A 114,736-nucleotide genomic window follows, 5' to 3' on the forward strand; every position below is an offset into this window, starting at 1 on the left:
AGGCCCTGATCGCCCTCGCCCGCCGACGGGTGAACGTCCTCTGGGCAATGCTGCGTGACGGACAGTGCTACCACGGGTCACTTCCCGTCACGGCAGCAGCTTGACTTCAGCATTGGGATGTTCCTTCTTTCAATGAGGCGCAGGCGGGGCGCACCGGGCAGGACGTCGTCGGGGGAGAGGGCCGGGGTGCTCACGGGCGGCGGTTCATGCCTCCACCGTGGCCGCAATGCCCCGTAAAACCCATCGGGCGCGATACCCATCTCCTGCATGGCCGGTACCCATCGCGGCGTGGGCGGGCCAGGCCCGGGAAATGGGCATTGGAGCCCATCGACGTGGGAGCCGGCAGCGGGCAGCCTGGACAGCAGGCCGGTCAGGACCAGTGGCCGCAGCTCACGCTCGGGGTGCGCGGTGACCGACAGTAGAGACAAAGCCGTGTCACACGCAGAAAGGCGTCATCCCGTTGTCACTGTTCTGGCGGATCTTCGCGCTCAACGCGGTAGTGCTGGGAAGCGCCACCGCGCTCCTGCTGTGGGCTCCGGTGACCGTCTCCGTACCGGTGGTACTGACCGAGGCGGTCATCCTCGTAGCAGGCCTGGCCGTCATGCTGGTCGCCAACGCGGCCCTGCTGCGGATCGGCCTGGCCCCGCTCGACCGGCTCACCCGGCTGATGGCCACCGTCGATCTGCTGCGCCCCGGGCAACGGCTGCCCGAAGGGGGACGCGGCGAGACCGCCGAACTGATCCGCACCTTCAACGCCATGCTCGAACGCCTCGAGCACGAACGGGCGTCCAGCAGTGCCCGTGTCCTGCTCGCACAGGAAGCGGAGCGGCGCCGTATCGCCCAGGAACTGCACGACGAGGTGGGCCAGAGCATGACCGCGATCCTGCTGGCGCTGGAGCGGGCCGCTGCCGACGCACACGAGCCCCTGCGCGGTGAACTGCGGCAAGCACAGGAGATCACCCGGGGCAGCCTGGACGAGGTACGGCGACTGGTACGCCGACTGCGGCCTGACGTGCTGGAGGACCTCGGTCTGATCAGCGCCCTGACCTCGCTGACCACCGGGTTCGCCACCCACGCCGGACTGCGCGTGGTGCGTCGCTTCGACACCGGACTGCCCGTGCTGGACCAGCAGACGGAACTGGTGCTGTACCGCGTCGCCCAGGAAGCCCTGACCAACGCGGCCCGTCACGCCGAGGCCGGCCAGGTCGAGGTGAGCCTGCGCCACACCGGCGAGGCAGTGGTGCTGGCCGTCGTCGACGACGGTCGCGGAACCGGGGTCGCGCGCGAGGGGGCGGGAATCCGCGGAATGCGCGAACGGGCCCTGCTGATCGGATCCACGCTGGATGTCACCTCCCAGCCCCGGGCCGGTACGACGGTCCGGCTGACCGTGCCCCTCCTCAGGAAGCAGCCATGACCACGCCGCACACATCCGTGATCCGCATCCTCCTCGCCGACGACCACGCGCTGGTACGTCGCGGAGTGCGGCTGATCCTCGACCGGGAGCCGGACCTGGAGGTCGTCGCCGAGGCCGGGGACGGCGCGGAGGCCATCGAGATGGCCCGCACCCATGAGGTCGACCTCGTGGTGATGGACATCGCCATGCCCCGGATGACCGGCCTGCAGGCCACCAGAGAACTCCTCGCGCTGAAGCCCGGAGCGCGGGTGCTGATGCTGACGATGCACGACAACGAGCAGTACTTCTTCCAGGCGCTGAAGGCCGGCGCCAGCGGATACGTGCTGAAGTCCGTGGCGGACCGTGACCTGGTGGAGGCCTGCCGGGCGGCCATGCGTGACGAGCCCTTCCTGTATCCGGGCGCGGTCACCGCGCTCATCCGCAACTATCTCGACCGGGTCCGCCACGGCGAGGAGCTGCCCGAGCAGGTACTGACCGCGCGTGAGGAGGAGGTCCTCAAACTCGTGGCCGAGGGCCACTCCTCCAAGGAGATCGCCGAGATGCTCTTCATCAGCATCAAGACCGTCCACCGGCATCGGGAGAACATGCTGCACAAGCTCGGCATGCGTGACCGGCTGGAACTCACCCGCTACGCGATCCGCGCCGGCCTCATCGAAGCCTGAGACTGCCGACTGCCGACTGCCGACTGCCGACTGCCGACTGCCGGCCATAGGAAAGGGGAACGGGGGTGGTCCGCTTCACGCACACCGTCCCGGGCACCCGTGACCCGGGACCGGGCCTGGTGTGGGCCGTCCTGGTCGCCGTTCTCGTCGCCCTGCTCGGCCCGTCTGTCCTCGGCAGTGAGCACCCACGGGTACCGGGCGGCGCGGTGGCCGCCGCCGAGGCCGTGCCGACGCAGGGTGAGCCGTACGCGGACAACGCGGACCCGGACGACTCCACCGCCGCCGTCCGCGGCCATCGGGATGCCACCGGTGAGCGCCACGCTCCGCCGGTATCGGCCCCGGGTGCGTCACATGGCACAGCGACCGGTCCGCTCCAGCCCGCGCGGGCTCCGCTCTCGGCGGTAGACCCACCCGCATCGGAGCAACCGGCAATCCGGCACGGCGTACGGGCACCACCTTCACTCTCCGGCATCTGAACCTTTCCCACTCCCTTTCTGACCGCCGCCACTGTCCTGGCCGCGGTGTGCCTGCCGGAGGCCCGCTGTGAACCGATCCCCGCACATCAGAGGACTGATCGCCCTCGCCGCAGTCGCCCTGTCCCTGTATGTCGCGCTCACCGTGCCCGTCCACCTCGGACTCGATCTGCGGGGCGGCACCCAGATCGTGCTGGAAACCCGCCCCAGTACCGCTGCCGACGGCGACGACGAGGCCACGGACCGCACTGTGGAGGTGCTGCGCGGCCGTGTCGACGCGCTCGGAGTCGCCGAACCCACCATCGCCCGCTCCGGCAGCGACCGGATCGTCGTCGAACTGCCCGGACTGCAAGATCCCCGGAAGGCGGCCGACGTGCTCGGCCGCACCGCCCAGCTCACCTTCCACCAGGTGGTCGGAGTGGCAACCGATGCCGACGACCTGCCCGAACCGCTGCCCGAACGGCCCCGACAGCAGGTGCTGGCCGACGAGTCCGGCCAACTTCTGCGACTTCAGGTGGCCTCACTCACCGGCCGGGACGTCGAGAAGGCAGCCGCCCGCTTCGACCAGCAGGGCGGCGCCGGATGGCACGTCACCATCGACTTCAGGGGATCGGGCGAAAAGGAGTGGGACCGCCTGACCGGCGAGGCCGCCTGCCACGCGCCCGGCGATCCGGCCCGCCGGGTCGCCATCGTCCTGGACAACAAGGTCATCTCTTCGCCGCAGGTCGCCCCGTCCGTCGCCTGCCGGTCCGGCATCAGCGGCGGCTCCACCCAGATCACCGGCTCCTTCGACGACAGCGACGCCAAGGAGCTGGCGCTGCTCATCAAGGGTGGCGCGCTGCCGGTGCCGGTCGAGACCATCGAGCAGCGCACCGTCGGCCCGACCCTGGGCGCCGAGGCCATCACGGCCAGTGCCTGGGCCGCCGTCATCGGCACCGCGTTGACCTCGTTGTTCATCATCGCCGTCTACCGGATCATGGGCGCCCTGGCGACCATGGCCCTGGCCTGCTACGGCCTCGTCTCCTACGCCGCTCTCGCCGCCCTCGGAGCCACCCTCACCCTGCCCGGCCTCGCCGGATTCGTGCTGGCCATCGGTATGGCGGTCGACGCCAACGTGCTCGTCTTCGAACGTGCTCGTGAGGAGTACGCCTCCCGTCACCGCCCCACGCCACGGGCGTCCCTGGCCGCCGGATTCCGCAGGGCCTTCAGCGCGATCGCCGACTCCAACATCACCACACTGATCGCGGCCGGTCTGCTGTTCTTCCTCGCCTCCGGGCCCGTGCGTGGGTTCGGTGTCACGCTGGGCATCGGCGTCCTCGCCTCCATGCTCAGCGCCCTGGTCATCACCCGGGCCCTGGCCGAATACGCCGTCGCCCGCCCCCGCCTGCGCCGCCGCCCCCACCTCACCGGCATCGCCCACACCGGCACCGTCCGCGACCGCCTCACCCGTACGAACCCGAACCTGATGCGCCACCCGCGCCGGTGGCTGGCAGTCTCCGCCGCCGCGCTCGTCCTGGCCGCCTCCGGGATCGCCGCGCGAGGCCTCGACTTCGGCGTCGAGTTCACCGGTGGCCGCCTCATCGAATACACCACATCCACCCCCGTCGACCCCGACCGGGCCCGCACCGCGCTCGCCGACGCCGGATTTCCCCGTGCAGTCGTCCAGACCTCCGGTGAGCACCAACTCACCGTCCGCACCCACCACCTGAGCAACACCCAGGCGGCGGCCATCACCGACACCATCACCGACCTGGCCCGACAGACCGACAAGATCCGTGACGAAGCCATCGGACCCAGCCTCGGCAAGGAACTGCGTCAAGGCGCCCTCATCGCACTCGTCGTCGCGCTCGGCGCTCAGTTCGTCTATCTCACGGCACGCTTTCGCTGGCTTCTGGGAACGTCCGCGGTCGCCGCTCTCGCCCACGACGTCGTGATCCTCATCGGGGTCTTCGCCTGGCTCGGCAAGCCCGTCGACGGCGTCTTCCTGGCCGCGCTGCTGACCGTCATCGGCTACTCCGTCAACGACTCCGTCGTCCTCTTCGACCGGATCAGGGAGATGGGCCGACCTGACCGCAAGGAGCCGTTCGCCCGTACCGCGAACCAGGCCCTCCTGCAGACCCTGCCCCGCACCGTCAACACCGGCATGGGAGCCGCTTTCATCCTCACCGCACTGGCCGTCCTGGGCGGCGAGACCCTGACCGACTTCGCCCTCGCCCTTCTCATCGGCCTGGTGGTGGGCACGTACTCCTCGATGTTCACAGCCACACCCCTGGCCATCGAACTGCACAAGCGCACGTAGGCGGCGCTCACTTCATTCCCGTGGTCACTGGCAAGCCTGCCGGCCGCTGAGGCGGAGGACCGGGGGAACCTTTGGCGTGAGCCGACATAGCCGGCCGGCGCTCTGTCGGTCCGGACACCGCACGGCCCGGGCTGAGCCACAGGCAGCACCGACTACCTGGAACTGAATCCCACCGGGCCCTCCTCGGGCTGCTCGTCCGTGCAACTCGATCACCAGCGTCGGACCAGACATGCTGGGAGCCTGGTTCGATCGGCTCCGCGACCGCTCAAATCGTTCCCACACATTCGTCGACGAAGGCGCAGAGCCGGCGAATCAGGCTCAGGTAGGTGGCGGGGTCCGCGGTCGCCCGCATATGGGACGCGTTCTGGAGCCACTGCTGCCATAGGCCGCCCGGGTCCAGAAAGCGCGCCGCTCTGTCGTCTCCGAGATGGAAGTGCACCTCTGCGTACCTCTTACAGATGGAGCTGCCTAGGCCGCGGCAGCCGGAACCCGTTGTGAGGGCCGGCGTACCCGTGTACGCCCGTCCCGCGTTGTGTGCAGGCGGAGGCAGGTCGCGAGCCAACTCCAGGAGTGGGGCATGGTGGAAAATCACCAGCGCTTGCTGATTACAGCCCACGACTTCCGTACCGTCTCTTCCTACGGTTGGCGTATGCCAACCACACGACGACTGCTGAGTACTGTCCAGGTGGCGCGGTTCGTGGCCCACGGTTTCCTGCGCCTCGACGGCATCGTGCCCAGGGAACTCAACGAGGAGGCGCTCGGCGTCTTCGCGGCGGGGCTGCCCTCCGTGCCGTACGGCACCCCTGTGCCGAAGGCGTTCTCCGAGGGATCCTTCGCGAGGCGACTCGTCGAACTGCCCTCCGTGGCAGGCGCGTTGGAGAGCCTGGTGGGCGTGGATCCGACCGTCGACCATCACTTCGTGCACACACGTCAACCGCGCGAGGGCAGCGCTCAGCCACTGCACGCCGACGCCCTCATCGATCTGCGGAGCGATGCCTTCGACGTCCAGCTCATGTACTACCCGCAGGCGGTCACCGCGGACATGGGCGGCACGCTCATCGTCCCGGGCAGTCATCTGCGCCGGACCAACGAGTCCGATACAGGCCGCTACCAGAACCTGCGCGGCCAGACCCGGCTGACCTGCCCGGCCGGCACGGTCATCCTGCTGCACCATGGCATCTGGCACGGAGGCCGGCGCAACGAGAGCGACATCGTTCGCCACATGTACAAGATCCGTTTCAATCCGACCGTGCCTCAGGTGCGGCTCTGGGACACGGGGGACCTGCACGATCCAGCGGTGCGTGAGGAGTTGGGGCACACCTTCCCCTGGTACGAACCGGCCACCGGCAGGCTGGAGATCCACAACCGGATCAGGCTCTGGCGCATCCTGTCCGCCGACCCCGACTTCGACATCGAGTACTGGGCCACCCGCATCACCAACCGACCTGCGCAGAGGAGAAGCGCGTGACCAGTTCGAACACCGTGCGGCAGCAGGTCCTCGTCCTGTACCTCGGCACCTCGGCCCTTGACTCCCCGGTCATCGGATGGGCCCGCTACGACGGTACCGGCGCAACCCGGCCCACGACCGGGGACAGCGATGAGCCGCCGTACGAGACGGGCGTCGCTGCGCTGGAGGACGGCTGGCGTCTCATCCAGGCCGCCCAGCTGGTCCCGCCCTACCCGGGGGCGGAACACGAGACGTCGTTCCTCAAGCACGAGTTCTTCTTCGAGAAGCTCGTGCAGCGCGAGCCGGACACGACGACGCCCCAGTAGCGGTTGGCGCCCGACCTCGATCCGGGTCCGGGCGTTGCGGCCGGTGCTGACTCCTCGTCGAGTCCAGGCGAGGGAGGTGGCGGAGTCGCACGCCGGACTCGTGACTGTCGCCCGTCGCGTCGATCGAGGGGGGCTGAGGAAACGGCACAGCCGTTGTCGGGTCCTTCAAGGTGACAGAAGTCCGGAGGCTCCTGGAAGCCTGCCCGGAAACGTCAACTCCCTGACGCCGCCGACCCGTTCACATGCTGAACTGGTCGAGACGGCGACGCCAGCATCAGGCCGTCGCCTGCCACTGCCACTGTCACTGTCACTACCTCCGACGGACCGGTGCGATCCGGCACGCATCCGCCAATCCCGCTCCCGATCCGCCATCAGCTGACTGAACTCAAAATCAGGCCCCTGAGCAGCAGGAACAGCGAAACGCCGCTGGAGCATCAGAGGAGAGCTCGGGCGGTTGCGTAGATGTGCCTGCTGTCGCCCAGTGGTGTCGCTTCGATGCCTACGTAGCCGCCGTAGCCCGCGTTTTGGAGCCAGGTGAGTTCCGTGGCCCAGTCGATGGTCCCGGTGCCGAACTCGTGGCGGCCGGGGACGTCGGCCGCCTGAACGTGCCCGATCAGAGGAATGGCGTCCTCGATCTCGGCTCCGAGGGGCTCGCCGTTGAGGATCGCGTGGTACCGGTCGTAGAGGAAACGGACGTTCGGAAGGTCGATCGCACGTAGGAGAGAAAGCGCCGACCGTGAACCGGAGATCAAGGCGTTGGGCCCCTCGTGTTCTCGATTGACCACCTCGACGAGGAGTTCGAGGCCGTCCCCGCTGACTTCTTCTCCTGCCCGCGCGAGTACCGCGACCGCGTTGTGAAGCTGCGTGGTCGGCTCGATTCCCGGCACAACGTCGCCGGCGAGCACGACGAGTTGAGGAGCGTCTACCTCCCGAGCGGCATCGGCGGCTGCTCGCAGCCGGGCGAGGAACTCGGCGTGCGACGACGGGTCACCCAGGTCGCACTTGTCCTTCCACGACTCGACGCACAGCGTGATCAGACGCGTGCCTGTGGTATCCAGTGCTCGTGCGAGCCGGGGCAGGTCCTTGTCCCACCAGTCCCAGATTTCCACCGCGTGGAACCCGGAGTCGGCCGCGGCGCGCACTCGGTCGTCGATCGGCCGGTCGCCTTCGAGGAACATCATCTCGATGCAGGCGGAGAAGTCGATCACGAGAGGGCTTTCCTTGCCACAGCTGTACCCGCCCTGAGCGCGGCGACCGGATCGGCCGCCTCGTCCAGTTCGATGAGTACCGTGCCGGAGCCGGGCGTGCGGGACATCGCGTCGGCCCAGGCCCGCCAGTCCACGATGCCCGTGCCCAGTTCGGTCATATAGGGCTGCTGCTGGGCGAATACCGTGTCGTCGATGGTGAGTTCCACGTCGATCGGCCCGACCGCGTCCTTCCAGTGCGCCAGGGCGATACGTTGCGAGTGGCGGTGTGCCACGGCGACGGGGTCGCCGCCGCCGAGTGCGATGTGGCAGGAGTCGGGACACAGCCAGACGTAGCGCGGGTCGGTCAGGGCCATGAACAGGTCGATGTCCCGCTCGTACCAGAGCGTGCTGTTGGACTCCGTGTGGAAGGCCAGTTTCACGCCGTGCTGTGCGACGGCCTCACCGACGGTGTGGGCGATGTCGGCCATGCGGGTCATGTACGCGGCGTCGACGAAGAAGGGCGGCCGGGTCCCGTACGTCGTACGCATGGGCAGTCCGGCGACGAGGAGTTCCGCCCCCACGTCGGCGAGGAAGGCCGCGCGTCGCTCGGCGTCGGCGACGATCGCGGTGAGGTTGCCGCCGTCCCGCCAGCCGGGGGCGTCGCTGTCCGCGATGAACGCGCTGACGACGGACAGGCCCCGCGCTGTCAGCTCGCGCCGGAATGCGGGCGCGCTGCCGAAGGCCCGCAGGGCGGACTCGATGTCGCCGGGCGCGAACGTCAGCTCGATGCCCGTGACACCGGCCTCGGCCAGCGCGTCCATCACCCGGTGCCAGAAGCTCTCGGGGTTGGCCGACGCCCAGTCGCGTACGGCGTCGGCGGAGGTGAGGTCCCAGAAGCCCGGATGGTAGAAGGTGACCACGTCGGTGGCGAAACGCGCTGTCACGGTTGTCATTCGGCACCTCTGCGGGCGTTGTAGACGACGATCCCGTCGGCCTCGTCGACGGCCTTGCGATAGTTGCGGAACACGGCCAGCGCCTCGTCACGGAGCACGTCCTGTACGACCTTGATGCCGCGTGCCTCGAACTGCTCGGCCCAGTCCGCGCCGAGCGGGCCCTCGTCGAACGTGGTGATCTCCTCCAGTTCCGGTCCTTCGCCCGCGACCACGAGGCCGCGCACCCCTGACCACATGGTCGCGCCGTAACACTGAATGCACGGACGCCAGTTGACGACCAGCTCGTGCGTCGGCATCCCCTCGCCGCCCAGGTCCCAGCCGCCGGTCGCTGTCTGGGCGAGGCCGAGCGCGACGACCTCGGCGTGTGCGCTGGAGACACCGGAGGCGAGGACGACGTTCACGCCGACCGAGACGATCCGGCCGGTGTCCTGTTCGGCGACGAGTGCCGCGAACGGGCCGCCGTTGCCCTCACGCCAGTTGCGGTCCGCGAGACGGTGCACGAGGCGCATCCGGTCGTCGCGGTCCGGGACGACGGCGGGTACGTCGGCCAACTCGTCGTCGATCCACGCGGGCAGTGCCACGCGGTATTCCTTCGCGATGTCGATCATCGTTCAGCTTCCTGTCAGTGGGTGGCGAGCGCCGCGGTGCGGGCGGCGACGGCACGGGCCGTCCGTACGGCGGTCACCGCGCCGGTGAGGGTGACGTTGGCGGCCATCGCGGTGGGGATCACGCCGTTGCCGGCGAGGTACAGGTTGTCGAAGCCCCACACCCGGCCGTCCGGGTCGCACACGCTGGTCCCGTCGTCGGCCGTGCCCGACCGGACGGTGCCGGTCAAGTGCAGGGACGAACCGGGCGGGAGCAGCGCGAGTTCGGTCGCCGGGTCGAACGGGCCGAACTCCTCGGCCAGCGAACGGACTTCGGCGAGAGCCCGGTCGATGAGGGCGCGATCGGTGTCGGAGTAGTCGAACTCGACGCCGATGCGCGGCAGCCCGGCGAGGTCGGTCTCCGACTCCGAGAACACGAGCCGGTTCTCGGGGCGGGACTCGATGGGGGTGTACAGCGTGAGGCCAACGGAGTGTGCGAGGGGGTGGCCGTCCTCGTCCAGGTACGTCCGGTTCATGATCTGGCCGTGGAAGGGCTGGGCCGCTCCGTTCTGGGGCAGCCACAGCGAGTCCGTGCAGAACTCGCCGACGCGGGGGAGCGGCAGTGCGTCGAGGCCGATGCCGAACCGTTCGAGGTCGAGCAGCACCCGGGCGGTGACGAAGGCGTGCTCGTTGAGGTACCGGCCCAGTGCGTCCGGGCGGATGCCCGAGGCGAACAGCAGTTGCGGGGTACGCAGCGCGTCGGCGCACACCACCACCGCGTCCGCGCGGAGTTCGCGTTCCGTGCCGTCGGCGATGCGCCGCAGTCGGGCGCCCGCGACTCGGCCGTGCGAGACGAGAAGGGCCGTCGCGAGTGTCCCGGTCACCAGGGTGAAGGCAGGGTCTCCGCCCGCCGCGATCGCCGTGAAGATCGTCCCCGGAGCCGTGCGTGGCATGGGGCCCGATCCAGTCGGGGTGACTGCCATGGGCATCGGCTGTGGTCGTCTGTCGTTCGGTCCGACACCCTCGAAGCGGCGGCGTAGTACGTCGAGCACCAGGTGGCCGGCCTCGGTCGGGCCGATGGGGGAGGGCGTGACCGCCAGCAGCCGGTGCGCTGTGTCGAGATCCGCCGACCAACGGGCCGGGTCGCCGAAGTCGAACACCTCGGGTCCGGCGGGCCACGGGGTCGCGGCGGTCCAGTGCACGCCCATGCCACCCGCGTTCCACGCGAGCGCCGTCGCCGGCATCGTCTCGGCGTCCTCGCCGAAGGCCAGCGCGTGGAACATGCCGGGCGTCAGGCCGGTGAGGCTGTCCGCGACCTCGCGCACCACCTCGGCGCCCGTGTACATGCCCTGGATGCCAGTGCCTGCCTTTTCGTTGTAGCGCGACCAGAGAACGGGGTCGTCCACGTCGTGCAGATGCAGGCCCGGGGCCCTGCCGATGGCCTGGCCGCCATCGATCATGGTGATGTCCAGCGCCGGATCGCTGTCCCGCAGCAGCCGGGCCACAAGGGATCCCATGATGCCGCTGCCCACGATGAGGACGCCGGTGCGGGGGGTGTCGGTCACAAGGAGACTCCATGTCTGGTGCCGCGGGTGTTCACGGGGCGGGGGGAAGGACGCGCTCACGCACGCGGAGCGAGTGGTCCGAACAACTCGGTGTCCATGCGGTCGAGTGCCAGTTTCACGGCGCCGATCAGCGGGGCGTCGCGGCCCAGGCCGGTGGCACGCAGCTCGATCGCGGGGGTGCGGGCGGCGCGCATCGCCTCGCGCACCCGGGGCAGCAGCACATCGGCCGCCTCCTCCAGGCCGCCGCCGAGCACGATGAGCGAGGGCGCGACCGTCCATGACAGGGTGACGAGGATCGAGGTGATGTTCTCGACGAACTCGTCCACCTCCGCGAGTGCTCCCGCGTCTCCCGCCCGGGCAGCGTCGAAACGGCCCAGCGCGACACGGCGTTGATCCACCTCGGGTGAGGTGAGCCAGGCGACCGGATGGTCTGCGACCGAGCCGACCGGTATCGAGCCGGCCTCGACGATCTCACCTGCGGCGCCTTCCAGACCCCGGTGCACGGCGCCCCGGATGAGGATGCCGAGACCGGTCCGGTTACCGAGGATCGCCCAGACGACGTTGTCGTGGTCGCCGGCCACGCCCCGCCAACGCTCCGCCAGCGCACCGAGGTTGGTGTCGTTGTCGGCGAACCAGGGCATCCGGAGGCGCCGCCCGAACTCGTCGGGCAGATGCACTCCTTCCCAGCGTGTGGTGTGCACCAGCCGCCGTACGACGCCCTCGTCGTCGATCGCGCCACCAGCCGCGACCGCACCGGCTCTCAGTCGGTCCACGGAGCCGCCCGCGTCGTCGAGGGCCTCCCGCACCAGGGCTGCCGCGTCGTCGAGCGTGGCCTGCGGATCCTGGTAGGCGCGCAGGGGCCGCCGCGCCCGGCTGAGGATCCGGCCGCGTACGTCCGAGACGACCGCGGACGCGTCCGAAGTGTTGAGATGGACGGCCGCCAACAGGGCATGTTCCGCCCGCAGTTCGTACCGCCGCGCGGGGCGCCCGGCACATCCGCTGGTCGGCACGCGGTCAAGCTCGGTAACCCAGCCCGCCTCGATGAGCGAATCCAGAATCAGCTCGTTGGTACGGCGGGAGAGACCGGCCTGTTCGGCGAGCGCGGTCAAGGTCATCGGCCCCGCCGACACCGCCAGCATGCGCAGAATGACCGACGTGTTGACGCGGCGGACGGCGCTCTGGTTCATCCCGTTGGTCGTGGACATCACCATGCCTTCGCCACCTCGGACTCTGCCCGTACACCGAGCGGGTGGAGCGGGTCCATCCGGTCGTCCATCGGGGTCACCGCATTCCCGTTCCGGAGATGCCCTGCACGAAGTACCGCTGCAGGAACAGGAAGAGTACGAGCACGGGCAGCATCACGACGATCGCGCCGGCGAGCATCAGACCGTAGTCGGTCACGTGCGCCGCCGCCTGGCTGGTGGCCGCGAGGCCCACCGGAAGTGTGTAGGTGTCCGTGCTCTGGGCGACGATGAGCGGCCAGATGAAGAAGTTCCACGAGGCCAGGAACGACATGATCGTGATCGTCGCGACCGCGGGACCGGCCAGCGGGAGGAAGATCCGGAAGAAGATCCGGAACTCGCCCGCGCCGTCGATCCGGGCAGCCTCCAACAACTCGTCGGGGATCGACGACGCGTACTGCCGCATGATGAAGACCGACATGGGCATCGCCACGCTCGGCAGCGCGATACCGGCGAGGGTGTCCGCCAGGCCCATGTCGACGGTGATCACGAACTGCGGGACGAACACCGCTGTGAACGGCACCATCATCGCCGCCATGACCGCGCCGAACGCGAGCCGCTTGCCCGCGAAGTCCAGCTTCGCCAGGGCGTAACCGGCAGCCGATGCCGCCACGATGTTGCCGATCACCACGATGGCGGCGACCACGACACTGTTGACCATGAACCGGCCGAAGCCTTCGGTCCTGAACAGCCGTACGAAGTTGTCGAGGGTCACGTGCTGCGGGAGCCAGGCGCCGGGGTCGGAGCGGATCTCGTCGAGGCTGCGCAGTGAGCCGCTGATCACCCACAGGAAGGGGAGCAGCGTGAGCAGCGCGCACAGCACCAGCGCACCGTAGAGCAGGGGGCGGGCCACGGACCGGGGATGTACGGCACTGCGGGCGCCGGCGGTGCGGGCGGACAGGTCGGTGTTCTCCAACGCGGTGACAGCGGTCATGCGCGGGGCCTCAGCAATCGGAACTGGACGATGCTCACCAGGGCCACGAGCACCAGCGTCACGAAGGACGCCGCCGAGGACACCCCGAACTCGCCCGAGCCGAACTGGTGGTAGGTGTACAGCGCCACCGACTCGGTCGACCCCAGGGGGCCGCCGTTGGTGAGCAGGTACGGCTCGTCGAACACCTGGAGGTAGAAGACGGTCAGCAGGACCGAGACCATGAGGGTGGTGGGCAGCAGCAGGGGCAGGGTGATGTGCCTCAACTGGCGCCAGCGGCCTGCCCCGTCCAGGGCGGCGGCCTCGTACACGTCCTGCGGTATCGCCTGCAGGCCGGCCAGGAACAGCACCATCGCGGTGCCGAAGTTGCGCCAGACGCCGAGCAGGATGACGACGGGCATCGCCAGGTTCGGGTCGTCCAGCCAGTTCGGCCCGGCGAGGCCGACAGCGCCGAGCACCTTGTTGACGGTGCCGTCGGAGTTGAAGGCGTACTGCCAGATCAGCGCGACCGCCACGACGTTGGTGACGACCGGCGCGAAGAAGACGGTACGGAACACACCGCGCAGGCGCCGGATGCCGGAGTTCAGGGCGACGGCCAACGCGAAGCCGATCCCCATCGTGACCGGTACGCCGACCGCGACGAAGACGGCTGTGTTCAGGATGTCCCGTAGGAAAGTCGGGTCCTGGAACAGCTGGAGATAGTTGTCAAGGCCGGTGAAGTCGACCGCGAACGGATGCCGCAGATCCGCGCCGTGCAGGTCGGTGAGGCTGAACCCGAGCGCGGCGATCGTGGGTATCGCCGTGTAGAGCAGGAACACGACGACGAACGGGGTGAGGAAAAGCCAGGCGACGGCTGTTCGGCGCACCCCACGGGAGCGACGGCCCGCAGGAGCCCTCCCCGGACGGCTGCGCAGTCCTGCGCGCGGGGCCCGGGCGACAACGGTGGTGGTCATGTGCGGCTCACTTCGTACCGGTGCCGACGCTCTCGGCGTACGCCTGGATGCTCGCGGCGGCCTTCTCCGCGGTCTGTGTGCCCTTGGCCACGGCCTCCATCTCCTTGCCCAGCCGCGTCGAGACCTGCTGCCACGAGCTCACCTGCGGGAACGCCCGCGTCTTCTTCAACTGTGTGAAGAACGCGTCCAGCAGCGGCTGGCCCTTGATGGACGGGTCGTCCCAGGCCGACACGACCGCCGGCAGCGAGCTGTACGCCTTGTACTGCGCGACCTGCGTGCTCGGCTCCGACACGTACCGGACGAGCTTCCACGACGCGTCCGCGTTGCCGCTGGTCGCGAGGACGCCCCAGCTTCCTCCTCCGGAGAAGGAGACATCACTCGAGGCGCCGGCCGGCAAGGGTGCGGTGGCGACATTGGCGGCCGTCCAGCCGGTCTTCTTCGCGGCGGTGTCGAGCTGACCGACGACCCACGGGCCGGTGATCATCGTGGCGGTTTTGCCGGACACGAAGTACGGCTGTGCGTCGAGGAAGGTGGGCCCGGCGGTGTCGGCCGTGCCGGAGGTGAAGAACGACGCGTTGTACTTGAGGGCGTCGACCATCGCAGGCGTGTCGAGCGTCCATTTGCCGTCCGAGGAGACCAGTGAGCCGCCGGCCTGCCAGGCGTACATCGCGACGTCCTGGCCGTTGAAGATGTCCCAGCCGATGTCGGCCCCGAGGCCGCGCGTGGCGCCGGCGCCCTGGAGCGCCTTGAGGAACGGCACGGTCTCGTCCCACGTGGTCGGCGCTTTCACGCCGGCTTTCCTGGCGAGGTCGGCGCGGTAGACGAGCGCGTAGGTGTAGGCGTACCAGGGCACCGTGTAGGCGACGTCCTTGACCACACCGGCGTCCCACAGGCTCTTGAAGAAGGCGCCGGAGTCGACGAGTCCGTCCGGCACGGGCTGCAGGATCGACGGGTCGAGGAACTGCGCCTGGGACTCGGGGAAGAACTGGGCCACATCAGGGCCCGTGCCGGCCGCGATCGCCGCCTGGAGCTTGGTGTAGTACTCGTGGTTCGGTATCAGCGTGAACTTCACGGTGACGTCCGGGTTCGCGGCCTTGAACGGCTTGATGACCTTGTCGAGCACGCTGGCATCGTCCTGGGTCGCCCAGACATTGACAGTGCCGGTGGCCGGGGCGGTGCCGATGGGCTTGGCCGCTGCTTTCGCGGTGGTGGTCTCGTCGCCGCGCCCACAGCCGGTCAGGGCGAGGGTGCCGAGAAGTGCGGTGCCGGCGGTCAGTCTGAGGACGCCGCGTCGGGAGGGGTTCGACACTTGGGGACTCCTGTCTCATGGCATTGCTGAGGACAGTGATGTTTTTGATGAGAAAGCACCTTTTTTGGCCTGACAGGCCTAATGGGTGCGATGGGTGCGATGGCGCCTATGCGGCTGATGGTGACGCTATGAAGTGCACATTTCGGCGGCGTGGCGGACCCGTCACAAATAATTTCGGAACTTGTAGCGAAATCGATTGCTGCCGGTTGTCACCGAGGTGTGGGTATCGGTGAACTGGGCTGATGTCACATCAGGCAGGTGGTGGTTCGTGACTCCGGGGGCGCAGGCGGCCCCGGCTGCGGCAGCGTTCATCCCGTGCCGGTGCGGCGCTCGGTCACCGACCCCAACCGGATCGCCTGCTTCGCTGTCCATGCGAAGGCCGGCACCCGGATCGGCGAGATCATGCGCGTGCCGGGCCTGCACCGGAGCATCGCCCGGTGCGGTCGGAGGTTCAGGTGCCGTGCGGGCGGGGATGGCGGCCAGGGTGTGCAGGGGCCCGGTCTCGCCTCTGGGCGCATGCTGTCCGTGGTGATCGTGTCCGGCGCGTCAGTCCATGCTCGGTCACGGCTCGCCGCACACCCGAGGACGGTGTCTGGTCCCGGCAATGGCCGCAGCCTGGTGATCGGCAGACCGCAACCCGAACGCATGGGCGTGGCGCCACGGTTCGTATCGGCCGGCTTTCGGCAACGCGGCCCGTCGGCGTCAGGCGCTGAGTGCGGTGCGCAGCGTGGTGGCCATCAGATCGATGGCTTCCTTGCCGGCCGGTACCGGGCCGGCGTGGGTGAAGTAGTGGTCGACGCCCTCGAAGCAACGGTGGGTGACCGGAACGCCGGCAGCCTCCAGGGCCTTGGCGTAGGCATCGCCCTCGTCGCGCAGGCGGTCGTGCTCGGCGGTGATGACCAGGGCGGGCGGCAGTCCGGTGAGGTCATCGGCCAGTCCGGGTGACACCAGCGGATGGGTGAGGTCGGCGGGGTCCGGGACGTAGGCGGCGGTGAAGACCCGCATGAGCTGAGGCGTGAGCAGGGGCTTGGCGATGGGTGACTGCTTGGTGGCCGGGTCGGCGAGCTGGTCGAGCGGCGCGGAGTCGATGATCTGGAGGCGGGGCGCGAAGGCGCCGCGATCCCGGGCCGTGCGGCAGACCGCGGCGGTCAGGTTGGCCCCGGCGCTGTGTCCGCCGACGGCGAGTCGCGAGCCGTCCCAGTTGTTGGCGGGGCCGTTCTCGGCCACCCAGGCGGTGACGTCGTATGCCTGGGTGACGGGTGCGGGGTACGGCCGCTGCGGGGCGACTGCGTAGTCCACGTTGATCACCACGCATCCGGCAGTGGCGGCTATGTAGCGGCAGATGTGGTCGTCCTGCTCGGGGCGGCCGATCACGAACCCGCCGCCGTGGAAGTTGACGTACACGGGGGCAGGGGCCGAGGCGGCGGCCGACGGGCGGTAGACGGTGCAGGTCACCGGTCCGGCGCCGGTCTCCACCCGGAGGGATTCCGTGCGCTTCGGGATGTCGGTGAAGCGTAGATCCTTGTGTACGCGGCTCATCATCGGGCCGAGCAACAGCTGGACCCCTCTGGCCTGGATTCTGGGCCTGAATGGCACGGCTCATCCAATCACTACAAAGTTAAAATAACAGGATTCCTGATAATGGATGCTCGCCACCAATCGCGCAAGGGGGAACATGGGCCGACTGCACCGCGTACTTCTTGTTCTCGTCGGAGCCCGAGGGAGGAAGAGGTTTCCCACGACCTGGTGTGTGCCGTGCGGGAAGCTGACCTTCTGGGTCGTCACGCCGTTGTTGCGGGTCGTGGAGGTCATCGGGTCAGGTCCTTCTTGGCGAGGAAGTCGGAGATCTGGCGCGCAGGAACCGGCCCAGTTCTCCGCCGCCGCCCCTGTCTGTGCTCTGACGCCGAGGTCCGGTCGTGGCTGCGGCTTATCGGTGCTCTCCGGGACTGACCCGTTTCGCGAGGAGCCGCACCCAGTACGCGGAGGCGGTCCGTTGTGAGGGCTTCTTCCCGGCACCCGTCAGTGGGACGTGACCAACGCCGGACGCCCTCAGCAGCTGATGGGTGGCTGAGGGTGGGGCAACGCGGTTGTGCGGCGGCGCGGGGACGGGGATCCTTCCGGGCCGTACCCGAGGCGGATCACCATGTGGGCGTGGGCAGGACCGGTGGCCGTCGAGGAGACGAGCTGTCGGCGCATGTCGGGCCATTCCAGCGCCTGGTGCAGGAGCGACGCCCGGATACCGTGAGCGGTGGCGACCAGGAGGACGCGCTGAAGGGCCTGTCCCGCCCGCAGCCAGTCCCTCCTCCCGTCGTGCAGGGTGGAGAGGACGGCGATGGCGGGCCGTTTCTCGAAGGGGCGGGCGGGCAGCCGGTCGGGAGTTCGGCGGGCGCTGAAGTCCCGCACGGGGACGATCTCCCGGAAGTCCCGCGGGCCGAGTGCTTCGGGCGGGATACCGAGACCGGTGCCGTCCTTCGCACGCACCCAGCGGCTGCTCTCGGCCGCCCGGTCGTGATCGATGACGTTTCGGCGCTCCGCGTCGCCGGTGAGCCGGAGAACGCGGTCGGTCTCGGCACGGGAGAGGTGGGTCAGGGCGGCGCCTTCGGAGTGAGCCGCTTCGGTGAGTTCGGCCAGCACCGCGGCTGGCAGGGGACGCTCGGAGAACGGGAAGCGGCTGCTGTGCCGGCGCCACAGAGCGTCGTAGAGACCGGGGAAGGAGCCTCTGACGAGGCCGCCGAGCCGGATGGCGGCGAGCAGGTCGGGCTGGTCGGGCTGCGGCAGCAGCCGGGTCACCGGCTCCCAGCCGAACTGCGTGATCGCCACCCGCAGATTGAGGACGGCGCAGCCGACCGAGAGATGGAGGGCGCGGCCGACCGGGTCGGTGTGCCGCAGTCCGCGGTCCGATACGGCACGGATCTGCAGTGTGACCGTGTCCGTGTCGAGCCTGAAGCGCCAGGGTTGAGTGTTGTGGATCGAGGGGGCTGTCACGGCGGCGGAGATCAGCGTCTCCAGGGTCGGGACATCGAGGACGGCGGAAGGCATCGGGGGCTCATCCCCTCACTCTGCTCAAGGGCGCCGCCGGTGTTGGCGGTCGCCTCAGCCTCACCGCCGGGGGAGCGCGGAGACAGGGGCCGTCCGGCCCGTCGTACGGTCCCGATGGGTCCACTCTTCCTCATTTCGGCCGGTGGTGGCCCGCCTCGGGCTGCCCCAGGTGTGAGGCGAGGACGGCGGCCTGGACCCGGCGCTGCACGCCCAGCTTGGCCAGCAGACGGGAGATGTGGTTCTTGACGGTCTTCTCCGACAGGTAGAGCTTGGTGCCGATCTCCCGGTTGGTCAGACCGTCGCCGATCAGAGCCAGGATGTCCCTCTCACGCGGTGACAGACTCTCCAGCTCGGACGGCACGGCAGGGGTCTGAGCCGGTTCGGCCCGCAGCGAGCGCATCAGGCGGGCGGTGGTCTCGGGGTCCAGCATCGACTGGCCCGAGGCCACCGTGCGGACCGCCGAGACGAGGTCGGAGCCCTTGATCTGCTTGAGGACGTAGCCGGAGGCGCCGGCCATGATCGCGTCGAGCAGGGCCTCCTCGTCATCGAACGAGGTCAGCATCAGGCAGGCCAGTTCCGGCATCTGGCTGCGCAGCTCCCGGCAGACCGAGATGCCGTCGCCGTCCGGCAGCCGTACGTCGAGGACGGCGACGTCGGGGCGCAGCGCGGGGCCTCGGGCGAGCGCCTGGTCGACGGTGCCGGCATTACCGATGACCGAGATGTCGGGTTCGGAGTCGAGCAGGTCGGCCAGGCCACGGCGGACTACCTCGTGGTCGTCCAGTAGGAACACCCGGATCGGGTTCTGCTCGGTGAAAGCGCGTGGCTCTGGCATGGTGACCCCTGGTTACCCGGCGGAGGACAGACTGCGGGCTGCCCCATGATGCCGATCATCACGCTCGTGGACCGAACGCACTAGGGCCGACCGGCCCCACTCGCGCGGAGGAAACTGCCCTGACAGGCCCAACACGCGGGACAATCGACCGCGCGGGCAGCCTGATCTGCGCCTGGTGTGCGCCTTGTCCGCGAGGGCTGCGGAGCCACGGTGACTGCCGGGACCGGCCCCGGCCACCTGGTCCCGGCAGGTTCACGCAGAGTCGATGTTCCCGGTGTCGTCTGCGGGCACCTCCTCCGGTTCCCCGTGTCGGGTGAGGACGAACTCCACGTCCACGACCCCCTCGACCGCGCGGACCAGCCGTGCCGCCACCGGCACCAGCGAGGTGTCCCGGACCTGGCCGACGAGCCGGACGACCCCGTCCCGCACATCTACACGTACGTTCGAGTCCGGCATGGGGAACAGGCAGGCCGCGACCTCGCGCCGTACCTCCTCGGCGATCTCCTCGTCCGTACGCAGGAAGACCTTGAGCAGATCGGCACGGCTGACGACGCCTTCGAGCATGCCCACCGCGTCGACCACGGGCAGCCGCTTGACCTTCGCCCGGGCCATCGTGCGGGCGGCCTGCGCGAGCGTGGCGTCCGGGCGGACGGTGAGGGCGGGGGAGGTCATGAGTTCCTCCGCGGTGACCGCGCCGGCCTTCTCCAGGTCGGACAGGCGGCGCAGCTGGGTGTACCTGTCGGGGTCGCTGTCGCGGAACTCCTCCTTGGGCAGGAGATCCGCCTCGGAGACGACACCGACGACCCGGCCCTCGCCCTTGACGACGGGCAGGGCGCTGACCTTCCAGTCCTGCATCAGCCGCACGATCTCCTTGAAGGCCGCTCCGCGACCGACTGCGGCGACCGTGCGGGTCATGACATCGCTGACGGTGTGCGGGGTGCCGTGCATGGTCACTCCTCTGTCATGCGTTCGGGTCAGATGGTGCTTCCGGCGCCGTACGGGGCGTACAGGTCGAGGAGGCGGGTCCTGGCCGTGCGGAGACGGTGGGCGAGTACCTCACCGACCCACTGGGCGACGTCGTTGCCCAGGGCCGCGTCGTCCTGGCACATGGACCGGACGGCCGCGGCGTCGAACTCGTAGGCCCGCACCGGAGTGGTCGCCTGGGCGCCCAGGTGCCAGACGTGCGGGGTGAAGAGCCAGGACCAGCCGACCAGTTCGTTGTGCCCGAGGCTCTCGATGACAGCCGCCCGACGGCCCGGCACGTGCATGTCGAGCTCGATCCTGCCGCTGCGGACGATCCAGAAGCGGTCGGCGCGTCCCCCCTCGTCGAACAGGCGTGTTCCCTCGGGGATGGACACCTCCCGGGCGACGCGCATGAGCCGCTGGCGGTGTTCGGCGGACAGCGCGCGCAGCATGTTGGGGCTGGGAGTGAGGGAAGCGTTCATGGTGTGCCTCCGCAAGGGGGTGTACGTCCGTTCACGGCCACCTTGTACCGGGCCCTGGGGGCAGGCCATGGGCCATCTGGCCCAATGCCGCGCCATGCGGCACCGAAGAGGAGCTTTCGGGTGCTGCGGTGAGAGCGGCCTCTGCCGCAAGGGTCGGCCGGTCGGTTCGCGGCGGCGGTTCGTCGACCGCGTCGAGGGCCGTGATGTCGACCGCGACACTGGCCTCGGGCAGTGCGAGGGCCGGCAGGGTTGCCCACGGCCCGGTGACCGGCGGCATCCCGGCCATGCCGGCGTAGGTAATGAACTGCGGAACGAGGCGCTCGGCCACGGTCGTTCCGGCGAGCAGGTAGCCCCGGAGCCGCGCCGCGCCCGCCGGTAGCCGAGGAGCGTCGCCAGACCTGGCATCGACCGACGCCGGCCAGGGGCGTGTCCGGCCGAGCCCTGGCACGTGTGCCGCCTTCCGGCGTATGCCTCCATGATCCACCGGCTCCGGAACGCCCGCGAGAGTCCGTGTGCCGGTCGTGCCCCACCCGGCCCAACGGGCCCTGCGAACAGGGCCGTTCGGCCCCGCAGTCGCGGACCTTCGGCATTCGGCGCCGACCGGCGCGCGCGACCAGAGTGAGTCGTGTCAGGCACCGCCCCGACCGCCCTCGAAGGGAACCAAGACCATGGCCGTGCACGAGCACTCTCACCGGAGCTCCGGCTTCCACCTGCCGTCGTACCGCAGGAACCGGGCCGCCTCCGCATCCGAGTCGGACGTGTCGGCTGCCACCGGCACGCACACCGCGCGGGCCTACGCCTTCGCCGCACTGCGTATGTTCACCGGGTTCGTCTTCCTGTGGGCGTTCCTCGACAAGACGTTCGGGTTCGGCTACGCGACCCCGTCGGGCAAGGGCTGGATCGACGGCGGCTCGCCGACGAAGGGCTTCCTCGGTTCCGTAGCCGTCGGACCGATGGAGTCCACCTTCCACTCCTGGGCCGGTGATCCGTGGGCGAACTGGCTGTTCATGCTCGGTCTGCTCGGGATCGGCCTGGCCCTGGTCTCGGGCGTCGCACTGCGGCTCGCCGCCGTCGCGGGCACCGCGATGATGGCGCTGATGTGGATCGCCGAGTGGCCGCCGGCCAAGCACCTCTCGGACGGCTCCGCGAGCATGTCGACGAATCCGTTCGTCGACTACCACCTGGTCTACGCCGTCGCCCTGATCGTCCTGGCCGCTGTCGCCGCCGGCGACGCCCTGGGCGCGGGCCGGCTCTGGGCCAGGCTGCCCTTCGTCCGTGACCACAGCTGGCTGCGCTGAGTACCGACGGCGTGGTGGGCCCGTCACCCGGCCCCCCGCGCCGAGCCGTGCGGGGGGTCGATCGGCCCCACATCGGGACCAGTGGCCCCTGCACGCCGAACCGCCCGAAGACGACGCTGGAAACGGATCCATCACTCCAGGAGGTGGAGATCATGCTCCGCACCATCACCGTAGGTCTCGACGGCTCGCAGGAGAGCCGGGCCGCCGCGGAATGGGCGGCTCGCGAGGCGAAGCTGCGCGGCCTGCCGCTGAAGATCGTGCACGTCTGGGAGCCGGTGCCGACGCCCATGGCGCAGGCACCGATCCTGGGAGCCGAGACCCAGCAGCACTGGACCGAACGTATCCCCCGGGAGGCCGCCGAGGGCATCCGCCTGCGTCACCCCGGCGTCGAGGTGTCCACCGAGCAGGTCTCCGGCCACCCGGGTGACGCGCTGGCCGAGGCGGCGAAGAGCGCCGAACTGCTCGTCCTGGGCTCGCGCGGCCTCGGCGGGATCGGCGGGTTCATGGTCGGCTCGGTCGGTCTGTCCGCCGTCGCGTACACGGACCGCCCCGTCGTGCTGGTCCGCGCGCTGGAGGTGGCCGCCGACGAACACGAGATGGACCCGGCGGGTGTTCCGTCGGCCGCGACCCCGTTCTGGCCCGTGGTCCTCGGACTCGACGTCGAGCACCCGGACGGGACGCTGATCGAGTTCGCCTTCGACGCCGCCCAACGACGCACCACCTCCCTGCACGTCGTCCACGGCTGGAACCCGCCGCCCTACTACGCGTACGGCATGGCCGCCAACCCGGCGTTGCACGAGGCACTCACCCTGAGCGAGTCCGAGGCCGTGGCGGAGGTGCTGCGCCCCTGGCGCAAGAAGTTCCCGGACGTCGAGGTCGTCGAGACGTCCCGCTACGGCAGCCCGGCCGTCCACGTGGTGGACGCCTCCCGGGAGGCCTCCCTCGTCGTCGTGGGGCGGCGCATCCGCCGCAACCCGTTCGGCGCCCACATCGGCCACGTCACGCATGCCGTCCTGCACCACTCCACCGCCCCTGTCGCCGTCGTCCCCCACGGCTGACCCGTACCTCCCGAGGAGAAGAGACCCTTGAAGGCGGCGGTCGTACGAGCGTTCGGTGAACCTCTGGTCATCGAGGAACGCCCCGACCCCGAGCCCGTGTCCGGGACCACGTCACCTTCGGAGGGTGCTTGGTGGAAGGCGCCAAAGGGCGGATGGCGGGGATGATCCTCCGTTCCGGGACGGGCGGTGGCTTCCGGGACTTCGGCGCGATCGAGACCTGGGCGCGAGGCATGGTCGCCGCGCTCACGCCGTCGTAGGAGCTCACACCGTCGTACGAGAGAGGAACTGCCCAGTCATGAAGTCGGCCCCGAGGCCCGGTTCGCACTGGCCTCGGGGCCGACCTCATGGCGTCATCCAGGCCGGCACCACGGCAACAGGGCAGGCAGCCTCGTGCAGGACACCACGCACGGCCTCGCCCCACTCCGTGCCGGACTTTCGTCCCACCACGACCAGCGCGGCGCTCCCGGCGTGGTGCAGGAGCGCTTGAGCCGGCGTGAAGAGAACGACGTCTTCGAGGACCGCGACCTGCGGGTACTTCTCGCGCCACGGACCCAGCACGTCGGCCAGGAGCTGCACCTCGTGGTCCTCCCAGGTCGCACGATCCGCCTCCGGCACGCCGAAAGGCCACTCGGCGGCACAGGACGGAAGCGACCAGGCGTACACGACGTGCAGCAGGGCATCTCGTACCCGGGCACTGTCGAAGGCGAAGTCGATCGTGCCGTCGGAAGGATTTCGGGCGTCCGTGCCGAGAAGGATGCTTCCGGAGCGGTGTGTGGCCCCGTGTCCGTTCGGAACGAGCACCAGTGGGTGGTCGGTTGCCCGGATGGCGGCGGGAAGCCGGGAGCCGAGAGACAGACCAGGAGCGTCGGCCCCGTGAGGGATGCCGTACACGATCATTTTTGCCCGGATGGGGTCCGGGGGTGGGTACAGGACCGCGCGCATCGGCAGACCGCGCAGTCGCGCCTCTCGCTCGGCCCAGTCCACTGCGGGACGGCTCGGCGCGGATGAGTCGGTACGGGCAAGGATCACTGGTTCCGTCACGGTCGGCCTTTCCGGCGCAGCGGGGCACGCTTTCGCAGTCCAGCCTGTCGCACCCTTTCCCCCCGGGGCAGGGGCCGAACGGCCGGCGGAGCCGCGCATCCGGGCCGACCTGCGGTCAGCCGCCCAGGAAAACTCCAGGCCGCTCTTCGGCCTGGAGCCCGGACCCGTCGTGCGTTCGGTCGGGTTTGTGGCCCCACTGCTGTCGGTCCCCTCCATGGGGCTGGTCCGCCCCTGAAAGGTCCGAGGGCGGTCCGCCATGGGGCGTGACGCACAGGGGGCAGCGGCGCAGGCCTGCACGCTGTCGAATGAACCGGAGGTGATGGAACGGCGGCCCGGATGCTCGGCTCGATTCGCACCGCACCCTGCAGCTGACCACTACCGTGACCCATGACCGGACCGTTGGGCGTCCGCGCGTCGAGGGGACCTGGAGGACTACAGGATGGAAACCCCCGAGGAGGCTCGCGTGCGGCTGCCCCAGTTGAGGCTGGACGAACTGCTGGAGGAGCTGCAGTCGCGGTTGGACGCGGCCCGCGGCACCCGGGACCGGGTGCACAGCCTCCTGGAGGCGGTGCTGTCGGTCGGCCGGGAGCTGGATCTGGAGCAGGCCCTGCGACGCATCGTGGAGGCCGCCGCGGTACTGGTCGACGCGGAGTACGCGGCGCTCGGCGTGATCGGCCCGGACGGCAGGCGCCTGTCCGCTTTCCACACTGTGGGGGTCGGCGAGGAGCAGATCGCGCGGATCGGCCCGTATCCCGAGGGGCACGGCATCCTGGGGGAGCTGATCCGCCACCCCGAGCCGCTACGCCTCGCGAAGATCTCCGAGCACGCGGCCTCGTACGGCTTCCCGGCGCACCACCCGCCGATGAACACCTTCCTGGGCGTTCCGATCCGGGTGCGCGACCAGGTCTTCGGCAACCTCTACCTGACCGAGAAGCGGGGCGGCGCCCAGTTCGACGAGGAGGACGTCTCGGTCACGCTGACACTCGCCGTGGCGGCCGGAGTCGCGATCGACAACGCCCGGCTGTACGAGGAGTCCCGGCTGCGGGAACGCTGGCTGCGGGCGAACGCGGAGGTCACCCACAGTCTGATGTCCGGCGACGAGCGCGCCGAGGTCCTCGCGCTGATCGCCGAGCGGGCCAGCGAGATCACCGGATCCGCCCTGGCGGCGGTCGCGCTGCCCATGGAGGACACCGGGTCACTCGCCGTGGAGATCGCCGTCGGGTTGGACGCCGAGGCGCACCGGGGCCTCGTACTGGCCATGGACAAGAGCCTGATGGGGCTGGCGTTCTCCGGCGCCGCCCCCGTCACCAGCGCCGACGTCGGCGCGGACGAGCGCATCTCCCTGGAGCCTCCGCGGTTCGGCGGCCTCGGCCCCGCCGTGGCCGTGCCCATCGGCACGGGCGACGAGGGTCCACGAGGCGTGGTCCTGCTGGCGAGAAAGGTCGGTCAGCCGGTGTTCTCGGCGACGGAGACCGAGACCCTGCAGTCCTTCGCCGGACAGGCCGCCGTCGCGATGGAGCTGGCCGAACGCCGCAAGGACGCCGAGGCGGTCGCGGTCCTCATGGACCGGGACCGCATCGCACGCGACCTGCACGATCTGGCCATCCAGCGCTTGTTCGCCACCGGCATGACGCTGCAGAGCGCCGGCCGCTTCATCGAGCACGAGGAGGCCGCCGAACGCGTGGTGCGCGCGGTCGACGACCTCGACGAGACCATCAAGATCATCAGGTCGACGATCTTCGGCCTGCGTACCCGGGAGGGTGTGGGGGAGGCCGGCCTGCGGGCTCGTGCCGTACGGGTCGTCGGAGAGGCGGCCCCGGTCCTCGGCTTCGCCCCCAGCGTCCGGATGGAGGGCCTGCTGGACACCGATGTACCGAAGGACATCGCCGACCATGTGGTGGCGGTTCTCTCCGAGGCCCTGACCAACATCGCCCGCCATGCCCGGGCGAACCGCGCCGACGTACTCCTGGCCACGGACGGGCGTGAGATACGGCTGTCGGTCACCGACAACGGGGTGGGCGTCCCCGCCGAGGGCCGCCGCAGCGGGCTGCGCAACATGGCGGAGCGCGCCGAGCAACTGGACGGCCGGCTGGAACTGGGGAAGCCCGAGGGCAGCGGCACCGCGTTGGTGTGGCGGGTGCCGGCGCGCAAGCCGTAGCAGCTGAGGCACATGGTGCCCGCGCTCGAAGGGGCTGGCGGTACGCATGCGCGCGGCCCGACGCAGTCCGGGTGGCACCCGGACTGCGAGGGTGAGGAGAGGTCTGCGGGTCTGAGTGAACTCACCTCACGCGAGGCCCGGGAGGCACGGCGTGACCTCGTCGTCGGGCGCTACCGCGACCAGGGGTTTGCACACTGCCCGTTCGGGGGTGTGGAGGGCCGGGAGACCATCCGCGGAGCGTGCCGCACGCAAAGCGGAGGCATTCGTCCGATGGGTGGCCCACCCATCGGCGGACGACCGGATCGGGGCCGCCGTCCGCACCGCACAGGTCACCGCCGAAATCGGTGCGCACCGGCTCGGCGGGCCCTACGAGTCCCGTCCTGATCCAGGGCAGGCGGACCGGCGGCCGTCGGAACGCGGGAAGTCCTGCGGGCGGATGTCCGCCACCGCGTTGAACTGGGCATCGTGCTTCGCGATCCTCGGACGTGACGAGTTGCGAGAGTTACGCGAGTTCGGAGAGTTCCGAGAAGGCCCTGGAGGTCGGGGCTTCGGCGTAGTCGCGGGTTGAGCGGGTCTATTCGTCAAGTCCGATCGGTCCGGCCGAGATGGCTTCGGGATGGTCCTCGGCGTACGCCCGTACGACCGACTCGAAGTTCTCGTCGGGCCGGAGGCCGAGTGCCGTCGCACGCGTGTTGTCGAAGGCGGCCGGCCACGAGCCGACGATGGCCTCGACGGCGGGGTCGGGCGTGACCGTCACCAGGTCGGCGACGGCGGCGCCCGCCATCCGGCGCAGTGTGTCCAGCATTTCGGCGACGGTGACCGTGAGCGCCGGCAGGTTGACCGGAAGGCCGCCTTCGAGCCCGCCCGGGCCGCGCTCGGCCTCGGTGATGCGGAGGATGCCCTCGACGGTACGCCGCGGCGAGGCGAGGGCGACCCGCAGGTCGGGGCTGACCGGGCAGGTGGCCGGGAGGCCGGCGAGCGGCTCGCGGATGATGCCGGACAGGAAGCCGGAGGCGGCGGCGTTCGGCGTGCCCGCCCGCACCGAGACGGTCATCAGGCGCGCCACGCGTCCGTCGACGAAACCCCGGCGGGTGTACTCGGCGATCAACTGCTCGCAGATGCGCTTCTGCGTTCCGTAGCTGGACTGCGGTGTGGGCAGTGTCGACTCGCTGACCACGGGCGGCAGCGGCAGCGCGGGGTCGGAGCCGTAGACCGCGATGCTGCTGGAGAACACCACCCGGGGTGTCGGCCCGCCGTCGGCCGTCTGTGCGCGGGCGGCATCGAGCAGCGCGCGGGTGGTGTCCAGGTTGGCGCTCATGCCGAGGTCGAAGTCGGCCTCGCACTCGGCCGAAACCGCCGAAGCCAGGTGGATCAGGATGTCCACCGGCTGCTTGAAGACCTTGTCGAGGCGCTTGCTCAGGTCACCTCGGACGACCTCCACCAGTGGGTCGGCGACCAACGGCGATCCAGCGGGAACGACCCGGTCGGCGAGCACCAGACGGTCGAGGGGAGCACCGCCCAGGGCCCGCCGCCTGAGCAGGGCAGCGGCGACCTGCTGTCCCAGGAAGCCGAAGCCACCTGTGATGACGATCCTCATGCGCGTTCTCCTCGGTAGTCAAGTTCCTTCAGGAGCAAGCGAGTTGGGGTAGGGGCAGGCGGTGGGTGAGCACGCTGCGGGTGGCTGTGTTCGCGTTCGACACGCTGTGTCAGTAGTACTCGACTCCTTTGCCATGGGTGCTCGGAATGCTGCCTTCACACCGGTCGGACGGCGGCGAGTTCGGCACAACGGATTTTCCCGCAGTCGCCGATGTGCCGCGCGGTGTCCTGGCGGAACCCGCCGAGGGCACCATGGATCTGGCCGCGCAGCCGCACGATCGGCCTGCCGGGCAGCGGAGTGCGGCTTCGACCCGAACACATGCGACCGCTGCGGGCAACGCCCCACCGACACCTCCGTGCGCGTCAGGGGCGCGGATTCGTGGATTCCCACGTGACGGTCTGTCTGCGCCTCCTCTTCGGGGGCATACGGCGGTGGATCGGGTGCGAACGCCACCCGGTCGAAGTCCGCCGTGAGCCGCCGTCCCGTGGGAGCCCCGATGCCGACCGCCGTACCGGAAAGAGCCGCAGGAGCGGCTGGAGAAGGACCCGACGCGGTCCGGCCGGGCCACTCGTTCGTCCTGCCCCGCGGTACCGGCAGGACCGCCGCGCGCATCGGCGCACTGACCGTCTGTCAGGCCGCCCTGATGGTGGGCTTCGGGCTCCTGATCACGGGTCCTGCCCGGAACGTGTGGCCGCTGACGGTCGAGGACGACGTCAACGAGGGATTCGAGCGGATCCGTACGGGCCCGCTCACCACCCTGTCCTACCTCGGCTCCGAGGCGGGCAACACCCTCACGGTGATCACCATCACCCTGCTGAGCTGCGTGGCACTGCTGCTCATGCCTCGGCTGCCGATGTGGCGTCAGGCGGTCTTCCTCGCCGTCGCGGTCTCTCTCCAGGCACTGGTGTTCCTGGCGGTCACCGGGTCGGTGGACCGTACCCGTCCGGACGTGCACCGACTCGACGAGTCCCCGCCCACATCCAGCTACACCTCCGGCCACACCGGCGCGGCCACCGCGCTCTACGCCGGGCTCGCGGTCCTCGTGCTGTCCCGGGTCCGCAGGCCGTGGCGGTGGCCCCTGACCGGGCTGCTGTTCCTCGTGCCGCTGGCTGTCGGCGTCGCCCGCCTCTACCGGGGCATGCACCACCCCACGGACGTGATCGGCGGAATGGCCAACGGCGCCCTGTCCCTGCTGATCGTCGGCCGTGCCCTGTTCACCGACGGGTCCGTGGCCGCCGTCCCCTCGCCGCGGACCGGGCACGACGACGCGACCGGCGGCGCGCAGGAGCGCGAGTCGGGCAGCACCGTCGTGATCTTCAACCCCACGGTGACCGGCGAAGAGGCCCGCGAGAAACTGCGGCGGATCCTCGAACAACACGGCCACCGAGCACCGGCGTTCATCGAGACCACCGCCGACGACCCGGGCACCGGCCAGGCGGCCGGCGCGATACGTGACGGAGCGACACTGGTCGTGGTCTGCGGCGGAGACGGAACCGTCAGGGCGGCCGCGGACGCCCTGGCCGGCAGTGGGGTACCGCTCGTCGTGGTGCCCTGCGGCACCGGCAACCTGCTGGCCCGCAACCTCGGCCTCCCGCTCAACCCCTCCGCCGCCCTTGACGCCGCACTGTCCGGCACCCCCCAGCGCCTCGACCTCGGCCGCATCGAGGGCGACGGCCTCGCCTCCACCCACTTCACCGCGATGTCCGGGGCCGGGCTCGACGCCGCGATGCTGGAACACACCGACGACCGCGCCAAGTCCGCCGTCGGCTGGCCCGCGTACGTACTCGCCACCTTCGCCACACTGCGCACGCCCCGGATGCGGCTGACGGTCCGGCTCGACGACGCGCCCGTCCTGCACCGCACGGCCCGGATGGTGCTCCTCGCCAACGTCGGCACCGTACAAGGCGGTCTCACGCTCCTCCCCGCGGCCCGGCCCGACGACGGACTGCTCGATCTGCTGATCCTCGACCCGCGCGGCCCCGGCGGCTGGATGCGTGCCCTGGGTGTCCTGATGCGCGGACGCAGGCGGCAATCGCGGACCACGACCGTGGACACGAACGTCCCCGAGGGCACCGGCACCGGCACGAAGGGCGTACCGGTGGAGTTCCGCACCTTCCGGCGGGCCGAACTCACCTTCTCCGCACCGCAGTCGCGTGAACTCGACGGGGACCCGGTGTCCCACGGCCGGCGCCTCACCGCCGAGGTCAGGCCCGGCGCGCTGACCGTCCTGCTGCCCACCCGGGAGAAGTGAATGGGCACCGCCAGCAAGGTCCCCGAGACCCGCGACATGGGCGGCGACGAACTGTCGGCCGATGAGGCGCTGGTGTCGCTGCGCCGTTACGGCCGCTGGCCGCTGCTGCGTGATTCCTTCGTCCGGTTCCGCTACGCCGACGGCTTCAGCCACTCCCGAGCGCTCGCCCTCCAGACGGTGCTGTCGGTGATCCCGCTGGCCATCGCCTTCGTCGGGCTCTCCACCGCGCTGCACACGGAGAACATCGGCAGACTCGCCGAACTGACCATCCACCGGCTCGCGCAGGGGCCCAGCGCCGACGTCGTCGACGACGCACTGGACCGCAGCCGCCGGAGTGCGGGAAACGGTGCCCAGATCGCCCTCTGGTTCGGTCTGGCCTTCTCACTGGTCAACGTCACCACCGCGATGTGCCAGATCGAACGCGGCGCCAACCGGATCTACGGCAACGAACGGGACCGCCCCTTCCACCAGAAGTACCTGCGCGGGCTCGTGATGTCCCTCAGCGCGGGTATCCCGCTCGGCCTCGGGTTCATCATGATGGTGGCCGGCGGCGACCTGGCCGCCGCGGCGGTGACGGTGTATCACCTCGACGGCGACGCCAAGACCGCCTGCGACATCCTGCGCTGGCCCTTCGGCCTCCTCCTCGCCCTTCTTTCGGCCAGTGCGATCTTCCGCCGTTCCCCCCGTCGCCGACAGCCCGGCTACACCTGGCTGGCCTTCGGCGCCGCCGTGTATCTCGTGCTGTGGACGGCCCTGACCTGGCTGCTCAGCCTGTACCTGGGCATCAGCGGGTCCTTCGACACGGTCTACGGCCCGCTCAGCGCCTTCATGTCGCTGCTGATCTGGGCCTACCTGACCTCCATCGCCCTCTTTCTGGGGCTGTCCTTCGCCGCGCAGTTGGAGGCCGCGCGGGCGCTGCGCTCCGGTCCGATCACAGCCGACCCGGGAGTCTGAATGGTGGTCCGCGCCACGGCTCAGCGCCTTCGTGAACGTCGCCGCCGGGCGGCCGACCGGAGATTCGGCGTGCGCCTGCTCGGTTCGGCCGCTGTCGCCGCTGTCGCCGCCGTCCCCTTCGGCCTGCTGCTCGTCCTGGTCGAGGGTCACTGGCAGCCGCTGCGCCGTCTCGACGCGGGCGCGGCTCAGCGGTTGAACGAAACCGCCCTGCGACACCCAGGGTGGACGGACACCCTGCGCTTCCTGTCCGACCGGGTGTGGGACCCGGTCACCCTGCGGACGGTCGTCGCGCTGCTGACTGCGTGGCTGCTGTACCGACGGGCCTGGCGACTCGCGGCCTGGTCCGGCGTGACCGCCGTGACCGGCGGACTCGTCGGACTGCTCGTCAAGACAGTGGTCGAGCGGACCAGACCGTCCCTGGTGGACCCGGTCGCGCACGCACCGGGATTCTCCTTCCCCTCCGGGCACGCGATGACGGCGACCACCTCGTTCGCCATCCTCCTGCTGGTCCTGCTGCCGATGGTGCCGCGCGCTCTGCGGCCGCTGTGCTGGTGCGCCGCGGTCGTGTCGGTGCTCGGGGTCGGCTTCACCCGGATCGCGCTCGGCGTGCACTGGTTCAGCGATGTCGTGGGCGGCTGGCTCCTGGGCCTGGCCGTCGTCGCCCTCACCGCCTGGGCCTTCGAGGCCTGGCGCACCGACGCAGGCCGCGGACATGCCGGGCTGCGGGAGGGACTGGAGCCCGAACTCACCGGTGCCCACCCCGAACCCGGCCCTTCCGGCCGGGAACATCGCGCCGGGTCCGGAGGGAGAGGCGTTGCATCGTGAGTCCGTCGGAGCCGGCGAGGAAGAAGCGCGCAATCGATTCCGCGGGATGGGCCAGAGGCCGGCCGGTGTGCTTGGCAGCCTCGTTCACAAGTCTCGCCATCACCTCGGTCACTTTCCGGCAGTGGCTGTCGAGGCTGTCGCTCAGGGTGGGGGAGCGGGGCGCGAACATGGTCGGCTCAGTGAGGAGTTTGTGCCGCACGGTCTCGGCATGTTCTGGACGTCCGGCGACGTGTACGTCTGCTGGGCCCCCGGGTGTCGCCTGCTGAGGCACCCTGACCGGTTTCTGGACCGCAGCAGCCGATCGGCGCGCCCGTAACCGGCCTGTCGTTGGAACCTGTCGAACCGCTTCTCACCATCGGGATCGAGCAACTCGAGGTGCTGTTGTGGACAGGGGACCGGCCCCTGTCCACCGGGGAGAAGCCAGGGCTCGCACAGGCAGTCCGTCGCTCGGCATGCCGAGCGGCAGACTTTCACAAGACCCTCTTCAGCACCGTACTGCGCGACCCCTCACCGGCGAGGTCTAGCTCGTCCAGCTGTGGGCAACGTCGACCACTACCCGGTCGTCCAACTGGAGCACGCGGAACGGCAGTCGGGCGCGCACACCGAGAGCGACCTGCGTCTGGCCCTCGAAGGTGCCGCCGAACCGGGTGTCCCGGAAGGTGCTGTACCCGCTGATGTTCACGCTGGGCAGGGGCTTGCCCACCTTGCCCGGGTAGGTCGGCACGCCGGCCTCCAGGTCGTAGCTCCACGCGCCGACGCGGATTTCGAGGATCGCCCCGCCGGCGACCGGTATGTACTGGCCTGAGGGGTCCGCGTAGAACCGGTCCACGTACTGGACGTGGTAGCCGATCTGGCCTCCGCCGGGCACGTCGAACACGATGCGGTCGTAGCACTCGTGCTGTCCGGTTCTGATGTCCACCAGGTGATCGGCCCCCACGGCGGCACCACCCTTGGCACCGCTGCCCCAGCCCGTCGGGCACACCACCGCCGTGCGCAAGCCCTCCGACGGGGCCGCGCCCGCGGTGCTCGCCGCCGTCCCCAGCGTGGCGCCCGCGAGCACGACCGCCGCCACTGCTGCTCCGATACCTCGCATCTTGTCCCCCTTGGTCGCGCTTGAGTCGCGTAACTCTGACGCCAAGTGAGACGGCCCACAGCACCGGAAGGTTGTACGCCAGACGGGGCAAATGGGGAATCCTGCCGTCTGTGAGATTCCATCGAGGACGCGGTTCCCGGAGTACTGATACTCCATCCGTGGAGCGTTATGTGCCCTGGTCTTGGGGCTGTCTGCCACTGGGGGAAACTCAGGTGGCCTCAGCGCGCGATCTGGGTAGAGTCGGGCAATGCCCGAGCTGAAGCGGCTGCACGCTTGCCATGCCCCGGCGGTCCTGGCCTTCGAGTTGGCGAACCGCACCTACTTCGCTGCCTCGATCTCCGACCGCGGCGACGACTTCTTCGACCAGTTCACCGACCGGTACAACGCCTCGCTGGCCGAGCAGGAGGCCGGCGTCTGCGCCTTCTACGTGCTGGTCGCCGAGGACGGCTCGGTAGTCGGCAGATTCAACCTGTACGACTTGGAGGACAGCACTGCCAGACTCGGCTACCGGGTCGCGGAGCGGGTCGCCGGCCGCGGCGTGGCGACCGCGACCGTCCGGGAGCTGTGCCGGACGGCGGCAGCGATGCACGGTCTGCTCACACTGCGGGCGGCCACATCCCACGACAACGCCGCGTCCCAGAAAGTCTTGGCCAAGGCCGGGTTCGTCCCGGTTGGCCCTGCCACCCCGGCCGATCTCGGCGGCAAGTCGGGCACTTGGTACCAGCACGACCTCCAGCCATAGACCTTGATGTTGCTCGTGGGGCGGCTGCGGGAAGACTGCGGCCACCTTTGATCATCGGTGTGCGACGACTAACGATCTTGCGATGGCCGCAGGGCACAGCGCAAATGAGATCCAGCGACTGTTCATCACCTTGGCCGTCCGGCCCGTACGCGAGGTAGCCCACCGGCTCGCCCGGTCCGCCTGGCGACTCCACCACCAGGCCTGAGCCCAAGTCGGCCATTACCGACGATGAGCTGCGAACCAGGCATGAAGATCACGGTCTACGGCTGGAGTACTCCAGCCGTAGACCGTGATCCGGCGTCAAATCCTTGCATCGCAGTCCTTGTGGCACGGAAGCCTGCGCGGGCGCCCGCCCTCCTGCGCACAGGAGGGACACGGCCTCGTACTCTTCGCTCATGCATCTCGGGAGATCCATAGCCTTACTGATCGGCGCATCGGTTCTGGTCAGCGCATGCTCCACGACGTCTGCCCCGCCCTCTACGGACACAAGTAGCTCCCCGACCGCGGCAGTGACCGCGTCTGGACTGCCCGTAGCAGGTTCTCCAAGCGCGCGAGCCAAGCTGAGCGCTGCCGAACTGCAGAGTGGCTGGTGGACCTGGGCGGCTTCGAGCGTGAGCGACTCGAACCCTGTCTCAGATCAGGACGGCCACCTGTGCGCTCAGGGCCAGCCAGACGGCATCTGGTTCCTGGCCGGCACCTTCGGCGGGACCGTGACGCGCTCGTGCACAGTGCCTGCAGCGGTGTCAGTGGCCTTCCCCCTGGTGAACCTCATCGGTGAAGCAGGCGACTGCACCGCGTTCATGGCCTCGTCCAAGGGGAGTGCCGTCCTGGACGGCCAAGCTCTGAAACCCGAACGATACGAAGCGACAACTGTTCGGATCAGTGCTGTGGATGGCAATCCGCTCACCCAGAGCGGGGGGCGCTTCCGAACCCAGGCCTGCGGCCTCTGGGTACAACTGGAACCGCTGGCACCTGGCGGCCACACACTGAGGATCAGGGGATCATCGGGATCGTTTGCCGTCTCGGTGGACTACAAGCTTCAGGTCTCGGCCGGCTGAAGAACAGCTCGTACGTCAACTATTGATCTTGCTGGTTGGGCGGGTGCGCAGACAGGTAAGGCCACCGTTGATCGGAGGGTGTTGTGCGGACAACGAAAGATCAGCCGGTGGCCATCGGCCGCGGTGGACCGGAAGTTGTACGTCCCGCGCTCGTGGACGTCCGAGCCCGACCGCTGCCGGGCCGCCGGGGTCGGCGATCAGGCCGTCCTGCGACTCTTACGGCATCCCGCTCGCGGCAATCAGCACCGGCGGCAGCCGCAACGACGTCACCCGACTGATCCCGTTGATCCAGGCCGTGCCACCGATCCGCGGCACGCGCGGCCAGCCACTGCGCCGCCCCAAGCACCTGTATGCCGGTCGCGGCTACGACCACGAGGCCTACCGGGACAAGGCCCGCCGGTTCCAGATCACCCCGCACCTCGCCCGGCGCGGCACCGGGCACGGCTCCGGCCTGGGCGTGTATCGATGGGTCGTGGAAGGAGCGATCGCGCTGCTGCACTGGTTTTGCCGCCTGCGCATCCGCTGGGAGATCCGCGACGACATCCACCACGCGTTCGTCACCCTCGGCTGCGCCGTCATCTGCCGGCGACGACTGCGCACCGCACTGTGTCGAGAGTTGGGGGAACCTCACTGTGAGCTGGACGGGATCTCGTGATCCGTTGACGAGCCAACTCGTGAACGACTTGTGATGTCTAGAAGGGGAACTGAAGGGTGAACGGTTTGAAGCGAAACCTGCGAGGCCGCATCAAGCGATGGTCCGCAGAATTACGGCCGCCGACAGGGCATGAGGCACGCCCTGCGGTTCAGCTCGTCCTCCTGCCCGGAGGCCCGGGCGATGGAGGGCGTTCCCTTGGTGTCGTCGCCGTGAAGAGCGGATTCGCCGGCGGATCGGCGGCCATGAGGAAGGGCGCCCGGCGAACACCGGGCGCCCTTCTCGTGTGCCGCGCAGTTCACACTCAGCCGCGGAAGCCGAGCATTTCGTGCAGGGTGGCGCCGCCGGACACCGCGGCGGGCGACTCGGACGTGCTGCTCAGCGCCGACTTCGCCGGCTGGGCCTCAAGCGGCTTCGGGTCGGGCAACTTCTGACAGACCGCGTCGGCCACACCGCTGCCGCGCGGCACCGTGCCGTCGGTCAGGTACTTCACCAGGTACTTGTCCAGACAGGCGTTCCCGCTCAGCGAGATGCCGTGGTTGCCGCCGCCCTGCTCGACCACCAGGCTGGAGTGCTTGAGCAGGCGGTGGACGGTGACGCCGCCCTGGTACGGGGTGGCCGCGTCGTTCGTCGCCTGGAAGAGCAGCACCGGCGGCAGCTTGGCGTTGGCGACGTTCACCGGCTTCAGCGACTTCGTGGGCCAGAAGGCGCACGGCGCGTTGTACCAGGCGTTGTTCCAGGCCATGAGGGGCGCCTTCTTGTACACCGCCCAGTTGTCCTTCTGCCACTGCTTCCAGTCGCGCGGCCAGGAGACGTCACGGCACTGCACGGCGGCGTAGACGCTGTAGCCGTTGTCTCCGGAGGCATCGATCGACGCGAAGTTCTCGTACGCCTTGACCAGTGGGTCGGCGTTCTTGTCGTTGACGTAGGCGGCGAACGCGTCGGCCAGGTCGGGCCAGTAGCCGTTGTAGTAGCCGCCGGGGATGAACGTGTCCTCCAGTTCTGCGGCACCCACCTTGCCGCCCGCGGGCTTCTTGGCCAGCTCGTTCTGCATCGCGTACCACTTGGCCTCGATCTTGGCCGGATCGGTACCGAGCTTGTACGTCGAGTTGTACTTGGCGATCCACGCCATGAGCGCCTTGTGGCGGGCGTCGAAGGCGTAGTCCTGCGAGATGTTGGCGTCGTACCAGACCCCGTCGGGGTCGACGATCGAGTCCAGCACCAGGCGGCGCACCTGGCCGGGGAAGAGCTTGGCGTAGACCTGGCCCAGGTAGGTGCCGTAGGAGTAGCCGAAGTAGTTGATCTTCTTGGCGCCGAGGGACTTGCGGATCGAGTCCATGTCCTTCACGGCGCTGATCGTGTCGATGTAGGGCAGAACATCCGCGTACTTCCGGCCGCAGGCTGCGGCGAAGGACTTGGCGCGCTCCAGGTTCGCCTTCTCGATCGCCGGGGTGCTGGGAACGCTGGCGGGACGCACCGGATTGAAGTTGCCCGGCTTGCAGTCGAGGGCGGGCTTGCTGGCGCCCACGCCGCGCGGGTCGAAGCCGATGACGTCGTACTGGGCTGCGACAGTCTTGGGCAGCGAGGACGCGACGAAACCGGCGAGACCCAGTCCGCTGCCACCGGGGCCACCGGGGTTGACCAGCAGCGGGCCCTGGTACTTCCTCGCGGTGTGCGGGACCCGGGACAGAGCCAGGGTGATCTTCCGCCCCTGCGGCTTGGCGTAGTCGAGGGGTACCTTCACCGTCCCGCACTGGAGGGTCGGATTGTCCTCCGTGCCGCACTTCTTCCAACTGACCTTGGCCACCTGGGCTATGGTCGCGGACTGCGTCATGGCCGCCTCGGCCGGGACGGCCGTGAGAGTCCCGGCCAGCACGACGGTCGCACCACAGAACACGGCTGTGCTTCTTCTCATGAACTTCTTTCAGGGAGTGGGGGGTCACAGGAGACCGAACGAGCACGATCCTGGCTCAATCCTTACCGAAAACCTGAATATGAGAACCGTTCCACGCGAAGATTTGGGAGTCCTTTGATCCAGGGCGCCTCGCATGGACGAGCTCGACAGCATGCGCCTCGTGGCCGGCGATCGATACGGACGGACCACTCGTTGTGATGCTGGTTGACCGCGCCCGGCTCGACGCGCTGTTGCGGAGGCTGACCGGACGGGTACCCGAGTCCGCTCCGGGAGGCGGGATCGTCGGCCATGCCGGTCACGAGAAGTGCGACTCGACAGGGAAGACCGGCGGCGGCCGCAACCGCACCTGGGAGAAGACCGTGCCGACCGACGCCGGCCCGGTGGAGGTCGAGGTACCCGCGCCGCGCTCGGCATCGGGGCCAGCGAGGGCAGCGAGGGTGCGAAGCGCCGGCTGCATCTGTTCACCGAGCTGAGGAACCGGGGTCCGGGCGACGCGTTGATGCCGGTCTGCGACGGGTTCGTTCCGTTACGCCGTGCGCCAAGATTGGGACAAGGGCACGAACTGTGAGGTGGACTATGCCATTGGAAAGCGCCTGGGAACGCGTTCCGGATCGCCTTCGCGGGCTGCCTGGCTCGGAGTGGAACTGATACCCCGGCAAGCGGGATCGGCCGCTGAATTGGCACACCCTCCCAATGGAAAACCGGACCCTTCTTTCCATTGAGTGGAAAGCCTGTCCGTTTTGAGGCGAAGTTGCGAGTCTTCCCCTTGTCTGGCCACGTCCCAGCTGTCACACTCCTCACGTGAAGAACATGAAGTCTCAACAGTCGATCGCTGTTCCAACCCGGTCGCGATTCCGGTCGGTTGATCTGCCTGAGGTCTTACCGTTGAGCGCAGCTCCGGCTTGACCGCTTACGAATTCAGATGAACTGTGTGTGAACGTGACCTCCCGTCAATTGCCTCCAACCTGATGGCATAGCCCGGCACTGCCGTCGTCGTGCGAGCTTGCTGATGGGATTTCTCGACACCGTATTCCCCCACTGATATCCGGTCTTCCCTCGTCGGTCTTCTCCTGTTTGCGTTCAGTTCGTTCAGAATGGATGGATCAGGAGTACTACTGCGTCCGGTGCTGTGGTATTCGCCCCTGCTCATCCGACCGCGCGGCCCTGTGGCGCTGTCCGTGTGTCTGCGAGAGGAAGCCGTCATGTACGTGGATGATGCGGACCTCGAACTCCTACTGCTGATACGTCACTTCGAGCGCAAGTTGCTGGAGCTCTTCGAAGCCGGTCAGCTCAACGGCACCACCCACACCTGCCTGGGGCAGGAGTACATACCTGTCGCGCTGCGGACGCTGCTTGCCGAAGCCGACTTCGTGTTCAGCAATCATCGTGGCCACGGCCACTACCTGGCCCGGTTCGGTGATCCGCACGGACTGCTGGCCGAGATCATGGGCCGTGAGGGTGCGGTCTGTCACGGCGTCGGCGGCAGTCAGCACATCCTGCGAGGCCGTTACCTCTCAACCGGAGTGCAGGGCGAGAGCATGCCGGTCGCTGTCGGCACCGCGCTGCACCTCAAGCGCGAGGGCTCGAAAAACCTGGCGGCCGTCTTCCTCGGTGACGGCACCTGGGGCGAGGGATCGGTCTACGAGGCCCTGAACATGGCCGCGTTGTGGCAGGTGCCGCTACTTGTCCTGGTCGAGAACAACGGCATCGCCCAGTCGACGCCGACCGGGATGCAGCTCGCGGGCAGCATCGCCGGCCGTGCTGCCGCCTTCGGCGTTCGCCATCATCTCGTCCGGACCCAGGACCTCGACGAGATCAGGGCCGAACTGGGCCCGGCCGTCGCCCGGGTGCGCGACACCGGCGAACCTCTCGTGGTCGAGTTCCTGACCCAGCGTCTGGGGCCGCACAGCAAAGGTGACGACACCCGGCCCGCGGAAGAGGTGGACCTGGCTGCCCAGCGAGACTGGTATCGCCGGTACGCGGCCGCGATTCCCGACCGGCTGGGGCTGTGCGACATACGCCAGCGTGCATTCGTCGAGCAGGTCGTGCACGAAGTTGCCGCCCGACCCCTTTCCAAGTGGGATGAACGATGCCTGTTGCCGAACGTGTAGTCGAGAACCTCAACCGAGCCCTGCACGGATTGTTCGAGCGGGACGAGAATGTCTACCTCCTCGGTGAGGACATCGTGGACCCCTATGGGGGCGCTTTCAAAGTCACCAAGGGCCTGTCCGAGCGCTATGGTGACCGAGTGCTCGCCACTCCACTGAGTGAAGGTGGAATCGTAGGCGTGGCCGCGGGCCTTTCGCTCGCCGGTAACACGGCAATCGTGGAGATCATGTTCGGCGATTTCATTGCGCTGGCCTTCGATCAAATCTTGAATTTCGCCAGCAAGTCGGTTTCCATGTACGGTCGTCGGCTCCCGCTGAAGCTCGTCGTCCGGTGTCCCACCGGAGGAAACCGCGGCTATGGTCCCACTCACAGTCAGAGCCCGCAGAAGCATTTCGTGGGGATACCCGGACTGAATCTCTACGAACTGTCTCCGTTCCACGAAAACGAAGCCGTTCTGGAGCGCATGTTCCGAGGAGCGGAACCCTGTGTCCTGTTCGAGGACAAGGTGTTGTACACCAGACGAATGCGCCGTGACGGTGTTGTCGATGACATATTCAGCTTCGACTTCGCCGATCCTGCGCAGGAGTTCGCCCGCGTGTACACGGGGCGGCCGGACGACGCCGATGTGGTGCTGATCGCGCCGGGAGGGCTCGTCGACCGCGCGCTCACTGCGATGCGCGGGCTGCTGCTGGACCAGGAGATCACCTGCCAGCTCATCGTCCCCTCCCGGCTCTACCCCCTCGACCTCGACCCTCTGCTGTCCATGTTGGCGGCGGCCGGCCGGGTCTGCGTGGTGGAGGAGAGTACGGCCGGCGGAACCTGGGGCGCCGAGATCGCGCAGGCCGTGCACAGTCGGCTGTGGGGGAAGCTGGCGGCGCCGGTTCGGCTGGTGCACTCGGCGGCCAGCATCATCCCGACCGCCACCCATCTGGAACGCGACGTGCTGGTGCAGAGCGAGACCATCCATCACGCGGTACGGGAGATGTTCGTTGGTTGATATCGCGGTCCCCAAGCTGAACAACAATGACAGCTCCTACCTCCTCGTCGAGTGGCTGTTCGACGATGGTGATCAGGTGCCGGCCGACGCGTCCGTCGCTGTACTGGAGACCTCGAAGGCCACCGAGGATCTGATCGCGCCGGCCTCCGGTGTGCTCCAGCGCATCGTGCCCGACGGGACCGAGTGCGCGTGCGGCGAAGTGATCGGCCGGCTGGTGGGGAACACGGCCGACAGCCCACCGGCATCCGCGCCGCCCGTGGACGCCGGCGCGGAGCGCGTCGCGAACACTTCGGGAACCTCCCCGCTCGTGACCGCCCCGGCACGTGAGCTCATGGACGAACTCGGCATCGACGACGCCGAGTTGTGTTCGCTGGACAAGAAGGTCGTCAAACGGGCCGACATTGAGCGGCTCGCCGACCTGAGGGGCGGATCCGGAGCGCCGGCGAATCCCGAGGGGCATCGGCTCAGCCCGAATCAGCGGGCTGTGTGGAACGTGGTCAGCGAGTCGCAGCGGACGATCCCTGCCGCGTTCACGGTCGTCCATGTGGACATGGGGCAGGTCGAGGAGAGCGCGGCCCGTCTCGGCACCATGGCCGGCGCCACCGAGTTCGTCATCGCCGCCATGGCCCGGCTGCGCGAGGACTTCCCGCTCTTCTTCGCCGCGCCGGGCGAGACCGGCTGGGTGAGACCGGCCGGCGCGTCCCACATCGCGGTCACCGTCGATGTGGGAAAGGGACTGTTCACGCCGGTGGTCCGCGAGGCCGAACAACTGTCGGTGACGGAGATCGCCGACGTGATGATGGATTTCCGTATCAAGGCAGTCCGGGACGGCTTCCGGGGATCGGACCTCGCAGGCGGCACGGCGCTGCTGGCGCTCAACAACGACGCAGGTGTGGTCATGGCCACTCCGATCGTCTTCCCCGGCAACACCTGCGCGGTCTCCCTCGGCGACACCCGGGACGAACTGTCGGTCGACGACCACGGCGAGGTCCGGCTGCGGCGGGTGGCCGCGATCGGGGTCGCCTATGACCACCGGATAGTCAACGGGCGGGACGCCGTGCGATTCCTGCGCACTCTGCGAGAGCGACTCGAACATGCGCACGAACTGACCGTCAGCCCCCGGGATGTTCGCTGACAGGTCCGTCGCGGGACGCGTTCGTTCCCCCTTCGGGACCTGACGGGCAAGCCAGGAAGAGGAAAGATGTCCACGCTGGATGCGAAGAGCGACGGAACCCTGTCGACCGTGGGATCGCCCGGGGCGCCGGCCCTGGTCGTGGTGTCGGGTGACACCGCCCAGGCCCGGGACGCGGCGGCCGCCGAACTCGCCGGGCGCCTGCGCCGGCTCCAGGCGGCCGACCTCCCCGACGCGGCCTACACGCTGGCCGTGGGGCGCCGGGCCCGCAGTCACCGGCGGGCCGTGATCTGCCACGGTCCGCAGGAGGCGGCCCGGCTGCTGGAGGCCTCACCGGCCGACGGCGACGGCGGCCCCGGAACGCGCACCCTGGTCCTGGAGCTTCCCGCCGATGTGCCGGACGTCGCGCGCCTGGCCGCCGAGGCCATCAACACCGACCCCCGGTTCGCCGGCTTCCACCGGGCGTGCCGACGCGCCGGAGCCCTCAAGAAGGGGGCTGCCGGTGCCGTCTTCGCCTACCAGTACGCACTCGTCCGGCTCTGGCTGCACTGGGGTCTCCAGCCGCGTGCCCTGCGGGCCGAGGGAGTGGGGGAGACCGTCGCCGCGTGTGTCGGCGGTGCGCTCAGCCTGGCGGACGCGGTGGTGTCGCTCGGGGAACCGGAGGCGGCCACGAAGGTGGGTCGGCGTGCGCGCCGCAGGCCTTCCTTCGAGATCCTGCCGTTCGGATCCGGCTCCGAGCCCGAGGACCTCGTGCTGACGGTCGGCTCCGACAACCCCCTGGAGACCCTGCGCCGTGCCTGGCTCAGCGGCGCGGAGATCGAGTGGGAGAACGTGTACGAGGGCCAGGGCCGGCGCCGGATCCGGCTGCCCGACCGCTCTGCCGATCCGCGTCCCGAGCCGGAGGCCGAGGCGCCGGAGGGGAACGCAGACCGGAGGGCGGCGATGCCCTGGGTGCTGGCGGCGAAGTCGAAGGCCGCGCTGCGCAGGCGGGCGGCCGAGGTCGGCGCGGCCGTCGAGGCCCGGTCGGAGCAGTCGCCCCTGGAGATCGCCAGGTCCCTGGCCGTCGACGCGGCCGCGGACCCCGCCGGAGGCCACCGGGCCGTGGTGGTCGGGACCGACCGCGCCGATCTCCTGCGCGGCCTGACCGCACTCTCGGCCGGCAGACCGTCCCCAGGAGTGACCCGCGGAGTGGTGTCCGTGACCGACAGCCGGCCCGTCTTCGTCTTCCCCGGTCATGGGTCCCAGTGGCAGGGCATGGCTGCCGACCTGATGGAGTCCTCGCCGGTGTTCCGCGCCGAGGCCGACCGCTGTGCCGAGGCGTTCGCGCCGCACATCGACTGGTCGCTCACGGACGTGCTGTGCGGCCGGCCGGGATCGGCTTCGCTGGAGCGGGTGGACGTGGTGCAGCCCGCGCTGTTCACGGTCATGGTGTCGCTGCACGCCCTGCTGCGTTCCTGGGGGCTGCGACCGGCGGCCGTACTCGGGCACTGCATCGGTGAGATGGCCGCTGCGTATGTCAGCGGCGCCCTGTCCGTGCAGGACGCGGCGGCGGTGTCCGCCCATTCGAGCAAGGCCCAGGCGACCCTGGCCGGTGCCGGCGCCATGGCCTCCGTCGAACTCCCGCCGCATGTCGTGCGCGAACGGCTAGCCGGCTACGACGGCCGGATCGGGCTCGGCGCGGTCAACGGAGTGGACTGGGTCCTGGTCTCCGGTGACCGCCAGGACGTGGTCCACCTGGTCGAGGAGCTCACGGCGGAGGGCGTCCGGGCGCGATTGATCCGGGTGGACCTGGCGGTGCACTCCACACACCTCGACGCCGTCCGGGACCGGATGATGCGGGACCTGGCCTCGATCACGCCCCGCCCGGCCGAACTGCCCATGCGGTCCTCGATCAGCGGTGAGCCGTTGCGCGGCACCGAGCTGGACAACTCCTACTGGTTCGGCAACGTGCGCGAGACGGTGGAATTCGCTGGGACCGTGCGGACCCTGGTCGAGGAGGGCTACCGGACCTTCGTCGAGCTGAGCCCCCATCCGGCCCTGGCCATGGGCGTGTCGAGTGTCCTGGAGGCCGCCGGAGCCGAGGCGGACGGTGTCGTCGTCGGCACTCTGCGGCGCTCCCAGGACGGACAGGCAGCCCTGCTGGCCTCGCTGGCCGAACTCCATGTGCGGGGCGTGCCGGTGGACTGGACCGCCGTACTCGGCGGCGCCGCCACGCCCGTCGAGCCGCTCGTGCCGACCTGCGCCGGCGACCCGGCGCCCGTCGGGGAGTGGGCGGAGGGCGAAGGACTGTTCGACCGGCTGGCCGAGATGCCCCGGGCCGCGGCGGAGCGTGAGTGCCTGGGCCTGATCGCCGCCCATGCGGCGGCACTGCTGGGCGTGGACTCCCTCGACGACCTGGCGCCCGACTGGGCCGGCGCCTCGCTGGTCACCCTCGGCTTCACCTCCCTGCTGGCGGTGGAACTGCGCGGCCGGCTCGCCCAGGACACCGGTCTGCGGCTGGCCCGCACGCTGGTGTTCGACCACCCGACCCCACAGAGCCTGTCCCGCTTCCTCGTCGGTGAGCTGAGCGGTGCGACCGGCGGTGAGGCGACGACCCGGCTCGGGACCGGCGCCCCCGCGGTGCTCCCGGCAGAGGCGAGGGACGGGGCCATCGCCATCGTCGGCATGGCGGCCCGGCTTCCCGGGGCGGCGGACCTGGAGGAGTACTGGGACCTGCTGAGCGGCGGCCGGGAGGCGATAGCGCGCTTCACCGACGAGGAACTGCTCGCCGCGGGGGTGCCCGAAGAGCTCGTCCGCGATCCGCGCTATGTGAAGGCGTTCGGCGCGTTGCCCGACGCGGAACTGTTCGACGCCGCCTTCTTCGGACTGACACCGGCCGAGGCGGAGGTCACCGACCCCCAGCAGCGGCTGTTCCTCCAGACCTGCCACGCGGCCCTGGAACACGCCGGCTGCGACCCCGCACGCCACCCCGGGGCGATCGGTGTCTTCGGCGGCGCCGCCAACAACACGTACCTGCAGGAAAACGTGCTGCCCGGCACCGACCGGACGACGGCGTCCGAGTACTTCCGGGTGATGTTCGCCAACGACAAGGACTACCTGGCCACCCGAGTCGCCTACAAGCTGAACCTCAAGGGCCCGGGTTACACCGTCCAGACCGCCTGCTCGACATCCCTGGTGGCCATCCACGTGGCCCGGCAGGCACTGCGGGTCGGCGACTGCGACCTCGCGCTGGCGGGCGGGGTGTCGGTACGCGTCCCCCAGACCAAGGGCCACCTCTACGAGGAGGGCTCGATCCTCTCGGCCGACGGGCGCGTCCGCGCCTTCGACGCCGACGCCAGCGGCACCGTGTTCGGCAGCGGAGTGGGCGTTCTGGCACTGAAACGGCTGTCCGACGCCGTTGCCGACGGCGACACGATCCACGCGGTGATCCTGGGGACCGCGACGAACAACGACGGCGCCGGCAAGGTCAGTTACGCGGCGCCCGCCCGCGACGGGCAGGCCGCGGTCATCGCCATGGCCCAGCGGGCCGCCGGGGCCGACGCCGGGACGATCACCTACCTGGAGGCGCACGCCACGGGGACCCGGCTGGGCGACCCCGTCGAAGTGGCGGCACTGGACCAGGCGTTCCGGCGCACCACCACGGAGAAGGGCTACTGCGCCATCGGTTCGGTCAAGCCGAACATCGGGCACCTGGACGCGGCAGCCGGTGTGGCCGGTGTGATCAAAGTGGTGCTGATGATGCAGCACCGGACCATACCGCCGAGCATCAACTACCGCCGCCCCAACCCGGCCATCGACTTCGAGAACACCCCGTTCCGCGTCGCCGCCGAGTTCGCCCCATGGACGGTGCAGGGGCATCCGCGCCGTGCCGGAGTCAGTTCCTTCGGTGTCGGTGGGACCAACGCCCACGCCGTCCTGGAAGAGGCGCCCCCACGAGAGCCCTCCGGCCAGTCCCGCGCCGACCAGCTGCTGGTGCTGTCGGCGGCAACGCCGTCCGCGCTGGACCGGATCGGCGTCCGGCTCGCCGAGCACCTGCGGCGCCACCCCGACGTGCCGGTGGCGGACGTGGCCCACACCCTCGCGGTCGGTCGTGCCGCCCACCGCTACCGCCGGGCGCTGCTGTGCCGGGACACCGACGAGGCCGTACGGCTTCTGGAGGACCCGACCGGGGCCGCGGGCGCCGCCGCGACAGCCGGCTACGTCCCGCCCTCCGTGGCCTTCGCCTTTCCCGGCGCCGGCGCGGACGCCGACGGCCGGCTGGCAGCCGTACTCACCGCTGCCGAACCCGTCTTCGCCGAACGGTACGAGGAGTGCATCGCGGCCGGTGCCCTGCGCGGCGGCCCGCGCGGCAGGGCGTTCGCGTTCGGTTACGCCCTGGCCGGACTCTGGCAGGACTGGGGAATGCAGCCCGAGACGCTGTTCGCCGAAGGCGACGGGGAACTGGTCGCGGCCTGTCTGGCCGGCGCCCTCCGGCTCGACGAGGCGGTCGGCGCGCTCGCCGGGGCGGGCATGCGGCCGCCGGGACGGGAAGCGCGGCTGCGCGTCCTGCCCCTGGCCGAAGCCTCCCGGGAGGGGCAGGTGGTGCTGGAGGCCCGGGCGGAGTCACCGCTGATCGCGGTGAGGGAGGCCTGGCTCGTCGGCGCGGACGTCGACTGGGCCCGCTTCTACCGGGGCCAGCGGCGCAGCCGGGTGCCGCTGCCGACGTACCCGTTCGAAGGGCGACGGTACTGGCTGGAGCCGGCCCCGCCGGCGCCTGCCCCCGCGGAGCCGCCGCTGCGTGAGCTCGCGGACGCGCGGCGGAGCTGCCCGACGATCACCCTCACCGGCAGGGAACCGTACCTGGCGGACCACCTCATCGGGGGTGCGGCCGTGCTCCCCGCGGCCGTGCACCTGGAACTGGCGCGGGCCGCGGCGGAACTGGTGTCCGGTGGAAGGACTGTCGAGGCGATACGGGACGCCGGCTTCGAGCAGATGCTCTCCTTCCGGTCCGGCGCCCGCACCCTGCGGGTCCGGTGGGAGCCCCGGAACGGCAGATTCCTTCGCTTCACCGTGACCGCGGACGGTACGGAGTCCGACGGCGGCGGCGAGCAGGTCTACTCGCGCGGCGAAGTCGCGCTGGCGGACAGCGCCACCACACCGGCACCCGCGCCCGAGCGGGTGGACCTCGACAGGGTCCTGCGACGCTGCACGACCCTCGTCGACCCCGGCACCTGCTACGACCTGCTCGGCGAGCGCGGCGTGGCGCACGGCACCAGCCTGCGCGCCCTGCGGGAGTTCAGGCACCGTGGCGGCCAGGAGGCGGTGGCCGTGCTGGACGTACCGCAGAGTGCGGCCGGGTCGGCGGCACCGGACTTCGGCGGACCGGACACCTCGGTGCTGCACCCGGCGCTGCTGGACGGCGCCCTGCAGGCGGCGGTGTGCCTGCTCGCCGTGTCGGGTGAGGACCGCGGAGCCACCTACCTGCCCATGCGGCTGGGCGAACTCCGCCTGCACGGGCCGCTGGACGGCCCGTGCACGGTGCACGTGACGCGATCCGCCGGTGCGCCCCGGAGCGGCGGGGACCAGGTGGTGCGGCTCGACCTGGCTCTGGTGGACCAGGACGGCGCTGTCGCCGTCGGGCTGTCCGACCTGGTCCTGCGCCGGGTGCCGTCCGGCGCCGAGCCCAGTGGCAGGACGGAGCCGGCCCCGGTTTTCCTGCGCGGCCACTGGTCGCCCGTGCCTGCCGCCGGCACGGCGGCCGGCATCGGCAGCGGCCCGTTCCTGCTGCTCGCGGACGGCGAGGGACCGCGTCATGCACTGCGACGAGCGCTGCGGGACGCCGGTGAGCACGACACTCCCGTGGTCCTGGTGACCCCGGGTCCCGGTTTCCGTCGAACCGACGACCACACCTACGAGGTCGCTCCCGGGCGGCCCGGAGCATTCGCCGAACTGCTGGCGGCACTGGACGCCGACCGGATCGCACCCCGTCGGATCCTGCACACCTGGAGCCTGACCGCACAGCCGTCCGACGAGTTCGGCGCCGACCTGCTCGACACGGGCGTCGGCTCGCTGTTCGACCTCACCCGGGCGCTGCTGGCGCGGCGGCCGGTGGAGCGGACCCAGCTGTTGTTCGTCCACCCGCTCGCCGCCCGCCCGCTCGGCCCGGACGAGGGCCTGCCCGTCCACGAGGCGGTCGCCGCGTTCGCCCGGACCGCACGGCTGGAGAACCCGGCGCTGGCCTACCGGGTCGCGGGCGTGGCCGCGGACGGCTTCACCGAGCAGATACCCCTGCTGCTGGGGGAGTTCGGCGCCGACACCGACCGGGAAACCGAGGTCCGGTACGAGGAGGACCTCCGGCTGGCCCGCCGGTACCAGGTGATCGACACGGCAGGTTCCCCCGGTCCCGGGGCCGGAGGCGGCGTGGGGCTGCGGGACGGCGGGGTCTATCTGATCACCGGCGGGGCGGGAGGCCTTGGACTGCTGCACGCCGACCATCTGGCCGCCCGGTACCGGGCCCACCTCTTCCTGGTCGGCCGCTCCGCTCCGGACGAGCGCGTCCGGGCGCGGACCGAGGCGCTGGCCGCAGCCGGCGGGACGGCCCGCTACCTGCGGGCGGACGTCTCCCGCCAGGACGACGTCCGCGCCGTCCTGGCGGCAGTGGAGGCCGAGCACGAGACGCTGCACGGCGTGATCCACTCCGCGGGCGTCCTGCGGGACTCCTTCCTGCTCACCAAGACCCAGGAGGATCTGGCGGCCGTCCTCGCCCCCAAGGTCCACGGCACGGTCCACCTCGACCGGCTGACGGCGCACCACTCCCTGGACTTCTTCGCGACCTTCTCGTCGGTCGTGGCGCCGCTGGGCAACGTGGGCCAGGCCGACTACGCCTTCGCCAACGCCTTCATGGACGGCTCCATGGCCCACCGCCAGCGGCTGGTGGCAGCCGGCCGGCGCAGCGGCACCTCCGTGTCGATCGCCTGGCCGCTGTGGCGGGACGGCGGGATGACGGCCGACGAGGCCTCGGCGGCCCTTCTCGAACGGCGCCAGGGCTCTGCCGCGCTGCCCGCCCAGGCCGGCCTCGCGGCGTTCGAGACCGCCCTCGGCCTGCCGGGTGGCCCGGTCCTGGTCGCACTCGGCGACCCCGCGACCGTACAGGCCGCCCTGACGCCCGCCGCACCGCCCACGACGTGGCCGGACGAGCCGGACCCGGGCCGGCGGGTGGCGGCGGGCGCCGAGCCCGAACCGGACCTGCGGTCGGTCGCCGAGGGGCTCCTGCGGGAGATCCTCGCGGCGCAGACCAGGCTGGACGCCGCCACCATCGACCCACAGGCTCCGCTGGAGCGCTACGGAATCGACTCCCTGCTGATCGTCAAGCTCAACACCGCGGTGGAGGAGCGCTTCGGAGAGTCGTCGAAAACCCTCTTCTTCGAGTACACGACCCTCGCCGACCTGGCCGACTACTTCGCCGACCACCACGCGGAACGGCTCCGCGAGCTCAGCGGAGCGGCGCGGCCGGCACAGGAGGCCGCGCCGGTACCCGCACCGGTGCGGGCGCCCGCCGCGTCCCCTGCCGAAACCGTCGGCGGCGACCGGGACGCCCACCACCGCTACGACGACCTGGACTACCCGGACGACGCGATCGCGGTGATCGGGCTGAGCGGCCGCTACCCGAAAGCCGCCGACCTGGAGGTGTTCTGGCAGAACCTGGTGGAGGGCCGGGACTGCGTCACCGAGATACCCCGGGAGCGCTGGGACCACGACCGGTTCTTCCAGGAGGGGCCGCCGGTCCCCGGCCGCGCCTACGCCAAGTGGGGCGGATTCCTCGACGACGTCGACCGGTTCGATCCCCTGTTCTTCGGGATATCACCGCGCGAAGCGGAGCTGATGGACCCCCAGGAGCGGCTGTTCCTCCAGACCGCGTGGCACGCCGTGGAGGACGCCGGGTACCGTCCCGCGGAACTCGCCGGCCGGCCGGTCGGGGTCTTCGTCGGCGCCATGTACGCCGAGTACCAGCTCTACGGCGCCGACCGGGTCCTGCGCGGCGAGGGACCGGTCCCCGGCTCGCTGCAGGCGTCCATCGCCAACCGGGTGTCGTACGTGCTGAACCTGGCCGGACCGAGTCTCGCGGTCGACACGATGTGCTCCTCCTCGCTCACCGCCATCCATCTGGCCTGCCGGAGCCTGAGCGACGGCGAGAGCGAACTGGCCATCGCCGGAGGGGTCAACCTCTCCCTCCACCCGCACAAGTACGTCTACCTCAGCCAGGGGCGCTTCGTGTCCGCCGACGGCCGGTGCCGGTCCTTCGGCGCGGGCGGTACCGGTTACGTACCCGGCGAGGGCGTCGGCGCGGTCCTGCTCAAGCCGGTGCGGCGGGCCCTGGCCGACGGCGACCACATCCACGGCGTCATCCTCGGCGACGCCGTCAACCACGGCGGCCGAACCAACGGCTACACCGTGCCCAACCCCAACGCCCAGCAGAAGGTGGTCGAGCGGGCCCTGCAGCGGGCCCGCACCGCGCCCCGCGACATCGGCTACGTCGAGGCCCACGGCACCGGTACCTCGCTCGGCGACCCGATCGAGATCACCGGGCTGCGCAAGGCGTTCGAGCAGGTCGGCGGCCCGGCGGACGCCGAAGGTGAGCGGCAGTACTGCCCCGTCGGGTCGCTGAAGTCGAACATCGGCCATCTGGAGGCGGCCGCGGGAATCGCGGGCCTGACCAAGGTGCTGCTGCAGTTCCGGCACGGCAGTCTCGTCCCGTCCCTGCACTCCGAAGAGCTCAATCCGAACATCGACTTCGCCGCTTCCCCGTTCCGTGTACAGCGGGAACTCGCCGACTGGCCGCGGCCGTACGGCGGCTCGCGGCGGGCCGCGCTGAGTTCGTTCGGCGCCGGCGGCTCCAACGCCCACCTGGTGCTCGCCGAGGAACCACGCCCCGAGCCCGCCCCGGCCCTCCCGGCCGCCGGGCAGCGCACCCCGGAACCGCTGTTGTACGTCCTGTCCGCGCGGGACGAGGAACGGCTGCGCGAGTACGCCGGACGGCTCGGCCGGTTCCTGCGCACCGAGCGGGTGGACCTCGCCGACGTCGCCCACACCCTCCGGTACGGGCGTGAGCCCATGGCCGAGCGGCTGGCCGTGGTCGGTGACGACGGGGCGGCCGTCGCCGAGGCGCTGCTCGCGTTCTCCGAGGGCGCCGACGCCCCGGCCGGGCTGTGGCACGGCCGCGCCGGTACTGGTCCCGCGCCGGACCCGGACCCGGACGCCGCGGGCGTCGGTCCGCAGGCCGCGGCACACCGGTGGCTGGCCGGAGCGGATCCGGTCGAGACGGCGTTCCCCGTATCCGCCCCGAACGGCGCCGGCCGCCCGCCGCGGCGGATCCCGCTGCCCGGCTACCCCTTCGCCCGGGAACGCTACTGGCTGGGCGGTCTCGACGAGACGCCGGCCGGCGCGGGCGCCGCAGCCCTCCACCCGTTGCTCGACGCCAACGAGTCCACCCTCACGGAGACCCGGTTCCGCACCACACTGCGCCGCGACGACGCGCTGCTGGAGGACCATCAGGTGGCCGGGCGCAGGCTGCTGGCCGGCACCGCCCTGCTGGAGATGGTCCGGGCCGCGGTCGAGCGGGCCGCGGGCAGCAGACCGACCGCAATGCGCGACGTGATGTGGGGACGTCCGGTCGAGGTGACGGGCGACGCCCTCGACGTGTTCGTCGCCCTGCGCGCGGACGGTGCGGAGGGCGTGAACCCTGCCGGCGCCGTCGAGTTCGAGGTGTTCAGCGAGGCCGGGCAGGACCGTGTCACCCATGTACGCGGCGCCGCCGCCACCGGCCCGGAGCAGCCGGCCGGGCCTCCGCTCGACCTCGCGGCAGTGCGCCACCGCTGCGCCACGGCACGCGTCGGCACCGAGGTCTACCGCGACTACCGGCAGGCCGGATTCCACTACGGCCCGTCCTTCCAGGTGATGCGGGAGGTGCGGATCGGCGCGGACGAGGTGCTGGTGGAGGTCCGGCTGCCCGAACGGCCGGCGGACACGGAAGGCTTCACGCTGCACCCCGCCCTGCTGGACGGCCTGCTGAGGTCCGTCCACTGGATGAACCGCCACACCACGCCCGGCGCCGACGACCTGGTGGTGCCGTTCTCCCTCGGGGCGATCGAGGTTCTGCGGCCACTGCCGCCGGTCTGCTTCGCCCACGCGGTGCCCTCCCGCGGCTCCGGCCCACGCCCGGCGGCCGTCCAGCGGTTCGACGTGCTCGTCGTCGACGAACAGGGCGCCGAACTCGTCCGGATACGGGACTTCGCCGGGCGCGTGCTGAGCGCCCCGGCCGAGCCCGAACAGCCCACGACGGGCGAAACCCCGGCCGAAGCACTGTTCTACGAGTACGGCTGGGAGCCGCAGGGCGCCCCCGAGCCCACCGGGCCGGCCGACCCCGACCGGGGGACCCTGCTCGTCCTGGCCGCCGCACCGGAGCCTGCCCGCCTGCTGGCCCGCTCCGGCCGGTGGGCGCGCGTGGTGCGGGTCGCGACAGGCGACCGGTTCCACGCCGAAGGCCCGGACGAGTACACCGTCGACCCGCTGGACGCCGGTCACTACCGGCGGCTGCTGGCCGAGGTCGCCGACGGCGGCGCCCGGTCCGCGCTTGACGTCCTCCATCTGTTGGACCTGACGCCCGGCGGCGGCCCGCAACCCGACGACGGCGAGCCGGCCGGGGAACTCGCCCGGCTGAACGCGGCGCTGGACACCGGACTCTTCCCGATGCTCTACCTGGCGCAGGCCGCGCGGCCCGGTCACGGCAGGCTCCGGCTGCTGTACGGGCACACCGCACCGGCGGGCCGGGCGGTGCCCGCGCGGGAGGCCACATCGGGCCTGTGCCGGGTCGTCGAGGCCGCACAGCCGGGGTCATGGCTGCGCTCCGTCCGTTACGACGGCCCCGCCCCGGATGCGGAGCGGCTCGCCCGCACGCTGCTGGACGAGTTCGCCGTCCCGACCGGCGCCGCCCCGCGCACCGCGGAGATCCGCTACGACGAGTCAGGCCGACGCCTGGTCCGCGTCGTGCGCTCCGCCACGCCGTCCCCGTTTCCGGCCGACGTGCCGCTGCGGGACGGCGGCGTGTACCTGATCACCGGTGGCACCAGCGGAATCGGGCTGGTCTTCGCGCGGTACCTGGCCGAGCAGTACCGCGCCCGGCTGGTGCTGCTGGCCCGTTCTCCGCTGGGCGAGGCCGCCCGGGCCGAGGTGGACCGGCTGACGGCACTGGGCGCCGAAGTACTGGCGGTCCAGGGCGATGTCGCGGTGCCCGACGACGTACGGCGGGCTCTTGCCCGCCTCAGGGACCGCTTCGGGCGGCTCGACGGCGTGTTCCACGCCGCCGGTGTGTTCGACCCGACACCGTTGCCGGAGGCGGACCGTGAGCGGTTCGCACGGGTGCTGGCCGCCAAGACCCGCGGCACCGTCAACCTCGACGTGCTGACCCGCGACGAGCGGCTCGACCTCTTCGTGCTCTTCTCGTCCGTCTCCGCCGCTCTCGGCGACTTCGGCGCGGGCAGCTACGCCGCGGCCAACCGCTTCCTGGACGGCTACGCGGAGCGACGCGACCAGTGGGCCGCGGAAGGCCGACGCCACGGACGCACCCTGTCGCTCGACTGGCCGTTGTGGACGGTCGGCGGTGTGGATTCCGCACTCGGGGATGCCGAGGTGAGCCGCTACCGGACCACTACCGGGATGCGGCCGGTGACCGCGGACGACGGACTGCGGATGTTCCGACAAGCCTGGGCCCACACCTCCCCGGTTCTGATACCGGCCGCCGGCGACCGCGCCGTGATCGATCGTGTGCTGGGGGTCGCGGCGGCCTCCGGTCCGGCGGCGCGGCCGGTTCCGGCGCCCGCGCCGGCCGCCGGGCCAGGGCCGGCCGGCCAGCTGCGCCCACGGCTCGTGGAGCATGTCAGGCAGCGGCTGGCCGAGGTGCTGAAGCTCCCGCCGGCCAGGCTGGACAGCCGCAGCACGCTGGATTCGTACGGGATGGACTCCGTACTGGTGATGGAGGCCAACTCCGTCCTCGGCCGGGACTTCCCCGGCCTGCCCGGAACCCTGTTCTTCGAGTACCGCACGGTGGCGGAGGTGGCGGACTACCTGCTCCTGGAGCACTCCGACGCCGTAGTGCGCCTGTTCGGCCAGGAACAGGCGCCGGCGTGGGAGCCGGCCGACCCGGTGCCCGCGGCGAACGCGGCGCCGGCCGGGCGTGCACCGACGGCGCCCACCGAGTACCGCCCGCCGACGGCCACGGTCCCCGTCATCCCGGCGTCGGTCACCGTCGCCGAGGACGACATCGCGATCATCGGGATCAGCGGGCGGTACCCCAAGGCACGCGACCTGGACGAGTTCTGGGAGAACCTGCGGGCCGGACGGGACTGTGTCACCGAGGTGCCCGCCGACCGCTGGGACGCCGAAGCGGTGTTCGACCCGGATCCCTCAGCGGCGGGCCGGAGCTACAGCCGGTGGGGCGGGTTCCTCGACGACGTCGACGCCTTCGACTCGCTGTTCTTCCGGATCTCCCCGATGCAGGCCAAGACCATGGACCCGCAGGAGCGGCTGTTCCTGGAGACCGCCTGGGCCGCGCTTGAGGACGCCGGATACCCCCTCGACGCCCTTCCCCGCCCGCGCTTCTCGGCCGAGGGCCGCGACGTCGGAGTGTTCGTCGGCGTGATGTGGGGCGACTACGCGGTCCTCGCCGCGGAAGAGTCCTTCCGCGGCAACCCCGTCACCGTCCTGACCAACCGTTCCTCCATCGCCAACCACGTCTCGTACTTCGGGGACTTCCGCGGCCCCAGCATGGTGGTGGACACCGCCTGCTCCTCGTCCCTGGTCGCGCTCCACCTCGCGTGCGAGAGCATTCGCCGCGGCGAGTGCGGATACGCGATCGCGGGCGGCGTCAACATCGCGGCCCATCCGGCCAGATATGTCCATCTCAGTCGGCTCAACATGCTTGCCAAGGACGGCCGTTGCCGTTCGTTCGGCGCCGGTGGCAGTGGCTATGTGCCAGGCGAGGGCGTGGGCGCGGTCCTACTGAAGCGGCTGTCGCAGGCCGAGGCCGACGGCGACCGCATCCACGCCGTGGTCAGGGCGAGCGCGGTCAACCAGGGCGGGCACACCAGCGGTCCGACCGTGCCCAACCCCCGTGCCCAGCAGGCTCTGGTCGAGGAGACCCTGGCCAGGGCGGGCGTCGACCCGCGGACCATCGGTTACGTCGAGGCCCACGGCACCGGCACCGAACTGGGCGACCCCATCGAGCACACCGCCCTGGAACGTGCCTTCCGCCGCTACACCGACGACCTGGGCTTCTGCGCCCTCGGTTCGGCGAAGTCGGCGATCGGCCACCTGGAGGGCGCCGCGGGCATCGCCGGCGTCACCAAGGCCGTCCTGCAACTGCGGCACGGGCAGCTGGCCCCGTCGCTGCACGCGGACCGGCTCAACCCGGTCATCGACTTCGAGCGATCCCCGTTCCGGGTACAGCGCGAACTTGTCGACTGGCAGCCCCCGTCCGGCTCCAACGGGCCCGCGCCCCGCCGGGCCGCTGTCAGCTCCTTCGGCGCCGGCGGCACCAACGCGCACGTCATCCTCGAGGAGTACCTCGGCGCGCCGGACCGGCACACCACCGCCGCACCGGGCGCGCCGGGACCGGAGCTGCTGACGCTCTCCGCGCGCAGTGAGGACCGGCTGCGCGCCCAGGCGGAGCAACTGGCCGCGTTCCTGCGCCGCGAGAGCGCCGCGGGCCGTCCGCCCGCCCTCGCCGACGTCGCGCACACGTTCCAAGCGGGCCGGGAGGCGATGACCGAGCGCCTGGCGGCGACGGTCCACGGAATCGACGAGGCCGTTGAACTGCTGGAGGCGTTCGTCCGCGGCGAGGCCGGGGACCGGGTGATCCGCTCCAGCGCCAAGGCGAACGAGGCCGTGGGCGATCTGCTCACCGCGGTGCGGGAGGGCCGGGACCTGGCGCTCGCGCTGGCCGCGGCGGGCGACTTCGACCGGCTCGGCCGGCTGTGGGCCTCCGGCCTGGCGCTGGACCCGGACGTGCTCCAGCAGGTCCGGCCCCGTCCGGCCCGCAGGGTGTCGCTGCCGACGTACCCCTTCGCCCCGGAACGGCACTGGATCGTACGGCGCCCGGCGGGCACCACCCCCGCCGGGCCGACGCCGGCTCTCCACCGCAGGCGTCTGGACTCCACCGAACCGGTGCTGCGCGACCACATGGTGCTGGGCCGCAGCATCCTGCCCGGGGTCGCCCACCTGGACCTGGTGCTCACCGTACTGTCCGCCCCCGTAAGCCTCCCGCGCGTCCTGCGGGACGTGCGCTGGACGACACCCGTCGACGCGGACGCCGGATTCGCCGAACTGGTCGTGCGTACCGAGCCGGACACCGACGGACACGGCGGCGCCGTCCGCTACGAGATCCGCGGCGGCGGGGGCGGCACGGCCGCCCTGTACTCCCAGGGGCTCCTGGCGGACGCCGAACCGCGGTCCGGTGCCGACGCCGTGTCCGTCGAAGAGGTCCGGGCCCGCTGCCTCACCGCCCGCACGGGCGGCGAGCTGTACGCGCAACTGGCCGGTCAGGGGCTTCGGTACGGGCCGTACTTCCGGGCCGTGGAACAGGTGTGGACGGGCGTCGGGGAGGCACTGGCTCGCCTCGTCCTGCCCGCCGGGCAGCACGCGGGAACCGACCGGCACATCCTGCACCCGGGCATGGCGGACGCCGCGCTGCACACCCTCGCCGCCCTGCTCGACCCCGGTGAGGGGGCGCTCCTGCCCTTCGCCGTCGAGCGGATGGAACTGCTGCGGCCGGTCCCGGCGACAGGCTGGTCGCATGTGAGGGCGCGCGGCGGACACCGGTACGACGTCGAGCTGCTCGACGACACGGGCCGGGTGTGCGTGCGGTTCGACGACCTGGCCTGCCGTCCCGCGCGCGGGACGGCAGGCCAGGAGCACGGCGGATACGAGCAGTTCGGCTACCGGCCCCGCTGGGTGCCCGCTCCGGCCCCCGGTGCGGACACCGCAGCAGGCCGGGAGACCGTTCTGCTCGCCGCGCCGGCGTCGGCCCGCACTCTGGCCCTGGCCCTCGGAGACGAGCACCTCGGCCGGGGCGACGAGGTTCGCCATCTCTGGCTCGCGGCAGACGGCACGTTCGAGAGGAGCGCCGAAGACGTCCTGGCGCAGGGAGCGCCGCCCGGTCTGGTGTACTTCCTCGGCGGCGCCCAGGACGCCTCCGCGGGCGGCGAGGCGCGCACGGCCCGGGACGAGGTCGTCGCCCTGCACCGCCTGGCGCGCCGCCTGCTGGGCCGCGGTGCCGGCGACGCGGGGTCCGGGGCGGTGCGGCTGAAGGTGGTCACCACGGACGCCTTCCCGTTCTGCGACGACGAGGGGTCCCGGCCCTGGTCCGCCGGACTGTGGGGCTACTGCTCGGTCCTGGACAAGGAGTTCCCCGTGCTCAGGACCGTCCTCGTGGACGTCCGGGGCGAGGAGAGCGGTGACGCTGTCACCCAGCTGGTGGCCGAGCCTTTCCCGGTCCGGGCACGGGCGGTGTCGTTGCGCGGCGGAGTGCGCCGCACGCTGCGCCTGGAGCCCGTGGAACTCCCGTCGGCGGACGCGGGCGGCCAAGTCCGCTTCCGTGACAACGGGGTGTACCTCCTGCTCGGAGGTCTCGGCGCGATCGGCCACGACACCGCCCTGCACCTGGCGCGCACCCACCGGGCCAAGCTCGTGCTGGTGGGCCGCACCGAACCCGACGAGCGCCGCAGGGCGCGGATCGCTGAGATCGAACGGGCCGGTGCGGAGGTTCTGTACCTCGCCTGCGACGCGGCCGACCCGGCGGCCCTCGGGGACGCCGTAACCCGCGCCAAGCAGCGGTTCGGAGCGCTGCACGGTGTATTCCACTCGGCGATGCTGCTGGACGCCGCACCGGTCCGCGAACTCGGCGAAGAGGCCCTGCGTACGGTCCTCACCGCCAAGGTCGACACCACGTGGAACCTGGCCCGCGCGGTATGGGACGAACCGCTGGACTTCCTGCTCCTGTACTCCTCCGGCACCGCCATCGCCGGCAACGCCGGCCAGGCCGGGTACGCGGCAGGCTGCGCGTTCGCGGACTCCCTGGCCCGTCACCTGGCCCGCACGGCCCGCTTCCCCGTCCGCACCCTCAACTGGGGCTACTGGCACGCGGGCGGTGACGAGGACCGTGAGGCAGTGCTGCGCCGGCTCGTCGCCGCCGGAATCCGGCCGATCGGTGCCGAGGAGGGTATGGAGACCGTGGAGCGCTTCCTGGCGTCCGGCCTCCCTCAGATCCTGGCCACCCGTGCGTCCGAGCCGATCCTGGGGGCACTCGGCGTCGACCCGTCCCGCCGGGTGCGACCGCACAACGCCGACCTGTCGGCGACTGTCGTCGACGCCGGAGCGCAGCCCCTGCTGACCGGCACCGAGGAGTCGGCACGGATCGGACGGCAGGCCGCCGGGTCCGATGCCCTGGAGCGCCTCGGGCAGCTGCTGCTGCTGGGTACGTTCCAGCGGGCGGGCCTGCTGTGCCGGGTCGGCGAACGCCGCTCCGTGACGGAGATGCGCCGCGGTCTCGGCGTGGTGTCCCGTCACCACCGCCTGTACGAGGTCCTGCTGGACGTGCTCGAACTCGGCGGCCTGGTACGGCGGGACGGCGACGAGGTGCTCGCGCTGCCCCCCGTGGAAGGGGAGGAGGCGCGACGGGTTCTCGCCGACCCGGAGGCCGCGCGCGCGGAGCTGCCCGCCGGGCAGCCATGGACCGCGGCGGTGGCCGGCCTGTTGCTGCGCTGCACGCGTGAGCTGGGCAGGGTGCTGGCCGGAACGACCGCCGCGACCGAGGTGCTTTTCCCCGGCGGGTCGCTGGACGCGGTGACTGCCGTCTACCAGGGCAACCCGATCACCGATCGGCTCAACGCACATCTGGCCGCGACGGTACGCAGTTATGCCGAGCGGCGGCTGGCCGCCGATCCGACGGCGCTGATCCGGGTACTGGAGGTCGGCGCGGGCACCGGAAGCACCACCCGCCAGGTACTGGCGGCGCTTGAGTCCTTCGCTGGACAGGTGCAGTACACGTACACCGACATATCAACCGGTTTCGTTCGGCATGGACGGCAGGAGTTCGGTGACAACCACCCGTTCACCGACTTCCGTGTCCTCGACATCGAGGGTGACCTCGGCGCACAGGGGTTCTTGCCGCAGGGCTACGACGTGGTGCTCGGCACGAACGTCTTCCACGCCACCCGGCGGATCCACGACACCCTGAACCAGGTCAAGCGGCTGCTCCGGCCGGCCGGTCTGCTGCTGGCCAACGAGGGCATCCGGGCCGACCATGTGCTTACCCTCGTCTTCGGCCTGACCGACGGCTGGTGGGCGTACGAGGACCCGGAGCACCGGATCCACGGCACACCGATGCTCGGCGAACGGTCGTGGCGCGACGTCCTGCACGACTGCGGCTTCCGGAGGGTCGTCACCCACGGGCTGCCGCAGGAGGGGGAGGTCACTCAGAGCCTGATCGTCGCCGAGAGCGACGGGGTGCTGGTCGACGCCGCGGCCGTGCCCACCACCTCCGCAGCGCCCGGCACGGCCGCCCCGGCGGCGCGGTCCACGGTGGGGGAGAGTGCGCGAGCCGAAGACGGTGAGGATGCCGAGGGCCGGTACGTCGCGGCCGAGGAGTTCGTACGCCGGGTGTTCGGCGGGGTGCTGGAGATGTCCCCGGAGCAGCTGGACCCGGACGCCACCTTCGAGAACTACGGTGTCGACTCCCTCGTGGTGCTCCAGCTCAACAAGGCCATCGAGCAGCACGTGGGCCGGGTCCCGGCGACGCTGCTGTTCGAGCAGATCACCATGGGCCGGCTCGCCCGCTGGCTGCTCGCCGAGCGGCCGGAGGCCCTGGCTCACGTCCTGCCCGCGACGACGCCCGACACGGGGCCGGCCGGGGCAGAGGCGCGTATACAGCGGGACGCGCCTTCTCCGGACGGGGCACCCGCGGTCCGGCCGGCCGGACCAGGACTCGAACCGAGCTCCGGCGCCGGAGCGCCCGACCCGTCGGGAGGCGAGCTGGACCGGATGGTCTCGGCTCTGCCCGACGCGGAGGTCGACGCCCTGCTGAGGCTGCTCGGTCACGGGGCCGCGAACGGCCGGGTGACGGCGGAATGACCATGAGGAAAGCCGGAACGGAACGCCCGGCGGGGCTGGGGACACGGCGCGTGCCGTGCGGCATGCGGGAGGAACGTCATGGATGACAAGCGCAAGGCACTGCTGCGACTCCTGCGGGAGGCGGGTGGCGGACCCCAGGCTCCGGAGGGGATCGCGGTCATCGGGCTGGCAGGCCGGTATCCCGGCGCCGCGACCCCCGAAGAGCTGTGGACCCGCGTGCATGACGGCGAGAACTGCATCGGGGAGTTCCTGCCCGGACGCGGGCACGGACAGCCGGATACCGGCGCCGATCTGCCGGACCACCGCTGGTGGGCTGGGCTGATCGACGACGCGGACTCGTTCGACCCGCTGTTCTTCGGCATCGCCCCCGTGGAGGCCGAGAGCATGGACCCGCAGGAGCGGGTCTTCCTGGAGACCGTGTGGGCGACGCTGGAGGACGCGGGCTGGCCGCCGCGCCGGCTCGCCGAGCAGAGCAACCCGGTCGGCGTGTTCGTCGGGGTGATGCACAGCGACTACGAGTGGATGGGCGGACGTGCCGCCGGTCTCGGAGTGGCCAACAGCGCCCGCTCCAGCCACTGGTCCATCGCCAATCGGGTCTCCTACATCCTGGACCTGCGCGGCCCCAGCCTCACCGTCAACACGGCGTGCTCTTCCTCCCTCACCGCCGTCCATCTGGCCTGCGAGAGCCTGCGCGCCGGGGACTGCTCGGCGGCGATCGTCGGCGGCGTGAACCTGATCCTGGACACCTCGCACCTGCGGACACTCTCCGATGCCGGGATGACCTCACCGGGGGACAGCTGCCGCAGCTTCGGCCTGGGCGCGGACGGCTTCGTGGACGGCGAGGGCGTGGGCGCCGTACTGCTGAAGCCGCTGTCGCGCGCGGTGGCCGACGGCGACCGGATCCACGGTGTCATCCGGGCATCCGCCGTCAACTCCGGAGGCAAGACCGGGGGTTACACGGTGCCCAGCCAGCAGGCCCAGGCCGAGGTGATCACGGCCGGCCTGCGCCGGGCGGGCATCGACCCGCGGACCGTCGGCTGTGTCGAGGCGCACGGGACCGGCACGCCGCTGGGCGACCCGATCGAGATCTCCGGCCTGGTCAAGGCGTTCCGCACGCGAATCGACGACGGCCTGGCGCAGGGGCTCACGCGGTGCGCGGTCGGCTCGGTGAAGTCGAACATCGGTCACCTGGAGTCCGCCGCGGGCATCGCGGGCCTGACGAAGGTGCTGATGCAGCTCAGGCACCGGACGATCGCGCCGTCGCTGCACTCGGCCGAGCTCAACCCCGACATCGAGTTCGCCGACGGGCCGTTCTACGTCCCGCAGGAGCCGGAGCCCTGGGAGCGTCCGGTCGTCGTCCGCGCCGACGGACAGCGCGTCGAGCTGCCACGGCGGGCCGGCGTCAGCTCCTTCGGCGGCGGCGGCGCCAACGCGCACCTGATCGTGGAGGAGTACCTCGCGGACGAGGCCGCGCCGCGCCCGCCGCGAAGCGAGGCCGGTCCGGAACTGATCGTCCTGTCCGCACGGGACGAGATCCGGCTCAGTGAGTCGGCCGCCCGGCTCGCCGACTTCCTGGACGCAGCCGGCACCGCCGCGCCGCGCCCGGGCGGGCCGGCCGTGCGGGACACGCAGGTCGAGGCCGCGTGCCTGCGGCTGGCCGCAGGGGCGCTCCAGGTCGGCGCCGATGACCTCGACCCGGTCACGCCGCTGGGCGAGTACGGCTTCCGCGCGGCCGAGCTGACGGTCCTCGCCGAGAAGCTCGAAGCGGAGTTCGGCAGGGGGCTGAATCCTGGCCTGCTGACCGGCGGCACCACGCTGCGGGCTCTCAGCGGGCTCCTGGCCGACCCCGACCCCGAGGCCGAGCCGCAGCAGCTCCTGCTCTGCGACGTCGCCCACACCCTGCAGACCGGTCGCACGCCGATGACCGCCAGGCTGGCGTTCCCGGCCGCAGACCTGGCCGAAGTCAGAGCCCTTTTGCGCGCGTTCGGCGCCGAGGGCTCGGCGGCGGGAGTGGCCACCGGCCGGGTCGCGGCCCGGTACCGGCCCTCGGAGCAGGACCGGGAGCAGGTGAGCCGGGCCCAGCGGCAGCGGGATCTGCGGACGGTGGCCGAGCACTGGACGCAGGGCGCCGAGGTGGACTGGTCCGAGCTGCGGTCCGAGAACACCGCCCGCCGCATCGGCCTGCCCACCTACCCCTTCGCCCGGAAGCGTTACTGGCTGCCGGAGATACCGCCGCGCCCCGAACGGCTGCCCTCCGGCCCCGCACCGATCACATCGGCGGAGGCGGGCGCCGAACCGTCGCCCATGGTCTGCTACCGCCCGACCTGGGTGCCCGCGCAGCGACCCGCCCCCGCTCTTGACGAGCACACCGCGGGCCGTCTGCGGGTGGTGATCCTCAGCTCGGCCGACGCCGCGCGGCTGGCGGACGGCATAGCCGGACACCACCGCGACGACGACGTGCGGCTGGTCGACCTGGACCGCGACGACCTGGTCACGGAACTGGCCCAGGCGGGCCCCGTGGACCGGGTCTACCACCTCGGCGGCATCCGGCTCCCGGCCACCGGCGCAACCGGATCACTGGAAGACGGCTACCGGCGCGGACTGCTCGCCCTGTTCCGGACCGCCCGGCACCTGGCCGGCGGCGACGGGCGCCGAGTACAGCTGAAGGTCGTGACCAACGACGCCGTGGGGGCGTTCGACGCCCCGGTCACCAACCCGTTCGCCGCCGGTCTGCATGGACTGGCCCGAGTGCTGCCCAAGGAGAACCCCGAGCTCAAGGCCGTCTGCCTCGACTTCGCGCAGCGTGAGACGGCCGACGACGCCGCCTGGGACCGGCTGCTGGCCGCCGTGCTGGCCGAGCCGTGCGACTCCTCCGGGCGGACCGTGCTCCTGCGCTACGGGACCCGCTACACCACCGCGCTCGAGCCGGTCGACCTGCCCGAGCCGCAGCAGCCGCCCTTCCGGGACCGCGGCGTGTACGTGATCGTCGGCGGCGCCGGCGGCATCGGCCGGGAACTCACCGTCCACCTCGCCGAGCGCTACCGGGCCCGGGTCGTGTGGATCAGCCGCAACCCGCTCGACGCGGACCAGCGTGCCTGTGCCGACCGGGCGCGCCGGCTCGGCGGCGAGGTGCTCCACCTGAGGGCCGACTGCTGCGACACCGAGGCGCTGCGGGCAGCCGCCGCCGAGGTGAGCGCCCGCTTCGGCGCGGTCCACGGCGTCATCCACGCGGGCATGACCTTCGCCCCGAGCCCGCTTGCGGCACTCGACGAGGAGGCGTTCCGCGCCGCGCTCATGGTGAAGACCGACGGCAGCGTGGCGATCGACCAGGTCTTCGGGGACCAGCCGCTCGATTTCCTCGCGTTCTTCTCCTCGGTGGGCGCGTTCGCCGGCACCGCCGGCAACGGCGCCTACAGCTGCGCCGCCGCACTGCAGGACGCCTACGCCCTGCACCTGGGCGGACGGCGCGAGTACCCCGTACGGGTCGTCAACTGGGGCTACTGGGGCGGAATCGGCTCGGGCGCCCGGCCCGGCCTGCGCGAGATCTTCCACGGCCTGGGCATCGGCGAGCTGTCGGTGGCCGACGGGCTGTCGGCCTTCCACCGGATCCTGGGCAACCCGCTGCCGCAGGTGATGCCGATCAGTGCCCGCGACTTCGCTCTGGCGGCGCTGGGCACCGTCTCCGCACGGCCCGCCGCACTGACGGCGGCGGCCGGCGGCCCGTCCCTGGCGCACGTGGCGGACGCACTGGCGCGTTCCCGCGCCGGACGCGCCGACGACGTCGACAGCGTGCTCACCGGTCACCACCGGCTCGCCGCCCTGTGCCGCCCAGCCGTGCTCGGGGTCTTCCGCCGGATGGGCGTCCTGCTCAACCCCGGAGACAGTTTCGACCGCCGGGAGCTGTGGAGCAGCCTCGGCATCCAGCCGAAGTACCAGCGGCTGTACGGCGCGCTGCTGAACATCCTGAGCAGCGCGGGCTACGTGGAGTTCGACGGTGAACGGTGCCGTCTGCTGTCCGGGGCCCCCACACAGACCCTCGGCCCCGAGGAACTGGACCCGGAGTTCGACCGGATCGCCGCGGACCACCCCGAACTGGCCGCCACGGTCACCTTGACCCGGCTCTTCCTGCGCTCGTACCCGCAGATCCTGCGCGGCGAGATCCGCGCCACCGAGATCATGTTCCCCGGCTCGTCCATGGCACTGGTGGAGAGCTTCTACAAGGCCAACGCGCTCTCCGATTCGTTCAACGAACTGGTCGGCGTCGCCGTGCGGTCCTACCTCGGACAGCGACTGGCACGGCTCGCGCCCGGCGAGCGGCTGCGCGTCGTCGAACTCGGCGCCGGCACCGGGGCCACCACGGAGACGGTCCTGCCGGTGCTGGCGCCCCACGTGGGCCAGGTCACCTACTGCTTCACCGACATCTCGCCGAGGTTCCTCGAGAACGCGGAGGAACGGCTGACCGGCGTGTTCGGCGACCTGGGCATCCTGGAGTACCAGGTGCTCGACCTGGAGAAGGGCATCGAGGCACAGGGGTTCACCCCGGGGTCGTACGACATGGTGCTCGCCACCAACGTGGTGCACGCGACGCGCGACCTGCGGGCCACGCTCGGCAAGGCGAAGGCACTGCTGAGGCCGGACGGCTGGCTCGTCCTCAATGAACTCACGGAGGTCTGGGACCACACCACGGTCGTGGGCGGGGTGCTCGACGGCTGGTGGCTGTTCGACGACGGTGAACTGCGCCTGCCGGACTCGCCCCTGACCGTTCCGGCCACCTGGCAGCGGCTGCTGCGTGAGGGCGGCTTCGAGCAGGTCGTGGTGGCGGACGGCCGTGGCCCGGACAGCCGGCCGCGAGGCCAGCACGTCATCGTCGCGGAGAGCGGCGGACCGCTCGGCGCCGAGCGGTCCGCCGCGCCGCAGGCCGGTGCGGCGCCGGTGTCCGCGCCGGTGCCGGAGCCGGCCCGGACGGAGCCGGCCCCCTCCGAGGCGCTGACGGCCCGACTGGCCGCGATCGTGGCGCGGGCCCTGAAGCTCGACGAGGCCCCGGATCCCGACCGGGCGCTGGCCGACTACGGGTTCGACTCGCTCACCGGCATGAAGATCGTCTCCGGAATCACCGAGGAGTTCGGGGTCACGGTGTCGCTCGGTGACTTCTACGAGCACCCGACGCTGCGTGAGCTGTCCCGGCACTACACGGAGCAGGAAGTGTTCGGCCCCGTGCCGGACGCCGCCCATGAGTCGCCTCCGACCGTCGCGCCCGCCCCTCGGCCGACAGCCGCCGGTCCGGTCGTCGGTCCGCTGTCCGAGGGGCAGCGTGCCCTGTGGATCCTGAACAGGGTCGCGCCGGACAACGCCGCCTACAACGTCCCACTGGCGCTCTGGCTCGATCCGCGGGTCGACGCCGAGGCCCTGCGCGGCACCCTGCAGGACCTGGTCGACCGGCACGAGGCGCTGCGCACGACGGTGACGGTCGAGAACCGGCAGCCGGCGCAGTACGTGGCAGTGCGGCAGGAGGCGGACCTCCGGCACGAACGCCTCGACAGCGCAGATGAGGAGGCGCTGCGCGAGCGGATGCGGGCCGAGCGCGTCCGTCCGTTCGACCTGGCGGGCGGACCCCTGCTGCGGGTGACGCTCTACAGCCTGCCCGACGGCAGGCGCGCACTGCTGGCCGTAGTCCACCACATCGTCTTCGACGGTGTCTCCATCGGTGTCGTCCTGCGGGAGCTGGAGGACGCCTACCGTGCCCGGGTCGCGGGCACGGCCTGGACGCCGAGCCCGCCCTCCGCCCGTTTCGCCGACTTCGTGGCGTGGCAGCGCAACCTGTTGGCGGGCCCGGAGGGAGTCCGGCTGCGCGACTACTGGCTGAACCGGGTGGCCGGGCCGGTGCCCGAGTTGTCCCTGCCCACGGACCGGCCCCGGCCGGCGGAGCCTCGCTTCCTGGGGGCCAGTGTCGAAGGGCGGATCGACGCGGCGCTGGTCGCCCGTGCCAGGGCGTTCGCCGCCGCTGAGCGGGTGTCGTTGTTCAGCGTCATGCTCGCCGGCTACTACGCGGTCCTGCGTCACTACGGTGACCAGGACCGGATACTGGTCGGCACCCCCACGGCCGGACGCCCCGGCGACCGGTTCGACGAGACGCTCGGCTGTTTCATGAACATGGTCGTCATCGACGGGCGCGTGCCGCTGGACCACGCGTTCCGCTCGGTGGTCGCCGAGGTGCACCGGGACACCCTCGCCGCCCTGCAGCACGGCGAGTATCCGCTGATCACGCTGATCGAGCAGCTCCGGCAGGCGGGCCGGCTCACCTGCCCCGACCTCTTCCGGGCAGCCTTCTACTACCAGAACTGGGTACGGCCGCAGGAGCACGCAGGGCTCGTCCAGGGGATGGTCGGCGGAGTCCACCAGGAAGGTGAGTTCGACCTCACCCTGGAGATTGTCGAGGGGGAGGGCGACTTCCTGTTCACGGTCAAGTACGACCGGGAGCTGTTCGAGCCGAGTACGGCCGCCGCCATCGCCGACCGGTTCGTCGCGGTCCTCACCGGGCTCCTGGACGACCCGGACCGGCTCGTCTCCTCGGCCGGGGCACGCAGGCAGGCAGGCCGGCCGGTTGCGGGCAGCCTCGCCCAGCTGCAGGTCCGGCGGCCTGCGACGCCCCGGACCGAGGCCGACGAGGCGCTGATCGGCCAGGTGGAGGCGAACCTGGCCCGGCTGCCGGGGATACGGCAGATGGCGGTCGTGGCACTGGAGGGCGAGGACGGCACGTTTCTCCGGGGGTTCTACCAGGCAGACCCCGGCACGTCCCTGGACGTGTCCCTGCCGGAGCTGGTCCGGCAACTGCTGCCGGCTCACCTGCGCCTCGACGCGGTCCTCCCGGTCGACGACTTTCCCCGCACCGCGGACGGCGGCGTGGACCGCGCGGCCCTGGCCGGCCTGTCCGGCGGCCCGGCGGCGCGGGCCGGCCAGTCCTCGCGCACATCCGGCCCGGTGACGCCCTCCGTCCCGGATCCGGTCCGGGCGGTGGGCGAGGCGCCCTCCGACGGGGCCCCTTGCGGCGAGGTCGCCGGAAGGCTGGCCGGGGAAGTGGCCGCGATGGTCGCACGTGCCGCGGGCCTACGGCCGGAACAGATCGACCCTGACATCCCGTTCGGCCAGTTCAAGCTGGACTCCATCCGGTTCACGGAACTGAGCCTGGAACTGTCCGACCTGGTCGGCGCCGAGATCCTCCCCACGGCGTTCTACCGCTTCCCGACCCTGTCCCGGCTGCTCCGCCATCTTGCCGACAACCACGGCGTCGCCCTGGGAGCCCGGTACGGTGACGGCCCGGCACCGACCGCTCCCACGGCGGCCCGACACGGCGAGGACGACCGTGAAGCGGACCGCCGGCCGGACAGCGCAACGGCGGTCCCGGCTGCCGAGGCCGTCCCGGCCGTCACCCGCTCCAAGGACGTGGCCGTCGTCGGCATGGCCGCGAGACTTCCGCAGTCGGCGGATCTGGACGCCTACTGGGCGCATCTCCTCGCCGGCCACGATCTGATCGAGGAGATCCCGGCCGAGCGGTGGGACTGGCGGGCGTACGACGGTGACTCCGGTACCGAGGAGAAGTCCCGCTCCCGCTGGGGCGGCTTCGTGCCGGACGTCGACAAGTTCGACGCCGCCTTCTTCGGCATCTCGCCCCGCGAGGCCGAACTGATGGACCCGCAGCAGCGGTTGCTGCTGGAGACGGTGTGGGCGGCCCTGGAGAACGCGGCCATCCCGCCCTCGACGCTGGCGGGCCGCAGGGTCGGCGTCTTCATCGGGGTCACCAACTCCGACTACGTCGACGTCCAGCGCGCGGCGGGCCGGGCCACCGAGGGCCACACCATCACCGGCGCCGCGCTGTCGGTCATCCCCAACCGGGTGTCCTATCTGCTGGACCTGCGCGGGCCCAGCATGGCGGTGGACACGGCCTGTTCGGGTTCGCTCACCGCGGTCCACCACGCCGTCCGGGCACTGCGGGACGGCGAGTGCGACCTGGCCATCGCCGGCGGGGTCAGTCTCATCCTCAGCCCGAACCTCTACGTGGCGCTGAGCAAGAGCGAGATGCTCAGCCCCGACGGCAGGTGCAGGACCTTCGACGCAAGCGCCAACGGCTACGTCCGGGGCGAGGGTGTCGGAGTCGTCGTACTGAAGAACCTGACCGACGCCGTCCGCGACGCCGATCCGGTGGACGCGGTGATCAAGGCCGCCGCCGTCAACCACGGCGGCAGGACCACGTCGCTGACCTCGCCGAATCCCGGTGCCCAGACCGAGCTGCTCGTCGCGGCCTACCGTGCCGCCGGCATCGATCCGGCCACGGTCGGCTACATCGAGGCGCACGGTACGGGGACCGCGCTGGGCGACCCGATCGAGACGGCCGGTCTGCGCGACGCCTTCGCCGAGCTGTACGGCTCGGCCGGCCGGCCGGTACCCGAGCCGCCGACCTGCGCGGTCGGCTCGGTGAAGACCAACATCGGCCATCTGGAGGCGGCGGCAGGCATCGCCGGCCTGGTCAAGACCGTCCTGGCGATGCGGCACCGCACCATCCCGGCCAGCCTGCACTTCCAGGAGCAGAACCCCTATCTGGAGCTGGCCGGCTCCCCGCTGTACGTCGTTTCGCAGACCACACCGTGGCCCCGCCCTGTCGACGGGGCGGGGCGGCCCGCGCCGCGCCGCGCCGGGGTCAGCTCCTTCGGCTTCGGCGGCGCCAACGCGCACGTCGTACTGGAGGAACCGGAAGCGCCCGAAGCCCGCGATGAGCGGACGGAAGAACGGCTGTTCGTTCTCTCCGCCCGCACCCCCGAGGCGCTGCGGTCCTCCGCCCGGCGGCTCGTCGACCACCTCCAGGAGCACGAGGTCCCGGCAGGCGACCTCGCGTACACCCTCCGGGCGGGCCGCGACCCGATGGCCCACCGCCTCGCCGTCGTCGCCGACAGCACCGCCGAGGTGCGCGCCGAACTCGATGCGTACCTCGCCGGCCGCCCGTCCGCCGTACGCATCGGACGGGCCGAGCGGAATCCCGCCGCGCGCACGGCCGCCGCGCGCCAGGACGTCGGCGCGGTCGCGGCCGACTGGCTCCGGGGCGCCGAGGTCGAATGGCCGGCCCCGCACCCGGGCGAGGCCGTACGCCGTGTGCACCTGCCCGGCTATCCGTTCGCCAGGACCCGGCACTGGATCGCTCCGGAGCCCGGCCCGTCGGCCCCGGAGCCGGCCACCGCGCTGCCGCATCCCGCACTGCCGACCGCCGAGATCCCCGTGCCGCCCGCGGCGGAGACGGTGGCCGCCTTCGCACCGGACTGGCAGCCGGCCCCGGCGATCCGCCGTGCTGCGCCGGCTTCCGTCCTGGTACTGGACGCAGGTTCGCGAGGCGCCGAGCTGAACGCCGCACTGGCGGCGGCCGGACTGGCCGCCCGGCACATCGAACTGTCCGCCGGATTCGACGCCGAGGCCGCCGTCCGCGCCTTCCCGCCGGGCCCGGTGCATGTGGTGCAGCTGGCCGGTGACCACCCGGAACCGGACAACGCGGTGGAGTACGGCTTCCACGCGGCCACGGCCTTCCTGCAGGCCTGGCAGCGGGAGCGGCGCGGCCCGCTCGGCTACCTCTTCGTCCATCCCGACCCGGCCGCCTCGGCCGCCCAGCCGGCGATGGCCGCCTTCGGCCGCTCGGTGCGCCTGGAGCATCCTCTGGTGGACTTCGGCGTACTGGCGGTCGCGTCCGGGAGCCTGGCCGACGCGGTGATCGCCGAACTCGGGGCCGAGCGCGAGGCCGAGGTCCGCGTCGGCATCGAGGGCCGCATGCGCCGCGGGTGGCGGCAGGTGAGTCTGCCGGTCTGTGCCGGTTCGGCGTTCACCGGCTCCGGTGCGCACATCGTCACGGGCGGCACCGGCGCCCTCGGCCTGCTGCTCGCCGAGCACATCGCCGCCGTACGCCACACCGCGGGAGTGTCCGACGGCGGGATCGTGCTGGCCGCCCGCAGCGTTCCCGGCCCCGAGGCCCGTGACCGTGCGCTCGCCATCGGCGCGGACATCGTGCGGGCCGATGTCGGCGACCCGGCCTCGGTTCGCGCGCTGATCGCCGGGGCCCGGGGGGCCCACGGCTCGGTCAGCGGCGTCGTGCACGCCGCCGGAGTGCTCCGGGACGGCCTGCTGCGGGGCAAGGAACGCGCCGACGCCGAGGCGGTGCTGGCCGCCAAGGTGCGCGGCACCGTGCTGCTCGACGAGGCGACGCGCGACGAGCCGCTCGACTACTTCGTGGCGTTCTCCTCCGCCGCGGCCGTCTTCGGCAACGTCGGCCAGACCGACTACGCCTTCGCCAACGCGTTTCTCGACCACTTCGCCGAGCAGCGGGAACGGCAGCGCCGCCAGGGCGGCCGGCGGGGCCGTACCCTCGCCGCCGCCTGGCCGGTGTGGGCGGACGGCGGCATGCGGATCGACGCCTCGGCCCAGGAGCACATGGCCCGGACGCTCGGCATGCGTCCCGTACCGACCGGGCAGGCCCTGGACGCCCTGGAACGGGCACTGGCGGGCGACGCACCGAGACTGCTGCTCACCCCCGGCGACCCGGAGCGCGTGCTCACGGCCCTCGACGGCTCGTCCACGCCCCCGAAGACCGCCACCCGGCCCGCCGCGGCGCCCTCGGGTGACGAACGTGCCCGGGCCGAACACCTGGTTCTGCGTCTGCTGGCGGCCGAACTGAAGCTCCCCGAGCGGGAGATCGCCCTCACGGAGCCCTTCGGGGACTACGGCGTGGACTCCCTGATCACCCTCAACCTGATCCGGCAGCTCGAAGAACACGTCGGCCCGCTCTCGAAGACCCTGCTGTTCGAGTACGTGACGGTCCGTGAGCTGGCCGGCCAGCTGGCCGCCGCCCACCCCGACGTGTTCGCCGCGGCCGGGTCACCCGCCACAACGGCCGCCGGACCGGTCACGGAGCCGGTTCCCGCGGTCCGTCCCAGCGGCGACATCGCGATCATCGGTGTCGCGGGCCGCTACCCGGAGGCCGACGACCTCGACGAGTTCTGGCGGAACCTGCGGGCCGGCCGGGACAGCGTCCAGGAGGTACCGGCCGACCGCTGGGACCACAGCAGGTTCTACGACGCCGACAGGTCGGCCACCGGCAGGACGTACGGCAGGTGGGGAGGCTTCGTGCGCGACGCCGACCGCTTCGACCCGCTGTTCTTCCGCATGTCGCAGCTCGACGCCGAGCACACCGACCCCCAGGAGCGGGTCTTCCTCGAGACGGTCTGGCATCTGCTGGAGGACGCCGGCTGCACCCGCGAGCGACTGCGCGGCACCCGCACCGGAGTCTTCGTGGGCCTGGCCTACGGTCACTACCAGCTGTACGGCGTCCAGGACGCGCTGCGCGGCAACGGCCTCGCGCCCACCTCGTCGTACGCCTCGGTGGCCAACCGGGTGTCGTACTTCTTCGACTTCACCGGGCCCAGCGTCGCCGTGGACACCATGTGTTCCTCCTCGCTCGTCGCCATCCACCAGGCCTGCCTGGCCATCCGCAACGGCGACTGCGACACGGCGGTCGCGGGCGGTGTCAACATCTCCAGCCACCCGGTGAAGTACCTCCAGCTCGCGGCCCGCGGCTTCCTCTCCGAGGACGGCCGGTGCCGCAGCTTCGGGGCTGGCGGCACCGGATACGTCCCGGCCGACGGCTCGGGCGCGGTCCTCCTCAAGCGCCTCGACGCGGCCCTCGCGGACGGTGACCGGATCCTGGCCGTGGTGAAGGGCTCCGCCGTCAACCACGGGGGTGAGGCCAAGGGCTTCACCGCGCCCAGCCCGAAGGCACAGGGCGACCTTCTGCGGGCCGGGCTCGACCGGGCCGGACTGCGCCCCGCCGACCTCGACTACCTGGAGGCCCACGGCACCGGCACCGCGCTCGGCGACCCGATCGAGGTCTCCGGCATGCTGCGCGCCTTCCGCGACGACCTGCCCGACCGGCTGCCGATCGGCTCGGTCAAGTCCAACATCGGGCACGCCGAGGCCGCCGCCGGAATCGCGGGCGTCACCAAGGTGCTGCTCCAGATGCGCCACGGAGAGCTGGTTCCGTCGCTGCACGCGGATCGGCTCAACCCGGACATCGACTTCGCGGCGACCCCGTTCCACGTCCAGCGCGAACTCGCCCGCTGGCCTCGCAACGTCCTCACGGACGGCACGGCACGGCCCAGGACCGCAGGCGTCAGCTCCTTCGGCGCGGGTGGCACCAACGCGTATCTCGTCCTGCAGGAGTACCTCGGCGAGTCGCAGGCCGAAAACGTCTCCACCGGTCCGCAGCTGGCCGTGCTCTCCGCCCGCAACGCCGACCGGCTGACCGCGCAGGCCCGTCGGCTGGCCGTACACCTGCGCGCCGAGGGTGCGCAGGCGGCACCCGAGGAGGTGGCGTGGACTCTGCAGTGGGGCCGTGAGGCCATGGAGCACCGGCTCGCGGTGGTCTTCCACGACCTCGCGGAACTGGCCGAGCGGCTGGAGGAGTTCGCCGCCGGCGCCGAACCGGCCGCCAGCTGGACGGGAGTGGCGAACCTGCGCAGGCCGCTCGCGGCCGGCCCGCCGCCGGACGACCTCGCCGGGTATGCCGCCGAGTGGACGTCGGGCCGGCCGGTGGACTGGGCGGCCCTGCATCCCACGGGCCGGCCTCGCCGGATGGCACTGCCTGGCTATCCCTTCGGCGGAGACCGGATCCGGCTGGCCGCGGCGGACGCCGAACTGGCCGCCCTGGGCGCCGACGGGGCCACGGAGGGTCTGCTGCTGACCCGGCACTGGGTCCACGCCGACCCGGGGCCCCGCACCGCACCGCCGGTCCGGACCGCGGTGCTGGCCGCACCGGGCACGGAGGGCCTGGCCGCCCGGGTCGCCGCCGCCCTGCCCCGGGCCGAGGTGCTTACTCACGACCGGCTCGCCGCCGACCTCGCCGACCCGGCCACCCGCTGGGACCGCTTCGACGCCGTGGTCGACCTGGCCGGCTGCGCCGGTACCGGTACCGGTACGGATGCCGATCCTGAGCACGCGCGGCTGGCCCCCTGGCTGGGCTGGTTGCAGCACCTCGTCGACCACGGCCGTGGCGGGCTGTGCGCCCTGCTGGTCTCCCGGGACACCGAAACCGGCACGCCCGGCCTCGGCGGCGCGGCCCGAGCCGGCCTCTACCGGATGCTCCAGAGCGAGTACCGCCATGTGCGCTCCCGCCATGTCCACGTGGAGCGGCACACCTCGGACGAACAGTTGTGCCGGTGGGTGGCCGACGAACTCGGCACGGCCGGGGAGCTGGCCGACGTCGCCTACCGGGACGACGTCCGGCTCCGCTCGGAGCTGCGCGAACTGGCGGACGGTCCGGAGAACGCCCTGCGCTTCCCGGACGGCCACGTGCTGTGGGTGACCGGTGGCACGCGCGGGATCGGACTGCTCACCGCCCGGTACTTCGTCGCCCGGCACGGCGTCCGCAAGCTGGTGCTCACCGGCCGCGAGGAACTGCCGCCGCGGACGGAATGGGCCGCGCACATCGCCGCGGGCAGCGCACTCGGCCGCAGGCTGCGCCCCCTCGCCGAGCTGGCCGACCAAGGGGTCGAGCTGGAGGTCTGCGCCGTGCCGCTGGAGGAGCAGCATGCCCTGGCCAAGACCCTGGCGGAGGTGAAACTGAGGCTGGGGCCGGTCGGCGGGGTGATCCACAGCGCGGGATTCACCGACTTCGACAACCCCGCCTTCGTACGGAAGCCGCAGACCGGCATGGCGCGGGTGATCGGCCCGAAGGTCTTCGGCCTCGACGCGCTCGTGGAGTGCTTCCGCGACGAACCGCTCAGCCTGTTCCTGCTCTACTCCTCGGTCGCCGCCGCCGTTCCCGCGCTCGCCGTCGGCCAGAGCGACTACGCACTGGCCAACGCCTACCTGGACGCGGTCGCCGAGGCACGCCCCTACGGGCTGCCACTGGTCAGCGTGCAGTGGCCGAGCTGGAAGGACACCGGTGCGGGCGAGGTGCGCAGCGCCGCCTACCGGTCCTCCGGGCTGGCCGCGCTCTCCGACGAGCAGGGACTCGCCCTGCTGGAACGGGCGATCGCGAGTGGCGCCCGGGTGGTGCTGCCCGCGGTGGTACGTCCGGACGCGGACTGGAGTCCAGGGCGGCTGACGGACCACCGCCCGCCCACCACCGAGGCGGCGCAGGAGACCGCCGGACCCGGAACCCGCTCCGAAACGGCCTCCGGGTCCGCTGCCGAGGCGGTCCGAGGCGCGGCCGGGTCGGCGGCGTCCTGGCTGCTGGACCGGCTCGCGGCGGAACTGCGGTTCGACCGGGCCGCGTTGGCGGGGGATGTGCCGATCCAGGACTACGGCATCGACTCGATCCTGATCGCCCAGCTCGTCCAGACCGCCGCGAAGCGGCTCGACGTGTCGCTCGACCCGTCGGCGCTCCTGGAACACCCGACCGCCGACGGGTTCGCCGAGTACCTCGCCGAGAAGCACGAGGAGAACCTGCTCGCGGCCTTCGGTGGTGCGGCCGCCGCGGACACCCCGGCCTCCGCCGCACGGGCTGTCGTGACCTCCGCCCTGCACCCCGCACCGGCCGTCGCGCAAACGGCCCGCGCCACCGCGGACATCGCCGTGATCGGTCTGTCCTGCCGCTTCCCCGAGGCCGGGTCCGCCGAGGAGTACTGGGAACTGCTGCGCCAGGGCCGGTCGGCGCTGCGCCCGGTTCCCGACCGGCGCTTCGGCCGGCCGCTCGGATACCACGCCGGCCTGCTGCCGGACGTGTTGCGCTTCGACCCGGAGTCCTTCCTGCTGTCCGGGGCGGATGTCGCGGCCATGGATCCGCAGGCGCTGCTGCTCCTGGAGGAGGTCGACAACGCCGTCCACCACGCCGGATACGAGCCCGCCGAGCTCAAGGGCCGCCGGATCGGGGTGTACGTCGGCGGTCGGGCCACGCACACCCCGGACGCCGCGCGCCTGGAGCGGGCGGCGAACCCGGTGGTGGTCACCGGCCAGAACTACCTCTCCGCCAACGTCTCCCAGTTCTTCGACTTCCGGGGACCGAGCCTGGTGGTCGACACCGCCTGCTCCTCCGCCCTGGTGGCGATGGACGCAGCTGCCCAGGCGCTGCGCTCGGGCGACATCGAGTCGGCCGTGGTCGCCGGGGTCGGCCTGCTCACCGACGACCGGCCCTACCAGGTGTTCGGACAGCGGGGACTGCTCAACCCGGGTACGGAGTTCCATGTCTTCGACCGCCGGGGGGCCGGAGTGGTGCTCGGCGAGGGGATCGGCGTCGTCGTCCTCAAACCCCTCGACAGGGCGCGGGCGGACGGAGACCGGGTGCTCGCGGTCCTCAAGGGCATCGCCGTCAACAACGACGGCCGGACAGCCGGCCCCGCCACCCCCAACCTGGAGGCGCACAAGGAGGTGATGACCGAGGCGCTGACGCGCAGCGGCCTGTCCCCGCAGGACGTCGGATGGATCGAGGCCAACGGCTCCGGCTCGGCCGTCACCGACCTGCTGGAACTCAAGGCGGTGGAGGCGGTCTACCGGGCGGGCTCGGCGCAGCCGGTGGCTCTCGGCTCGGTCAAGCCGAACATCGGCCACCCGCTGGCCGCGGAGGGGATCGCCTCGTTCATCAAGGTCGTCCTGATGCTGCACCACCGGCAGCAGGTACCGTTCGGCTCCGGGCAGGAACCGCTGGAGCACTTCGACCTCGATGCCTCGCCGCTGTACTTCCCGCGGGAGGCCGAGCCGTGGCCGGGCTCGGCCGAGGCCGCCGCTGTGAGCTGCTTCGCCGACGGCGGCACCAACGCACACCTGGTGCTCACCCCCGCTCCCGCGGGTCACCAGGGCGACCGTGCCCCGCTCCCGAGACCCGAGTGGGACCGCAGGGTCGTCATCCGGGGGGCGGCCGAGCCAACCGGGTCCGGAGCGGGGCTCTTCTGGCACGACCACCGGGCGGCGGAGCCGGCGGCGGGGCCGGGCGCACAGCCCTTCTGGAACGGCTACCGGGCCGCTGCGACCAGGGAGGCCCGGAGCCATGGCCGTTGACACTCCGACGCAGCCCCTGCCCGTCGTCTTCATGTTCCCGGGCCAGGGCTCGCAGTACTACCGGATGGGCGAGGAGCTTTTCGCCGGTGACGAGGTGTTCGGCGCGGCGCTGCGCCGCTACGACGCGGTGGTCGCCGAGGAGCTGGGCGAATCCGTGCTCGCACGGGTATTCGACCCGGCGAAGCGCAGGAGCGAGCCGTTCACCGACACCCGGTTCACCCATCCGGCGATCGTCATGATCGAACTCGCGCTGGCCGAGACTCTGCGGGCGGCGGGCGTCGAGCCCGACTACCTGATCGGCTGCAGCCTCGGTGAGTACGCGGCGGCCACCCTGTCCGGCAGCCTCGATGCGAGGGACTGCCTGGGGCTGCTGGTCGGACAGGCCGCTGCCCTGCGAAAGGGCCCTCGCGGCGGCATGCTCGCCGTGCTCGCCGGGCCGGACGTCCTGGACCGGGTGCCCGCACTGCGCGAGTGCGAGGTTGCCGCCCGCAACCACCCGGGCCACTTCGTGGTCTCGGGCACGGAAGAGGCCGTGGCCCGGGCCGAGTCCGCGCTGCGCGCCGCCGATGTGCCGCACCAGCGGGTGGCTGTGGAGTACGGCTACCACTCCGCGTTGATGGCCCCCGTGCTCGCCGAGTGCCGCAGCGCCCTCGAACGGACGAGGTTCGCCCCGCCGCGCATCCCCTGGGTGTCCTGCGTCGACGGACACCTGGTCGAGCGGCCCAGCGCCGATCACTTCCGGCGAGTGGTTCGTGAGCCCATCGCGTTCGAGCGCACGATGGCCGCCATGCGCGACCGGGGCGATTTCCTCTACCTCGACCTCGGCCCCTCGGGCACTCTCGACAACTTCGTGCGCGGCAACGCACCGCCAGGGACACGGTCCAGGTCACTGTCCCTGCTCAGCCCGTTCGGCCATGATCCCGCCGCGCTGGCGAAGGTCCGCACCTTGACCAACCGCCCTCCCCAAACGCGCAGGACACCGAGGAAGGCACAGCGCATGAAGGTCTACGGGTTTCCGGGCCAGGGCTCGCAGCGGCGAGGGATGGGTGCGGAGCTGTTCGAGAGGTTTCCCGAACACACGATCGTCGCCGACCGGGTCCTCGGCTACTCGATCCGGGAACTGTGCGTGGAGGACCCCGAACGCCGGCTCGGCCGCACCGAGTTCACCCAGCCGGCGCTCTACGTGGTGAGCGCCCTGGCCCATCTGGACCGGGTGGTTGCGGACCCGGTGCCGGCGGACTACCTGGTCGGCCACAGCCTCGGTGAGTACGCGGCGCTGTTCGCCGCGGGCGTCTACGACTTCGAGACCGGACTGAGGCTGGTGCGGCGACGCGGTGAGCTGATGGCCGCCGCCGGTGGCGGCACGATGGCCGCGGTGGTCGGGACCGACGAGGCGACCGTCCACCGGGTGCTCGCCGAGTCGGGTCTCGACGGCCTCGACCTGGCCAACCACAACGCCATGGACCAGTTCGTGCTCTCCGGCCCGGTGGAGCGGATCGATGCCGCCTGCGCCGCCTTCGACGCCGTGGGCGCCCGCACCGCCCGCCTCAATGTCAGCGCGCCGTTCCACTCCCGGTACATGCGCGGCGCCGCGGAGGAGTTCGCCCGCTTCCTGGACGAGTTCACCCTGCGCCCGCCAGCCGTCCCGGTGCTGGCCAACGTGGACGCGCGCCCGTACCGCCCCGAAGCGCTCAAGGAGACGCTGACCGCACAGATCGTGTCGCCGGTGCGGTGGACCGAAACTGTGCGCACCCTGATGGGGCACGGCGACTTCGAGTTCGTCGAACTCGGTCCCGGCGAGGTGCTCACCAAACTGGTCGCCCGGATCAGACAGGGGGCCGAGCCGCTGCCGGCTCCCGCGTCCCGCCCGGATCCGGCCCCCCGCACCGCCCTCCCGGAGGTTCCTCCCGGGATCGCGGTCGAGGCCGACGGACTGGGCGCCCGGAGCTTCCGCGAGCGGTACGGGTTGCGGCGCGCCTACCTGATGGGATCGATGTACGGCGGGATCTCGGGCCCGGCGATGCTCCGCGCGGCGGCCAAGGCGGGCCTCCTGGCGTTCCTGGGGACCGCCGGCCTCACCCTGCCCGAGGTGGACCGTAAGCTGCGCGACCTGGCCGATGACCTGGGCCCGGGCGGCACCCTCGGGGCGAACCTGCTTCACCGGCACGGCGCACCCGACGAGGAGTCCGCGCAGGTCGACCTGTTCCTCCGGCGGGGTGTGGATGTCGTGGAGGCATCCGGCTTCCCCCTGATCACCCCGGCGCTGGTGCGGTTCCGGCTCGGGGGCGGACGGATCCTGGCCAAGGTGACCAGGACCGACATCGCCGCCGAGTTCCTCGCGCCGGCACCGCGGCGGCTGGTCGAGCGGCTGCTCGCGGCCGGGGAGGTCACCCAGGCGCAGGCCCGTGCCGCTGAAGGCCGGCCGATGGCGGACGACCTGTGCGTCGAGGCGGACGGCGGCTGGCTCACCGGCACGGCCGATCTGCTGACCCTGTTGCCCGCCGTGCTGCGGCTGCGGGACGTGACCGCCCTGCCCGGGCAGCGGGTGCACGTCGGATGCGCCGGCGGCATGGGCACCCCGGAGGCGGCCGCCGCGGCCTTCCTGCTCGGCGCCGAGTTCGTGCTGACCGGTTCGGTCAACCAGTGCTCGGTGGAGGCCGCCACCAGCTCCGCGGTGAAGGAAATCCTGCAGGAGGCCCACGAGTACGACGTGGCGACCGCCCCCTGGGCCGAGATGTTCGACCTGGGCACCCGGGCCCACTATCTGCGGCGAGGCCTGCTCTTCCCGGCACGAGCCGGCAAGCTGTACGACCTCTGGCGCGCACACGCCTCTCCGGCCGCACTCGACGACGCCACCAGGACCCAGCTGCTCGACCGCTATCTGGGCGGCGAGTCGCCCGCGGGCGCCGGGCCCGACGCAGAGCCGAAGGCGGAGCTGGCGGCCCTGTGCCGCGGCTATTCCAAGCGCGGCCACCGGCTCGCTGTGACAGGCGACACGCGGTCCACGGTCGACTATCTGGTCCACTGCGGCCCCGCGATGGGCGCGTTCAACCAGGTGGTCGCCGGCACCACCCTGCAACCCTGGCGGGTCCGCACGGTCGAGGCGATCGCCGACACCCTCATGGAAGGCGCGGCCGCGCACATCACCGGTCGACTGCGTTCCGCCGGCGCCGCTTCGCCATGTCCCAGCTGATCCTTTCCCGCCCCCACCGTGCCGCCGGTTCGACGCTGTTCCTGGATGGATACCGATGACCGAATCACCGATTTTCGTCGACACGTTCACTCTCACCCACGACAACCCGCTGCTCCAGGGGCACGTGATACGCGGACGCAGCCTCATGCCCGCCGTCGGACACCTGGACCTGGTCCTGCACGTTCTCGGCCGGCACGGCCACGCCGTCCAGGACGTCGAACTGCGCGACTTCACCATCCTCGCGCCGCTCGCCGTCCAGCCCGGTGAGCAGGTCCTGACCACCGTGGAGGGGCGCCCCTCGCCGACGGGCGGACTGCGGATCGAAGTCCGCGGCCGGCACGGGCAGGACGCCCCGGACGTGACGTACGCGGTCGTGACCGCGCACCCCGGCGCCGTGCCCGCCTTCGAGGAGCGGCTGCCGTTGCCGCTCGACGGAACGGTCCGGACCACCCCGCTCGCCGACATCTACACCTGGTGCAGGGAGCACGAGCTGGTCCACTCGGGCCTGATGAAGACCGACGGCGTGTTCCACCGGCGTCCCTCGGACTGGGTCGCCGAGGTGGAACTCGCACCCGAACACCACGGCAGCGCGGACGCGTTCCTCTTCCAGCCGGCCCTGTTCGAGGCAGGGCTCCTGTGCGGCGGAGTGGCCTTCGGCCTGCTGCACGACGGCGCGGACAACCCGGACCCCCGTCTTCCGCAGAGGTTCGGCCTCTATCTGCCGCTGGTCTTCGAGTCGTTCAGGGCGACGGCCCCCCTGGGCAGGCGCTGCTTCATCAGGATCCCGGCCGAGTCGGTGCGCGGCGACGACGAACTCGTACGGCTGACCATGGAGTTCTACGACCCGAACGGACTGAAGGTCGCCGAGGTCGCCCAGTACGTGGCCAAGCGGGTCCGGGACACCACGGCGTCCGAGTCCCGGGAGGAAGCCGTCGTCGCCCCTGCGCCCGTGGCGGTCTGGACGGGAGGCTCTTCCGCCGCCGGAAGTCAGGATGTCGTCGCCGTTCTGTGCGAGCTGATCGGGGCACGGCTGGGGCGAGCGCCCGGACGAATCCGCACCGGGACCGGCTACTACGAACTGGGACTGGCCTCGGCGGACCTGCTGTCGCTGAAGGCCGACCTTGAGGACCGGCTCTCCCTCCCGCTCTCGCCGACGATCATGTTCGAGTATCCGACGGTCACCGAGCTGGCGGCCTTCCTGGAGGGGCTGCTCGCCGAGCGGCAGATCCCGGCCGCGCCCGCTTCGACGTCGGACCCGGAGTCCGCGGTGTGCGACACGCTCACCGGCGAGGTGTCCGCGCTTCTCGGCGTGCCCGCCGGGGATGTGCACCCGGACGACACGTTCGAAGAGCTCGGCCTCGACTGGGTCGGCCTCGCCCGACTGGCCGACCGGGTGAACGACCGCTTCGGCCTCACGCTCATGTCCGCCGCCTTCGGCGAACACCGGACCGTCCGAGCCATGGCCGCGTATCTCGCCTCCGCCCGTCGCGAACCCGTCGAAGCCGGCCAGGTCCCGCCCCAGGAGCCTGAGCCGGCCGGTCCGGTGCCCACGCGCCCCCATCCGATGCTGCAGCGCGCGGTACGGCACGACGACGGCCACGCCTACGAGACACGGTTCGACGGCAGCGAGCCCTATCTGCGGGACCACCAGGTGCGCGGTAGCCGCGTCCTGCCGGGAGCCGCGCAGCTGGAGATGGCGCGTGCGGCGGTCGAGCGCGCCCTGGGCGGGCGGTCGACGGGCCAGGTACGACTGGACGACGTCATGTGGCTGCGGCCCGCGGTCTGCGGCCCGGACGGACTCGTGCTTCGGGTGAGTGTGCGCACCGCCACCACGGGCGGCTGGGAGTACGACATCCACAGCGTGGACGGCGGCGGCGGACACACCCTGTGCAGCCAGGGCCGGGCGAGCCTGCGGGAAACCGGTGACCTCGGCCTGCCGAGCCTGGAGGAGCTGCGCGAGGCCTGCGGGGGAGGGGCGTTCTCCGTGGAGCACATCTACGGCCTGTACGCCGACGCGGGGCTGGACTACGGCCCCGCGCAGCGCTCCCTGGTGCGGCTGGGCGTGGGCACGGACGAGGCGGGACAGCCCCAGGTGCTCGCCGAACTGCGCCTTCCGGTGGCGGCGGAGCCACTGGACGGGTTCCGGCTGCACCCGAGCATCATCGACGGCGCGCTGCAGGCCACCATCGGTCTGCGGCTGACGGACGCGGCATCGCCCGGCCGGCCGGGCGGTCCCGCCCTGCCGTTCGCCCTCCAGCACGTGGACGCGCCCGACGCGACCCCCGCCAGGGCGTACGCCTGGATCCGGCCACAGCGGGGAAGCAGCCCCGTCGCCGCGTCGGCGAAGCTGGACATCACGGTGTTCGACGAGCGTGGTGAGGTGTGTGTGAACCTGACCGGGCTGAGCACACGCACCCTGCCTGACCTGCCGCCGACCGCGCAGGAAACCACGGTGGAGCGGTCCGCGCCCCATGTGCCCGGCCGGGCCGACGGCGACATAGCGATCGTCGGTCTCTCCGGGCGTTACCCCGAGGCCGCCGATCTGGACGAGTTCTGGGACAACCTGCGCTCGGGCCGTGACTGCGTCCGAGAGGTGCCGACGGAACGCTGGGACCACCGCCGCTACACCGACGGATCCGACACCGGCCGTACGCCGGGCAGGTGGGGTGGCTTCCTCGACGGCATCGACCTGTTCGACCCGCTCTTCTTCCAGATATCGATGCTGGAGGCCGAGCACCTCGATCCCCAGGAGCGCCTCTTCCTCCAGACAGCCCACCATGTGCTCGAAGACGCCGGATACACGGGCGAGCGGCTGGCCCGGCCGGGCCGGGTCGGTGTGTTCGTCGGCGCGATGTACCAGGAGTTCCAGCTCCACGGCGCGCAGGCCCAGGAGCGCGGCCGGCTGGTCGCCCTGTCGGGCAGCGCGTCCACGATCGCCAACCGTGTGTCGTACTTCTACAACTTCACCGGGCCGAGCATGACCGTCGACACCATGTGCTCGGGCTCGCTGACGGCCATTCATCTCGCCTGCGAGGCCATCAAGAGCGGTCAGTGCCACGCGGCGATCGCGGGCGGCGTGAACCTCACCTCCCACCCCAACAAGTACCTGCTGCTGGGACTGCGCAACTTCCTCTCCAGCGACGGGCGCTGCCGCAGTTTCGGTGCGGGCGGCGACGGTTACGTTCCCGGCGAGGGGGTGGGGGCCGTCCTGCTGAAGCCCCTTGAGCGGGCCGTCGCCGACGGGGATCACATCTACGGTGTGATCAAGGGAACGGCGGTGAACCACGGAGGGCGCAGCCCCGGCTACTCGGTGCCCAGCCCGGCGGCACAGGGCGAGGTCATCGCCGACGCGCTGCGGGCCGCCCGCGTCGACCCGCGCGCCCTGAGCTACATCGAGGCGCACGGCACGGGAACTTCCCTGGGCGACCCGATCGAGGTGGCCGGGCTGATCAAGGGGCTGAGCAGCGCGGGAAGCCTGCCGGAGAACTGCGCGATCGGCTCGGTGAAGTCGAACATCGGACACAGTGAGAGCGCCGCCGGAATGGCAGGCATCACCAAGGTGCTGCTGCAGATGCGGCACGGGGAGCTCGTACCGACCCTGCACTGCGAGACCCTCAATCCGCACATCGACTTCGACCGGATCCCGCTGCGGGTGCAGCGGCAACTGGAGCCGTGGCGGCGCCCGATGCTGGAGGTGGACGGAGAGCGCCGCACGGTGCCCAGGATCGCCGGTGTCTCCAGCTTCGGCGCGGGCGGCTCGAACGCGCACATCGTCATCTCCGAGTACGAGCCCGCGCTCCCCAGCCCCGTACGGGCCCCGGCCGACGGCCGGCCTGCGCTGCTCCTCCTCTCCGCGAGGAGCGAGGAGCAACTCGTGGACCAGGCCCGCAGACTCCACGCCCGGCTGGCTGAGCTGAGTGACACCGAACTTCCCGACGTCGCGTGGACGCTGCAGACAGGGCGGACGGCGCTGGAGGAACGACTGGCCTTCGCCGCGACCTCGGTGGCGGACACCAGGGCACGACTGGAGTCGTTCGCCGCCGACCCGCGCCGGCCCGGAGCCTGGGCCCGAGGCGCCGTCCAGCCCGACCGGGAGGCGACGGCCGGCCGCCGGACCGACGACGAACTGGCGTCCGCCCTGGTGGAATGGTCCGCGCGAGGCACGCACGACAGGCTGCTGGGCCTGTGGGCCGTGGGAGCCGAAGTGGACTGGGAGACGCTGCACCGGGCCGGCCCGCCCGCGCGCCAGGTCAGCCTGCCCGGGTACCCCTTCGCCCGTGAGCGCTGCTGGCCGGACCTCGGCCCGGGCGTCGCGTCACACGAGTCGCTCGTCCCGCCTGCCGCACATGTGCCGCAGCCGCAGCCGCAGCCGCTCCGGCCGGCCGAGGGTGCGGCTGAACCGGACGAGGTACTGCTGCTGCGCCCCGTATGGACGGCCCAGGACGCCCGGCCCGGCGACGCGGCCCCGGCGGAGCGGTTCGCCGAGCACCACGTGGTGGTGGTCGGCCGGCTGGCACCCGGGGAGCGCGAGGCCCTTCGGACCGGGCTGCCCGCCAATGCCGTATGCCGGTTCGTGGAGCTTCCGGACGGCCCGCTGGACCACCAGTACACCGAGGTGACGCGGCAGGTGTTCACCCTGGTGCGCGACCTCCTCGCAGCCGGCGTGCGGCGGCCGGCGCTGCTCCAGACCGTGCTGACCGGCGACCCGGCCACGGACGTCGAGCGGGAGCGCCTCGCCTGCTTCGGAGGCCTCGCCGGTCTGCTGAGGACGGCAGGCCTGGAGAATCCGCTTCTGCACACGCGTTACCTGGAATGCCTCGACGGAGCCTCACCGGCCACGATCGCCGCCCGTATCGCGGCCGAAGCCACCGGTGTCCCGGAACCGGAAGTACGGCACCGCGACGGTCTGCGGTATGTCGCGCGGCTGGCGGAGATGCCCTCCGCCATGCCCGCTGACCAGCCCTGGAAGCAGGGCGGGGTCTATCTCATCACCGGCGGAGTCGGCGGCCTCGGCCTGATCATGGCGAGGGAGATCGCCGCCTCCGCCGGACAGGCCACCGTCGTCCTCACCGGGCGGTCGACGCTGAACCCGGCGCAGGCAGCGGCGCTCGAAGCCCTGCGCGTGCTCGGCCTGACGGTGGATCACCAGCGCGCGGACGTGGCCGACAGGGCCGCCGTCACCCGCCTGCTGGACCATGTCAGGCGCACGCACGGGCCGTTGACGGGCATCCTGCACAGCGCCGGAGTCACCGACGACAAGCTCATCGTCCGCAAGACGGTCCAGGAGCTGGAGCGAGTTCTCGCGCCCAAGGTCGCCGGGCTCGTCCACCTGGACGAGCTGAGCCGGGACCAGCCGCTGGAGACGTTCCTGTGCTTCTCCTCGACCAGCGGAGCCTTCGGTAACCCCGGGCAGGCCGACTACGCCGCCGCCAACGCGTTCATGGACGCCTACGCCGCCTACCGCAACCGTCTCGTCGACGCCGGTCTTCGCAGCGGCGCCATGGTGTCCGTCGACTGGCCGCTGTGGGACGAGGGAGGCATGGGAACCGACGGAGCCCTCAGGGAACGCCTGCGCGGCACCGGGGTCGTGCCGCTGGACACCGTCCGCGGCGTGCGGGCACTGCACTGCGCCCAGGCGGCCGAGGAGAACGACCTTTCGGACGGTCGCCTCGTCGTCCTCGCGGGCCGGCGTGACGCGCTGCTGCCCTGGCTCACCGGCCTCGCCGACACGCCGGCCGCACCCCGGCCCATCGGCGAACCCGGTGCGGACGCGGCTTCGGTACCCGGCACTGCGCAGTCCCCGGTCGCGGCGGACCGCGGCCTGGAGGACCGGGCGGTGGGCCACCTGCGGCACCGGCTGGCGGCGGCACTCAACCTCGGCCCCGAGCGCCTGGGACCGGACACGCCGCTGGAGCGCTACGGCATGGACTCCGTCATCGCAGTCGGCGTCACCGCCGAGTTGGAGGACGCCTTCGGCCCGCTGTCCCGGACGCTGCTGTTCGAGGTGCAGACGGTGCGCGAACTCGCACGGTACTTCGTGACCGAACACGCGCCGGCACTGCGCGCCCTCCTCGGTGAGCCCACCGCGCCTCAGCAGGCGCCGCCCTCCGGCGTGCACGACGACGACGGCCCGGCCCGGCCCGGCCCGGTCGAGGCACCGGTGTCCGAGCGGCCCCGCCCGGACTCCGGCGGCGGGGCCGCCGCGAGCCGGCGTGCGCAGAGCCGCGACCGGGACCCGGGGACGACCCCGCCCGGACGCAGCGAGGAGATCGCGATCATCGGCGTCAGCGGGCGCTATCCGCAGGCCGACGACCTCGACACGCTGTGGAGCAACCTCCGGTCCGGCAAGGACTGCGTCACCGAGATCCCGGCCGACCGCTGGGAACGCCTGTACGGCGCGGAACCGGCCGAGGACGGCGCGAGCCGCGGCATGTGGGGCGCGTTCCTCGCCGGGATCGACCGGTTCGACCCGCTGCACTTCGGTATCTCGCCCCGCGAAGCCGAGGCGATGGACCCGCAGCAGAGGCTGTTCCTGGAGACGGTGTGGCATCTGCTGGAGGAGAGCGGTGTAACCCAGGACGTCATCGAGCGGCGCTACGGACGCCGCGTGGGCGTGTACGTGGGGGCGGCCTACCAGATGTACCGGGCGGACGAGTCGGACCCGGTCCTGGCGGCGCTGACCTCGGCGGCCTCCTACAACCTGATCGCCAACCGCGTCTCCCACTTCTTCGGGCTGGAAGGCCCCAGCCTGGCCCTGGACAACATGTGCGCGTCATCCGCCACGGCCGTCCACCTTGCCTGCGCCGATCTGCTGCGCGGGGAGAGCGAACTGGCCATCGCCGGCGGGGTGAACCTGACCGTCCACCCCGAAAAGTACCTGGCGCTGTCCGAGATGCGGTTGCTCGGCAGCCACCCGGGAAGCCGCAGCTTCCGCGACGGGGACGGTTACCTGCCCGCCGAAGCCGTCGGCGCCGTCCTGCTCAAGCCGCTGAGTGCAGCGGTCCGCGACGGCGACACGGTCCACGCCGTCATCAAGGGCACCGCCTCACTGCACGGCGGCCGGGCCAACGGGTTCATGACACCTAGTCACCGGGCCCAGGTGCGCGTCATGCGGCGGGCGATGGAGCAGGCGGGCGTCGAACCGGGTTCCATCGGATACGTTGAGGCCGCGGCCAACGGCACGACGCTCTCCGACGAGGTCGAGGTCAGGGCTCTGCGTGAGGTGTTCGGCTCGGTGGCCGAGCCGGTGGCGGTCGGCACCGTGAAGTCGAACCTCGGGCACCCCGAGCCGGCCTCCGGTATCGCCCAGCTCACCAAGGTCGTCCTGCAACTGCGCCACGAGGAGCTCGCACCTCTGGTCGACGCCGGTTCCCCCAACCCCAACCTGGACCTCGACGGCACAGCACTCCGGCTCTGCGAACGGCTGACGGCCTGGGAACCCCGGGCCACGGTCGGCGCGGACGGCCTGCCGACGCCGCGCCGAGCGCTCATCAACTCGGTGGCCGCCGGCGGAAGCCACGTCAGCCTGGTCATCGAGGCGCCCCCGGTGACGGACCCCGTCGTGCGGAACGCCGAGGACACCGGCTCCTCGCTGGTGGTGCTGTCCGCCGGGGACTCCGAGCGGCTGCTCACGGCCGCGCGGCAGCTGCGCGACTTCCTGGAGCGTGACGACCGGGCGGGGCTCGCGGACCTGGCGTACACCACGCAAGTAGGGCGTGACGCGCTGCCCGAGCGGCTCGCCGTGGTGGCGGGCTCCCGGGAGGAGCTCGCGCAGGCTCTCACCCACTACCTGCAGGTGCACGGCCCAGACAGCGGTTGCGGGACGGACCACGGCTCCGGCGTGGTCGTGCCGGTCCATCTCGGCAACGCCGAGACCGACGCCGGCGTAATGGACGCGGTGCTCTCCGGCGCCCGCGGGGAGGAGTTCCTGGCCACCCTCGTCGACGACCGTGACCTGGAACGCCTCGCCGAGCTGTGGGTCCGGGGCGCCCGAGTTCCGTGGGGCGGGCTCCACAACGGGCACCGACGGCTGGTCCGGCTGCCGGCGACAGCCTTCGACCGGGGGAACTACTGGATCGGCCGCAGGGCGCGGAGCACGGTCGCGGCCGAACCCGGAGCGTCCTCGGGCCGGGCCACGCCCGCCGTCGGCCGGCGGCCGGCCCCTCGACTCACCGACTCCGAGCGGACGATGGTGGCCGTCTGGGCCGAACTGCTGGGGGTCGACGCGGGCAAGCTGGACGAGACGAGCAGCTTCCTCTCACTCGGCGGCAACTCACTGCTGGCGACCCGTCTGATCAACCTGCTGCGGCAGTACACCGGTGTGGAGCTGACCGTTCAGGCCGTTTTCGACGCGCCGCGGCTCGGTGAGCTGGCCGCCGTGCTGGACCGCCGCGCCCCGGAGGCCGGGGGCACCGGCACGGGCGAAGTGGAAACAATCCTCGAAAGTATCGGTTTCATCGAGGGCCTGACCGACGAAGAGCTGAACAGCCTGGCGGGCGAGAATTCGAAATTCCACTGAGCTCTGTCATTCCACCCGAATTCCATTCGGCATTCGGTTTCTCGCCCCGCCGGTGTCAGCGATTCTGACGGAAACTCTTGTTCCTGAATGAGGTGCGGTATGTCCAATCCCTTCGCAGAGGTCGACGGCGCCTACAAAGTGCTCCGCAACGACGAGGAGCAGCACTCCCTGTGGCCCGGACATCTTGATGTGGCGCCGGGTTGGGACGTCGTGCTGGACAGTGCGAGCCGTGCGGAATGTCTCGAATACATCGAGAAGAACTGGACCGACATGCGACCGCGCAGTCTCCGCACGGCCATGGTGTCCGGCCCGGACGCGCACCCGTCGAGGTGAAACCCACGAAAAGACCGAGTGGAAGAAAGACCGGCTCCCGGACATCGGCAGCCGAGACAGAGGGGACGAGATGAGCACCGACAGCCAGGACATCAATCAGGATCTCCTGCGGAGGATCCGCTCACTGCCGCCGCAGCGGCAGCGTGCGCTGATCGCGCTGTTGCGCAAAAAGGGCATCGACTTCGCCGAGCTCCGGACCGTTCCACGCCTGCCCCGTGACGAGGGCTCGCCGTTGCCGTTGTCGTTCACCCAGCAGCGCCTGTGGTTCCTGGACCAGCTCGACGGCACCGGCGCCGCCTACAACATTCCCATGGCGATGCGGTTGCGCGGCCGCCTGGACCGGCCCGCGCTGTTGCGTGCCCTGCAGTCCGTCGTCCAGCGGCACGAGGTGCTGCGCACCCGCTTCGCCGACCACGAGGGCGTACCGCACCAGATCGTCGGCGACATCGGCGACTTCGCCGTCACGCAGGAGGACCTCGCCGACCCGGCGCTGCTGCCGGGGATCTGCCGTGCCGAGGCCGCCGCACCCTTCGACCTGGCGCGCGGCCCGCTCGTCCGGATGCGGCTGCTGCGGCAGGCCGAGCAGGAGCACCATCTGCTCGTCACGGCCCACCACAGTGTCTTCGACGGCTGGTCGGTCGGCGTCTTCTTCCGCGACCTGGTCTCCTGCTACGAGGCGTTCTGCGCGGGACTGCCCATGCCGCTCCAGCCGCTGCCCGTCCAGTACGCCGACTACGCGCACTGGCAGCGGCAGCGGCTCGCCGACGAGGTCCAGGAGCGGCAGCTCGACTACTGGAAGCGGCAGCTGGCCGGGGTCGACCCCCGGCTGACCCTGCCCACCGACCGGGAACGACCGCGTGTGAAGACCTACGCGGGAGCAGGCGAGACCTTCCACTGCCCGGCCGATCTGCTCGGTGAACTGCGCGAGGTCGCCAAGTTCCACGACGTCACCCTGTACATGCTCCTGCTGGCGGCCTACACGGTCGTCCTGAACCGCTACACCCACGAGACCGACATAGCCGTGGGCACGGTCGTCGCCGGCCGGGGCCGGCGCGAGGCCGAGGATCTGGTGGGCTTCTTCGCCAACACACTCGTGATGCGCCCCGACCTGTCCGGCGACCCCGCCTTCCCGGAGCTGCTGACCCGGGTGAAGAGAACCGCCCTGGAGGCCTACGACCACCAGGATGTTCCCTTCGACGCCGTGGTGGACGCTCTGGACAGCGAGCGCAGCCTCAGCCACTCACCCGTCTTCCAGACCCTGTTCGTGCTGCAGGAGGCGCAGACGGAGCGCACGGCCACCCTCGGCGACCTCGATGTCTCCCCGGTCCCCGTCGAGCTCAGCTTCACCAAGTTCGACCTCACGGTCGACCTGCGGGAGACCCCGGACGGACTGGCCGGCACCGTGGAGTACAACACCGACCTCTACGACCGGGCCACGGTGGGCCGCTTCATCGACCACTACACACGGCTGCTGCGGGCCGTCGCGACGGATCCGTCCCTGCCCGTGTCCGCGCTGGCCATGGTGGACGCCGAGGAGCGGCGCCAGGTGGTCGAGGTGTGGAACGACACGGAGCGGCCCTACTCCGCCGACCGCTGTCTGCACCAGCTCTTCGAGGAAGAGGTCTCCCGGCACCCGCAGCGCACCGCCCTCGTCGACGCCGGCCGCTCCTGGACGTACGCCCAGCTCAACGCCTGGGCCAACCGGATCGCCCACGGCCTGCGCCGCCACGGCGTCGCACCGGACACCACCGTCGGCCTGCACGCGCTGCGCTCCGCCGAGATGGTCGCCGGCATCCTGGGCATCCTGAAGGCCGGCGGCGCCTACCTGCCCATCGAGCCGACCCACCCGGCCGCCCGCCGCGCCGACCTCGTCACCGGCTCCGGCGTGCAGGTGGTCCTCACCCAGCCACAGCTGGACGCCGCCCCCCTCGGCGACGCCGCCCACGTGCTCTGCCTGCATCCCGACGGCACGCTGCGCGACAGCGCCGGGCAGGACGTCACCGGCGGCCGTGAGGAGAACCTGCCGGCCGGTGAACTCGGGCTGCGCGCCGACCACCTCGCCTACGTCATCCACACCTCCGGCTCCACCGGACGCCCCAAGGGCGTCATGATCGAACACCGGGCGGCCGTCAACCGCATCGAGTGGATGCAGAACGAGTACCGGCTCACCGAGGACGACGTCGTCCTGCAGAAGACCCCCTACAGCTTCGACGTGTCGGTGTGGGAGTTCTTCTGGCCCCTGCTGTTCGGCGCCCGCCTCGCCGTCGCCCGGCCCGACGGCCACCGCGACCCGGCCTACCTGGTCTCGGCGATCCGCGAGTGGGGCGTGACCACCCTGCACTTCGTGCCGTCCATGCTGCGCAGCATGGTGGAGGAGCCCGGCTGGGCGGACTGCACCAGCGTCCGTCAGGTCTTCTGCAGCGGCGAGGCCCTGCCCCCGGACCTGTGCGCCCGCCACTACGAGCGTCATCCCGCGCCCCTGCACAACCTCTACGGGCCCACCGAGGCCGCCGTCGACGTCAGCCACTGGACCTGCCCCGCCGGACCCGCCCCGCGTACCGTGCCCATCGGCCGGCCCATCCAGAACATCCAGCTGTACGTCCTCGACGGCGCCCACCGGCCGCAGGGCATCGGCTGCGTCGGCGAGCTGTACATCGCCGGCGCCGGCCTCGCCCGCGGCTATCTGCACCAGCCGGAACTGACCCGGGAGCGGTTCGTGCCGAACCCGTTCGCCGGGCCGGGCACCAGTATGTACCGCACCGGCGACCTGGTGCGGTGGCTGCCCGACGGTGACCTGGAGTTCATCGGCCGCGCCGACGACCAGGTCAAGCTGCGCGGCTTCCGCATCGAGCTGGGGGAGATCGAGCAGCGCCTCGTCGAGCATCCCGCCGTCCGCTCGTGCGCCGTCGTCGTCCGCGAGGACCCGCCGGGCGGTCAACTGCTCGTCGCCTACACGGTCCTCTCCCCGGAGCACACCCTCGAGGACCACCGGCCCGAGCTGATCCGGCACCTGGAGGGCGTCCTGCCCGAGTACATGGTGCCCAGCGCCTTCGTCGCCCTGGACGTCCTGCCCGTGACCGCCCACGGCAAGCTGGACCGCAAGGCCCTGCCCGCCCCCGGCATCGGCGCGTTCAGCCGGCGTGCCTACGTCGCTCCGGGCACGGGCACCGAACGGCTGCTGGCCGAGGTGTGGGCCGAACTGCTGGGTTTCGACGCGGACCGTGTCAGCGCCGAGGACAACTTCTTCGCCCTCGGCGGACACTCCCTGATGATCACCGTGCTGGTGGCCCGGCTGAAGGACCACGGCCTGCCGGTCACCGTCCAGGACGTCTTCGCCGCCCCCGGCCTCGCCGCCCTCGCCGCCCGGATAGAAGGCGCCGACAGCACCGACGGGTACCGCGTCCCGCCCAACCTGATCCCCGAGGGGTGCACCCGTATCACCTCGCGGATGCTGCCACTGATCGACCTCACGCAGGAGCAGATCGACACCATCACGGCTGCCGTGCCCGGCGGCGCGCCCAACATCCAGGACGTCTATCCGCTGCTGTCCACCCAGGACGGCATCCTCTTCCATCACCTGATGGACCCCGACCACGACCCCTACCTCGTCTCCACCCTGTACGTGGCCGACGACGAGGAGGCGTGCGCCCGGTTCACCGCGGCGCTGCAGCGCATCGTCGACCGCCACGACGCGATGCGCACCGCCGTCCTGACCACCGACCTGCCCGACCCCGTGCAGGTCGTGCACCGCGCCGCCCGCCTGCCCGTGGAGCGCGTCCGCCTCGCCGCCGACGGCGACGCCGAGCAGCAGGCGCGGGCGCTGCTGGCCCGGCCCGCCCGCATGACCCTCGACCGGGCCCCGCTCCTGCGGCTGACCGTCGCCGAGGATCCGCACTCCGAGCGCCGCTACCTCGTCCTCACCGCCCACCACCTCATCGAGGACGCCACCTCCCTGCGGCTGACCGTGGGGGAGCTGGCCCTGCACCTGGCCGAACGAGCCGACCTGCTGCCGGCCCCGGCGCCGTACCGGGACTTCGTCGCCCACACCCTGCACGCGCAGGCCTCGGGAGACGCGGAGGAGTACTTCCACGCCGTCCTCGGCGACATCACCGAGCCGACCCTCCCCTTCGGCCTGGCCGACGTGCACGGTGACGCACGCCGGGTGGTCCGGCTGCGCCGCCCCCTGCCCGGGGAACTCACCCGGCAGCTGCGTGCCCACGCCAAGCGGCTGCGGCTGAGCCCCGCCTGTCTGTTCCACGCCGCCTGGGCACGGGTGGTGGCCGCGTGCAGCAACCGCGACGACGTCGTCTTCGGCTCCGTGATGTCCGGGCGGCTGCAGGATGTGCCCGGCGTCGAGCGGATGCTCGGCAACTTCATCAACACCCTTCCGCTGCGGGTCCGGCTGGCCGACCGTACGGTCCGCGAGCTGATCGACGAGGTCGACACCGGGCTGCGGGGCCTGGTGGTCCGCGAGCACACCCCCATCGGCCTCGCCCAGCGGTGCAGCGGCATGGACGGCAACGCGCCGCTGTTCAGCGCCGTCGGGAACTTCCGCCACTTCGAACCCGGCCACGACGAGGCGGCCGGAGTCCGCATCGACGACTCCGGAGTGCGGTTCCTCGCAGCCGTGGACGGCATCAACTATCCGGTGTCCGTGTCCGTCGACGACTTCGGCAGCGAACTGTCACTGGACCTCCAGGTGGACGACACCCTGTCCGCGGACGCCGTCGCCGACTACCTCCTCACCGCCCTCGCCGCCCTGAGCGACGCCCTCGCCGCCGACGACGGCAGGGGCACGCAGGCCCTGGACATCGAGGTCCTGCCGGAACCTGAGCGACGGCGCCTGCTGACAGAGTGGAACGACACAGCCACCGAGATGCCGGCGCCCACCCTCACCGCCGCCTTCGCCGCCCAGGCCGCCCGGACCCCCGACCTGACCGCGCTGGTGCACGGCGACGAGACCATGTCGTACGCGGAACTCGACGCCCGCGCCGCCCGGCTCGCGCACTGGCTCGCCGACCACGGCGCCGGGCCCGAACAGCTGGTCGGCGTCAGCATGAAGCGCTCCTTCGACCTGCTCGTCGCGATCTACGGCATCCTCAAGTCCGGTGCCGCCTACCTGCCCTTGGACCCCGACCTGCCCGACGAGCGCCGCGAGCAGATGGTCTCCGACGGCAGGCCGCTGCTCGTCCTGACGGAACTTCCCGACGTCTCCGGTCTGCCCGCCACCGATCCCGGTGTCGAGGTACTGCCGGACAATCCGGCATACGTGCTGTACACCTCCGGCACCACAGGCCGGCCCAAGGGCGTCGTCATCACCCACCGCGCCGGCCTGAACTGGCTCGCCTGGGACCAGGACGTCTACCGCGGCAAGGAGGGCGACCGGATCCTGCTCAAGACGTCGATCGGCTTCGACGTTTCCGTCAAGGAGTTGTTCTGGCCACTCCAGGTCGGCGCCACGATCGTCATTGCCGACCCCGGCGGCCACAAGGACCCCGAGTACCTGGCCTCCGTGATCCGCGAACACGGTGTCACCGACATCGACTTCGTGCCGTCCATGCTCGCCGAGTTCCTCTCCGAACCGGCCGTCGCCCAGTGCACCGGCCTGGTCCGCCTGGAGGCCGCCGGTGAACCGCTGCCCGTGGAACTGGCCGAACGCATGACGCGCCTGCTGCCCGACACGCTGCTCTACAACGTGTGCGGTCCCACCGAGGTCGGCGGCGCCCTCGGCATGTACACGCCGTACGTTACCGAGCCCGGCGCCACCGGCGTTCCCGTCGGCGCTCCCGTCCACAACACCCAGGCCTACGTCCTCGACCCGGCACTGCGCCCGCTGCCGGTCGGCGTGGCCGGCGAGCTCTACATCGCCGGAGCCCAGCTGGCCCGTGGCTTCCTCGGCCGGCCGGGGCTGACCGCGGAGCGGTTCGTGGCCAACCCCTTCGAGCCCGGCACCCGCATGTACCGCACCGGCGACCAGGTCCGATGGCGTCCCGACGGCCAGATGGAACACCTCGGCCGCGTCGACGACCAGGTCAAGATCCGCGGCTTCCGGATCGAGCCCGGCGAGATCGAGAACGTCCTGCACGCTCACCCCGCCGTCCACCGCGCCGTGGTCCTGCCGTACGGCTCCGGCGCTGAGCGCATGCTCGTCGCCTACGTCAGCCCGACCCGGCGATGGCGCGAGACGGCCGGCCCGGGCGCCTCGCCGGCCAGTCCGCTGAAGGAACACCTGACCGCACGGCTGCCCGACTACATGGTGCCGACCGTGTACGTCGTCCTCGACGAGCTGCCCGTCAACCGCAACGGCAAGGTGGACCGGGGCGCCCTGCCCGCGCCCAGCGAGGCGGACCTGGCACGTGCCGAGTACGTCGCACCGCACACCCCCACCCAGCGCGCGCTGTGCCACATCGTGGAGGAGGTGCTCGGGGTGACCCGCGTCGGCCTGAACGACAGCTTCTTCGACCTCGGCGGCCACTCCCTGCTCGCCACCCGGCTCTCGCTGCGAGTGAAGAAGGAACTGAACGCGGACCTGCCGCTCCAGGCCATCTTCACGGCGTCCGGCCTGGCCGACCTCGCCGCGGCGGTGGACGACCTGGCCACCGCACAGGAGAGCCCGGCCGGGCCCGCGGGCCCGGCCGCCGCGTCCGAAGGCGAGGAGGCGCCGCTCTCCCTCCAGCAGCGCGATCTGTGGTTCCTCGACCGGCCGGAGCACCTGGCCGTCACGCATGACAATGTCCAGCTGGCCTTCCTGCTGGACGGGCCGCTCGACACCGACGCCTTCGCCCGTGGCCTGTGCGCCCTGGTGGAGCGTCATCCCATCCTGCGCACCAGCTATCACCGCCGCTCCGACGGCACCGTCATCCAACGGGTCAACGACAGCGCCGACTTCGCCGTGACCCTCGCACCGGCCACGCAGGACGACACGGGTCTCGCCGCGTGGCTGCGCGCCGAACGGCTGCGCCCCTTCGCCCCCGAGAACCACTTCACCCTGCGCGCCCACCTGCTCACGCGGGCGGACGACCAGCACATCGTCGTCCTCACCCGCCCGTGGGGCGTCTTCGACGGCTGGTCGGTGAACATCGTCCTGTCCGAACAGATGGCCCTGTACCGGGCGTTCGCCACGGGCGGCGAACCGGAGCTGACGCCGCCGCCGATGAGCTACGCCGACTTCGCCCGCTGGCAGCGCACGGCGGTCCCGTCGGCCGAACTCGACCGCCAGCGCGGCTACTGGCAGCAACAGCTCGACGGCCTGCCGGCCTGTCTGCCGCTGCGCACCGACTACGAACGGTGCCCGGTGAAGACGTACCAGGGTTCTTCGGTGGACGTCAGCGTCTCCCTCGAGGTGACCACCGCACTCCGGCGGCTCGGCCAGGACCGCCGCGCCACCTCCTACATGGTCCTGCTGTCCGCCTTCGCCGTGCTGCTCGGCGCGCACACCGACACTCACGACCTGGTCATCGGCTCCCCGATCGCCAACCGCCCCCGCGCCGAACTCGAGGACGTCGTCGGCTACTTCGTGAACACGCTGCCGATACGCCTCGACGCGGCTCCGCAGCGGACCTTCGCCGAACTGCTGGCGCAGGCCAAAAACGTCACGAGCGAGGCCCACGCCCACAAGGACGTGCCCCTGCTGGACCTCGTACGGACCCTGGCGCCCCGGCCCGACCCGGCCCACTCCCCGCTGTTCCAGACGACGTTCAACCTGCTCCCCGTCCGGGAGGCGGCGCCGGGCGACGGCCCGGACGAGCTCGCGGTGAGCCAGCTGCCCAACGGCGCCGGCACAGCCCGCTTCGACCTGAGCCTGGTGATCCGGGAGACCGACGACGGCATTGTCGGCTACCTGGAGTACAGCACCGACCTGTTCACCCCGGCCACCGCCGAGCGCATGGCCCGCGACTACGAACGCCTCCTCGCACGGATCGCGCGGCACCCCGACACCACCCTCGCCGGTCTGCGAGAGAACAGCGAGACGGCAGACGACCCCGGGGAGGACGGACGTTGAACACGCCCAGAACCGTCTTCATGTTCTCCGGGCAGGGCTCGCAGTACCACCAGATGGGCCGCGAACTCTACGACTCCGAACCGGTGTTCCGTCAGACGCTGCACCGGCTGGACGCCCTCGTGGAGCCGGAAACCGGATCTTCCGTCATCGCCCGCATGTACGACCCCGAGCGGCCTGTCCCGCAGCCGTTCACCGACACCGTCTTCACCAACCCGGCGATCGTGATGGTCGAGCTGGCGCTGGCCGAGACACTCATCTCCCACGGCGTCACCCCCGATCTCCTGCTGGGCGTGAGTCTGGGGGAGTTCACGGCGTCGGTGCTGGCCGGTGTCGTGGACGCGGGTGACTGTCTGCGCCGCCTCGTCGGAATGGCACGCTCGGTGGCCGAGCACGTCCCCGGCGGCATGCTCGCCGTCCTTGCCCCTCCCGGCCTGTACCGCGGCGAACCGATTCTGCACCGGGACCTGGACCTGGCGGCGCGCTACTACGACGACCATTTCGTGGTCGCCGGTCCGATGGAGGCCCTGGCCCGGGCCGAGGCCCTCCTGGCCGACCAGCAGGTACCGTTCCAGCGGATCCCCGTCTCCCACGGCTTTCACTCCCGGCTGATGGACGCATCCCGGCCGGACTTCGAGGCGCTGTGGAGCGACGCCGACCTGCGAGTTCCACGGATCCCGCTGGTCTCCAGTGTCACGGCCGGCCGGGTGGATCCGGTCACTGTGGAGCACCTGTGGCGGGTCGTGCGGCAGCCGATGGAGTTCGGCGCGACCGTCAGGGCGCTGGAGGCCGAAGGCCCCCACATCTACCTCGACGCCGGGCCGTCCGGCACCCTGCACAGCTTCACCCGTGCTCTCCTGGCCACCGTGCCGGGCTCCCGGTCGCGGTCCATGCCGCTGCTCAACCAGTTCTCCCGGGACACCCGGCTGTTCACCCAGGTACGGGAAGGCATGGGCGGTGGCGGCCGGACCACGCCCTTCGCCACGGCGGCCGTCCGGGCCGACCCTGCGCTCACGCCGACCACCGCGAAAGGCGCCAGCATGAAGGTATTCGGCTTCCCCGGTCAGGGCTCCCAGGTCAAGGGCATGGGAGCGGACCTCTTCGACGAATTCCCCGAACAGGTGTCGGAGGCGGACGAGATCCTCGGCTACTCCATCCGTGACCTGTGCCTGAACAACCCCGAAGGGCGCCTGCGCCGCACCGAGTTCACCCAGCCCGCCCTGTTCGTGGTCGAGGCACTCACCTACCTGCGGCGCAGCCGCCAGGATCTGCGGCCGCCGGACTTCCTCGTCGGGCACAGCCTGGGCGAGTACACGGCGCTGTTCGCCGCGGGCGTCTTCGACTTCGACACCGGACTCCGGCTGGTCCGGCGCCGGGGTGAGCTGATGGGGCAGGCCTCCGGAGGGGGCATGACCGCCGTACTCGGCCTGGACCTGGACACGGTGGAGTCGGTGTTGTCGCAGGCGCAGCTGGCCTCGGTCGACGTCGCCAACCACAACACCCCGGAGCAGGTCGTGCTGGCCGGTCCCCTGGCGGACATCGACCGGGCGCGCGCGGTGTTCGAGGACCGGGGAGCACGGGTCGCGGTCCTCAACGTCAGCGCCCCCTTCCACTCCCGCTACATGAGGAACGCGGCCGAGGACTTTCGGAATCTGCTGGAGGCCACCGAGTTCCGGCCGCCGCTGATCCCGGTGATCGCGAACCTGGATGCCCTCCCGTACCGGCTGGAACGCGTGCGGGAGACGCTGGCCGGCCAGATCGCCGGACCCGTGCGCTGGGTGGACACCGTCCGCTACCTCCTGACCCGGGGCGACCTGGACTTCGAGGAGCTGGGCCCCGGCCGGACCCTGACCAAGATGGTCGAGAAGATCCGCGAGTTCACGGACCCGCTGCCCATGGCCGAGCCGGAACCGCAGCGGATACCGGAGCGGGAAACGGCGCCGGAGCCGGAACGGGATCAGCCGCGCCCGCTGACGCAGGCACCGATGGCGCGCCGGGCCCTCGCCCCACGGGATCTGGGCGCTCCGGGATTTCGCAGCCGCTATGGGCTGAGCCTCGCCTACCTGGCCGGCGGGATGTACGGCGGCATCTCCTCCGAGACCCTGGTCATCGCGCTCGGCAAAGCCGGCGGGATGGGCGTTCTCGGCGCCGGGGGCCTGCCGCTCACAGAGGTCGAGAGCAGGGTCCGGGCGATCCAGAACGTGCTCGGTGCCAGTGGGCCGTTCGCGGTGAACCTGCTGCACCGGCACGCCCACCCGGAGGAGGAACGGGCACTGGTCGACCTGCTGTTGAGCCTGGGCGTCCACACCGTGGAGGCCTCGGGTTTCCTGCGGATCACACCGGCTCTGGTGAAGTACCGCCTCAAGGGCGGGCGCGTCATCGCCAAGGTGTCCCGTACGGACACGGCCGAGATGTTCCTGCGTACCGCCCCGGACGACGTCGTGCGCGCACTCCTCGAAAACGGCGAACTGACGCCGCACGAGGCCGCGCGCGCCGCCGACCTGCCGATGGCGGACGACCTGTGCGTCGAGGCCGGAGGCGGCTGGCACGCGGACACCGCCGATCTGGCGATGCTGCTGCCGGCTGTGCTGCGCTTGCGTGACACGCTGGGCGGCCCCTGGCCGCGGGTCCATGTGGGCGCCGCGGGCGGCATGGGGACGCCCGAGGCGGCGGTGGCCGCCCTGGTGCTCGGCGCGGACTTCCTGGTCACCGGGTCGGTGAACCAGTGCACCGTGGAGGCGGCGACCAGTGCCGATGTCAAGAACATGCTGCAGCGGCTCGACATACACGACACCGAGCCGGCGCCGTGGGAGGAGCGGTTCGAACTCGGCGTCCGGACCAGGGTGGTCCGGCGCGGTGTCTTCTTCCCGGTCCGCGCCGACCGGCTCTACCAGTTGTGGCGCATGTTCGACACGTTCGAGGACATCGACGCGGCGACGCGGAGCCAGATCGAGAACACCTTCCTGCGACGCTCCTTCGAAGACGCATGGCGCGAGACCGCGGCCAGGGCAGGAGCGGCCGTGGGGGAGCGGGAGGCGCCTGGCAAGGGCAGGCTCGCCCTCGCCTTCCGGTCCTACCTCAACCAGGGATTCGAACTGGCCCGCACAGGCGCCTCCGACCGGAAGGTGGACTACCTGGTGTACTGCGGACCGGCGATGGGAGCCTTCAACCAGTGGGTCAAGGGCACCAGCCTCGAACCCTGGCAGGCCCGCACCGTCGACGCGGTGGCCGACCGCCTGCTGTCGGACACCGCCCGGCTGCTGGAGGACCGGTGCGCAACGCTTGTGCGGGGCACAACCGGTGCGCTTGCTTATTGATGTTGAGCGTGAACTGCTGTTGGTCGGCCGTGCCGAACTGCGCACCGTGGCCGAGACGAGGCCGGACAGGACTACGCCCAGGTCGGGCTGACCGTGCCGACTGCGGGGAAGTGCCTACAGGTGCTGGCGGCGAAGGCGCAGATGCCGGTATGGCGTGCGGGGCCGGCCCGGCAGTCGCCGACTCCATCGCCGCGCCGGGAGGCCAGGATCAGTCGGCGGCCTCGATGCCGGCCTGCCCGACCGCTGTTGCCGTTACGGGCGGATGCGGGCCTGGTCGTGCCCGTCACGGGTGTATGTCCGGATTCTGTAAACGGTCAGGTCCGCCAGGTGGAAGGCGCCCGTGGTCCGGTCGGGGTTCACTCCGGGAGACCCGCGACGAAAGAGGCTTCGCATGCCGGACAAGCCCGCCGGAGAGTTCTGGAAGGACCTCAGGCCGATCGAGAACTCCTTCCGCCCCGACGCCCTCCCCGAGGTCTATCTGTCCGAGGTCGCCACGGACGACGACCGCTGTGACGTGCCGTTCCCCGAGACCGCCGGTCGCGCTCGAACCGCCGGCGTGGACATCGGCCGGCCACGACCGGCGCCGCCAAGGCGATCGGCCTGATGCTGCCGCACCCTCGACGGCAAGCTGTCGGGCGACTCGGACTCCCGCCTCGTCGATCTTTGACCGAGTTCCTCGCCACCGGCTGACTGGATGCCGGGGTGATGCCCCGCATCCGGTGACCGTGCCGGTGGCCGGTATTCTCTTCGGGCGCTCTGGTCGACCACTCGGGCCAACCAGAGCGCTCCTTACCGTGTTTGACGTCGACTGATCGAAGGCTCAGACCACTGCCGAGAGCTGTGAGGCGGACGGGGGGACTCGGGGCGCCGCGCGGAGGACGGCGTCGCCGAGGACGTCCGCCACCTCCTTCCATTCGGTGAGGGACATCGTGAGCGGAGGCAACAGCTTCAGCACGTGTCCCTGTCCGGAGGTCTCGGCCACGATCCCGGCGCGGAACAGGGCCCGCTGGACCCCGTCGGCGACCTTGGCGTCGGCGAACCTCAGGCCGCTCATCGCTCCCTTTCCGGCGACTTCGGCGACCCCCGTGGGGAGCACGTCGGTGACGCTCGCGAGGCTGGTGGGGATCGCGGCGGCGAGTTCCTCGGCGTGCTCGGTGAAGTGCGGGTCCCTCCAGTGGTCCAGGGCCGCGGAACCCGCCACGAAGGCCAGGTTGTGGCCGCGGAAGGTGCCGTTGTGCTCGCCGGGCGCCCACTGGTCGAGTTCGCGGCGGATCAGCAGGGCCGCCATCGGCAGCCCCATTCCGCTGAGCGACTTCGACAGGCACACGAGGTCGGGGCGGAGTTCCGGGGTGTCCTCGAAACTGAAGAAGCTCCCGGTGCGTCCGCAACCCGCCTGGATGTCGTCCACGATGACCGGCGCGCCCGCCGCGTCGGCGAGTTCACGCAGGCGGGCGAGCCAGGCGCGGGGTGCCGTGTGCAGTCCGCCCTCGCCCTGGACCGTCTCCAGCAGGACCGCGGCGGGCGGGGCGGCCTCGGCACGCGGGGCGAAGGCGCGTTCCAGCGCGGTGACCGGGTCGGTCCCGTCCGGGCTGGCGGCGTCGCCGTAGGGGAGGATCGTCACGTCGGTCAGGGGCACCCCCGCCGCCCCGCGCAGCAGCGGTGAGGTCGTGGCGGCCAGGGCTCCCAGCGACGCGCCGTGGAAGCCGCCGGTGAAGGCCATGACCTCGGTGCGTCCGGTGACCTTGCGGGCCAGCTTCAAGGCGGCCTCGACCGCGAGAGTTCCGGCCGGGCCGGGGAACTGCACCACGAAGTCGCCCAGCCCGCGGGGCTCCAGGACTAGGCCCGTGAAGCGCTCCAGGAACTCCGCCTTGGCCGTGGTGTGCAGGTCCAGCGACTGCACCGGCCCGCCGGACGCGAGGTACGCCGTCACCCGCTCGACGATCGCGGGCGGATTGTGGCCGTAGTTGAGCGATCCGGCCCCGCACAGCAGATCGACGTAGCGGCGCCCGGAGGTGTCCCACAGGTGGTGTCCCGCGGCTCGTTCGAAGACCACCGGGAAGTGGCGGCAGTAACTGCGTACGTTCGACTCGTGACGTTCGAACACCGCGAGGGGGGTCCGTTCGGTCTCGGTCATGTCAGCACGAACCTTTCGTCGATTCTCGTAACGCGTCGGAGGACGCCGTCACTTGACCAGCACCGTTCGTCGCCGGGGCGGTGGTCGCGGGAGCGGCGGAGGTCGCTGAAGGCGAACGTCCGCTGAAGCCGTCGGTCACGGCCGTCGTAGCGCGGTACGAACGCCGAACGGCCGTGCAGGGCGACCCGGTTGTCGACGACGGCGAGGTCACCGGGGCGCAGGAGCACCCCCGTGTACGTCTGGTGGACCACCTCGCCGAGTTCGGCGAGGGCCGCCCGGCCCTCGGGAGTCCCCCGTGGACGCCGTCAGGAGCCTCATATCCTCGGCCGACTGACCCCACCGGCCGGCCGGGAGGCGCTGGCACGCCTCACCAACGGCCCCGTCCCCGTCCGAGTCCCCGCCCATGCTCGCTTGGTCCCGGCGCCGTACCGGTGTTGACCTCCACTCGGTGCGCCCGCCGCAGTGCGGCTTCCTGCTCGCCCGACCGGGCCTCTTGGACCGCCTCAGCAGAAGAATTCCTGACAGGGGTGGAGGCAGTAGGTTGTGCCGGTGACGGAATCCCTGCCGCCCGGTGGCGTTGTGCTTGCTGCGGACGAACTGGATGCCCGGTGGGCGGACGCATGGCGGCCGGAACAGGTCGCGGAGCGGTTGTGCGGGATCGGCGCGCCCTGGTGCGTCGCGGCCGGGTGGGCGCTGGATCTGTTCCGCGGGAGCCAGTCGCGACCGCACGGCGATCTGGAGATCGCGGTGCCCGCAGCGGGATTCCCGGAGATCCGGGACCGCTTTCCCGAGTACGTGTGTGACGCGGTGGGTTCGGGGCGTGTATGGGCGCAGGCAGGAGCTGAGGCGCTGGCGGCCACGCACCAGACCTGGCTGCGGGATCCGGTGAGCGGTCAGTTCCTGTTCGACGTCTTCCGCGAGCCGCACGAGGGCGGGACGTGGATCTGCCGGCGGGATGCGGGACTGCGGCTGCCGTACGACGCGATTGTCGAGCGGACGCCGGAGGGGATCCCTTACCTGGTGCCGGAGTTGGTACTCCTGTTCAAAGCGAAGGCGCCGCGGCCCAAGGACCAGGCGGACTTCGACGGGGTGCTGCCGCTGCTGGGCCGGGCACGGCGGGATGTCCTCGGCGAGTGGCTGGAGCGCGTCCACCCCGGACATTCGTGGCTGGCGGCGCTGGCGGGGTAGCCGCGACGGCAGCGCCCTGTATCGCCGAGGACATCCCGTCCGCCACCCAGCCACCATGACGGGCGCAGTCCAAGCACAACGGACGCCAGTGGCGTGTCGCGCATCCGGCGGTGCTCGGTCACCTGCTCGGCCTCGTCGCCGGATCCCCGCTGGGTGACGCCTTGGTGCTGCGCGGGAGCAGGGTGATGTCGGCGTGAGTGGGAGCCGGCACGCGGGATCCGGCGGATCTTCACCGGATCGTCTCAGGTGCCGTCGGCCCTTGGAGCCTGAACGCGCAGTTCTCCTCCGTCTACGGATGCGGGTGCTCGGGATCGCCCGGGACCCAGCGGCGGGGGCTGCCGGGCTGAGGTGCTGTCCGTCGATCGATGGGCGGGAAACAGCCAAAGGGGCTGGCGAGGGTGTGTTGCCGGCACGTAAAGGCGCACGTGATCCACCGCGCGGGAAGCCATCGGGACAGCTCTGGTTTTCCGGATTCCGGACAACGATCTCCGCACTGGTGACATATGCCCCCGCCAACTGAAACGATCTTCTCAACGCCCGGGCGCCACAACGCACATCTCCTCAGCGGAGCATCTTCCGGTTCTCCGTTCTCGTTCTCACCGGCTGCCCATCACGCAGCCGGGTGCAAGGAGCTGCAGCAGTGACGAACAACTTCCCTGCCGACGGGGCGACTTCGTTCCATGGTTCCCCTCCTTCCCGTCCCAGCGCCTTCGTTCGCCGACGCATGACGGGGATCGCGGTCGGCACGATGGCCGCGCTGCTCGGATCGGCGCTTCCCGCCTGGAGCGCGGCCCCGGCGGCGGACGACACGGGTCGAGCGCCTCGGCAGATCGCAGCAGAACCCAGACCGGGTGCCAGAGCCGTCCAACTGGCCCCGGCGGAGCGCAAGATGATGCTCGAGACGGCGGCCGACGCGGGCAGCGCCACTGCCCGCGCACTCCAACTGGGCCGGCAGGAGGCGCTGATACCCAAGGACGTCATCAAGGACGCCGACGGCACCGTGCATACCCGCTACGAGCGCACCTTCGCCGGATTACCCGTCCGCGGCGGCGACTTGGTGGTGCATGACCGCGGTGGCTCCCGTACGGTCAACAAGGCGTCGCAGGAGGCGATCGCCGTCCCGACGACCGCGGCAGCCTTCTCCGCGGCCAAGTCGGAGAAGTCCGCTCTGGCCGCAGCGAAGCAGGAGGAAACCCGCGAGACCGCCCTGCAGGGGCAGTCGCGGCTGGTCGTCTGGTTGGGCGACGGTGACTCGAAACTGGCCTGGGAAAACGTTGTCAACGGGATTCGGGAGGACGGGACGCCGAGCCGTCTGCAGGTCCTGACCGATGCCACGACCGGCGCCCGGCTGATGAGTCACGAGGAGGTCCAGAACGGCGAGGGGGTCAGCCGGTACAACGGCCGCGTGCAGATCGGCAGCGTACGCAACAACGACCGCTTCGAGCTGACCGACCCTCAGCGCGGCAGTCACCAGACGTTCGACGCGGGTGGGACCTTTGACAAGGGCACGCTGGTCACCGATGACGACGACGTCTGGGGCGACGGAACACCGTCCGACCGGCAGACGGCGGCAGTGGACGCCGCCTACGGCGTCGCGAAGACCTGGGACTTCTACCACGACCGCTTCGGCCGCAACGGAATCGCCGACGACGGACGCGGCGCCTACTCCCGCGTGCACTACGGCGTCGGATACGCCAACGCCTTCTGGCTCGACTCCTGCTTCTGCATGACCTACGGCGACGGACGCACCAACGACAGGCCGGTGACCGAACTCGACATAGCCGGCCACGAGATGACCCATGGCGTCACCTCCGCCACCGCCGGCCTGGTGTACTCCGGTGAATCCGGCGGGCTCAACGAGGCCACCAGCGACATCATGGGCACCGCCGTCGAGTTCTTCGCGAACAGCACGGGCGACGTACCCGACTACCAGATCGGTGAACTCATCGACCTCCGTGGCACCGGAGGGCCACTGCGCTACATGGACCAGCCCTCCAAGGAGACCAACGCTGCCGGTACTTCCCAGGACTACTGGACGGCACAGACGAGGAAGCTCGACCCGCACTTCAGTTCCGGCGTGGGCAACCACTTCTTCTACCTGCTCGCAGAGGGCAGTGGGGAGAAGACCATCAACGGCATCGACTACGACAGTCCGACCTACGACGGTCTGCCGGTCTCCGGCATCGGTCTGGAAAACGCCACCACCGTCTGGTACCGGGCACTGACCCGCTACATGACCAGCACCACCGACTACGCGGGAGCCCGCACGGCCACCCTGCAGGCCGCAGCCGACCTGTTCGGTGCCTCCAGCGACACGTACGAGGCCGTCGGCAACGCATGGGCCGCGGTCAACGTCGGGGCGCGCTACGTGAACCACATCGCCGCCGAGGCCCCCTCCACCCGGGCCGTGGCCGTCGGCCAGTCGGTCGTCCGGCAGATCGAGGCGACCACCACTCGCCCCGGCGGGCTGACCTACTCCGCCACGGGCCTGCCCACCGGTTTGTCGATCGCCCCCGGCACCGGACTGATCTCCGGCACGGCGACCGCGGCCGGCGACTTCGAGACGACCGTCGTCATCACGAACTCCGCGGCGGAGACACTGACCCTGACCTTCGTCTGGCCCGTCTTCGGCTCCGGCGGTGGCTTCTTCATCAACCCCGACCGGTACGACATCCCCAACTGGCAGACCATCGAGTCCCCGATCACCGTCACAGGGCGAGAGGGAAACGCGCCCAGTGAGCTGAAGGTGACGGTCGACCTGGTGCACTTCTTCATCGGCGGTCAGGTCATCAACCTGGTCGCCGAGGACGGCACCGTGCTGCTGGTGAAGGACTTCGTCTGGGACCAGGGCACGGAACTGCACCAGACGTTCACCGTCGACGCCTCGGCGCTCCCCGCCAACGGCACCTGGAAGCTCCGCGTCACGGACAACACTCCCGGCATCTTCACATTCGACCCCGGTTACCTCGACAGCTGGAGCCTGACCTTCTGATCCCTCTCCGCCCAGGTTGTCCGTCCCGCCACTGACACCGCCGCGCCGGGAAGCCACCCCGGTGCGGCGGCACCGCGCCATCCGCCGGTACGGCGGTCAGGGCGCGGGTCTGGTGCAGCCGACGCCTCGGCGTGGGGACGGGACGTCGGTCGCAGTGCACCGACGACAAGCCGACGCAGACCACCGGTCGTCACCGCGTGGCGGATCGCGCGGGCGGCGAGCAAGGCGCCGAACGGCGAGTCCATCCACACGCCGGTCCACGGTGGGGCAAGGTCCGCCGCGGTGCAGGAGGGCGGCCATCGCCGCCCGCTGCAGGCCTCGTGCCGGGTAACCCGCCGTACGTGCCGCGTCAAATACCGGCCCGGACAGCCGACTTGGGCGCAATGGCGTGACTCTGCCGGTGAACATTCGGGAGCCATCCGGCGGCTGCGCCGCCGAGGGTGTGGAATCGGCCTGATCGTGTGCGTCCTCGGGGTGCGCGGCCGGTTGAGTACAGGGCAGGCGGCGGAGGCGGCGGAGATCCCGGCCGAACGCTCGATCAGGCGCTCTCCGTACCCCAGGCTGCGGAGCTGCGGGAGGTGAGTCCGGTCTCGTAGGCGAAGACGACCGCCTGGGCGCGGCTGTTCAGCATGAGCTTGCTCATGCAGCGGTGAACGTGTGTCTTGATGGTCGCTGTGCTGAGCACGAGTCGCTGGGCGATGTCGGAGTTGGACATGCCCGATCCGACCAGCCCGAGAACCTCCAGTTCTCTGGGGGGCAGCGTCTCCAGCCCGGAGTGCGGCTCGGGCGCGGCCGGGCGCGGAGTGCACGCCTCGATGAGCGATTTGATCACCGGGGCACTGAACAGCATGTCTCCGGCGTGCACGGTGTCGATGGCGGCGAGCAGCCGGTCCGGCGGGGTGTCTTTGAGCAAGAACCCGCAGGCGCCGACCTTCAGCGCGCCGTAGACGTACTCGTCGAGGTCGAAGGTCGTCAGCACGAGGATCTTGGGGAGTGGGGCCGACGCCTGGGCGAGGATCCGTTCAGTGGCGATGATCCCGCTGGTGCCCGGCATCCGAATGTCCATCAGGATCACGTCGGGTCTCGTCCGCGCGGCCATCTCGATCGCCTCCTCGCCGTTCTGGGCCTCGCCGACGACCTCGATTCCCGGTGCGGCCCGCAACAGTGCGTTCAGTCCCGAGCGGATGAGGAACTGGTCGTCCACGATGAGCACTGTGGGCATGTGTGGTGTCGCCTTCCTCGCGGCTGCCCGGCCCGGAGCCGAGACGCTTCCTCACCTGTCCCGGGGTACGGGAACGATCAGTCCGACTTCGAACCCGCCCTGCGGGCCGGGTCCGGCGGTCACCGTCCCGCCGTAGATACCGGCCCGCTCACGCATGCCGATCAAACCATGGCCGGCGGGCCCCCCGGTGATGCCGGCCAGAACCGGCGCCTGTCCGTCGTCGGTTACGCGGACGCGGACCGCGGCCTCGGCGTAGTGCACCGCGACGTTGGCGTTCGCCGCGGGCGCGTGCTTCATGACGTTGGTGAGAGCCTCCTGGATCACTCGGTAGACGCACAGGTCGACGCCCGGCGGCAGGGCGAACGGGGCGCCTGTGATCCGGACGTCGACGGGGATGCCCGCGGCTTCGACGCGCCGGGCCAGCTGGTCCAGCCGCCCGAGACCGGGGGTCACGTCGTGGTCGCCCGTTCCCTCCTGGGCGCGCTCGGCCCCTTGCCTGAGCACAACCAGCATGCGGCGCATTTCCGCCATGGCCTCGTGGGCGCTGCCCGCGATGGTGTCCAGCGCCTCGCGGGCGGTCCTCGGGTCGGACGTGAAGACGTATCCCGCCAGGCCGGTCTGCACGGAGATCGCGGACACGTGGTGGGCGACCACGTCGTGCAGTTCACGGGCGATGCTCATGCGCTCGGCCATGACGGCCCGCTGGGCGTTCTCCTCCTGCTCCAGACGCAGTTGCTCGCCGAGCACCGCGAGCCGCTCGCCGCGCTCGGTGAGCCGGCGGAACCGGTCGCCGGTCACCCACAGGACGGCGACCATCACGGTCACGAAGACCACACTGAGCGGGCCGATCCCGGGCTCGGCGAGCCGCGTGCCCCACAGCAGCACGAGCAGCGAGCCCACGGCGCACTTCGCCACGACCCTGCGCGGGCACAGCGCCGCGACGGTGTAGAGCGCCAGGCCCAGTCCGCAGACAACGACCACGTGGTAGTAGCCCAGGGTGAAATAGCACAACGTGCAGGCCGCCGTGCCGACGAGCACGGCCAGAGGAGCCCGTCGGCGCACGGCCAACGGAAGGTAGACCAGGGCGATCAGCACATAGGCCCATACGTCGGCCTGCCGCCAGTAGCCCTGCGAGTTCGGCCAGTTGCGCAGCATCGTGCTCGAGATCCAGACCGACACCACCGAATAGACGATGTCTGCCACCTGCGGGAAGACCCTGCGAACTGCCCCGCCCCACGTGCGCTGCGCGAACATCGTCCGAGCGTAGGCCCCGGGCGATCGCTCCGCCCGGCTTTCCACCACAGCTGCACCCCAGGTTGTACACCGCCAACCACCCTGGTTGCAGGTGCAGTTCAACCCCTGGGTGGGCGAGAGGAACGGCCCTTCCGGCTAGCTTTCCATCGAATGCGATGGCGTACGCGGGAAGTCGTCCAGCCTCGCAGAGGGGGCCGGCGATCGGGGTGCCGGTCAGCCATCGTTCGGCAGATTCGGGGAGTTCTCCATGCGAAGAACGCAGAAAATCGTCAGAACGGTCTGGGCGGCCGCACTCGCGCTCGGAGCGCTGGGGACCGGTGCCGGGGGAGTGCACGCGGTTGGCACCGACACGGCCACGGTGCGACCGCCGGTCGCAGTCAACCAGGCGGCCTGGGCCTCTTCCACCGACCGGCAGAACGCCGTGATCGAGTACTGGACCAGCGAGGACATGGCCCTGTGGAACGCCAACAACACGGACTACGGCGTCGACGGCCCCAACTACAGCAATCTGGACGAGGGCCGCATCTGGAGCCGCGCCGGAGCTGTGCACCAGACAGTCGGGCGCCTGTACTACCGCCAGACGCTGGCCTGGCCGTCCACGACCCGGCCCAGCCGGCCGGAGGACGCGATCGGCGCGGTGGACTCGACGCAGTGGCTCCATGTCGACTCCGCCGGAGCCTATGTACCGGCCGACACCACCGCGCAGCACATCTTCAAGGACAGCACGACGGTGACCGCCGTCGCGGACGGGACCACCACCACGGTCCGCACCGTGGCCTACCCCACCGAGTGCTCGGCGAACGCGGTGGACAGCGCCAACGGCAGCACCATCCTGTCTGCGGGCCACTGCGTGTCCAATCCGCTGGCCGTGGTCGCGCTCGGCTCGCTCACCGGCACCATCCAGAAGGGCTCGGTGAGCGCCACCGACGACGCCTGGATGTTCATTCCCGGCTACGACGGCACCAAGGTCGGCCTGGCCCAGGCCCCCTACGGGCTCTGGCCCGCGACCACCGCCCACACCACCGCGCAGTGGAACGACTTCACCACGCTGAACCCCAACACCGTCAACCTGTCCAACTTCAACTACGACGTCTCGGCGCTCACCGTCGCCGACCCGACCAGACCCGGCGTGCGCCTGACCGATGTCGTGGGCTCCCAGCACGTGGCCTTCAACCAGCCCTATAACCAGACCATGTTCGCCTTCGGCTACCCCAACGCGGGGAGCTGGGACACCGTCAGCACCCCTGTTCCGGCCCCGGGTCAGACACCGGGCACCACCCGTGAGATTCCGCGCTACCGACACGACGGGCGCTCGCTCGTCGAGTGCAACGGCAACACCTGGAAGGACTTCATCCTCAAGACCGACTACGAGATGACCTGCAATATGACGGGCGGCTCCAGCGGCGGCCCCTGGTTCCAGGACTTCGACCCGGCCACCGGCACCGGCACACAGGTCGGGGTGAACTCCACCAAGTACCCGAACTTCGTGGAGGGCGAGGGCGTCTGGGTGATCGCCCCGCACTTCGAGGACAACGACCAACTGCTCTACAACACGGTCCAGAACCTCACGCCCTGACCTTTCGCTCCGCCGATCGGTGGCCTCCAGGGACCAGAGCGTCAAGCTGCAGCACGGCTCAGATACGGGGCCAGCCCTGGCCTGCGGTCACCTCGCGTGCGGTGCGACGCCACTGTGCCTCTCCGCCGGGCAGGGGCCAGGCCCAGGTCGGCTGTTCGGCGGTTTCGAGGTCGTGGAGGCGGCGGACGAGCTGTGGGCCGGCGGTGGCAGCGCCGTCCGGGACCGTGGGGCCGTGGACGGCGCGCAGTCGGTCGAAGCGTGCCAGTTCGTCCTCGTAGAAGCCCACGGCCTCATCCACGCGGGCGTCCCGGTCATCGCGTGCCACCGTGCGGTGCAACTGCAGCAGCGGAGGGTCGACGGACTCGGCGATCGCCGCGGCGAGCCGAGCGTGCCCGTCCAGGATCAGATGGCAGTCCAGGCCACTGACCCACCACAACAGGACCGGTGGAAGCGTCCCTTCACGGGCCTGCTTGCGGTACGCCTTGACCCGGCTGTCGTCGGCATCGGGCATCGGCCGCAGCGGAAGGACCTCCCATGAATGAGAATGGAGGAACCAGTCGAGGTAGCCGTCCGGATGGCCGTCGACGAGCATCGAGCTCCAGTACTCGCCATGCGAAACGTCGGCGTGGCGCCAACGCCGGAACGGACTCTCGTGCGAGAGCAGCCATCGGCCCCCGTGCAGCGGACTGTCCGGGCCGTCGAGGTACTGCGCGAAGCGGTGAGCCCACCGTTCCGGGCTGCCCGCCAGGGCGCGCACCACATCGGCGCGCAGCGGCGGAACGAAAGAGCAGTACTCGTCGGTGCGCCAGAAATCCACGCCTTCGAGGTGCTCGTCCACAACGGCGAGCAGCACAGGCCGCGACAGCCGGGAGACCAGCAGTCGCTGCCCGGCGCTGAACACGCACAGTCCCGGCCGGTGTCGGTCCTGTACGTCCAGTGACAGGCCCACCCACGTGCCGTCATCCCGCGTGACATCGGTGCGCTGCATACCGAGAGCGTAGACAGCCGCTGCCGGGGGAGGCCCTTGGCCGGCCGGCATGCCCCCGCGTACTCCGCGAGCGGGTGGCCCCGGCTGAGGTCTGCGCTTCGTGTGCGGGCCCCGGGCCGGCTCGGCGGTCGTCCTGTGGGCAGAGCACCGGCCGGATGCGTTCGACTAGATCTTGAGCTGGTCGCCGCAACTCGGGGCGGCTGGTGGTGCGTTGGTGGTCCAAGGAAAGACGCCCCGCTTCCTGCGGGGAAATGCAGGTGCAAGGCCTGCCCGGCGCTCGATCACGGGGCCCGTCCGCACATCGGACGGGCCCCGTTCGTTGCCCGGCGTCAGAACCTGGGCGGCTGCGATTCAGCACAAGCGCCTCCACAGTGGCCGGCGCCAGGCCACGGGCCCTCGTCGCGGCGGAGTGTCCCCCGTGGCGCGGGCCGTAGGTGAGGTTATTTCAGGTACCACTTCTGGTTGGAGCTTCCCTCGCAGTCCCACAGTTGCAGCCGGGTGCCGTTGCCGGTGCCCTTGTCGACGGCGTCGACGCACTTGCCGGCCCGGATGCTGACCAGGTCGTGGGAGTTGTTGAGGTTGAACTGCTGCGCCGATCCGCCGTTGCAGAAGGCCAGTTGGACCCGCGTGCCGTTCGCGGTGCCGGCGTTGGCGGCGTCCATGCACAGGCCCATCGACCGCACGCTGCCGTCGGACTTGAATACCCACTTCTGCCACGAGGAGCTGCCGCAGTCCCACAGCCGCAGCGGGGAGCCGTCGGTGCCGCTGTGCGACGAGATCTCGATGCACCGGGAGGACGGGTAGCCGGCGATCATCTTGCCGGCGGTGGCCTTCGTCGTGGGAGAGGCCGCCGTGGTGTCACCTTCCCCGGCGGGCTCGGTGTTCTTGTCGCCCGAGGCGCCGGGCTTCCCGGACGACGTGCTGTCCGGGTCGGCATCGGTGTTGGCGGCGTCGCCGCCGGCCTCGTCCGTCGGGCTGCCCGGGGACTTCTCCCCGGCGTCCTTGGCGGGCTTGTGCGACGAGCCGCCCTTGCCGGGCTCCGGGGTACCGGGCCCACTCGTCACACCCGGAGAGTTGTATCGGACGGTCACGTCGGAGGGCACATCGGCCGTGGAGTCGCCGTGTTTCCGGCCCGACGCGTCGTCGCCGGACGTCAGCAGGAACGGGACGGCGGCCAGCGCGCAGACCAGCAGCACGGCACCGGCGACGACTCCTCCCGGCACCCGCGCGGTGGACTCCGCGTCGGACGGTCCCGGCGCGGACGGTCCCGAACCTTCGGACGACGGCGAGTACTCCTCGTCGGTAGCGTCCCGTGAGGACGCGGCCAACGCACGCACCGAAGCGAGCCGGGCGAGCAGCCGGGCCCGCTGATCGTCAGGATCCGGCGGCTCCACGTTGCCGGAGTCCGCGGGTTCCCCGGCCGGGACGTAGTCCCGCCTCCTGGCCGGCGGTACGGCCGTGGGCCGGTCGGGGCGGGGCGCAGGGCCGCCGTCGGACGCCCGACCGACGGCGCCGAACCCAGCGCCGTCACAGGGAGGGCAACGGGCTCCGACTCGGCGACCGGGTCCTGCTCCGGCTCGGACAAGGCGGCCGGCCAGGGCAGCGGCTGTTCCCAGACCGCCGCTTCGTCGTCGTTCGGCTCCGGTGCGGGACGTCCACCGACCGCGGCCGGGGCCTCGGTGGTCTGCCGTCGTTCCGGCATCTGTTCCACGTGTTCCTACTCCGTCGTGTGTGAGTGGTACTGGTTCGGGGCGCCGCTCAGGGCAGGGGAGAACGGGGAGATGCCGACCTTGATCGTGGCGGTCCGCAACCGGTCCGCAACCGGTCCGCCGGGTCGAACGGGAGCCTCTGCTCCGACCCGCCCCTTGCCACGATGTCGGTGGGGAACCTGTGGCCGCCGTTCGCCGTTCGCACGCTGATCTGCTGAGGCGTGATCCTGGCATGTCCCAGAGGCCGCAGCCGCTGGAGATGGTCGAGAGCCCCTTGCAGGGCGTGCCGGAACAGTTCGGCGGTGTGGATCGCCCGTCACCTCCACACTGCTCAACCGCCGGAGCCCGACCGGCAGCGGCTCCAGGCCATCGATCGGTTTCGTCTCCCGGGGCGGGAACTTCAGGGCCGAGGCCCGTGGCCCGCGAACCAGACCGATCCGGATCCGGGCGAAGCCGTCGTGCCCCGGGAGGCGTTCCCAGACGCGAAGTCCGCCCGCCACCGACCACAGTCGCCCCGGGGGCGGGCTGTCCCACAGCGCGGCGGTCCGCTGCGCATCGGCGGTGGTCCATGCCCTGCGCCGCAACTGGGCCAGATAGCGCAGGTAGTCGCGTCGCTCAGCCTGCATCTGACGCTTGCGGTCCGAACTAGACCCGCCCAGCTGGCCCAGGTTCATCCCGACCATGGAGATGCCCATCATGCCGGACATCAGACAGGTCGTCGGTGAGCCGTCGCGCAGCGAGAACATCATGATCATGGCCACGGTGCCCAGGGCCATCGGCAGAAAGACCAGGACGGATGAGAAGTCGGCGGTGGCCGGTTCGGCCAGTACCGGCGGTTCCGCCAGTTCGATCTGCTCGGACGGTTCCTGGGGCCCGTGGACGCGCGGTGCGCGCTTCACGATGACAGTGCTCATTTAGAGGTGTTCTCCACGGTAACGGCGCCCGTGCGCCGCGATGACGATAGGAGTCGCAGGTCCCGGACCCGGGCCGAGAGCTCGGACGTTGCCCTCAAGGACCACCGGCCCTTCCCTCCGGGGGACACGCGGCACCGCCCGGCGGCGAACGGTCCGCGCGCCACGGCTGCCCGGTGGTTCACAGGGCGCCGCTGCGCATTGCGTGGGCCACGGCCTGGGTGCGGTTGCGCAGACCGAGCCGGGTCATCATGCCGCCGATGATGTTCTTGATGGTGCGCTCCGAGTAGCTCAGGTGCTCGGCTATCTCGGTGGTGTCCATGCCCTCGGCGAGCAGCCGCAGGACCGCCACCTCACGGGTCTCCAGGCCCGACGTGGTCATCCCCAGCGGTGCGAGCACATCGCGCTGGATCGAATGGAGCCGGTGCACCAGCCACCCCTGGAGCGGCGGCGGCAGATGCGCGCCGCCGGCCCCTACCTCACGCACCGCCTCCACCACCGAGTTGAACCCGGAGGCCTGACGGGACATCACACCGCGCAGACCGCACTGGAAGGCCCGCATCACATGCTGGTCGCGCAGCCGCTCGGTGACCAGCACGATGCCCATGCCGGGATTCGACGAGCGGTCCGCGACCGTCTCCATCACCTGCATGGTGTTCTCGGTGACCTCGTTCGCCAGCATCAGGATCACGTCGGCACCCGGCCGTTCGTCGGCCGACAGCAGCTTGAGCCCGGTGTAGGTGCGCAGGCACGCGATCGTCCCCTCGCCGGTGATCGGGTCATTGGCGATCACCGAGACGGCCACGGTTCCCGCAGCGGCCCGCCGGCCTCCGGCGCTCGCCGTCGGACGCGTCTCGATGTCGCCCACGGTGTGGTGCTGCATGTCGCTTTCACTCCAGGGAGGGATCGGTGCCGGTGGCGTCCCGGGACCGGCAGAGGCCACCGCCGGTCCCGGGACGCCACCTCCGCTACGGGCCCGGTTCCGGCGGCCGTCGGCCGCGAGCGCGGACCCGGCTCCGGCGAGGGTGGCGCGCAGGTACGCCGGATTCCCCACCGGGGAGACCGACGGGCGCGACGGAATCCACTGCAGGGAAGCCCCGGGGCGTGGCTCGCTGATGTTCGCGGTGGACAAACGTGTGCTCCTCGTCACGCCGTCGACACAGCGATGCCCGGATCCTCCGACACCGGGCTTGGCGCCTGCTTGACGTCCGCTTGGCGCCGTGCCCTCCGCTGCCCCGGCCGCCGCCGGACCAGGCGCTACGCGGTCACCGGCCAGCAGACCGCATTGGCGAAGGCGTTCGAGTGCGCCCGTGTCGTGTTCGACGACGTGGTCCGCGTCCGTGAAGACGCCCGCCGGGCCGGGGAGCTGTTCCCCGGGACAGGGGAGCTGTCCACGCGTCTGATCACCGAGGCCAAGCGGACAGCGGAACGGTCCTGGCTGGGCGAGGTCTCCGCGGTGGTGCTCCAGCAGTCCCTGTGCGATGCCGAGACCGCGTACCGCAACTTCTTCGCTTTCCTCAAGGGTGAGCGCAAGGGCCCGAAGACGAGTTCGCCCTTTTCAAGTCCCGCAAGGAGTGCGACACGAAGTCGCTATCGAGCAGTGGTTCTACTAGAAGAGAGGAACAGATGAACCCCGACCCGTGACTGATGGTCGGTCCCCAGTTTCGGGTGCGTCGGTGGCAA

The 114,736-nt window shown here is 71.1% G+C and carries 54 protein-coding genes and 5 pseudogenes; 31 read left to right on the plus strand and 28 right to left on the minus strand.

Features of this window, described 5'->3' with window-relative positions; genetic code table 11:
- The first annotated feature begins 460 nt into the window (after positions 1-460).
- From G3I71_RS35645 to secD, 4 genes are all read left to right on the plus strand, one after another.
- Positions 461-1,414 carry a sensor histidine kinase gene (locus G3I71_RS35645; RefSeq protein WP_164321391.1) on the plus strand — a complete coding sequence of 318 codons (954 nt, stop codon included), beginning with the start codon at positions 461-463 and terminating at the stop codon, positions 1,412-1,414.
- Positions 1,411-2,076, plus strand: a complete 666-nt coding sequence (locus G3I71_RS35650; protein ID WP_164321392.1) for a response regulator transcription factor — start codon at positions 1,411-1,413, stop codon at positions 2,074-2,076. The genes G3I71_RS35645 and G3I71_RS35650 overlap by 4 nt, the downstream gene beginning before the upstream one ends.
- Before the next feature lie 65 nt (positions 2,077-2,141).
- Complete coding sequence (locus G3I71_RS35655) at positions 2,142-2,552, plus strand: hypothetical protein (RefSeq protein ID WP_164321393.1); 411 nt, start codon at positions 2,142-2,144, stop codon at positions 2,550-2,552.
- Between the two features lie 67 nt (positions 2,553-2,619).
- Positions 2,620-4,848: a protein translocase subunit SecD gene (gene secD, locus G3I71_RS35660; RefSeq protein ID WP_164321395.1), complete on the plus strand. Its 2,229-nt coding sequence runs from the start codon at positions 2,620-2,622 to the stop codon at positions 4,846-4,848.
- A 265-nt stretch (positions 4,849-5,113) separates the two neighbouring features.
- On the opposite strand, the gene G3I71_RS51580 is transcribed toward secD, so the two are convergent.
- Entirely contained in the window at positions 5,114-5,554 is a 441-nt protein-coding gene (locus tag G3I71_RS51580; RefSeq protein WP_343243163.1) for a DUF6000 family protein, read from the minus strand.
- On the opposite strand from G3I71_RS51580, the gene G3I71_RS35665 reads away from it, so the two are divergent.
- Together G3I71_RS35665 and G3I71_RS35670 are read left to right on the plus strand one after the other, a co-directional pair.
- Positions 5,498-6,316: a phytanoyl-CoA dioxygenase family protein gene (locus G3I71_RS35665; protein WP_203732256.1), complete on the plus strand. Its 819-nt coding sequence runs from the start codon at positions 5,498-5,500 to the stop codon at positions 6,314-6,316. The two genes, G3I71_RS51580 and G3I71_RS35665, sit on opposite strands and share 57 nt — an antisense overlap.
- Positions 6,313-6,621 carry a hypothetical protein gene (locus G3I71_RS35670; protein ID WP_164321399.1) on the plus strand — a complete coding sequence of 103 codons (309 nt, stop codon included), beginning with the start codon at positions 6,313-6,315 and terminating at the stop codon, positions 6,619-6,621. The genes G3I71_RS35665 and G3I71_RS35670 overlap by 4 nt, the downstream gene beginning before the upstream one ends.
- A gap of 434 nt (positions 6,622-7,055) precedes the next feature.
- On the opposite strand, the gene G3I71_RS35675 is transcribed toward G3I71_RS35670, so the two are convergent.
- The 14 genes and pseudogenes from G3I71_RS35675 to G3I71_RS51585 all read right to left on the minus strand — a co-directional run.
- Positions 7,056-7,829, minus strand: a complete 774-nt coding sequence (locus G3I71_RS35675; RefSeq protein WP_164321400.1) for a TIM barrel protein — start codon at positions 7,827-7,829, stop codon at positions 7,056-7,058.
- Positions 7,826-8,752, minus strand: coding sequence for a sugar phosphate isomerase/epimerase (locus G3I71_RS35680; RefSeq protein ID WP_164321499.1), 927 nt, complete (start codon positions 8,750-8,752; stop codon positions 7,826-7,828). The genes G3I71_RS35675 and G3I71_RS35680 overlap by 4 nt, the downstream gene beginning before the upstream one ends.
- Before the next feature lie 5 nt (positions 8,753-8,757).
- Entirely contained in the window at positions 8,758-9,369 is a 612-nt protein-coding gene (locus G3I71_RS35685; RefSeq protein WP_164321402.1) for a nucleoside deaminase, read from the minus strand.
- A gap of 14 nt (positions 9,370-9,383) precedes the next feature.
- Positions 9,384-10,910 carry a GMC oxidoreductase gene (locus tag G3I71_RS35690; RefSeq protein WP_164321404.1) on the minus strand — a complete coding sequence of 509 codons (1,527 nt, stop codon included), beginning with the start codon at positions 10,908-10,910 and terminating at the stop codon, positions 9,384-9,386.
- A 56-nt stretch (positions 10,911-10,966) separates the two neighbouring features.
- Positions 10,967-12,121 (minus strand): ROK family transcriptional regulator, encoded by a 1,155-nt coding sequence (locus G3I71_RS35695; RefSeq protein ID WP_239149535.1) that lies wholly within the window; start codon positions 12,119-12,121, stop codon positions 10,967-10,969.
- Positions 12,122-12,191: 70 nt separating this feature from the next.
- Complete coding sequence (locus G3I71_RS35700) at positions 12,192-13,085, minus strand: carbohydrate ABC transporter permease (protein ID WP_164321406.1); 894 nt, start codon at positions 13,083-13,085, stop codon at positions 12,192-12,194.
- A complete protein-coding gene (locus G3I71_RS35705; protein WP_164321408.1) occupies positions 13,082-14,035 on the minus strand; it encodes a carbohydrate ABC transporter permease in 954 nt (317 codons plus the stop codon). Before G3I71_RS35705 ends, G3I71_RS35700 begins: the two co-directional genes overlap by 4 nt.
- 7 nt (positions 14,036-14,042) lie before the next feature.
- Positions 14,043-15,344, minus strand: coding sequence for an extracellular solute-binding protein (locus tag G3I71_RS35710; protein WP_164321410.1), 1,302 nt, complete (start codon positions 15,342-15,344; stop codon positions 14,043-14,045).
- Between the two features lie 702 nt (positions 15,345-16,046).
- Complete coding sequence (locus G3I71_RS35715) at positions 16,047-16,883, minus strand: alpha/beta hydrolase (protein WP_164321504.1); 837 nt, start codon at positions 16,881-16,883, stop codon at positions 16,047-16,049.
- A 510-nt stretch (positions 16,884-17,393) separates the two neighbouring features.
- Positions 17,394-18,383, minus strand: coding sequence for a nitroreductase family protein (locus G3I71_RS35720; protein ID WP_164321412.1), 990 nt, complete (start codon positions 18,381-18,383; stop codon positions 17,394-17,396).
- 130 nt (positions 18,384-18,513) lie between these two features.
- Complete coding sequence (locus G3I71_RS35725; protein ID WP_164321414.1) at positions 18,514-19,215, minus strand: response regulator transcription factor; 702 nt, start codon at positions 19,213-19,215, stop codon at positions 18,514-18,516.
- Positions 19,216-19,467: 252 nt separating this feature from the next.
- A complete protein-coding gene (locus G3I71_RS35730; protein WP_164321417.1) occupies positions 19,468-20,163 on the minus strand; it encodes a CBS domain-containing protein in 696 nt (231 codons plus the stop codon).
- A gap of 26 nt (positions 20,164-20,189) precedes the next feature.
- Positions 20,190-20,660 (minus strand): Crp/Fnr family transcriptional regulator, encoded by a 471-nt coding sequence (locus G3I71_RS35735; protein ID WP_164321419.1) that lies wholly within the window; start codon positions 20,658-20,660, stop codon positions 20,190-20,192.
- A gap of 229 nt (positions 20,661-20,889) precedes the next feature.
- Positions 20,890-21,065 (minus strand): annotated as a pseudogene (locus tag G3I71_RS51585) (sodium-independent anion transporter); the annotation flags it as partial.
- A 263-nt stretch (positions 21,066-21,328) separates the two neighbouring features.
- On the opposite strand from G3I71_RS51585, the gene G3I71_RS35745 reads away from it, so the two are divergent.
- The 3 genes and pseudogenes from G3I71_RS35745 to G3I71_RS35755 form a co-directional block, all read left to right on the plus strand.
- Complete coding sequence (locus G3I71_RS35745; RefSeq protein ID WP_164321421.1) at positions 21,329-21,958, plus strand: DoxX family membrane protein; 630 nt, start codon at positions 21,329-21,331, stop codon at positions 21,956-21,958.
- A gap of 152 nt (positions 21,959-22,110) precedes the next feature.
- Positions 22,111-23,016: a universal stress protein gene (locus G3I71_RS35750; protein WP_164321423.1), complete on the plus strand. Its 906-nt coding sequence runs from the start codon at positions 22,111-22,113 to the stop codon at positions 23,014-23,016.
- A 101-nt stretch (positions 23,017-23,117) separates the two neighbouring features.
- Positions 23,118-23,273, plus strand: a pseudogene (locus G3I71_RS35755) (flavodoxin); the annotation flags it as partial.
- An 85-nt stretch (positions 23,274-23,358) separates the two neighbouring features.
- Here the strand turns inward: G3I71_RS35755 and G3I71_RS35760 are convergent.
- On the minus strand, positions 23,359-24,057 hold the full coding sequence (locus tag G3I71_RS35760; RefSeq protein WP_343243164.1) for a universal stress protein: 699 nt from the start codon (positions 24,055-24,057) through the stop codon (positions 23,359-23,361).
- Positions 24,058-24,496: 439 nt separating this feature from the next.
- Between G3I71_RS35760 and G3I71_RS35765 the strand changes: the two genes are divergently transcribed.
- Positions 24,497-26,215 carry a GAF domain-containing sensor histidine kinase gene (locus tag G3I71_RS35765; protein ID WP_164321425.1) on the plus strand — a complete coding sequence of 573 codons (1,719 nt, stop codon included), beginning with the start codon at positions 24,497-24,499 and terminating at the stop codon, positions 26,213-26,215.
- A gap of 574 nt (positions 26,216-26,789) precedes the next feature.
- On the opposite strand, the gene denD is transcribed toward G3I71_RS35765, so the two are convergent.
- Positions 26,790-27,812, minus strand: coding sequence for a D-erythronate dehydrogenase (denD, locus tag G3I71_RS35770; RefSeq protein WP_164321428.1), 1,023 nt, complete (start codon positions 27,810-27,812; stop codon positions 26,790-26,792).
- Between the two features lie 496 nt (positions 27,813-28,308).
- On the opposite strand from denD, the gene G3I71_RS35775 reads away from it, so the two are divergent.
- The 3 genes from G3I71_RS35775 to G3I71_RS35785 are packed head-to-tail and all read left to right on the plus strand — an operon-like array spanning position 28,309 to position 31,842.
- On the plus strand, positions 28,309-30,063 hold the full coding sequence (locus G3I71_RS35775) for a diacylglycerol kinase family protein (RefSeq protein WP_164321430.1): 1,755 nt from the start codon (positions 28,309-28,311) through the stop codon (positions 30,061-30,063).
- Entirely contained in the window at positions 30,064-31,017 is a 954-nt protein-coding gene (locus G3I71_RS35780) for a YihY/virulence factor BrkB family protein (protein WP_164321432.1), read from the plus strand.
- Positions 31,018-31,842 (plus strand): phosphatase PAP2 family protein, encoded by an 825-nt coding sequence (locus tag G3I71_RS35785; protein WP_164321435.1) that lies wholly within the window; start codon positions 31,018-31,020, stop codon positions 31,840-31,842.
- 520 nt (positions 31,843-32,362) lie between these two features.
- Here G3I71_RS35785 and G3I71_RS35790 read toward each other — a convergent pair.
- A complete protein-coding gene (locus tag G3I71_RS35790) occupies positions 32,363-32,935 on the minus strand; it encodes a hypothetical protein (RefSeq protein ID WP_164321437.1) in 573 nt (190 codons plus the stop codon).
- A gap of 247 nt (positions 32,936-33,182) precedes the next feature.
- On the opposite strand from G3I71_RS35790, the gene G3I71_RS35795 reads away from it, so the two are divergent.
- The 3 genes and pseudogenes from G3I71_RS35795 to G3I71_RS35805 form a co-directional block, all read left to right on the plus strand.
- A complete protein-coding gene (locus G3I71_RS35795) occupies positions 33,183-33,677 on the plus strand; it encodes a GNAT family N-acetyltransferase (RefSeq protein ID WP_164321439.1) in 495 nt (164 codons plus the stop codon).
- Between the two features lie 611 nt (positions 33,678-34,288).
- Positions 34,289-34,735 carry a hypothetical protein gene (locus tag G3I71_RS35800; protein ID WP_343243165.1) on the plus strand — a complete coding sequence of 149 codons (447 nt, stop codon included), beginning with the start codon at positions 34,289-34,291 and terminating at the stop codon, positions 34,733-34,735.
- Positions 34,736-34,946: 211 nt separating this feature from the next.
- Positions 34,947-35,390: pseudogene (locus G3I71_RS35805) on the plus strand (transposase); the annotation flags it as partial.
- A gap of 301 nt (positions 35,391-35,691) precedes the next feature.
- Here G3I71_RS35805 and G3I71_RS35810 read toward each other — a convergent pair.
- Together G3I71_RS35810 and G3I71_RS35815 are read right to left on the minus strand one after the other, a co-directional pair.
- Positions 35,692-37,302, minus strand: a complete 1,611-nt coding sequence (locus G3I71_RS35810; protein ID WP_164321441.1) for an alpha/beta hydrolase — start codon at positions 37,300-37,302, stop codon at positions 35,692-35,694.
- A gap of 295 nt (positions 37,303-37,597) precedes the next feature.
- Entirely contained in the window at positions 37,598-37,759 is a 162-nt protein-coding gene (locus tag G3I71_RS35815) for a hypothetical protein (RefSeq protein WP_164321443.1), read from the minus strand.
- 745 nt (positions 37,760-38,504) lie between these two features.
- Between G3I71_RS35815 and G3I71_RS35820 the strand changes: the two genes are divergently transcribed.
- The 11 genes from G3I71_RS35820 to G3I71_RS35870 all read left to right on the plus strand — a co-directional run bounded on the left by G3I71_RS35820 (position 38,505) and on the right by G3I71_RS35870 (position 99,683).
- Positions 38,505-39,413 (plus strand): thiamine pyrophosphate-dependent dehydrogenase E1 component subunit alpha, encoded by a 909-nt coding sequence (locus G3I71_RS35820; protein ID WP_164321445.1) that lies wholly within the window; start codon positions 38,505-38,507, stop codon positions 39,411-39,413.
- A complete protein-coding gene (locus G3I71_RS35825) occupies positions 39,392-40,408 on the plus strand; it encodes an alpha-ketoacid dehydrogenase subunit beta (RefSeq protein WP_164321448.1) in 1,017 nt (338 codons plus the stop codon). The genes G3I71_RS35820 and G3I71_RS35825 overlap by 22 nt, the downstream gene beginning before the upstream one ends.
- On the plus strand, positions 40,401-41,543 hold the full coding sequence (locus G3I71_RS35830; protein ID WP_164321450.1) for a 2-oxo acid dehydrogenase subunit E2: 1,143 nt from the start codon (positions 40,401-40,403) through the stop codon (positions 41,541-41,543). The genes G3I71_RS35825 and G3I71_RS35830 overlap by 8 nt, the downstream gene beginning before the upstream one ends.
- A 66-nt stretch (positions 41,544-41,609) precedes the next feature.
- Positions 41,610-59,699, plus strand: coding sequence for a type I polyketide synthase (locus tag G3I71_RS35835; protein ID WP_164321458.1), 18,090 nt, complete (start codon positions 41,610-41,612; stop codon positions 59,697-59,699).
- Between the two features lie 78 nt (positions 59,700-59,777).
- Positions 59,778-75,719, plus strand: coding sequence for an SDR family NAD(P)-dependent oxidoreductase (locus tag G3I71_RS52400; protein ID WP_164321460.1), 15,942 nt, complete (start codon positions 59,778-59,780; stop codon positions 75,717-75,719).
- A complete protein-coding gene (gene fabD, locus G3I71_RS35845) occupies positions 75,709-78,912 on the plus strand; it encodes an ACP S-malonyltransferase (RefSeq protein WP_164321462.1) in 3,204 nt (1,067 codons plus the stop codon). The genes G3I71_RS52400 and fabD (G3I71_RS35845) overlap by 11 nt, the downstream gene beginning before the upstream one ends.
- Before the next feature lie 55 nt (positions 78,913-78,967).
- Positions 78,968-87,430 (plus strand): SDR family NAD(P)-dependent oxidoreductase, encoded by an 8,463-nt coding sequence (locus G3I71_RS35850; RefSeq protein ID WP_164321464.1) that lies wholly within the window; start codon positions 78,968-78,970, stop codon positions 87,428-87,430.
- A 99-nt stretch (positions 87,431-87,529) separates the two neighbouring features.
- Positions 87,530-87,763, plus strand: a complete 234-nt coding sequence (locus G3I71_RS35855; protein WP_164321466.1) for an MbtH family NRPS accessory protein — start codon at positions 87,530-87,532, stop codon at positions 87,761-87,763.
- 70 nt (positions 87,764-87,833) lie between these two features.
- Positions 87,834-95,765, plus strand: coding sequence for an amino acid adenylation domain-containing protein (locus tag G3I71_RS35860; protein ID WP_164321469.1), 7,932 nt, complete (start codon positions 87,834-87,836; stop codon positions 95,763-95,765).
- Positions 95,762-99,079: an ACP S-malonyltransferase gene (gene fabD, locus G3I71_RS35865; RefSeq protein WP_239149536.1), complete on the plus strand. Its 3,318-nt coding sequence runs from the start codon at positions 95,762-95,764 to the stop codon at positions 99,077-99,079. The genes G3I71_RS35860 and fabD (G3I71_RS35865) overlap by 4 nt, the downstream gene beginning before the upstream one ends.
- A 391-nt stretch (positions 99,080-99,470) precedes the next feature.
- Positions 99,471-99,683, plus strand: coding sequence for a hypothetical protein (locus G3I71_RS35870; RefSeq protein ID WP_203732263.1), 213 nt, complete (start codon positions 99,471-99,473; stop codon positions 99,681-99,683).
- A gap of 216 nt (positions 99,684-99,899) precedes the next feature.
- Here the strand turns inward: G3I71_RS35870 and G3I71_RS35875 are convergent, their stop codons facing one another.
- Positions 99,900-101,213, minus strand: a complete 1,314-nt coding sequence (locus G3I71_RS35875) for a diaminobutyrate--2-oxoglutarate transaminase (RefSeq protein ID WP_164321472.1) — start codon at positions 101,211-101,213, stop codon at positions 99,900-99,902.
- A pseudogene (locus G3I71_RS35880) lies at positions 101,210-101,503 on the minus strand (TauD/TfdA family dioxygenase); the annotation flags it as partial. The pseudogene G3I71_RS35880 and the gene G3I71_RS35875, both read right to left, overlap by 4 nt.
- Positions 101,504-101,762: 259 nt before the next feature.
- On the opposite strand from G3I71_RS35880, the gene G3I71_RS35885 reads away from it, so the two are divergent.
- Together G3I71_RS35885 and G3I71_RS35890 are read left to right on the plus strand one after the other, a co-directional pair.
- A complete protein-coding gene (locus G3I71_RS35885) occupies positions 101,763-102,401 on the plus strand; it encodes a hypothetical protein (protein ID WP_164321475.1) in 639 nt (212 codons plus the stop codon).
- A gap of 724 nt (positions 102,402-103,125) precedes the next feature.
- A complete protein-coding gene (locus tag G3I71_RS35890; protein WP_164321478.1) occupies positions 103,126-105,393 on the plus strand; it encodes a M4 family metallopeptidase in 2,268 nt (755 codons plus the stop codon).
- A 538-nt stretch (positions 105,394-105,931) separates the two neighbouring features.
- Here G3I71_RS35890 and G3I71_RS35895 read toward each other — a convergent pair.
- Together G3I71_RS35895 and G3I71_RS35900 are read right to left on the minus strand one after the other, a co-directional pair.
- The gene (locus tag G3I71_RS35895) at positions 105,932-106,615 is read right to left on the minus strand and encodes a response regulator transcription factor (protein WP_164321481.1); all 684 of its coding nucleotides are present in this window, start codon (positions 106,613-106,615) and stop codon (positions 105,932-105,934) included.
- Between the two features lie 51 nt (positions 106,616-106,666).
- On the minus strand, positions 106,667-107,869 hold the full coding sequence (locus G3I71_RS35900; protein WP_239149537.1) for a sensor histidine kinase: 1,203 nt from the start codon (positions 107,867-107,869) through the stop codon (positions 106,667-106,669).
- Between the two features lie 247 nt (positions 107,870-108,116).
- Here G3I71_RS35900 and G3I71_RS35905 point away from each other — a divergent pair, with 247 nt between their 5' ends.
- Complete coding sequence (locus G3I71_RS35905) at positions 108,117-109,445, plus strand: serine protease (RefSeq protein WP_164321487.1); 1,329 nt, start codon at positions 108,117-108,119, stop codon at positions 109,443-109,445.
- 58 nt (positions 109,446-109,503) lie between these two features.
- Here the strand turns inward: G3I71_RS35905 and G3I71_RS35910 are convergent, their stop codons facing one another.
- From G3I71_RS35910 to G3I71_RS35925, 4 genes are all read right to left on the minus strand, one after another.
- Positions 109,504-110,433 (minus strand): hypothetical protein, encoded by a 930-nt coding sequence (locus tag G3I71_RS35910; protein WP_164321489.1) that lies wholly within the window; start codon positions 110,431-110,433, stop codon positions 109,504-109,506.
- Positions 110,434-110,873: 440 nt separating this feature from the next.
- Positions 110,874-111,827, minus strand: a complete 954-nt coding sequence (locus G3I71_RS52785; protein ID WP_164321491.1) for an RICIN domain-containing protein — start codon at positions 111,825-111,827, stop codon at positions 110,874-110,876.
- A gap of 323 nt (positions 111,828-112,150) precedes the next feature.
- Positions 112,151-113,056: a hypothetical protein gene (locus G3I71_RS35920; RefSeq protein WP_164321493.1), complete on the minus strand. Its 906-nt coding sequence runs from the start codon at positions 113,054-113,056 to the stop codon at positions 112,151-112,153.
- Positions 113,057-113,234: 178 nt separating this feature from the next.
- A complete protein-coding gene (locus G3I71_RS35925; protein WP_164321495.1) occupies positions 113,235-113,936 on the minus strand; it encodes a response regulator transcription factor in 702 nt (233 codons plus the stop codon).
- 402 nt (positions 113,937-114,338) lie between these two features.
- Here G3I71_RS35925 and G3I71_RS35930 point away from each other — a divergent pair.
- Positions 114,339-114,596, plus strand: a pseudogene (locus G3I71_RS35930) (RNA-guided endonuclease TnpB family protein); the annotation flags it as partial.
- Positions 114,597-114,736: the final 140 nt, after the last annotated feature.

Origin of the sequence: Streptomyces sp. SID12501, assembly GCF_010550245.1 — a bacterium.
Lineage (GTDB): Bacteria > Actinomycetota > Actinomycetes > Streptomycetales > Streptomycetaceae > Streptomyces.

Bases quoted from the DNA above. Each gene is read 5' to 3' on its own strand.
- G3I71_RS35650 (WP_164321392.1), top strand. From the start codon at position 1,411: ATGACCACGCCGCACACATCCGTGATCCGCATCCTCCTCGCCGACGAC.
- G3I71_RS35665 (WP_203732256.1), top strand. From the start codon at position 5,498: ATGCCAACCACACGACGACTGCTGAGTACTGTCCAGGTGGCGCGGTTC.
- G3I71_RS35685 (WP_164321402.1), bottom strand. From the start codon at position 9,369: ATGATCGACATCGCGAAGGAATACCGCGTGGCACTGCCCGCGTGGATC.
- G3I71_RS35695 (WP_239149535.1), bottom strand. From the start codon at position 12,121: ATGGTGATGTCCACGACCAACGGGATGAACCAGAGCGCCGTCCGCCGC.
- G3I71_RS35700 (WP_164321406.1), bottom strand. From the start codon at position 13,085: ATGACCGCTGTCACCGCGTTGGAGAACACCGACCTGTCCGCCCGCACC.
- G3I71_RS35705 (WP_164321408.1), bottom strand. From the start codon at position 14,035: ATGACCACCACCGTTGTCGCCCGGGCCCCGCGCGCAGGACTGCGCAGC.
- G3I71_RS35715 (WP_164321504.1), bottom strand. From the start codon at position 16,883: ATGAGCCGCGTACACAAGGATCTACGCTTCACCGACATCCCGAAGCGC.
- G3I71_RS35720 (WP_164321412.1), bottom strand. From the start codon at position 18,383: ATGCCTTCCGCCGTCCTCGATGTCCCGACCCTGGAGACGCTGATCTCC.
- G3I71_RS35725 (WP_164321414.1), bottom strand. From the start codon at position 19,215: ATGCCAGAGCCACGCGCTTTCACCGAGCAGAACCCGATCCGGGTGTTC.
- G3I71_RS35730 (WP_164321417.1), bottom strand. From the start codon at position 20,163: ATGCACGGCACCCCGCACACCGTCAGCGATGTCATGACCCGCACGGTC.
- G3I71_RS35735 (WP_164321419.1), bottom strand. From the start codon at position 20,660: ATGAACGCTTCCCTCACTCCCAGCCCCAACATGCTGCGCGCGCTGTCC.
- G3I71_RS35745 (WP_164321421.1), top strand. From the start codon at position 21,329: ATGGCCGTGCACGAGCACTCTCACCGGAGCTCCGGCTTCCACCTGCCG.
- G3I71_RS35750 (WP_164321423.1), top strand. From the start codon at position 22,111: ATGCTCCGCACCATCACCGTAGGTCTCGACGGCTCGCAGGAGAGCCGG.
- G3I71_RS35765 (WP_164321425.1), top strand. From the start codon at position 24,497: ATGGAAACCCCCGAGGAGGCTCGCGTGCGGCTGCCCCAGTTGAGGCTG.
- denD (WP_164321428.1), bottom strand. From the start codon at position 27,812: ATGAGGATCGTCATCACAGGTGGCTTCGGCTTCCTGGGACAGCAGGTC.
- G3I71_RS35775 (WP_164321430.1), top strand. From the start codon at position 28,309: ATGCCGACCGCCGTACCGGAAAGAGCCGCAGGAGCGGCTGGAGAAGGA.
- G3I71_RS35780 (WP_164321432.1), top strand. From the start codon at position 30,064: ATGGGCACCGCCAGCAAGGTCCCCGAGACCCGCGACATGGGCGGCGAC.
- G3I71_RS35785 (WP_164321435.1), top strand. From the start codon at position 31,018: ATGGTGGTCCGCGCCACGGCTCAGCGCCTTCGTGAACGTCGCCGCCGG.
- G3I71_RS35790 (WP_164321437.1), bottom strand. From the start codon at position 32,935: ATGCGAGGTATCGGAGCAGCAGTGGCGGCGGTCGTGCTCGCGGGCGCC.
- G3I71_RS35795 (WP_164321439.1), top strand. From the start codon at position 33,183: ATGCCCGAGCTGAAGCGGCTGCACGCTTGCCATGCCCCGGCGGTCCTG.
- G3I71_RS35810 (WP_164321441.1), bottom strand. From the start codon at position 37,302: ATGAGAAGAAGCACAGCCGTGTTCTGTGGTGCGACCGTCGTGCTGGCC.
- G3I71_RS35815 (WP_164321443.1), bottom strand. From the start codon at position 37,759: ATGCAGCCGGCGCTTCGCACCCTCGCTGCCCTCGCTGGCCCCGATGCC.
- G3I71_RS35820 (WP_164321445.1), top strand. From the start codon at position 38,505: ATGTACGTGGATGATGCGGACCTCGAACTCCTACTGCTGATACGTCAC.
- G3I71_RS35825 (WP_164321448.1), top strand. From the start codon at position 39,392: ATGCCTGTTGCCGAACGTGTAGTCGAGAACCTCAACCGAGCCCTGCAC.
- G3I71_RS35835 (WP_164321458.1), top strand. From the start codon at position 41,610: ATGTCCACGCTGGATGCGAAGAGCGACGGAACCCTGTCGACCGTGGGA.
- G3I71_RS52400 (WP_164321460.1), top strand. From the start codon at position 59,778: ATGGATGACAAGCGCAAGGCACTGCTGCGACTCCTGCGGGAGGCGGGT.
- fabD (WP_164321462.1), top strand. From the start codon at position 75,709: ATGGCCGTTGACACTCCGACGCAGCCCCTGCCCGTCGTCTTCATGTTC.
- G3I71_RS35850 (WP_164321464.1), top strand. From the start codon at position 78,968: ATGACCGAATCACCGATTTTCGTCGACACGTTCACTCTCACCCACGAC.
- G3I71_RS35855 (WP_164321466.1), top strand. From the start codon at position 87,530: ATGTCCAATCCCTTCGCAGAGGTCGACGGCGCCTACAAAGTGCTCCGC.
- G3I71_RS35860 (WP_164321469.1), top strand. From the start codon at position 87,834: ATGAGCACCGACAGCCAGGACATCAATCAGGATCTCCTGCGGAGGATC.
- G3I71_RS35870 (WP_203732263.1), top strand. From the start codon at position 99,471: ATGCCGGACAAGCCCGCCGGAGAGTTCTGGAAGGACCTCAGGCCGATC.
- G3I71_RS35875 (WP_164321472.1), bottom strand. From the start codon at position 101,213: ATGACCGAGACCGAACGGACCCCCCTCGCGGTGTTCGAACGTCACGAG.
- G3I71_RS35890 (WP_164321478.1), top strand. From the start codon at position 103,126: ATGACGGGGATCGCGGTCGGCACGATGGCCGCGCTGCTCGGATCGGCG.
- G3I71_RS35895 (WP_164321481.1), bottom strand. From the start codon at position 106,615: ATGCCCACAGTGCTCATCGTGGACGACCAGTTCCTCATCCGCTCGGGA.
- G3I71_RS35900 (WP_239149537.1), bottom strand. From the start codon at position 107,869: ATGTTCGCGCAGCGCACGTGGGGCGGGGCAGTTCGCAGGGTCTTCCCG.
- G3I71_RS35905 (WP_164321487.1), top strand. From the start codon at position 108,117: ATGCGAAGAACGCAGAAAATCGTCAGAACGGTCTGGGCGGCCGCACTC.
- G3I71_RS35910 (WP_164321489.1), bottom strand. From the start codon at position 110,433: ATGCAGCGCACCGATGTCACGCGGGATGACGGCACGTGGGTGGGCCTG.
- G3I71_RS35920 (WP_164321493.1), bottom strand. From the start codon at position 113,056: ATGAGCACTGTCATCGTGAAGCGCGCACCGCGCGTCCACGGGCCCCAG.
- G3I71_RS35925 (WP_164321495.1), bottom strand. From the start codon at position 113,936: ATGCAGCACCACACCGTGGGCGACATCGAGACGCGTCCGACGGCGAGC.